This window comes from Shewanella livingstonensis, assembly GCF_003855395.1.
Classification (GTDB): domain Bacteria; phylum Pseudomonadota; class Gammaproteobacteria; order Enterobacterales; family Shewanellaceae; genus Shewanella; species Shewanella livingstonensis.
Genome location: NZ_CP034015.1, coordinates 4,666,164 through 4,781,506, shown reverse-complemented (window position 1 = coordinate 4,781,506; position 115,343 = coordinate 4,666,164). Strand labels below are relative to the sequence as shown.

Annotated in this window: 106 protein-coding genes (2 of these 106 cut by a window edge); 45 read left to right on the top strand and 61 right to left on the bottom strand. The window is 42.2% G+C overall.

The features are described 5' to 3' along the window. Positions 1–552, top strand: the end of a protein-coding gene (locus tag EGC82_RS20940; RefSeq protein WP_124732471.1) for a M16 family metallopeptidase. The gene continues 912 nt to the left of window position 1, outside the view; only the last 552 of its 1,464 coding nucleotides appear in the window; its start codon lies off the left edge, out of view; the stop codon is at positions 550–552. Positions 553–795: 243 nt separating this feature from the next. Next, entirely contained in the window at positions 796–1,359 is a 564-nt protein-coding gene (locus EGC82_RS20935; RefSeq protein WP_124732470.1) for a hypothetical protein, read from the top strand. A 28-nt stretch (positions 1,360–1,387) separates the two neighbouring features. Here EGC82_RS20935 and EGC82_RS20930 read toward each other — a convergent pair whose 3' ends face one another. The 3 genes from EGC82_RS20930 to EGC82_RS20920 all read right to left on the bottom strand — a co-directional run bounded on the left by EGC82_RS20930 (position 1,388) and on the right by EGC82_RS20920 (position 3,781). Further along, on the bottom strand, positions 1,388–1,729 hold the full coding sequence (locus EGC82_RS20930; protein WP_124732469.1) for a DUF2956 domain-containing protein: 342 nt from the start codon (positions 1,727–1,729) through the stop codon (positions 1,388–1,390). Beyond that, positions 1,729–2,193 (bottom strand): tRNA (uridine(34)/cytosine(34)/5-carboxymethylaminomethyluridine(34)-2'-O)-methyltransferase TrmL, encoded by a 465-nt coding sequence (trmL, locus tag EGC82_RS20925; RefSeq protein ID WP_124732468.1) that lies wholly within the window; start codon positions 2,191–2,193, stop codon positions 1,729–1,731. The genes EGC82_RS20930 and trmL overlap by 1 nt, the downstream gene beginning before the upstream one ends. A 172-nt stretch (positions 2,194–2,365) precedes the next feature. Next, positions 2,366–3,781, bottom strand: a complete 1,416-nt coding sequence (locus EGC82_RS20920; protein ID WP_124732467.1) for a mechanosensitive ion channel family protein — start codon at positions 3,779–3,781, stop codon at positions 2,366–2,368. Positions 3,782–4,140: 359 nt separating this feature from the next. On the opposite strand from EGC82_RS20920, the gene EGC82_RS20915 reads away from it, so the two are divergent. Next, the gene (locus EGC82_RS20915; protein ID WP_011635799.1) at positions 4,141–4,299 is read left to right on the top strand and encodes a YqaE/Pmp3 family membrane protein; all 159 of its coding nucleotides are present in this window, start codon (positions 4,141–4,143) and stop codon (positions 4,297–4,299) included. A 293-nt stretch (positions 4,300–4,592) separates the two neighbouring features. Here the strand turns inward: EGC82_RS20915 and EGC82_RS20910 are convergent, their stop codons facing one another. The 3 genes from EGC82_RS20910 to EGC82_RS20900 form a co-directional block, all read right to left on the bottom strand. Beyond that, on the bottom strand, positions 4,593–5,993 hold the full coding sequence (locus tag EGC82_RS20910; protein WP_124732466.1) for an ATP-binding protein: 1,401 nt from the start codon (positions 5,991–5,993) through the stop codon (positions 4,593–4,595). Beyond that, positions 5,993–6,679, bottom strand: coding sequence for a response regulator (locus EGC82_RS20905; protein WP_124732465.1), 687 nt, complete (start codon positions 6,677–6,679; stop codon positions 5,993–5,995). The genes EGC82_RS20910 and EGC82_RS20905 overlap by 1 nt, the downstream gene beginning before the upstream one ends. Before the next feature lie 116 nt (positions 6,680–6,795). Beyond that, a complete protein-coding gene (locus EGC82_RS20900; RefSeq protein ID WP_124732464.1) occupies positions 6,796–8,223 on the bottom strand; it encodes a cytochrome C biosynthesis protein in 1,428 nt (475 codons plus the stop codon). Between the two features lie 273 nt (positions 8,224–8,496). Between EGC82_RS20900 and EGC82_RS20895 the strand changes: the two genes are divergently transcribed. Together EGC82_RS20895 and fieF are read left to right on the top strand one after the other, a co-directional pair. Further along, positions 8,497–8,988, top strand: coding sequence for a Spy/CpxP family protein refolding chaperone (locus tag EGC82_RS20895; protein ID WP_124732463.1), 492 nt, complete (start codon positions 8,497–8,499; stop codon positions 8,986–8,988). Between the two features lie 200 nt (positions 8,989–9,188). Continuing rightward, on the top strand, positions 9,189–10,058 hold the full coding sequence (gene fieF / locus EGC82_RS20890; RefSeq protein ID WP_124732462.1) for a cation efflux pump FieF: 870 nt from the start codon (positions 9,189–9,191) through the stop codon (positions 10,056–10,058). A 95-nt stretch (positions 10,059–10,153) separates the two neighbouring features. Here fieF and EGC82_RS21795 read toward each other — a convergent pair whose 3' ends face one another. From EGC82_RS21795 to typA, 7 genes are all read right to left on the bottom strand, one after another. Beyond that, a complete protein-coding gene (locus EGC82_RS21795) occupies positions 10,154–10,276 on the bottom strand; it encodes a hypothetical protein (RefSeq protein ID WP_279630018.1) in 123 nt (40 codons plus the stop codon). Between the two features lie 189 nt (positions 10,277–10,465). After that, positions 10,466–11,695 (bottom strand): sensor domain-containing diguanylate cyclase, encoded by a 1,230-nt coding sequence (locus EGC82_RS20885; protein ID WP_124732461.1) that lies wholly within the window; start codon positions 11,693–11,695, stop codon positions 10,466–10,468. Positions 11,696–11,918: 223 nt separating this feature from the next. Continuing rightward, complete coding sequence (gene glnG, locus EGC82_RS20880; protein ID WP_124732460.1) at positions 11,919–13,331, bottom strand: nitrogen regulation protein NR(I); 1,413 nt, start codon at positions 13,329–13,331, stop codon at positions 11,919–11,921. Between the two features lie 36 nt (positions 13,332–13,367). Continuing rightward, a complete protein-coding gene (glnL, locus tag EGC82_RS20875) occupies positions 13,368–14,405 on the bottom strand; it encodes a nitrogen regulation protein NR(II) (RefSeq protein ID WP_124732459.1) in 1,038 nt (345 codons plus the stop codon). Positions 14,406–14,545: 140 nt separating this feature from the next. Next, positions 14,546–15,070 (bottom strand): DUF4124 domain-containing protein, encoded by a 525-nt coding sequence (locus tag EGC82_RS20870; protein ID WP_124732458.1) that lies wholly within the window; start codon positions 15,068–15,070, stop codon positions 14,546–14,548. A gap of 144 nt (positions 15,071–15,214) precedes the next feature. Continuing rightward, on the bottom strand, positions 15,215–15,526 hold the full coding sequence (gene ppnP / locus EGC82_RS20865) for a pyrimidine/purine nucleoside phosphorylase (protein WP_124732457.1): 312 nt from the start codon (positions 15,524–15,526) through the stop codon (positions 15,215–15,217). Between the two features lie 298 nt (positions 15,527–15,824). Beyond that, a complete protein-coding gene (gene typA / locus EGC82_RS20860) occupies positions 15,825–17,636 on the bottom strand; it encodes a translational GTPase TypA (RefSeq protein WP_124732456.1) in 1,812 nt (603 codons plus the stop codon). A gap of 481 nt (positions 17,637–18,117) precedes the next feature. On the opposite strand from typA, the gene glnA reads away from it, so the two are divergent. From glnA to EGC82_RS20845, 3 genes are all read left to right on the top strand, one after another. Next, complete coding sequence (gene glnA / locus EGC82_RS20855; RefSeq protein ID WP_124732455.1) at positions 18,118–19,527, top strand: glutamate--ammonia ligase; 1,410 nt, start codon at positions 18,118–18,120, stop codon at positions 19,525–19,527. Positions 19,528–19,801: 274 nt separating this feature from the next. Continuing rightward, positions 19,802–20,335, top strand: coding sequence for a prepilin-type N-terminal cleavage/methylation domain-containing protein (locus tag EGC82_RS21790; protein ID WP_124732454.1), 534 nt, complete (start codon positions 19,802–19,804; stop codon positions 20,333–20,335). A gap of 194 nt (positions 20,336–20,529) precedes the next feature. Next, the gene (locus EGC82_RS20845; protein ID WP_124732453.1) at positions 20,530–21,000 is read left to right on the top strand and encodes an Lrp/AsnC family transcriptional regulator; all 471 of its coding nucleotides are present in this window, start codon (positions 20,530–20,532) and stop codon (positions 20,998–21,000) included. Positions 21,001–21,111: 111 nt separating this feature from the next. On the opposite strand, the gene EGC82_RS20840 is transcribed toward EGC82_RS20845, so the two are convergent. Then, positions 21,112–21,759 carry a DUF2959 domain-containing protein gene (locus EGC82_RS20840; protein ID WP_124732452.1) on the bottom strand — a complete coding sequence of 216 codons (648 nt, stop codon included), beginning with the start codon at positions 21,757–21,759 and terminating at the stop codon, positions 21,112–21,114. A gap of 63 nt (positions 21,760–21,822) precedes the next feature. Further along, a complete protein-coding gene (locus tag EGC82_RS20835; RefSeq protein ID WP_124732451.1) occupies positions 21,823–22,047 on the bottom strand; it encodes a hypothetical protein in 225 nt (74 codons plus the stop codon). A gap of 105 nt (positions 22,048–22,152) precedes the next feature. On the opposite strand from EGC82_RS20835, the gene EGC82_RS20830 reads away from it, so the two are divergent. The 7 genes from EGC82_RS20830 to EGC82_RS20795 all read left to right on the top strand — a co-directional run bounded on the left by EGC82_RS20830 (position 22,153) and on the right by EGC82_RS20795 (position 28,957). Then, positions 22,153–23,130, top strand: coding sequence for a virulence factor BrkB family protein (locus EGC82_RS20830; RefSeq protein ID WP_124732450.1), 978 nt, complete (start codon positions 22,153–22,155; stop codon positions 23,128–23,130). A gap of 5 nt (positions 23,131–23,135) precedes the next feature. Further along, positions 23,136–24,140 carry an alpha/beta fold hydrolase gene (locus EGC82_RS20825; RefSeq protein ID WP_124732449.1) on the top strand — a complete coding sequence of 335 codons (1,005 nt, stop codon included), beginning with the start codon at positions 23,136–23,138 and terminating at the stop codon, positions 24,138–24,140. Between the two features lie 102 nt (positions 24,141–24,242). Further along, positions 24,243–24,680 (top strand): D-aminoacyl-tRNA deacylase, encoded by a 438-nt coding sequence (dtd, locus tag EGC82_RS20820; protein ID WP_124732448.1) that lies wholly within the window; start codon positions 24,243–24,245, stop codon positions 24,678–24,680. A 48-nt stretch (positions 24,681–24,728) separates the two neighbouring features. Beyond that, a complete protein-coding gene (locus EGC82_RS20815; RefSeq protein ID WP_124732447.1) occupies positions 24,729–25,223 on the top strand; it encodes a thioesterase domain-containing protein in 495 nt (164 codons plus the stop codon). Positions 25,224–25,358: 135 nt separating this feature from the next. Further along, the gene (locus EGC82_RS20810; RefSeq protein WP_124732446.1) at positions 25,359–25,952 is read left to right on the top strand and encodes an FMN-dependent NADH-azoreductase; all 594 of its coding nucleotides are present in this window, start codon (positions 25,359–25,361) and stop codon (positions 25,950–25,952) included. An 882-nt stretch (positions 25,953–26,834) separates the two neighbouring features. Continuing rightward, positions 26,835–27,446, top strand: coding sequence for an SCO family protein (locus tag EGC82_RS20800; RefSeq protein WP_124732445.1), 612 nt, complete (start codon positions 26,835–26,837; stop codon positions 27,444–27,446). A gap of 8 nt (positions 27,447–27,454) precedes the next feature. After that, positions 27,455–28,957 carry a methyl-accepting chemotaxis protein gene (locus tag EGC82_RS20795; RefSeq protein ID WP_124732444.1) on the top strand — a complete coding sequence of 501 codons (1,503 nt, stop codon included), beginning with the start codon at positions 27,455–27,457 and terminating at the stop codon, positions 28,955–28,957. A 114-nt stretch (positions 28,958–29,071) separates the two neighbouring features. Here EGC82_RS20795 and EGC82_RS20790 read toward each other — a convergent pair whose 3' ends face one another. The 28 genes from EGC82_RS20790 to EGC82_RS20655 all read right to left on the bottom strand — a co-directional run bounded on the left by EGC82_RS20790 (position 29,072) and on the right by EGC82_RS20655 (position 60,267). Further along, complete coding sequence (locus EGC82_RS20790; RefSeq protein WP_124732443.1) at positions 29,072–30,301, bottom strand: beta-ketoacyl-ACP synthase; 1,230 nt, start codon at positions 30,299–30,301, stop codon at positions 29,072–29,074. Further along, on the bottom strand, positions 30,298–31,023 hold the full coding sequence (locus EGC82_RS20785; RefSeq protein WP_124732442.1) for a 3-ketoacyl-ACP reductase FabG2: 726 nt from the start codon (positions 31,021–31,023) through the stop codon (positions 30,298–30,300). The genes EGC82_RS20790 and EGC82_RS20785 overlap by 4 nt, the downstream gene beginning before the upstream one ends. Positions 31,024–31,073: 50 nt before the next feature. Next, on the bottom strand, positions 31,074–31,577 hold the full coding sequence (locus EGC82_RS20780) for a hotdog family protein (protein WP_124732441.1): 504 nt from the start codon (positions 31,575–31,577) through the stop codon (positions 31,074–31,076). 4 nt (positions 31,578–31,581) lie between these two features. Further along, positions 31,582–32,784, bottom strand: coding sequence for a beta-ketoacyl-[acyl-carrier-protein] synthase family protein (locus EGC82_RS20775; RefSeq protein ID WP_124732440.1), 1,203 nt, complete (start codon positions 32,782–32,784; stop codon positions 31,582–31,584). Between the two features lie 54 nt (positions 32,785–32,838). Next, positions 32,839–33,456 (bottom strand): DUF3261 domain-containing protein, encoded by a 618-nt coding sequence (locus EGC82_RS20770; protein WP_244212503.1) that lies wholly within the window; start codon positions 33,454–33,456, stop codon positions 32,839–32,841. Beyond that, entirely contained in the window at positions 33,449–34,711 is a 1,263-nt protein-coding gene (locus EGC82_RS20765; RefSeq protein ID WP_124732439.1) for an NAD(P)/FAD-dependent oxidoreductase, read from the bottom strand. The genes EGC82_RS20770 and EGC82_RS20765 overlap by 8 nt, the downstream gene beginning before the upstream one ends. Further along, positions 34,712–37,111 carry an MMPL family transporter gene (locus EGC82_RS20760; RefSeq protein ID WP_124732438.1) on the bottom strand — a complete coding sequence of 800 codons (2,400 nt, stop codon included), beginning with the start codon at positions 37,109–37,111 and terminating at the stop codon, positions 34,712–34,714. After that, complete coding sequence (locus EGC82_RS20755) at positions 37,111–37,914, bottom strand: outer membrane lipoprotein carrier protein LolA (protein ID WP_124732437.1); 804 nt, start codon at positions 37,912–37,914, stop codon at positions 37,111–37,113. Before EGC82_RS20755 ends, EGC82_RS20760 begins: the two co-directional genes overlap by 1 nt. Beyond that, complete coding sequence (locus tag EGC82_RS20750) at positions 37,914–38,345, bottom strand: acyl-CoA thioesterase (RefSeq protein WP_124732436.1); 432 nt, start codon at positions 38,343–38,345, stop codon at positions 37,914–37,916. The genes EGC82_RS20755 and EGC82_RS20750 overlap by 1 nt, the downstream gene beginning before the upstream one ends. Further along, positions 38,346–39,908: an HAL/PAL/TAL family ammonia-lyase gene (locus tag EGC82_RS20745; RefSeq protein WP_124732435.1), complete on the bottom strand. Its 1,563-nt coding sequence runs from the start codon at positions 39,906–39,908 to the stop codon at positions 38,346–38,348. It lies immediately after the preceding gene. 3 nt (positions 39,909–39,911) lie between these two features. Then, positions 39,912–41,669, bottom strand: a complete 1,758-nt coding sequence (locus EGC82_RS20740) for a glycosyltransferase family 2 protein (protein ID WP_124732434.1) — start codon at positions 41,667–41,669, stop codon at positions 39,912–39,914. Continuing rightward, the gene (locus EGC82_RS20735) at positions 41,666–42,043 is read right to left on the bottom strand and encodes an ApeI family dehydratase (protein WP_124732433.1); all 378 of its coding nucleotides are present in this window, start codon (positions 42,041–42,043) and stop codon (positions 41,666–41,668) included. Before EGC82_RS20735 ends, EGC82_RS20740 begins: the two co-directional genes overlap by 4 nt. Next, positions 42,036–43,403 (bottom strand): AMP-binding protein, encoded by a 1,368-nt coding sequence (locus EGC82_RS20730; protein ID WP_124732432.1) that lies wholly within the window; start codon positions 43,401–43,403, stop codon positions 42,036–42,038. The genes EGC82_RS20735 and EGC82_RS20730 overlap by 8 nt, the downstream gene beginning before the upstream one ends. Then, on the bottom strand, positions 43,396–43,947 hold the full coding sequence (locus EGC82_RS20725; protein ID WP_124732431.1) for a COG4648 family protein: 552 nt from the start codon (positions 43,945–43,947) through the stop codon (positions 43,396–43,398). The genes EGC82_RS20730 and EGC82_RS20725 overlap by 8 nt, the downstream gene beginning before the upstream one ends. Further along, complete coding sequence (locus EGC82_RS20720) at positions 43,947–44,195, bottom strand: acyl carrier protein (RefSeq protein WP_124732430.1); 249 nt, start codon at positions 44,193–44,195, stop codon at positions 43,947–43,949. The genes EGC82_RS20725 and EGC82_RS20720 overlap by 1 nt, the downstream gene beginning before the upstream one ends. An 8-nt stretch (positions 44,196–44,203) precedes the next feature. Then, on the bottom strand, positions 44,204–44,458 hold the full coding sequence (locus tag EGC82_RS20715) for a phosphopantetheine-binding protein (RefSeq protein WP_011635842.1): 255 nt from the start codon (positions 44,456–44,458) through the stop codon (positions 44,204–44,206). 27 nt (positions 44,459–44,485) lie between these two features. Further along, a complete protein-coding gene (locus EGC82_RS20710; RefSeq protein WP_124732723.1) occupies positions 44,486–45,319 on the bottom strand; it encodes a lysophospholipid acyltransferase family protein in 834 nt (277 codons plus the stop codon). A 10-nt stretch (positions 45,320–45,329) separates the two neighbouring features. Beyond that, positions 45,330–46,079 carry a beta-ketoacyl synthase chain length factor gene (locus tag EGC82_RS20705; protein ID WP_124732429.1) on the bottom strand — a complete coding sequence of 250 codons (750 nt, stop codon included), beginning with the start codon at positions 46,077–46,079 and terminating at the stop codon, positions 45,330–45,332. Between the two features lie 259 nt (positions 46,080–46,338). Next, a complete protein-coding gene (locus EGC82_RS20700; protein ID WP_124732428.1) occupies positions 46,339–47,232 on the bottom strand; it encodes a DUF3014 domain-containing protein in 894 nt (297 codons plus the stop codon). 295 nt (positions 47,233–47,527) lie between these two features. Beyond that, positions 47,528–49,603, bottom strand: a complete 2,076-nt coding sequence (recG, locus tag EGC82_RS20695; protein ID WP_124732427.1) for an ATP-dependent DNA helicase RecG — start codon at positions 49,601–49,603, stop codon at positions 47,528–47,530. A 143-nt stretch (positions 49,604–49,746) separates the two neighbouring features. Next, positions 49,747–50,355, bottom strand: a complete 609-nt coding sequence (locus EGC82_RS20690) for a response regulator transcription factor (RefSeq protein ID WP_124732426.1) — start codon at positions 50,353–50,355, stop codon at positions 49,747–49,749. Further along, positions 50,352–51,443 carry a sensor histidine kinase gene (locus tag EGC82_RS20685; RefSeq protein ID WP_124732425.1) on the bottom strand — a complete coding sequence of 364 codons (1,092 nt, stop codon included), beginning with the start codon at positions 51,441–51,443 and terminating at the stop codon, positions 50,352–50,354. The genes EGC82_RS20690 and EGC82_RS20685 overlap by 4 nt, the downstream gene beginning before the upstream one ends. Positions 51,444–51,508: 65 nt before the next feature. Next, a complete protein-coding gene (locus EGC82_RS20680; RefSeq protein WP_124732424.1) occupies positions 51,509–52,189 on the bottom strand; it encodes a tetratricopeptide repeat protein in 681 nt (226 codons plus the stop codon). A gap of 185 nt (positions 52,190–52,374) precedes the next feature. Beyond that, entirely contained in the window at positions 52,375–53,304 is a 930-nt protein-coding gene (locus tag EGC82_RS20675; RefSeq protein ID WP_124732423.1) for a calcium/sodium antiporter, read from the bottom strand. A gap of 142 nt (positions 53,305–53,446) precedes the next feature. Next, positions 53,447–55,102: an AMP-binding protein gene (locus EGC82_RS20670; protein WP_124732422.1), complete on the bottom strand. Its 1,656-nt coding sequence runs from the start codon at positions 55,100–55,102 to the stop codon at positions 53,447–53,449. A 314-nt stretch (positions 55,103–55,416) separates the two neighbouring features. Beyond that, positions 55,417–56,520 carry a PepSY-associated TM helix domain-containing protein gene (locus EGC82_RS20665; RefSeq protein ID WP_124732421.1) on the bottom strand — a complete coding sequence of 368 codons (1,104 nt, stop codon included), beginning with the start codon at positions 56,518–56,520 and terminating at the stop codon, positions 55,417–55,419. Between the two features lie 101 nt (positions 56,521–56,621). Continuing rightward, the gene (locus EGC82_RS20660) at positions 56,622–58,766 is read right to left on the bottom strand and encodes a TonB-dependent siderophore receptor (protein WP_244212502.1); all 2,145 of its coding nucleotides are present in this window, start codon (positions 58,764–58,766) and stop codon (positions 56,622–56,624) included. Between the two features lie 397 nt (positions 58,767–59,163). After that, positions 59,164–60,267, bottom strand: coding sequence for a phosphoribosylaminoimidazolesuccinocarboxamide synthase (locus tag EGC82_RS20655; protein WP_124732419.1), 1,104 nt, complete (start codon positions 60,265–60,267; stop codon positions 59,164–59,166). A 208-nt stretch (positions 60,268–60,475) separates the two neighbouring features. On the opposite strand from EGC82_RS20655, the gene EGC82_RS20650 reads away from it, so the two are divergent. Further along, positions 60,476–61,444, top strand: a complete 969-nt coding sequence (locus EGC82_RS20650) for a DMT family transporter (protein WP_124732418.1) — start codon at positions 60,476–60,478, stop codon at positions 61,442–61,444. 7 nt (positions 61,445–61,451) lie between these two features. Here EGC82_RS20650 and EGC82_RS21320 read toward each other — a convergent pair whose 3' ends face one another. The 4 genes from EGC82_RS21320 to uvrA all read right to left on the bottom strand — a co-directional run bounded on the left by EGC82_RS21320 (position 61,452) and on the right by uvrA (position 67,882). After that, a complete protein-coding gene (locus EGC82_RS21320) occupies positions 61,452–61,616 on the bottom strand; it encodes a hypothetical protein (RefSeq protein ID WP_164839178.1) in 165 nt (54 codons plus the stop codon). 235 nt (positions 61,617–61,851) lie between these two features. After that, positions 61,852–63,750, bottom strand: coding sequence for a DEAD/DEAH box helicase (locus EGC82_RS20645; RefSeq protein ID WP_124732417.1), 1,899 nt, complete (start codon positions 63,748–63,750; stop codon positions 61,852–61,854). A 254-nt stretch (positions 63,751–64,004) separates the two neighbouring features. Continuing rightward, complete coding sequence (locus EGC82_RS20640; protein WP_124732416.1) at positions 64,005–64,988, bottom strand: M20/M25/M40 family metallo-hydrolase; 984 nt, start codon at positions 64,986–64,988, stop codon at positions 64,005–64,007. Between the two features lie 41 nt (positions 64,989–65,029). Beyond that, entirely contained in the window at positions 65,030–67,882 is a 2,853-nt protein-coding gene (gene uvrA / locus EGC82_RS20635) for an excinuclease ABC subunit UvrA (RefSeq protein ID WP_124732415.1), read from the bottom strand. 255 nt (positions 67,883–68,137) lie between these two features. Here uvrA and EGC82_RS20630 point away from each other — a divergent pair, with 255 nt between their 5' ends. After that, a complete protein-coding gene (locus tag EGC82_RS20630) occupies positions 68,138–69,505 on the top strand; it encodes an MFS transporter (RefSeq protein WP_124732414.1) in 1,368 nt (455 codons plus the stop codon). A 65-nt stretch (positions 69,506–69,570) separates the two neighbouring features. Further along, positions 69,571–70,305, top strand: a complete 735-nt coding sequence (locus EGC82_RS20625; protein WP_124732413.1) for a single-stranded DNA-binding protein — start codon at positions 69,571–69,573, stop codon at positions 70,303–70,305. A 161-nt stretch (positions 70,306–70,466) separates the two neighbouring features. Here the strand turns inward: EGC82_RS20625 and EGC82_RS20620 are convergent, their stop codons facing one another. Then, a complete protein-coding gene (locus EGC82_RS20620) occupies positions 70,467–71,213 on the bottom strand; it encodes a phosphatase (RefSeq protein ID WP_124732412.1) in 747 nt (248 codons plus the stop codon). A gap of 320 nt (positions 71,214–71,533) precedes the next feature. On the opposite strand from EGC82_RS20620, the gene EGC82_RS20615 reads away from it, so the two are divergent. From EGC82_RS20615 to EGC82_RS20570, 10 genes are all read left to right on the top strand, one after another. Next, the gene (locus tag EGC82_RS20615) at positions 71,534–71,752 is read left to right on the top strand and encodes a DUF6500 family protein (protein WP_124732411.1); all 219 of its coding nucleotides are present in this window, start codon (positions 71,534–71,536) and stop codon (positions 71,750–71,752) included. Positions 71,753–72,034: 282 nt separating this feature from the next. After that, a complete protein-coding gene (locus EGC82_RS20610) occupies positions 72,035–72,838 on the top strand; it encodes an MlaA family lipoprotein (RefSeq protein WP_124732410.1) in 804 nt (267 codons plus the stop codon). 3 nt (positions 72,839–72,841) lie between these two features. Further along, positions 72,842–73,243 carry an ATP-binding protein gene (locus EGC82_RS20605; RefSeq protein ID WP_124732409.1) on the top strand — a complete coding sequence of 134 codons (402 nt, stop codon included), beginning with the start codon at positions 72,842–72,844 and terminating at the stop codon, positions 73,241–73,243. 6 nt (positions 73,244–73,249) lie between these two features. Continuing rightward, on the top strand, positions 73,250–73,579 hold the full coding sequence (locus tag EGC82_RS20600) for an STAS domain-containing protein (RefSeq protein WP_124732408.1): 330 nt from the start codon (positions 73,250–73,252) through the stop codon (positions 73,577–73,579). Beyond that, entirely contained in the window at positions 73,572–74,369 is a 798-nt protein-coding gene (locus EGC82_RS20595; RefSeq protein WP_124732407.1) for an ABC transporter ATP-binding protein, read from the top strand. The genes EGC82_RS20600 and EGC82_RS20595 overlap by 8 nt, the downstream gene beginning before the upstream one ends. Continuing rightward, a complete protein-coding gene (locus tag EGC82_RS20590) occupies positions 74,369–75,163 on the top strand; it encodes an MlaE family ABC transporter permease (RefSeq protein ID WP_124732406.1) in 795 nt (264 codons plus the stop codon). Before EGC82_RS20595 ends, EGC82_RS20590 begins: the two co-directional genes overlap by 1 nt. A 12-nt stretch (positions 75,164–75,175) precedes the next feature. Further along, complete coding sequence (gene mlaD / locus EGC82_RS20585; protein ID WP_124732405.1) at positions 75,176–75,625, top strand: outer membrane lipid asymmetry maintenance protein MlaD; 450 nt, start codon at positions 75,176–75,178, stop codon at positions 75,623–75,625. Further along, positions 75,625–76,200, top strand: coding sequence for an MlaC/ttg2D family ABC transporter substrate-binding protein (locus EGC82_RS20580; RefSeq protein ID WP_124732404.1), 576 nt, complete (start codon positions 75,625–75,627; stop codon positions 76,198–76,200). The genes mlaD and EGC82_RS20580 overlap by 1 nt, the downstream gene beginning before the upstream one ends. A gap of 9 nt (positions 76,201–76,209) precedes the next feature. After that, positions 76,210–77,367 (top strand): PP2C family protein-serine/threonine phosphatase, encoded by a 1,158-nt coding sequence (locus tag EGC82_RS20575; protein WP_124732403.1) that lies wholly within the window; start codon positions 76,210–76,212, stop codon positions 77,365–77,367. Positions 77,368–77,598: 231 nt separating this feature from the next. After that, positions 77,599–78,414 (top strand): hypothetical protein, encoded by an 816-nt coding sequence (locus EGC82_RS20570; RefSeq protein WP_124732402.1) that lies wholly within the window; start codon positions 77,599–77,601, stop codon positions 78,412–78,414. Between the two features lie 374 nt (positions 78,415–78,788). Here the strand turns inward: EGC82_RS20570 and hmpA are convergent, their stop codons facing one another. Then, complete coding sequence (gene hmpA / locus EGC82_RS20565) at positions 78,789–79,970, bottom strand: NO-inducible flavohemoprotein (RefSeq protein ID WP_124732401.1); 1,182 nt, start codon at positions 79,968–79,970, stop codon at positions 78,789–78,791. A 188-nt stretch (positions 79,971–80,158) separates the two neighbouring features. Here hmpA and norR point away from each other — a divergent pair, with 188 nt between their 5' ends. Together norR and EGC82_RS20555 are read left to right on the top strand one after the other, a co-directional pair. After that, positions 80,159–81,739 (top strand): nitric oxide reductase transcriptional regulator NorR, encoded by a 1,581-nt coding sequence (norR, locus tag EGC82_RS20560; RefSeq protein ID WP_124732400.1) that lies wholly within the window; start codon positions 80,159–80,161, stop codon positions 81,737–81,739. A gap of 137 nt (positions 81,740–81,876) precedes the next feature. After that, positions 81,877–82,623 (top strand): DUF1499 domain-containing protein, encoded by a 747-nt coding sequence (locus EGC82_RS20555; protein WP_244212501.1) that lies wholly within the window; start codon positions 81,877–81,879, stop codon positions 82,621–82,623. A 313-nt stretch (positions 82,624–82,936) separates the two neighbouring features. Here the strand turns inward: EGC82_RS20555 and EGC82_RS20550 are convergent, their stop codons facing one another. Then, positions 82,937–83,362, bottom strand: coding sequence for a VOC family protein (locus EGC82_RS20550; RefSeq protein ID WP_124732398.1), 426 nt, complete (start codon positions 83,360–83,362; stop codon positions 82,937–82,939). A gap of 404 nt (positions 83,363–83,766) precedes the next feature. Then, positions 83,767–85,557 carry a flavocytochrome c gene (locus EGC82_RS20545; protein ID WP_124732397.1) on the bottom strand — a complete coding sequence of 597 codons (1,791 nt, stop codon included), beginning with the start codon at positions 85,555–85,557 and terminating at the stop codon, positions 83,767–83,769. A gap of 399 nt (positions 85,558–85,956) precedes the next feature. Here EGC82_RS20545 and EGC82_RS20540 point away from each other — a divergent pair, with 399 nt between their 5' ends. Both EGC82_RS20540 and EGC82_RS20535 read left to right on the top strand, forming a co-directional pair. Further along, complete coding sequence (locus tag EGC82_RS20540; RefSeq protein WP_124732396.1) at positions 85,957–87,924, top strand: ATP-binding protein; 1,968 nt, start codon at positions 85,957–85,959, stop codon at positions 87,922–87,924. Then, positions 87,921–89,300: a sigma-54-dependent transcriptional regulator gene (locus tag EGC82_RS20535; protein ID WP_124732395.1), complete on the top strand. Its 1,380-nt coding sequence runs from the start codon at positions 87,921–87,923 to the stop codon at positions 89,298–89,300. The genes EGC82_RS20540 and EGC82_RS20535 overlap by 4 nt, the downstream gene beginning before the upstream one ends. A gap of 136 nt (positions 89,301–89,436) precedes the next feature. Here the strand turns inward: EGC82_RS20535 and EGC82_RS20530 are convergent, their stop codons facing one another. Then, complete coding sequence (locus tag EGC82_RS20530; RefSeq protein WP_124732394.1) at positions 89,437–90,231, bottom strand: Crp/Fnr family transcriptional regulator; 795 nt, start codon at positions 90,229–90,231, stop codon at positions 89,437–89,439. Positions 90,232–90,695: 464 nt separating this feature from the next. On the opposite strand from EGC82_RS20530, the gene EGC82_RS20525 reads away from it, so the two are divergent. From EGC82_RS20525 to dauA, 10 genes are all read left to right on the top strand, one after another. Then, a complete protein-coding gene (locus EGC82_RS20525; RefSeq protein WP_124732393.1) occupies positions 90,696–91,640 on the top strand; it encodes a DmsE family decaheme c-type cytochrome in 945 nt (314 codons plus the stop codon). Positions 91,641–91,654: 14 nt separating this feature from the next. Beyond that, positions 91,655–93,646: an MtrB/PioB family decaheme-associated outer membrane protein gene (locus tag EGC82_RS20520; RefSeq protein WP_124732392.1), complete on the top strand. Its 1,992-nt coding sequence runs from the start codon at positions 91,655–91,657 to the stop codon at positions 93,644–93,646. 44 nt (positions 93,647–93,690) lie between these two features. Continuing rightward, a complete protein-coding gene (locus EGC82_RS20515; protein ID WP_124732391.1) occupies positions 93,691–96,237 on the top strand; it encodes a DMSO/selenate family reductase complex A subunit in 2,547 nt (848 codons plus the stop codon). A gap of 15 nt (positions 96,238–96,252) precedes the next feature. Beyond that, a complete protein-coding gene (locus EGC82_RS20510) occupies positions 96,253–96,930 on the top strand; it encodes a DMSO/selenate family reductase complex B subunit (RefSeq protein WP_124732390.1) in 678 nt (225 codons plus the stop codon). 66 nt (positions 96,931–96,996) lie between these two features. Continuing rightward, positions 96,997–97,662, top strand: coding sequence for a TorD/DmsD family molecular chaperone (locus tag EGC82_RS20505; protein ID WP_124732389.1), 666 nt, complete (start codon positions 96,997–96,999; stop codon positions 97,660–97,662). A gap of 10 nt (positions 97,663–97,672) precedes the next feature. Continuing rightward, complete coding sequence (locus EGC82_RS20500) at positions 97,673–98,125, top strand: hypothetical protein (protein WP_124732388.1); 453 nt, start codon at positions 97,673–97,675, stop codon at positions 98,123–98,125. Positions 98,126–98,397: 272 nt separating this feature from the next. After that, complete coding sequence (locus EGC82_RS20495) at positions 98,398–99,306, top strand: haloalkane dehalogenase (RefSeq protein ID WP_124732387.1); 909 nt, start codon at positions 98,398–98,400, stop codon at positions 99,304–99,306. Positions 99,307–99,548: 242 nt separating this feature from the next. Beyond that, positions 99,549–99,677, top strand: coding sequence for a hypothetical protein (locus EGC82_RS21785; protein ID WP_279630016.1), 129 nt, complete (start codon positions 99,549–99,551; stop codon positions 99,675–99,677). A 25-nt stretch (positions 99,678–99,702) separates the two neighbouring features. Continuing rightward, positions 99,703–99,873 (top strand): hypothetical protein, encoded by a 171-nt coding sequence (locus tag EGC82_RS21315; RefSeq protein ID WP_164839177.1) that lies wholly within the window; start codon positions 99,703–99,705, stop codon positions 99,871–99,873. Between the two features lie 220 nt (positions 99,874–100,093). Beyond that, the gene (gene dauA / locus EGC82_RS20490) at positions 100,094–101,836 is read left to right on the top strand and encodes a C4-dicarboxylic acid transporter DauA (protein WP_124732386.1); all 1,743 of its coding nucleotides are present in this window, start codon (positions 100,094–100,096) and stop codon (positions 101,834–101,836) included. A 112-nt stretch (positions 101,837–101,948) separates the two neighbouring features. Here the strand turns inward: dauA and EGC82_RS20485 are convergent, their stop codons facing one another. The 3 genes from EGC82_RS20485 to EGC82_RS20475 form a co-directional block, all read right to left on the bottom strand. Further along, complete coding sequence (locus EGC82_RS20485) at positions 101,949–102,464, bottom strand: DUF6702 family protein (RefSeq protein ID WP_124732385.1); 516 nt, start codon at positions 102,462–102,464, stop codon at positions 101,949–101,951. Further along, positions 102,464–104,920: a M1 family metallopeptidase gene (locus tag EGC82_RS20480; protein WP_124732384.1), complete on the bottom strand. Its 2,457-nt coding sequence runs from the start codon at positions 104,918–104,920 to the stop codon at positions 102,464–102,466. The genes EGC82_RS20485 and EGC82_RS20480 overlap by 1 nt, the downstream gene beginning before the upstream one ends. Positions 104,921–105,093: 173 nt before the next feature. Then, on the bottom strand, positions 105,094–105,885 hold the full coding sequence (locus EGC82_RS20475) for a substrate-binding periplasmic protein (RefSeq protein WP_164839176.1): 792 nt from the start codon (positions 105,883–105,885) through the stop codon (positions 105,094–105,096). Positions 105,886–106,080: 195 nt separating this feature from the next. Here EGC82_RS20475 and EGC82_RS20470 point away from each other — a divergent pair, with 195 nt between their 5' ends. Continuing rightward, the gene (locus tag EGC82_RS20470) at positions 106,081–107,085 is read left to right on the top strand and encodes an NAD(P)H-quinone oxidoreductase (RefSeq protein WP_124732382.1); all 1,005 of its coding nucleotides are present in this window, start codon (positions 106,081–106,083) and stop codon (positions 107,083–107,085) included. A 370-nt stretch (positions 107,086–107,455) separates the two neighbouring features. After that, a complete protein-coding gene (locus tag EGC82_RS20465; RefSeq protein WP_124732381.1) occupies positions 107,456–107,893 on the top strand; it encodes a hypothetical protein in 438 nt (145 codons plus the stop codon). A 121-nt stretch (positions 107,894–108,014) separates the two neighbouring features. On the opposite strand, the gene EGC82_RS20460 is transcribed toward EGC82_RS20465, so the two are convergent. The 6 genes from EGC82_RS20460 to cutA form a co-directional block, all read right to left on the bottom strand. Next, positions 108,015–108,428, bottom strand: coding sequence for a DUF2391 family protein (locus EGC82_RS20460; protein WP_124732380.1), 414 nt, complete (start codon positions 108,426–108,428; stop codon positions 108,015–108,017). Continuing rightward, complete coding sequence (locus EGC82_RS20455) at positions 108,418–109,452, bottom strand: aldose epimerase family protein (RefSeq protein WP_124732379.1); 1,035 nt, start codon at positions 109,450–109,452, stop codon at positions 108,418–108,420. The genes EGC82_RS20460 and EGC82_RS20455 overlap by 11 nt, the downstream gene beginning before the upstream one ends. 42 nt (positions 109,453–109,494) lie before the next feature. Next, positions 109,495–110,637 (bottom strand): galactokinase, encoded by a 1,143-nt coding sequence (galK, locus tag EGC82_RS20450; RefSeq protein ID WP_124732378.1) that lies wholly within the window; start codon positions 110,635–110,637, stop codon positions 109,495–109,497. A gap of 162 nt (positions 110,638–110,799) precedes the next feature. Continuing rightward, the gene (locus tag EGC82_RS20445) at positions 110,800–112,470 is read right to left on the bottom strand and encodes a cation:proton antiporter family protein (RefSeq protein ID WP_124732377.1); all 1,671 of its coding nucleotides are present in this window, start codon (positions 112,468–112,470) and stop codon (positions 110,800–110,802) included. Between the two features lie 306 nt (positions 112,471–112,776). Continuing rightward, positions 112,777–114,636 (bottom strand): protein-disulfide reductase DsbD, encoded by a 1,860-nt coding sequence (locus tag EGC82_RS20440; protein WP_124732376.1) that lies wholly within the window; start codon positions 114,634–114,636, stop codon positions 112,777–112,779. Beyond that, entirely contained in the window at positions 114,633–114,959 is a 327-nt protein-coding gene (gene cutA, locus EGC82_RS20435; protein WP_124732375.1) for a divalent-cation tolerance protein CutA, read from the bottom strand. Before cutA ends, EGC82_RS20440 begins: the two co-directional genes overlap by 4 nt. Before the next feature lie 228 nt (positions 114,960–115,187). Between cutA and EGC82_RS20430 the strand changes: the two genes are divergently transcribed. Continuing rightward, positions 115,188–115,343, top strand: partial view of an FxsA family protein gene (locus tag EGC82_RS20430; protein ID WP_124732374.1) — the start only. 495 nt of this gene lie beyond the right edge of the window; only the first 156 of its 651 coding nucleotides appear in the window; the start codon lies at positions 115,188–115,190; its stop codon lies off the right edge, out of view.

The window sequence follows — 115,343 nt, the reverse complement described above, 5'->3', positions numbered from 1 at the left end:
AACCCTGATTATGTAGGTTTAACCGTTGTTAACACCATTTTAGGTGGTCGTTTTACTTCATGGTTAAATGATGAATTACGCGTTAATGCTGGTTTAACTTACGGTGCCCGTTCGGGTTTTAGCCCTTATGCGCAATCTGGAGTATTCCAAATCAGTACTTTTACTAAGTCATCGACAACTAAAGAAGCCATTGATTTAGCCTTAAAAACCTATGCTCGTTTATGGGAGAAGGGCATTGATCAAACCACTTTAGATTCTGCTAAAGCCTATGTAAAAGGTCAATTTCCACCTAAGTACGAGACCAGTGGCCAGTTAGCCGGTTTACTATCTGACATGTATTTGTATGGCTTTAATGATGATTTTATTAATCAATTTCAAGCTAAAGTGGATGGACTTACCCTTGCAGAAACTCAACGTTTGATTAAGCAATATTTCCCACAACAAAACTTACAGTTTGTGTTGATTGGTAATGCTGAAAAAATTGCTGATATTGCGGCGCAGTACGGTGAAGTGACTAAAGTTGATATAACAGCGACGGGTTTTGGTCAGTAGTTAATCGGCTAGTCGATTAGTGAGTACCTAGTACCGTATGATGGCTCACATAAGTGGGCCATTTTTTATGGCTAGAGACTTTGATTAGATACTTTGGTTAGATATAGTCGTCAGATACGTTAATGAGACATTGTGATGTGATTCAATTAGGTTGAGAAGCCAAGATAGCTGCTGACAGGATTGCCAATACAGGGCCTGGTTATTGGTTGAGTGTAAAAGTTTATGTTGATAAGAGGATGATTAATGATACAACAATCTCGCTCAATACTACTGTTATCGTTGCTATTGTTAGTGGTGCATTCAACCTCAGCTTATGCTGCCAGAGTGACGCTAGATACATTTTGTAGCCAATTAGTTGGTGAGTGGCATGGCAGTGCAGCCAATCCTAATGTGGTGCCTAAAAAGGTGAGTACTTCGGTAATGTGCTCGGCAGATAAACGTAATTTATACATTAGTGTTAGCCGTGGTAGCCGTTTTTCAAACAGTGAAACCTGGTGGTTTAGGCAACAACAAGAACATATTTTACTGTTGTATGCCAATGGCGTTACCGACGATATATCGCAACAGTTAACACTATATGAGCAAGCGGGTAGTTATTCATTTTTAGGCAAAGGTGAAATCAATCAGCGTCCGGCGCTAGTACAATTACAATTTGATCCGGTTACACGAAACGACGATTCAATAGCAGAAGAGTGGCAGTGGCAGCAAAGTGCACATTATTTAGATGACGACAGTGATCAATATCAGGTCATTAGAGCCATTAGCTTGCTTAAAACGTCGACAGCAGTCACTCCGCCGACTGAATAAAACCGCATTTCAACACACTGGTAGTCATTTAACGATAAAACAAGTAAGCGGCAAACAGTGCCCAACTCAAGAGTAATAAGCCTACCAACGACCACGTTAGCGCGTTAAGTCGACTTTCTGACTCAGTGTCAGAGGTCTCTACATCACCATTGTCGTTAGCTAGTGCGACATTTTTGTTTTTTTGCTGCTGTTTACGGGCTTTATCACGTTCACGTGCTTTTACCTTTTCACGTTTTTTGTATTCAGCAATCCCTTTCTCAACTCCAGCGGCAATTAACTTGGTTTGTTCTTTAACTTGTCCTGGTTTTTGGGTCGCTTTGGCAATGGCTAAAGCATCGTGTTGAGTTTCGGGAGATAGCGTTTTTTTCATTATTCTGCGCCTGCAAAACCGAGTTGGCGCCATGCTTCATAACTAATAATGGCGACTGAATTAGATAGATTCAAACTACGGCTATTGGCAGTCATTGGGATACGTAATCGCTGCGCCAGTGGCGTAGCATCAATAATATCCATTGGTAACCCACGAGTTTCAGGACCAAATAACAACACATCATTTTCTTGAAAAGCAATTTGAGTATGAGGACGGCTGCCTTTAGTGGTGCAGGCAATAATTCGTTTTCCTGCCATGGCCTCTAAAAAATCAGCATAGTTTTTATGGCGAGTGACACTGGTCAGGTCCGAATAATCAAGACCCGCGCGACGGAGTTTCTTTTCTTCGAGATCAAAACCTAACGGCTCAATCAAATGTAACTGTGAGCCATTGTTGGCGCATAGACGAATGATATTTCCAGTATTTGGAGCGATTTCGGGTTCATAAAGGGCAATATGAAACATAGCAACCTTAGGTACGAAGCATAAAAAGAGTGAAAAATTATACCTTAAGCAAGGTTTGACTGCGAGGCGTTATCAACACAGATTTTATCAAAATGGGTGATATAGCACGGATGACCATCGCGCAGAGATTAATGCGAAACATTAACCTGCTTATGGTGTTGCAGCATAAGCTTTAGATAATGTTCGCCCCCGTCTCGGGGTCGCGTGATTGTGCTGCCTGTTGGCGTATATCATCGGTATCGCTACTAATGTCATCACTGGCACCATTATGAGCCTCATCCATTGACTGTTGCGCTTTTTTATTCTGTTGTTGACGAGCTTGTTGAATGCTTTGCTCTGTGCTTTGTGGTGTGATGTGTTTAGTGCTTAACAGCGAGTCATCGTGCAGATGTTCGCTTGGAACTAACTGCAAGCCTTGGGGGAAAATACGCTCGCGAGCATCGTCTGGCATGCTGATCTCATTTGCTTCATAAGCGCGCACCAGCATACGCATTAGAATTGAAGCGACTTTTGGCACACTGTGAGTTTCGGCATTAACCCAAAAATACACTTGCAGGTTAATAGTGGACGAGCCAAGATTTTTTATCAGCACCTGTGGCTCGGGATCTGCAAGTACGCCGTGGTGAGCATTCATGATCTCCATAGCGATGTCCTGAGCCTTACGTACACCAGCATCGTAGCCAATACCAATCACAAAGTGCCCTCGCATTCTCGGATTTGCGGTCAGGTTTTTAATCACGTTTTTATAAATAGTCGCATTAGGGATTTGGATATGGTTACCATCGTAGTCGACTAACGTGGTGGCCCTTGCGGTGACTTTTTTTACCACGCCTAAATGGCCTTCGACAGCGATGACATCACCTAATTTAAACGGGCGCTGGACACTGAGCAGTAAGCTGGAAATAAAATTCTCGGCGATGTCTTTAAAGGCAAAACCTAAAATAAGTCCTATAACACCTGTACTACTAATGATAGCGACCGCAAACTGCGTTAAGCCCGCGAGGCGCAAAAATATATACAGACCCAACAATATAATCAACACACTGAAGCTACGTTGCATCACTAAACGAATTAGTTCACTTTGTGTCACCCATGTTAAAGGACGTATAAGTAAGCGAGCTAAAGGATGGGAAAGCCAAAACAGCACTAAAAATATTGCCAGCCCTAGGGCTAAGTTGGGCAAGTATTGTAAGGTTTTAGTCCAAAACTGCTGTGCATCATGTTGTAGGGGAGCTAAAGATAACGGCTCCATAGCGTGTAATTGAATATTATCAACAACGTCAGTAACGCCTGGTAAAATAGCTATGGTGTTAATGATGCGCTGTTTACTCTCCAGTTCTGTAATAGTACCGGTTAGTTTGACCACCGAACCGTTGATTTCAACCTTGAGTTCACTGCTTGGATCGTTGATTTTAATCAGTTGCTGCACAGTATCTGTAGAGGGTGCTGCTTGAGCATAATTGGGCGTAATGCCAGTTAAGCAAGTAAGCATAGTGACGAGACTCAACAACAGAATCCATCGATTCAATCGAGGCTGTAAAGCTTGGTTGTTGTCATTCACACTGTGTAAAAAAAATCGACAAATCATAAAATTATCCGCTAGGTAACCGAGCCAGTCGTTTTTATATGTTAGCAAATAATCCATAAAGGCACCAAAAATAGCCAGCATAATCTTGTGTGGCTAGTAGACTCACCTAGTCAGTAGTCTTAGGTTGATTATGGTCTTATGGTCACGCTAATGGGTGGTCTATTGAAGGCAGTGCTGGCTAAAGGTGGTTAATCAGTTTATATATGCGGTTTTATTGTGGCTTAGCACCTATTTAATTTAAGAGACATAGTAGTAGCACTGGAAAATATTGGTCCAGTAATTGCTTTGTACTTTATGAAAGTCAGTTTATACCAGTAGAGGTTGCGACAAGCCTCGTCACATTGGAAATGGAGAATATCATGGATTTATTACGTATTTTAATTGCAATATTACTGCCGCCTCTTGGGGTTTTTCTACAAGTCGGGCTCAGTAAAACCTTATTATTAAATATAATTTTAACCCTGCTAGGCTACATTCCTGGAATAGTGCACGCGGTATGGGTAATTGCTAAGCGATAGATTATGGAACGCAAGATGATTGCTGATGAAGCGGTGCAATACCGCTTTTATCATCGGAAAATTTTGCCATTAAGACGTAACTTTTACCTAACACTCAGCTAATATTTACCTAACGTTTACTTATTAATGACAGGTTTAGTGGTGATTTTTATACAAGGAAAATCCAACGTTAGAGACTTATAGAAACTAAAGTAGCAGCGGTTGTACTGTCAAAGCGGCAACGTTGTTAGGTTATTACCTCAGTTTACGCCTTTAAGATAAAAGTGGATAAAATACGGTTTCCCTAACCCTGCCTAGCTTGCCGGTAAGCTGATACTGAGTTTAAGACCTTGGCGTTGTCCCGTTGTGCTTAGAATATTTTCTACCACTATGCTGCCTTGGTGCAACGTTATTGCTGCTTGGGTAATTGCTAGCCCTAAACCCCACCCGCCACTTTGTCTGTCTCTAGCCGTATCTGGGCGATAGAAAGGTTTAAAAATGGCTTCAAGCTCTTTTGGATCAATCCCTGGGCCGTCATCTTCCACGGTAATGAGTATCTGTTTTCCAGTTTGGATAGCACTGATGGTTATCTTGCTATTGGCATAGTAGATTGCATTACGCAGCAGGTTTTCGATGGCGCGAGACAGTGTCTTTGGGTGTTGCGGTAGTTGTAGCGCCTCTGGTATATCAATCTGTAACAGTTTTCCTTGCTGCTCTGCTTCAAATTCGGCGTCATCTAACACTTGGCTTAATGATTCAGCCAATTCGAGTACTAGTTTGTTTTCATGGCTGGCTAAACTTACTCGAGATAGAGTAAGTAACTCACTTATTAGCGCTTCAAGTTGTAAGGCTTCATAACCGATACGCTCGAGCTCTTCACTTTGCTGCCCTTTTTTACGGCCCAAAGCTAAGGCTAATTGCAACCTAGTGAGTGGTGTGCGCAGTTCATGAGAAATATCGCCCATTAATCGTTGCTGGTTGTTGATCATCGCCTGAACTGCATCGGCCATACTGTTAAAAGCTTGCGCTAATTGACCCATTTCGTCACGACGACTTGCTGTGGCAGCATCGACCCGGTTAGATAAATCCCCTTTAGCCAGTGCATTAGCACTGTACTTTAGCGATCGTAGTGCTTTACCTAAATACCAAGCCAACAAACCACATAATAGCCCCGATAATAAAATGGCTAAGCCTGCTGTGAGTAATTTATTGTCGGCAAAAAAGAAAAACCACGGCCGAGGATGATTATCGGGGAAGCGGCCAAATAATTGATAAGGTTTGCCGTTAACCACAAAAGAATAGGGGCCGAAAATAAGTTCGTCTCTAAATTGATGGCTGATCGGATGGTCTGCTTCTTCAGCCATGAGTTGAAAGCGTCTAAATCCGCGTGAGACCCGTTTGGTATTTAATACTTGGCCTTCGCCGTCGGTTAAATATAAACGCAATGGTCCAGTATTATGGTTTCTATTACCTTCTTTATTGCGACTACGGTGCAGACGTTGAAGGTTTTTACCTCCGAGTAATTGAGGTTGCTGTTGTATACGTTTAGCAACGCTTTTTAGCACTCGCTCAAGACTCGGAGGTAAAGGTGAGCGATCATGATTTTGTTGCAGTAGTGGTAGTAACGATACCAGAGCAATAATCAACGAACTGCATAGCCAAAAGCCCAGCAATAATTTAAAAAATAGTCGATTAAATGGATTGTTTTTCAACATTAAGGTATCCAAATATAACCTTTGCCGCGCAGGGTTTTGACGCGTGGGCGGCCGTCTTGGCGCTCTGGTAGTTTTTTACGTAAGTTAGACAAATGCATATCTATGCTGCGGTCAAATGGCATTAGCTTTTTACCTAATACGTTTTCACTTAACGACTCTTTGGTGATCAGTTCGCCGGATTTCTCAACTAAATTAAACAACAGTGAAAACTCGGTGCCAGTGAGGATGATTAGTTGCTCATTGCAATAGGTTTCTTGGCGGGTAGGGTCGAGGCGTAAGTCACCAAACTGCATCATTTCATTGGAGAGACTATCTTGCTGAGTTGTTTGTGCTCGGCGTAATATGGCCCTAATTCGTGCCACTAACTCGCGGTCATTAAACGGTTTTGGTAAGTAGTCATCAGCGCCGATTTCAAGGCCGACAACGCGATCTATTTCATCACCGCGAGCGGTTAGCATTAATACTGGGGTTTGTTTGCGTTGCCTTAAAGCCCGCAATACTTCAAAGCCATTAAGTTTAGGCAGCATAACGTCGAGGAGGATTAAATCGAAGTCTTGCTGTTGCGCCATCATTAGCCCTTGCTCACCATCATAAGCTTGGCTTAAGGCAAACCCTTCCAACTCAAGTAATTGGCTGAGTAGATCGGATAAACCAATATCATCGTCGATAAGTAAAATGCGATTCATAACTGTCCTCTGGCACAAAGAAAATCTGTATGTTGAAGCTAACATACAGATTTTTCGATCAATTAAGCTTATCTCATGCCAAGATTAAATCATATCAACATTGCACAGTTTTACATTTACCCTGCTTTATTTTGTACTATATAGCGTTTAATTCTGGCAATAATAAAGGTCAGTACAATTGACCCGAGGATTAAGCCGACCGAAAAGACCGCATTTTGCAGAGCATTGGGATTAAACACTAACATGCTGCCTAAACCTAACATCATTATTCCTGACATTAGTTTGAGGACTTCACCTTCTTTTTCGGTGAGTTTGCGTTTGCCTAATGTCATCGAGAATACAATTACAATGGCAGCAAGCGGGATAACATAAACTACATTATAAGCGATTAAATACAGGTAACGTTGCATGGTATCGAGATCTGATAATGACAACACCGAGGTGTAAATCATTGGAAAACCTGCAGTGCACAATAGCTCATAGGTGTTGGCTAAGATAGCCAGAATGGTTGAGCCTAAAATCATGGTTGGCAACGAGCTGGCTTTAGATAACTTACCCATACGCTTAATCAGCGAGCCACGATTTTCGACCGACATTGATAGACTGACATCGCCGCGGCCGTAAAAGTAATCTTTTATATTCACTATCGCGGCTATTAATGCCAATACGCCGGCACAAGTAATAATGATACCACCATCACCGCCGCCAAGTAGCTGGAATAAGTTGAGCCAGGCGCTCATAAACACAAAGTAAATAAAGCCGGAGAAAAATACAAAAATCCCGCCAACCAGCAGCATACGTTTGCGGCTGCCAGCATTAACCATAATGCTCAGTAAAAACAGTAACACGAAAAAGGCGCAAGGATTAAAAGCATCAACGCCGGCTAATACTATGGTGAGTACTGGCAATGACATTTCTTCAGGGTGTACTGCGCCAATTAATGGAATATCGACAGGCTGTACGGTTGGTGCTGGGGCGATGTCACTGGCTTGGTCAAATGACATACCACAAGAACCCTCGGCTTGTGGATCGTCACTAGTGTCACTACAGGTTTCAAACAATGGCGTATTCTCAACGGGCGTCGCCCCTAGAAAATCATCGAGTTTATCGCCAATATCAGCTTTACCACCTTGACGTTGGTAGCAGTTAACTAAGCGCTCTAGGATAAAACGGCCTGTAACATTATGGCTGTTATAGCCCACAACGGCTTCGCCACAAATGGCGAAGTAGGGTACGGATTTAGGTTCGACACCCGTTTTTTTGCCCATTTGCATGAGTTTATCGACGTTGCCGGGTTCGTTAATGGCGTAGTCGTGTAGCTCTATCCAGTCAAAGCGTTCGCCTAGAGCATCAATAAACGGATGTGCTTCACGGCAATGAGGGCAGGTTTTAGACCAAAAAAAATGCAGCTTAACAACTGGCTGCTCATTTTGTTGGCTATACCAAAGTGAGTCGTCTGCTGACGTTGCGGTATTGGCTATTGAGCTGGGGGCTAATATCAATACAAAAAGAAGTAACAACAGCTGGCTAATCAATCGGTTCATAATCTATTCCACTAAAGCGTTAATGATTAGATTTTATGCCCTTATCGGATGACTGAAAGGATCAAGTCTGAATTACGTTAACTGGCTCTCATTACAACGGTTTTTATGATTCAATATGCTAACTCGATCATGAATTACTGGAGCTAAAGTGCTATGAAAAATGCTCTTTACATAGGTTTACGCTGTCTTAACCCTTATTGACATTGCATTAGGTAAACTGAGTATCAATCTGCAGAGGCAGGAAAAATCTCATTCATACCAAGGAACTTAACAATGAAAACATCATCAATCATCAAAACGAGTTTAGTTGCCTTAGTGGCAAGTTCAGCATTATTAGCGGGTCAGTTATATGCAGCTGATACTACGGACAGCACTGTAAAAACTGAACAAGTTGCTCCTAAAGGAGACCGACATCATGGTCATCAGGGCGGCATGCATAAAATGCTGCGTAAACTTGATTTAACTGACGCTCAAAAAGTACAAGTGAAAGCGATATTCGACAAATATAAAGCTAACCGCCCAGAGCGACCAACAAAAGAGCAGCGCGCTGAGCACCGTGCAGAAATGCTAGCGTTAATCACTACTGCGGGTTTTGATGAAGCTAAAGCCACTGAAATAGCTGAAGCCAAGCAACAAATGCATTTACAAAAAATGCTAACTCATATGAAAATGCAAAACGAAATTTATCAACTATTGACGCCTGAACAGCAACAAACGTTTCAAGATAAATTTAACTCAGGCAAAGGTCATAAATCGCGTCGTTAATAAATTGTTGTTACCACTTTAGATAAGATGAAATAAAGCCATTACCTTTGGGTAATGGCTTTTTGTTTATGCAAGTTTGCTAATGGTCACACTTTGCATAATACGAACGGGTACTTTAGTAAATGTTATCCTAATTAAGTAATGAACTTGCTATAGTAAGAGTTGGTAAATCATCAGTAAAAAGAGCCGATAATTCCTCTATGAGTACATCTTCTGAATATGACTTTTGGGTCAAATTAGCTAGCCGCGCATCAGTTGCTACTGCGCTGTGCCTTATTGTGATTAAGTTAATTGCTTGGTTGTATTCGGGGTCGGCCAGTATGTTGGGCTCATTAACCGATTCATTTGCAGATGCACTTGCATCGATAGTTAATTTTATTGCGATTCGATATGCCATTGTGCCTGCAGATAAAGACCATCGTTATGGCCATGGTAAAGCTGAGCCGTTAGCAACGTTAGCTCAAGCTGCGTTTATTTTAGGTTCGGCATCATTGTTATTATTGTACGGTGGTGAAAGATTAATTAATCCTGTACCTGTGACCAATGCGGTTAGCGGGATTGTGGTGTCTATTATTGCGATAGTACTGACATTTGCACTCGTTTTGCTGCAACGACATGCGTTGAAAAAAACCAATAGTTCTTTGGTTGAAGCCGATTCATTGCATTATAAATCTGACTTACTCCTTAATGCTGCCGTGCTGCTAGCCTTAGTATTAGCGCAATATGGTTGGTGGTGGGCTGATGGTCTGTTTGCCGTATTTATCGCATTATTTATTGGCAATCAAGCGTTTGGTTTAGGTTATCGTTCAATTCAAAGCTTGCTTGATCGTGAATTAGACAACGAGACTCGTGACAAGATTAAAGCCTTGGCCAAGCAAGACCCTCGGGTTCAAGGTATTCACGATTTACGTACTCGCCAAGCAGGTAAAACAACATTTATTCAATTACATATGGAATTAGCCGGTGACTTGTCTTTGCATGATGCTCATGAAATAGCAGATAAAGCAGGCTTGACGATTAAAGCGGCGTTTGATGATGCTGAAGTCATTATTCACCAGGACCCGGTGTGATAGGGATGAGTGGGGATGAAAAATGTCAGCTCAGTAATGCGTGCGTTTAAGCTGGCACAGATTAGATATCGAGATTAAAATCCCAGAGCGGTAAATTACGCCCAAGCTTGCTGGACTATGTGTGTAATACTGGCATCAATTTCGACCTCCACCACTAATGTCTCATGCGTCGGTTCTTTTAATGTGACAAACTGGTTATCGACCATGTTCTGTTTCATAAAGTGACCTTTCTGGCTATTATGAGTGCCAAAATCAATTCATTATTGGTATCTTGAACATACTGTTGTAAGTATTAATTGGTTATTATTTACAGTGAAGCAATTGACGTTTAAAGACTAAAAAAGCCGCAATAGCGGTTTTTTGTTAGCCAAAATATTGGCTTTATGTCGTTTATTTATGACTCTAGGTTATGCAAATACTAGCTGACTAGTGATTTGTGATCGGGCTTGTTCTAACGCTGAGTCTGCCCGTAAAATAAGGCTGTCGATAGTGTCGTCAGCTTGCCAGTTAGATATCCCAACACAGGCACTAAAGCGAATATACTTACCACTTTCTGGTTCGATAAGCGCTGTATGTTCGATACTATGGCGAATACTCTCGGCTATTTTTAGTGCAATACTTTTGCTGCTAGCTTGAACAATGGCAATAAACTCATCACCACTCCAACGGGCGATTAAGTCAGTTTCAGCAAGCTTACTTTGGCAATGCTGAGCAAAATGAATTAACGCTTTGTCACCCATGTCATGGCCAAATAAATGGTTGATTTGCTTTAAGTCATCTATCCCCATTAAGACGCAATAAAGGTGTTGATGCACAAGGGAGCTATGGGTCATTAATTGCTGACTAAAATGGATAAACCCTCGTCGATTCAGGGCTTTGGTAAGGCAATCAACATAGATTTGTTTATCGAGTTTATCTTTTAATAAATAAGATTCGGTGACATCGATCATGGTAACTTGAATCGCGGGTTGCTGTTCCCAACTGATCACAGTCTCAATTAATTTCACCCATATGATACGACCGCTAAGATGTAAGCATTTGATTTCAACAGGATGAGGTTTAACTTTATTTGCGAGTAACGCAGCGTTAGCGTCTAGGCGTTGTTCTTGATAGCTGGGTTCAATCACATCTAAAATTGAGGCGAGTGACATAATACTTTGGATATTAGGGTAACCGAATAGTTGTGCCAATGTTTGATTGCAATACAGTGGGCTAAAGTTGCGATGTACTAATACGCCTTGCACCGAGCCATACACTAATTGCTGATAGCGACTCTCACTTTGCACTAAAGCTTGTTTAAGTGTTGTCGATTCGGTTAAATCAACAATCGTGATTTTTAGGGCTGCTCGTCCTTGCCATTCAACGATATGTTCAATAGCTAATACATTGAGTTTCAAACCTAAACGGTTACGGTTAATGTAGCTGCGTACCTGAGGTTTTTCTATACCACTCATTAATGCGTAGTAAGTGTGTGCGGCTACATCCTGTAATTCGGGATCGATTAACTCTAGAACACTCTTTAGCGCTAAAATATCTTGAGCGGTATTATAACCGAAGATTTTTGCATAATTATCATCTGCATACAGTGGTATAAAATCTTGATGAATAACTACACCATAATGAGCATCAAAATCCACAATCGGTCCTTGTTTGAATATTATATTTTAATGTAACATTTTTACTCGATAAATATTCTAGCGCTGGTGGTTATTTGTCACCGGATTTTATGTGTAAACTCAGTAAACTTTGCAATATGAGATCATCTTCACACTTACCGTTGTTAAGATCATCGCACTTGTATAAAAGTGTCATTGCCATAATGTTATTACATCATTATGGCTCCACTGCGTCGTTTCGTTTTTAGTCCATCGACAGCTCTTTTAATTTGCGGGTCAGGGTATTACGGCCCCAGCCAAGGCGCTTCGCTGCTTCTTGTTTGTGTCCCTGGGTATGTCTTAGCGCTGTTTCAAGTAAAATTCGTTCAAACTCAGGTTGAACTTCAGTTAATAAATCACTTTCACCCGCAGCAAGTTTTTCATCAATCCAATCGGTTAACGCGGTTTGCCAATCACTCGCACCTGCGGCTTTTTGTTGGCTAGCGATGGGATCCTTAAGCAGCTCTGGCGGTAAATCTTGCGGCAAAATCTCTTGTCCTGAAGCCATTACCGTTAGCCAGCGACAAGTATTCTCCAGCTGACGAACATTACCAGGCCAGGGTAAATTAGCCAATTTGACCGCAGTTTCCTTGGTTAATATTTTTGGCTCAACGCCAATTTCTTTCGCGGCAGTGTTGAGAAAGTGATTGGCGAGTTGGGCAATATCTTCACGGCGCTGTGATAGCGGCGGTAAGTGCACCCTAATCACATTGAGGCGGTGAAATAAGTCTTCACGGAAGGTGCCTTTTTGTACCTGAACCTCGAGGTTTTGGTGGGTTGCAGCAATAATGCGTACGTCTACTTGCACGGCTTGATGACCGCCGACACGATAAAATTGTCCATCAGCAAGTACTCGTAATAAGCGGGTTTGCACGTCAATTGGCATATCGCCAATTTCATCTAAAAATAGCGTGCCACCATTAGCTTGTTCAAAACGACCTTGGCGCACATTCGCGGCACCAGTAAAAGCACCTTTTTCATGGCCGAAAAGTTCAGATTCAATCAAGTCTTTTGGAATAGCAGCCATATTTAATGCAATAAAGGGTTTGTCCTTACGCGGGCTGTGTTTGTGCAATGCCCCTGCGACTAGTTCTTTACCTGTACCTGACTGACCATTAATGAGCACACTAATCGATGAGCGAGACAAGCGGCCTATGGCCCGAAATACTTCCTGCATTGCAGGTGCTTCACCAATTATTTCAGGCGTTTTTATCGTAGTATCAATCACCGGTTGTGGTGTTTGCTCTGTCGCATGGGTGAGCGCACGCTCAACTAAGTTAATCGCTTCATCGATATCAAATGGTTTTGGTAAGTATTCGAATGCACCAGCTTGATAAGCGCTCACGGCACTGTCTAAGTCTGAGTGGGCGGTCATGATAATGACTGGGATATGCGGGTAATGCAGTTGTAAGCGATCAAGCAAGGTTAACCCATCGGTGCCTGGCATGCGGATGTCTGACACGATAACTTGAGGTTGTGATGCTTCTAAAGCTTGCCATAACGATTCGGCAGCAGCAAAGCTGGCCGTTGACAGCGATGCACCTTTAAGGGCTTTTTCGAGTACCCAACGGATCGAACTATCATCATCGAGGATCCAAACTTGTTCACTAATGTTCATCTTACTACCTCATTCTGCCTACAAAGGGCATGCTAGTTATTGTAATGGCAGGTTAATAATAAATTCTGTGTGGCCTGGTGCCGAAATACAATCGATGCGACCGCCATGTAGTCGGGCAATATTATGTGCAATGGATAAACCTAAGCCTGAACCCTCATCGCGGCCAGTGACCATAGGGTAAAAAAGCGTATCCATTAACTCAGCAGGAATTCCGGGACCGTTATCAATAATCGATAAGGCGAGTACCACTTTATAACGACGAGTTCCAATAGTGACTTGGTGTTGGGTGCGAGTCCTAATGACAATATCACCGCCACAATGTTCTAAAGCTTGTATCGCATTTTGGACAATATTCAATACCGCTTGCTGCATTTGATCCGAGTCCATTTGAATATCGGGTATCGACGGATCATAATCGCGTTTTAAATGAATATTATCGGGTAGCGCCATTTCAACCAGCTTAAGGACTTTCTGTATCACTTGGTGAATGTTGTGTTCATTATGTTGAGTTGGGCGTTGTGGGCCGAGTAAACGGTCAACTAAATTACGCAATCTATCTGCTTGTTCGATGATTAAGGTGGTAAATTCTTTTAAATCGGGTGAGTCGAGCTCTCTAGATAATAATTGTGCCGCACCACGAAGTCCGCCCAGTGGGTTTTTAATTTCATGGGCTAAATTACGTACCAAAAACTGTGCAGCTTGCTGTTGGGCGTCCATATTAAGCTGCTGATGAATGCGTCGTTGTTGATCTACTTGACGTAATTCTAGGATGCTGAGGTTATTGTCGTTTTCAATTGGCACCAAGGTGATATCAATGGTGTGATGTTGACCGTCTAGGGTTATTAATGCGGCGGTATTAACCGTAAGCCCTTGGCCAGCATTAATAGCATCGCGTAGTAATTGTGGCTCGACCCCCATAAGTTGATATAGCTCAGGAAGCGTTTGCTCGAGTAGCTTATGGTTACCAACTCCTAATAATTGTGCGGCCGCAGCATTGGCATAGCTTGGCTTAAGCTGGTTATTAATGACCAGCACCGCGGTGACTAAATGATTGAGAAGGTTATTTGTGTCCATTAGCCGTCCTAGTATAGGGTTGCACCATTATGATGCACCAATTTGGTGCGCATCACAACCCGGAACACACAGGCATTCAGTAAGATAACTAGTCACGAATAAAATTATAAGTTAATGAATAAAATGAATTTTTATCATAATTACTTAGATTTATTTGCTGGTCCAAATACTGATGCTTGGTGAAGGAATATCTTTCTAGGAGAGCTTGATGCAAGGACTTTGCCGTTTTGTGTAACAGCATTAACAATAAGCGAATGTTCACCTCTACTAATACCGGTCAATTGGAATATATTCGACACTTGAGCGGGGGCAACGATAATACCATCAACTAGTAATGTCATCAGCACACCACGGGGTAGTTGCGGGGTAACACTCACAGACACAGTTAATGCGCCGTTGTTATCGCGCACAGTCGCTTCTTGTTGAGGGGAAGTAATCGAGATAGCGTAGTTAATTTTGGCTTCTTTTTCCTCCGTGGTGGTTACTTTTGTCGGAGTGATAATGGTCATGTTATTTTGCGTATTTTCATTTAGATCAACAGCTTCTGCATTATTCTTAGCTTCATCGGAGTAATGAACTTTGCCATTTTCATCTACCCAGCGATATACAGTCGCAAAACTTTGGGCGCTTAATAATAATAAACCAATAAGGATGATAAGGCGCATGATGCACTCCATAAAACGGTAGTGTTAGATAGTGTTAATAGAGTAGACGTTTTTATAAAAAAAATCAGCTTAAACTGTTTTGCTTAAGCTGAATTGAAGCGGCTAATGTGGTGAAGCCGTATTAGTTATTAAGGTGCAATAACACTATATGTATTGGCAGCAGTATTCTGAAATTTGTGCTGTACGGATACTGAAGCTCACATTTGGTGCAAGTTGAAACTGACTACCTGCAGCGTAGATAACCCATTCCGTTTGGCTAGGCAATAACACTTCAAATTCGCCAGAAATAACCTGCATTATTTCGCCTTGAGCAGTAGCAAACTCATATTCACCAGGCAACACAACACCTAAAGTTTGTTTACTACCGTCAGCTAACACTACGCTTCTACTTATCACTTTACCGTTAAAATAAACATTGGCTTTCTTAGCGACACTTACCTGTTGCAACATACTCATATATTCTCCCTAAAAATGATGTGATTGAATCTATCTGCGTTTTGCTAAAATATCTAGTTAAATGTTTTCATCTTGTATCATTAGCGTCGCTTCGCTGCTAGGACATGACTTTGTCATTGCTAGAGTCGCTTCGCTGCTAAGCTGTTGACTTTATAGCCTCTAGCCGCGAAGCGTACTAGCAGCGCAGCGTCCTAGGTCTTTGCCTGTATAGATGAGGCAACAAAAAGCCCAGATGCAGAGCATCTGGGCTTTTCAGGTCTTAATAAGTGGTAAATGTAACGCCACTTATTAATGTCAATTAACCGCGGTTATTACGCTTACGCTCGTTTTCAGTTAAGAATCTCTTACGAACACGGATGTTCTTAGGAGTTACTTCAACTAATTCATCATCATCAATGAATTCGAGTGCTTGCTCAAGCGTCAGTGTAATCGGTGTAGTTAACACTTGTGCTTCATCAGTACCAGATGCACGCATGTTAGTTAGCTGCTTACCTTTCAAACAGTTAACAGTCAAATCGTTAGAGCGAGCATGAATACCCACTACTTGACCTTCATACACTTCAGCCGCGTGGCCAATAAACAGACGACCACGGTCTTGTAGAGCAAACAAGGCAAACGTTAATGACTTACCTGTTGCGTTTGAAATCAGTACGCCGTTAGCGCGCTGACCAATATCGCCACCTTTGTGCGGACCGTAATGATCAAATGAATGATAAATTAGACCCGTACCAGATGTTGCAGTTAAGAATTCAGTTTGGAAACCAATTAAGCCACGGCTTGGGATAACGAAGTCGATACGTACTCGACCTTTGCCATCAAGCTGCATGTCTTTCATTTCACCTTTACGAATACCTAATTTTTCAATTACGGTACCTTGATGTTCTTCTTCAACGTCAACGGTTACTGTTTCGTATGGTTCATGTAGCTCACCATCGATTGTTTTTAGAATAACTTCTGGACGAGATACGGCTAATTCATAACCTTCACGACGCATGTTTTCAATTAGAATCGATAAGTGTAATTCACCACGGCCTGATACGCGGAAACGGTCTGGACTTTCTGTTTCTTCAACGCGAAGTGCTACGTTGTGAACTAATTCAGTCTGTAAACGTTCAAGAATGTTACGTGAAGTAACGTACTTACCTTCTTTACCCGCGAACGGAGAAGTGTTTACTTGGAATGTCATCGTTAGTGTTGGTTCATCAACCGTTAACGGTGGCATTGCTTCTACTGCATTCACTGCACAGACAGTGTCAGAAATTTTAAGCTCGCCTAAACCGGTAATCGCAACGATGTCACCAGCGTTAGCAATTTTAACTTCAGTACGATCAAGACCCATGTAACCTAATACTTGGCCCATTTTGCCGTTACGTGTCTTACCATCAGCGCCAATAATAGTCACTTGTTGGTTAGTCTTAACGCTACCACGGGTAATACGGCCAATACCGATAACACCCACGTATGAGTTATAATCGATTTGAGAAATTTGCATTTGGAATGGCGCTTCAGCATCAGCATCTGGGAAAGCGACTTTCTCAACGATGGTTTGGAATAGCGGCGTCATATCATCGCTAGCTACATCAGGATCTAACGTTGCAAAACCATTCAATGCAGAAGCATAAACGATTGGGAAATCTAATTGTTCGTCAGTGGCACCTAAGTTAACGAATAAATCGAATACTTGGTCAATAACCCAATCTGGACGAGCACTTGGACGGTCAATTTTGTTAATAACAACAATTGGCTTAAGCCCTTGAGCGAACGCTTTCTTGGTTACAAAGCGAGTTTGTGGCATTGGACCATCAACTGCGTCAACCAACAATAATACTGAATCGACCATAGATAGAACGCGTTCTACTTCACCACCGAAATCGGCGTGGCCAGGAGTATCTACGATATTGATACGGTAGTCGTTCCACTGGATGGCAGTATTCTTTGCCAGAATGGTGATTCCACGTTCTTTTTCAAGATCGTTAGAATCCATAACCCGCTCAGTAGCTTCTCCACGAGATGCAAGGGTTCCTGACTGCGCCAACATTTTGTCAACTAGGGTTGTTTTTCCATGGTCAACGTGGGCAATAATGGCGATGTTACGTAAATTCTCTAGCACGGATAAACCTCTAAACCAGCAAATAAAAAAAAAGGATCTAACAGAAGCTATAGATTATAACTACTGTAAAAAAGCGTGCCATTCTACTTCACAGCAGCTTTTGTAGATAGGATTATTTTTGAACACTTGTAAATCCATTACTTGCTAAGCGTCAAAAAACAGCATAAAACGGTTATATAGTAAGCATAACAAAGGTGTAATACAAAAATGTGACATTGACTAAAACACCAGCATTAAGATGACGCACCATTATGGACTTTTGCACCATGATGAAACATAGTAATGCACGCTGATGGTGCAAAGTGATGATTTTGAAGATTTGAAAAGTTTTTCATCTTTATAGAATCAATAAGTTAGCGAACTGGCATGAATATCGCTTTACAGCTGATAATTATGTAAAAATTCGTTTTCCAGATGCATCATCTGGCGAATAGCAGGATTATATTAAGGGACAACCCTTTACCCTACCGGAGGCTTGAGAATGTCAGTTGAATCAGTTTTAAAACAACTTGTAGAGTTAGAAGTGAAGTTTGTAGACTTACGCTTTACCGACACTAAAGGTAAAGAGCAGCATGTTTCTATCCCATCTCACCAAGTAAATGAAGAGTTTTTTGAAGACGGTAAAATGTTTGACGGTTCTTCAATTGCAGGCTGGAAAGGCATCAACGAATCAGACATGGTATTAATGCCTGATCCAACTACTTTTGTATTAGACCCTTTCACCGAAGAAACTACCGCACTTATTCGTTGTGATATTTTAGAGCCTGGTACCATGACAGGTTATGACCGCGACCCTCGTTCAATTGCAAAAAAAGCTGAAGCTTACCTAATTTCTACCGGTATTGCTGATACTGTATTGATTGGTCCAGAGCCAGAATTCTTCTTATTTGACGATGTCCGTTTTGGTACTGATATGTCAGGCTGTTTTGTAAAGATTGATGCAAAAGAAGCAGCATGGAACTCTGGAAAAGAATACGCAGATGGCAACACTGGTCACCGTCCAATGGTGAAGGGTGGATATTTCCCAGTTGCACCTGTTGACTCGTCACAAGATTTACGTTCGGCAATGTGTTTAGTGCTTGAGGAAATGGGTCAAGTGGTTGAAGCACATCACCACGAAGTGGCAACAGCGGGTCAAAACGAAATCGCAACTCGTTTCAATACATTGACTAAAAAAGCTGATGAAATTCAAATTCTAAAATACGTTGTTCATAACATGGCGCATGCTTATGGAAAAACAGCGACATTTATGCCAAAACCAATCGTTGGTGATAACGGTAGCGGCATGCACGTGCACCAGTCTTTAGCTAAAGACGGTGTTAACTTATTTGCTGGTGATAAATATGCTGGTTTAAGTGAAATGGCGCTTTACTACATTGGTGGTATTATTAAGCACGCTCGTGCTTTGAACGCTTTCACTAACCCAAGCACCAACTCTTACAAGCGTTTAGTGCCGCATTTTGAAGCGCCAGTTATGCTTGCATATTCTGCACGTAACCGTTCTGCATCAATCCGTATCCCAGTGGTACCGAGCCCTAAAGGTCGTCGTATTGAAGCTCGTTTCCCAGATCCACATGCAAACCCATACTTAGGTTTTTCTGCGCTATTAATGGCCGGTCTTGATGGTATTCAAAACAAGATCCACCCAGGTGAAGCGATGGACAAAGATCTATATGACTTGCCTCCTGAAGAAGCTGCTGAAATTCCACAGGTTGCGACTTCATTAGAAAACGCATTAGAAAACTTACAAGCTGATCATGAGTTCTTAACTAAAGGCGGCGTATTTAGCGAAGACTTTATCCAGTCTTATATCAAGCTTAAAACGGAAGAAGCTGAGCGTATTGCACGTACAACTCACCCATTAGAGTTTGAGATGTACTATAGCCTATAATGAGTTTGTGTTTTAAGACGATTTAGTACTATAAAATACCAACCCCGATAAGTGATTATCGGGGTTTTTTTGTGGACAAAAAGTCACTTTATGAAGTGAGTATCAAAATGATGATTAGCATGGGCTAATGATATTGTTGACGGTTTGATTAATCGCACTGATGTGGCAATATATTATATCAAGGCGTGAGTACCAGTAAGGTCAAGCTAGTATTTATGATTGTGTGGGTTCTATAAATACTTTTTTATCTTAGTTAACAGGATTTAAGTTAATAATGACAAACTCAGTGGGTAATGATTCTTCGCAGTGCAAACAGTCAGGTTTTACGTTAATAGAACTTGTTATTGTGATTATTATTTTAGGTATTCTTGCTGTCGTAGCTGCGCCTAAATTTATTAATTTAAAAAGCGATGCCTATGCGAGTTCTATGCAAGGGGTTGCAGCGGCGATTAATAGCGGTAAAATCATGGTGTATTCTGCTTGTGTGATAAGCACCAGTTGTGATGAAACTAAAGGAATAGCAACTGGTAATGGTCTTGGTAATAGTATCATCGTGCAAGGACAATCCATTACCTTAGCATATGGATATCCGCGTCATACAAGTGCGGGTATTGCTAGGTTGATTAACATTGCCGACAACAATGACGGTGGTGAATTTAACATCACAACATATGACATAAATGATCGCCCTGGCTTACGAATTCGTCCTAATGCCGATTATGCCACAAACAAATGTGAGATTCGTTATTCACAGCCTTTAGCTGCGGGTGAGCAACCTCTGGTTGAAGTCAACATTGACGACTGTTAATGCGGTGAATCACTCACCGTTAAAAGAATGCCATGAAGATTACTTTATGGCATTTTTGTTGGTAGCAAGAATGTCGAAGGTATAATTGGGTTTAGTGGCGTGATATTTTTGAGCTTAAGTACGATTTGTAGAGGATTTCACTCAAAAATATGATATTTATATCATTAATCACTCACTAAAAAGCGATTTGCTCAATGGATAAAAAAGATCTCAAACTATTAGAAATATTGCAACGTCAGGGCCGAATGGCTGTTTCTGAATTAGCCGATAAGGTTAACATGTCAGATACTCCGTGTTTACGACGAGTAAAAAAGCTGGAACAAGATAAAGTGATTTTGGGCTATGGTGCCCAAGTTGATCCATTTAAAGTGGGTTTAAATGTTGTGGTGTATACATCGGTACGCTTAACGGAGCACACCGATCAGTCGACAGCATTATTCGAATCGACCATGGCACAATTGCCTCAAGTGATGGAATGCGCTGTGGTAACCGGAGCCTATGATTATATATTAAAAATAGTCGCCAAAGACTTAGTGTCCTACGAGCACTTTATTAAAAAATCACTCGGTAATCTCAAGTTTGTCGCCAGTATTGAAACCACTGTGGTATTAAAGCAAATTTTTAGCCGCACAGCGCTACCGGTAGATGAATCGCCGATTGATTAACCCTTGAATAACAGTCTTATCATCAATCCCCAAAAGCAGCACCTAATTCATCATCGATGACGAATGCAGAGATCGCGCTTTTGGGTATTGAATTGAGCTTTTTACTAACGGTTAACCTTGTTCCATTGACTCAATAAACTTATTCGATTCAGCAATCGACTTGTTCATTTCGTTAATCAGGCTGGAGATATCGGTTTGTAAATTGGCAAAGTCGCCTTTGATGGCTCCAATGGCTTGCGCATTTAAGTTATGTTTTAAATACAACATATTGTCTTTCATTGCGGTTAAAATAGGTGGCATTTTAGCTTCTGCACGACGCATACTTTTGACCAGTGAGCTATAAGATCGCTTGGTTTCGTTTAGTTTTTTGGTGCTATTGCGGCGTAAGCTGGCTTTACTTATCTCTTCGATTTCAGCTTGCCATTCGTCAAACAATGCATCAGCAACATCTTCAACTTTACCGATACGATTGGTGACTTCATCTGCTGCTGACTGAGCCGATTCATATTCATCTTTTGCTTTGTCATAGGCATCTTCTAAATCACCGCCATCAAATGCCAATAATGCCTGCATTTCAGCTAAAGCAGAGCTAAACTCCTCTTGGGCGTCTTGTTGCGACTCTTTAGCGCTTTGTACTCTATCAACCATAATGTCGCGTTTGTGATAGCCGACTTTTTCCATTGCACCATAATAGGCGCTTTGACAACCGCTCAACAGTAAACTGCTACTTAATAGTGCCAGTGATATCCATTTTTTCATCAATGTGTCTCTTTTATTGTGTGAGGCGAAAGGTACCTCGCTAAGGTTAACGCTCTTATGTGACTAACTTCCCGATTTAAATTTGGCTGCGTCGATGATGCTCCATAAATGGAATAAACCACCAATAATGGCTGGAATAACCAGCACAAAAAAGAAGTAGCATACGGCAGTAATGCAGAAGAATAACAAAGCCGCTAATATACGTCCTTGTAAAAGCTGACCTAAACCTGGGAAAAATATACTTGCGACAGCCGCGAGCACATTGCCCGCTGAACCTTGTTGTGACATCAATTTGCTCCATTATTGAATAACTAATATGTTATAACATTGTACGAAGTTAGTGACTTAATACAAATGTTATCTCCACTAACGTGGTATGAAATAAGGATTATTATGCCTAAAAAGTTTGATTATAGCCCGATTGTGGCTTTTTTTCGTGGGATTTGGCAGTTCCTACTCCACCTAAAACAACGGCTCACAGAAGACCAAATTAATATCCGCGCAGGTCATTTGGCTTATGTGACTCTACTGTCGTTGGTGCCTATGATAGCCGTCACTATGTCGATGTTATCGGCTTTTCCGGTGTTTAAGGGGATTAGAGGCAACATTGAAGGGTTTATTTATAATAATTTTATCCCTGCTGCGGGCAATACGGTTCAAGTTCATATTAATGAGTTTGTCGCCAATGCGTCTAAAGGCACTTTTGTCGGTATTATTGCGTTAGTGTTCGTTGCCATTATGCTGATTTCTGCTATCGACAAAGCACTGAATAATATTTGGCGAATTACCGATAAACGCTCATACGTGGTGTCATTTTCAATGTACTGGATGGTATTGACTCTTGGTCCTGTACTGATTGGAGCTAGTTTGGTGGCAACCTCGTATGTGGTGTCATTAGAGGTTGTGGCAGACACTGAGTTGTCTGGATTAGTGCCGTGGATTGTTGAACGCTTGCCGTTGATATTTTCTGCTGCATCGATATTACTGTTATACATGGTTGTGCCAAACAAGAAGGTCCATTTTTCCCATGCTTTATTAGGGGCAATTGTTGCCGCGGTATTATTTGAAGCTGGTAAAAAAGGTTTTGCGTTTTACGTGACTCAATTTCCGAGTTATGAAGCCATATACGGTGCGCTGGCAGTGATTCCCATTTTGTTTGTTTGGGTATATTTATCGTGGATTATTGTATTGCTCGGAGCAGAGATTACTGCGGCATTACCCGAGTATTTAGAGAGTTTAGCGATCATAGCGGAAGATCTCAAAGCTGAAATATTTGCAGAGATTGACGATGAGAATGTCAACAATGTGCATGATCCTCTGATGGCTGATAAGTCATCCAATAAATCTGTTTCGTCAGTCGATAAGTATTAATCTTGATGGCTGAGTTACCGCCCTTCATTCAACAGCAATTTGTCGATATAGGTAACGGTCATCAATTGCATGTTGCCGAATATGGTTGCCTAAAGGGCCCGGCATTATTGTATTTGCATGGTGGCCCAGGTGCGGGTTGTAGCCGTAATGAAGTTAACTTGTTTGTTGGCACCCCGTTTCATCTTTATTTTGTTGATCAGCGTGGTGCTGGGCGATCGCGACCGTCTGGGTGCCTATTGAATAATACCGTGATGGATTTAGTCGCTGATATTGAGACGTTAAGGTGTGTCTTTGGCGTTGAAAAATGGTATTTAGCGGGAGGCTCATTTGGCGCTACATTAGCCTGGTTGTATAGCGGTTTATACCCAAGCCGGGTTCGCGCACAAGTTTTATGGGGGATGTTTATTCCCTCTAAAATTGGTATCAATTGGCTATACGGCCCTAATGGTGTAAGTCAGTTTTTTAACGCTCAATATGCACGATTTATCGATGTTAATGAGCCTGTTATTTATGCTGGAAGTAAAACGGTTTTGTCACAAGCCGATACTCATCAAGGCTCCACTGCAACGATTGCTATTGACCATCTTATGTGTGCTTACCAACATGCTTTAAACCATCACGATCCACAAGTGGTTGAAAATGCTGTTCACCAATGGTTGATGTGGGAATGTGCATTAGCACAGCCAAGCCAGTTTATGGGTGAGGTCGCTCAAGCGTTAAGTTGCGTGCAAATAGGACATCACTATGTGCAACAGCATTTTTTTGATGTGTATAGCCAATTTAAGGCACTTGGTGGCGATATTAAAGCCAGTACCGTATTAATTCAAGGCGAACATGATTGGGTTTGTCCTGAACATATATTAACGGCTTTTACTGAGAATTGTGGTCATCAGTCTTTAGAGTATCAACATGTTAGTGCGGGTTATCATGCTTTAGCTGATCAGCGAGTTTTTCAAGCCGTCACACAAGCGATTCAGCGTTTGTATAATACGACATCAGAATTGAGCTAATATACAGTTTCATTTAATAATAATTTGTTAATATTTTTTAGTTAACATCATGTTATATAACATAATCTATTTTTTATTAAATAGAATATTTTTAGGATTGTTATGATTGCATTAATTCAACGCGTAAAACGTGCATCAGTCTCGGTAGACAGTGCGATAGTCGGCAAAATTGACCAAGGCTTGTTAGTATTATTAGGTGTTGAGCGCGAAGATAATATTGAAAAAATGGTTAAATTAGCCACGAAAGTCATTAACTATCGAGTGTTTAGTGATGAGAATGGCAAAATGAATCTTAATCTAGCTCAAGTGGGGGGTAAATTATTAGTGGTGTCACAATTTACCTTAGCGGCAGATACCGGTAAAGGCTTAAGGCCCAGCTTTTCCCGTGCAGCAACACCTGCACAAGCCGACAGTCTTTATTTAGCTTTTGTGGAGTATTGCCGGCAACAAGGGGTTGTTACTGAGACCGGGCAATTTGGTGCAGATATGCAGGTCGAGTTGATTAATGATGGCCCTGTGACCTTTAATCTGCAGGTGTAACACTATCAACAAATTAGGTTAACTAGTCATCGTCGGAGGGATGCCGTTATGCTCGATATTTCATTTACTGAAGCGCAATCAAATGCCAAGGTGGCAGCCTTACTACAGACTTTGTGCGAAACTTGGCACAATACTATTCCGGTAAGTAAATTTATGGGCATTACCCCGTTGCTGTTTAATGGTGATAGCTTAAAGGTGACTGCGCCAATTGAGCCCAATATTAATTTACATCACACCATGTTTGCTGGCAGCATTTATACCTTAATGACCCTAACAGGCTGGGGAATGGTGTGGTTGCAGCAACAATTGTCACAAGCACACGGTGATATTGTATTAGCTGATGCTAAGGTAAGATATTTAAAGCCGGTAACGAAACAACCTTATGCCAAAGTTATTTGGCCTTATACTGATTTAACCCCATTAAATCATGGCCACCGAGTTAAAATGACCCTCGAAGTGGCGTTATATTGCGATGAGATCATGTGCGCTACGTTTACTGGCCAATTTGTGTCTTTGCCGCCAAAATCATCCAGCCTAGATTAAGCTAATATGTTTCGATTTTATCGAACGTAATTGCGGATTTATTGCGCTTTTTTTCTTTTTTATAGACTAATATAATTACTCAATTGGTCAGGCGCATAGCCATATGACCCAACAAACATAGGGGTAAATATAACAATGGCAAAAGTATTAATTTTAAAATCAAGTATTTTGGGCAGTTATTCACAATCTTCAGCATTAGTTGATTATGTCACCCAGCAATGGAGCGATAAAGGTGCGCAGATCACTGTGCGTGATTTAGGCAGTCAGACGCTTCCAATGTTAGATGGTGAGCTTGCTTCCGGTCTTCGTGGTGGTGACAACCTTTCAGAACGTCAATTAGCTGCGGTGGCTTTATCGGATGAGTTAGTTGCCGAAATCAAAGCCCATGACACCATTGTTATTGCAGCGCCGATGTATAATTTTACTATTCCAACGACCTTAAAAAGTTGGATTGATCTTATTGCCCGAGCAGGCGTAACGTTTACCTATACCGACACAGGACCAGTGGGGTTAATTGAAGGTAAACGTGCGATTATTGTTACTACACGCGGTGGAGCTCACAAGGGCGGAACGACAGATCATGTGGTACCTTATTTAACCACAGTGCTTAGTTTTATTGGAATTACTCAAGTTGAAACGGTTTACGCAGAATCATTAAATATGGGCCCAGATGCTGCTGAAGCGGGCATTAGCCAAGCTAAAAAAGCGCTTGATGCTATTACGCTTTAAGTTAACCGAGCTTTTAGTATGAAGAGCGCCTAAATCTGATATCGGTTTAGGCGTTTTTTTATGCTGATTATGTCAACTTAGCGACTTTTTACTTGATACTTTTGTGATTGACCTTCCCCATCTTTGAAATCAATACTTCTGTTAAAATCGATTAATTTACTTATCTAATGAATCCAATACTGACTTTACTGCGTACTATTGCAGCTATTGAGTTGTGTAATACCAATCCTTATTAGAATATGATCTATTTTAGGCTGCGTCACTAGGGCCTGTTGATCTTTCAAGGTTATTTTTGCAGCGAATTGTTGGCCATTTGTACAAGGCAGAGACTTTGAGGTGTAGTTATTCTACATAAAAAGTCGATAACACAGTAAAAATGGCCAACAAACGCTGCCCGAAGGGTTCGGCTAAAAACGTTTTACTCTTTGTTGAATGCATTTTGCTTAGATGACTAGGCATCAATCCATTCGCCTCGATTAAAACGTTTTTAACTCGAACAAAATTCAACCAGCAAAGATCAACAGGCCCTAGGCCCAGTACAATGAAAATGACTGTAGGTGTAGTCTTCTACAACAAGGTTATTTGAAGCAGTAATGGGGGTTGTGACACTGCGCCGAAGGGCGAACTTATCAGCGTGGTCTTCTTTGTTAGCCTTTCTTAACGTACGACTGCATGGATGCAGGAGGTAGAGCAACGCAGGAGCAGTTGCCGAGAACGACTATGTCTTCAAAAGGCTGACTCGAATACCGCACTGATAATTTTCGCTAAAGGAACAAATTCTAATGCGGATTGGTATAGCTTATCGATTTATTTTTATGTCGCGAGATGGCCACTATAGATAAATTGTGACTATAATTAGTTTATGTCTATTGGTATGAATCTATGCATATAAAAAAAGTAGTTATTGCAATGGTGCTGATTTGTATCACCTTAGGCTTGGTGCCGATACTTATGGTGGTTAGCCAATGGTCTGCAGATGAACAAGCTTATGGCATTAGCACTCATGGCAGTGAACAGCTGCGTTTTAGTTGGCAAGGCGTTGATCTGCACACTCACCAATTTCCCGCTTCTTCTGCGGGATATACTTATTTATTTATGGGGTTTTTATCGTGCTCTGAAATTTGCCCGATACGGATCCAACAAATGATGCAATTGGAGCAACACATACAGCAGGATGCTTTATTAACAGAAGCTGAGGTGCAATTTATGTTTGTGACGATTGACCCTAATAATGACACCCTAGCAGTGCGAAAAAGCTTAATAGATGATCGCTCACCGAGTTTTGTGAGTGCATCATTGTCTGATGATGCTTTACAGCTATTGGACAGGCGTTTGTCTGAAAATATCAATCTTGAACTCACCAGTATTAATCATGTAGGTAAGCTGTTTTTATTGTCACCTAATGGGGCCGTTGAGCGGATCTATACCGCACAGCAGCTCTCAACTCAAAAAATGTTGCTTGAACTTAAGCAAATTATTTACTCTGAAATCTAGGCATATTTATGAATGATAAATACACAATAGAACTGTTAAAAAAACACGATTCATACATATATAAAATTTTAATGTTACAAGCACCGCTGCTATTTATCAGTGGTTTTTTTGGCGCAAAAATGCTGACCTTTAGTACTTTTTCGGCGATAGCTATTTTAGTTATAGTGCAGCTTAGCTATAGCTTGTTGAAGGGCTCTGAGTTATTTGGGATTGTGGGTGCGGTGATCATGATGACCGTATCGGCATTATTAATCCAAAGCCAAATGGGCATGATTGAAATGCACTTTCATATTTTTGCTTCTATGGGAGTCTTTTTAATTTACCTACGCTGGCAACCGTTACTAGCCTCTTTGCTTACCGTTGCTGTGCACCATGTTGGCCTGACATATATTCAGCTGCAAGGTATTAGCTTATTCGATACTCCTGTAATGATATTTGCCGGTGAGTGCAACTGGAGCATCATGCTTATCCATGCATTATTTGCTGCCGCAGAAACCTTTATTCTTATCCGTATTGCTTTATTTATGCGTACCGATGCTATTGCCAATCAACGCATTGCGGGTGCCATTGAGCAGATATCGGCTGATAAAGATTTATCAATACGCTTGCCTTCAGCTGACACTCCGGCTGAGATTTCGTTTAATTTGATGCTTGAAGAGTTGTCGCAATTGTTTAATGACTATCGCGATATAGCAGTGAAGATGGGCAGTACTTCAGATAACTTGATGAGCTTGAGTGAGCAAGCCCAGCAGGGCGTTCAACAGCAAAATACTCAGGCGGGGATCATTGCTGAATCGACTCAACATGTGATCGATAGTTTTCAGCAAATGGCACATGACAGCCAAGTTTCTGCTGATCAAGCAAGAGAGGGGGCAACCTCAAGTATTGGTGATCGCCAAAGCGCGTTAAATATCATGAAAGATATGCAAGCACTAGAAACTAATATGACCGAAGTAACCGAGTCGATGACTGATTTAACTCAAGATGTCACCTCTATCACGACTTTATTGCAGGCTATTCGCAGTATTTCTGATCAAACTAATTTATTAGCATTGAATGCAGCGATTGAAGCCGCGAGAGCCGGTGAAAGTGGCCGAGGTTTTGCTGTAGTGGCAGATGAAGTACGCACCTTAGCAAAACGCACCAGCCAATCGACAGATGGCATTGAAAAAGTGCTCAGTCGTTTGAATGTGAGTATGTTAAAAACCGTTGAGTCTATGGATCAAGGTAAGCAGCGTACATCTCAAAACGTACAGCATACAAATAGCATTGCTCAAGGGTTAGATCAACGTTCTGGCCAGATTGGTCAAGTAGCGACCTTGAGTCACAATGTGGCCAATGGCACCCAAGAACAAGCCGGTAGGTTGACTCAAATTGGTGCGGAGATTTTAGATAATGCTAAAGCGGTGGTGCTATTATCAGAACAGGTGAAAAAATTGGCCAGCGGAGCAGTAGAGATGAAACGTATTACCGAAGATTATCAAGCCAAAGCAGCAGCTTATAAAGTGTAATTCGTAGTAAAACAGGCGAATGCATTACTTTCGCCTGTTGTGTTATTTAAATTGAATTAACTGTTTGACATTGAGTTTACAGCGAGTAGGCGTTACAGGTTTTGTTGTTATGAATTATGAGCGCCAGCGTTTAAAAATCAATGAAGTATTAATGCCGCCAAAGGCAAAATTATTACTCATGATGTAGTGGGTGTCGATATGACGAATATTGCCTTTAATGTAATCGAGCTCTGCACATTTTGGATCAATTTCAGTTAAGTTCAATGTTGGCGCAAACCAACCCTCATTCATCATTTCAATACTGGTCCATGCTTCTAATGAGCCACAAGCACCCAAGGTATGACCGGTATAACTTTTAAGTGATGAAATCGGTGTGTTTTCACCAAATACAGCATAAGTCGCGGCTGTTTCGGCAATATCGCCACGATCTGTCGCGGTGCCATGGGCGCTAACATAACCAATGTCTTGTGGGGTTAGTTGTGCATCCGTTAAGGCCAAACGAATCGCCACTTCCATGGTGTTAGCATTCGGTTGAGTCACATGTTGGCCATCTGAGTTAGTACCAAAACCAACCAGTTCAGCATAAATTTTGGCGCCACGGGCTTGAGCATGTTCAAGCTCTTCCAATATTAGTGTGCAAGCACCTTCTCCAATAACCAAACCGTCACGTTGGCTGTCAAAAGGGCGCGGCGTTAATTCTGGAGTATCATTTTGGGTGCTAGTGGCAAACAAAGTATCAAAAACCACGGCTTCAGTAGGGCAAAGCTCTTCAGCACCGCCAGCTAACATAATGGTTTGCATACCGTATTTAATGGCTTCATAGGCGTAACCTATGCCCTGGCTGGCAGAGGTACATGCACTGCTGGTGGTGTGGATTCGGCCCTGTAAACCAAAAAATACCCCAATATTAACTGCCGTGGTGTGCGCCATCATACGGATATAGCTAGTGGCGGTTAACCCAGACATTTCGCCGGTTTTTAACATGTCGCCAAATCCCATAATGGGATCAGTACTGCCAGTTGATGAACCGTAAGCGACTCCAACTTGACCAGAATTAAGAATGGGGGCGTCTAATAACCCCGCATCTTCTAAAGCGAGTTCACTGGCTCTAGTGGCCATTAAAGACACCCGGCCCATAGAACGAGTTTTTTTTCGTGAATAGTGTTTCGGAGTAACAAACTCAGTTACTGGCGCAGCTAGACGAGTATTTAAGCCTGGATATCGGTCCCATTCGTCCATTCTAATTACGCAGTTATGTTTGGCTAAGAGGCTGGCTTTAATTTGCTGCCAGTCTTGGCCTAACGCACAAATGCCACCCATGCCGGTAACGACTACGCGCTTCATATCATGCCTCCGTTAACAGAAATCACTTGGCGGGTAATGTAGGCAGCATCATCTGACATTAAAAAATTAGCTAGGCCCGCTATCTCGCTAGGTTTACCCATGCGTTTCATCGGCACTATTTGGTTAACCATATCAGTTGGGATATCGCTGACCATGTCGGTTTCAATCAGTCCAGGGGCGATACAATTAACGGTGATTTTGCGCTTAGCTAACTCAAGAGACAGCGCTTTAGTTGCGCCAATAATCCCCGCTTTTGAGGCGCTGTAATTGACCTGGCCACGGTTACCTGCAATACCTGATACCGACGCGAGCGTAATAATGCGCCCGCCTTTACGGGCTTGCACCATCGGCATAATGGTTGGATGAATCACATTATAAAAACCATCAAGGTTAGTGTGGATCACGCTATCCCACTCGTGTTCGGTCATGGCGGGGAAGGCGGTATCACGGTTGATACCCGCATTCAGAATAACCCCGTAATAAGCGCCATGTTCAGCAGTGTCAGTTTCAATAGCAAGCTTAACTGCTTGACGGTCGGCAATATCAAATTGCAATACACTTACTTGCACCCCAAGATCTAATAAGGTTTTTTGTACTTGCGCCGCAGCGACATGATTACTGTGAAAATGCAGTGCAATATTAAAGCCATTTTCGGCTAATTTAATCGCGATAGCCTTGCCTATTCCTCTGCTTGAACCGGTAACTAATACTCTATTATTCAAAATGTCTCTCCGTGATGTATTCGAGGAACTCCAATGGGGTATAAAAAGGTTTATTGATCATGTTTAGCTGTGGTTTGGCTTTCATCAATATAAGCTTGGGTGTCTTTGGGTTGAAATACATTGACATTAGCTTGTGCCACTAAGGTATGTTGATGATAAATATGGCAATCAAATACAGCTAACCCTGACTCTTCTTGATACAGCCTAGTCACCTGAGTGCGATAAGACTGACCTAAGATAAAAGTGTCGATATGCATGTGCAACTTGCGGCTACCGAGTAAAAAACCAACCCGTATATCTTCGTGGTGCAATAGTGCTTCTATGCCGGCTAATGCTGCTATGCTTTGGGCCATATACTCAATGGCAACGTAATTGGGTACACCATTGAGTTGGCAGTCAAAATAAGCACTATTAGAGCTAATATAGGTTTCGGTGGTCAAGCTGTCTGGTGTATGCCCTAACAGCTTATCAATTAAGATCATGGGCGCGCGGTGTGGAATAAAATGGCTAACATCTTGCGCTAGCATGGCGGCATCTGCTGTGAGTGTTGACATTAAATCAGGCATCCTTGCGACAAAAAATCAGGCTGGCATTACTGCCGCCAAAGGCAAATGAATTACTCATAATAAAATTGAGCTGACTCTGGCCAGTATTGCAGTTGCCATTGACCAATGAGATTTTTGGGTCGTTATCATCAAACTGACCATCCCATACATGAGGTGGTAGGCGTTGATTATGATTAAGCGGACTTAATAACAAATAGCAAAAGGCCGCTTCAATTGCTCCAGCGGCGCCCAAAGTATGACCGGTAAGTGGTTTAGTTGAACTGCATGGCGGCGAGGTATGGCTAAATACCGCGTTGATTGCCCGAGACTCCATGGCATCATTTTTAGGGGTAGCAGTGCCATGTAGATTGACATAATTAATCTGTTGCGGTGAAATATTTGCCGCTGCTAGCGCTTGTTGCATAGCTGCAATCGCGCCTGTTCCTTGAGGGTGCGGCGCTGAAATATGATGCGCATCGGCAGACTCGCCTATCCCAGCTAACATCACCTCACTTTGGCCGCGTTCTAGGGTAAATAAAGCTGCACCTTCACCAATGTTAATCCCATCACGATGGCGACTAAACGGATTACAATGGCCTTTAGATACCGACTCTAATGCTGCAAAGCCATTAACGGTTAGTTGGCATAAGCTGTCTACACCACCCACAATCACCATATCGCATAAATTGGCATTGAGTAATCGCTGTGCACTGGCAAATACTTTGGCACTCGATGAACAGGCTGTTGACACGGTATAACAAGGGCCAGACAGTAAAAATAACTGCTTTAAATACTCACTGGTACTGCCCAGTTCCTGTTGCGAGTAGTGGTAGCTCGAAGGAAAATGACCATGTACAAGCTTATATTTTAATGCGGCTTCGCCTTTAGATATACCGGAGGTGCTAGTACCTAACACGACCCCAATACGATCTGCGCCAAAACGATGTTTAGCTTGTTCCACCGCGGGGATTAGTTGCTGCGCGGCAGTGTTTAATAAACGATTATTTCGGCAAGCAAATAGACTCAAATGATCGGCAATATTGATTAAGCGTTTGTCATCAACGCAACCGACTAATGTTGGCGCATCGAATAATAGATCATCACGCCATTGCATGGCACTGACATCACCATTAATGAGACGAGGCAGCACCTCTTCTGGCGAGTTGCCCAGAGGTGTACACAATCCGATGTGAGTTATTGCAATGCGACTATTCATGTTTGCTTATATGGCCTATTTATCACGGTTTAATTCATTGTGGTGCAAGATTGATTATTCAATCGGGTTAATTTGCAGGTGAATATCGGCGGCATCGATGTCGATATTCACTTGGGCTAACCAAGGATCTATATTGTTATAGGTTAATGTTATTAACGCGCCATTGTCATCGACAAGTTGCTTACATAGCGCCATATTACAGGTTTTAGCAATTAATTTTCCGCCACTTAATTGCTGATTAACTTGCTCTGTTGGCCAGTAAATTAACTGCATTATTGCCATTAAATACTCTGCCTTAAACTGGCCTCCCAGTAATAGACTCTGCTCACTTTGCAGGGTTTGCCCATCGTACACTAGGGTGAATAACGCTTGCCCAAACGGGGCTAGTCCCACTAATGTCATCCGCTGTGGATTAAGCTCAAGCTGGGTTAATAACTCATGGCTATCTTGGCCACGGGTAAAGTTAACCATTTGAGTTAAATTAATGTCTTGGTGCTGAGCATCAGTTAATACTGTCGAGGTTGGACTTAAGCAATATTGTGCTTCACCCGTGAGCGGGACACAAGTTTGCCGTGCTATTTGCTGACTACAAGCGGTTAATAAGCTTAGCAGAAATAGGGCCACAACACGGCGTGATAGCACATTAATACAATGCTCAAATAGGTTAAGCAATATCTGGCTCCCGACATAACTCGACGATGGTATTGAGGCGGCGCTCAGACTCTTTGACAAACGGATTATTCATGTCCCAGGCATAGCCTGCCAAAATAGAGCAAATCATTTGTTTAATGGTGCTATTAGATTGTTGATAAAAAATCACATCTTGAAAACGACCATCATACCAAGCTTGAACGTAGGTTCTGAAGGTATTTACCCCTTGCATTAATGGCGCTGAGTATTGGCTTTCCCAATCAACGGTTTGGCCATTAAGTTGTTTATTCAAACATGCCACCGCCATCGATGCTGACTGCATTGCAATGGTCACCCCAGATGAAAAAACTGGGTCAAGGAACTCGCCAGCGTTACCGAGTAAAGCAAACTGGTTGGTTGCTAACGTGCTGACGTTAGCTGAATAGCCTTTTAATGTGGCGCAAGGCTGAACAATATTAGCTTTAGCCAGTAAGCGATGTAGCTCGGGCTCTTCGTTAATGATAGCTAACAGTTGCTGCTCGAGACTTCCGGACAAATGTTGAAGTAAATGCGGTTCAGCCACCACCCCAATAGAGCAACGGTTATGGCTAAAAGGGATTAACCAGTACCAAATATCTTTATGCTGCGGATGAACGCTGATGAGGATCTTATTTCGATCAAAATTCGGATCGCTGATGTTATCTTCAATATGAGTGAAAATAGCGCTGCGACTAGGCAGATTTGACGGTTGTTCTAAATTCAACAATCGCGGTAAGACTCTGCCAAAACCACTGGCATCAAGCACAAACTTGGCGTTAACTTGATACTGCAAGCCTTGCTCGTTGGTTACGGTTAAGCGCGGGTTGTTGCTAAGGTCAAGCGCATCAACTTGATGGCCAAAACGGATTTCAACTCCTTGTTCGATTGCCGTATCTGCCAACAGTTTATCAAAATCAGCCCGCTGAACTTGAAAGGTAGTGCCCGGGCCTGGCGTAAACTTGTCGCTAAAATTAAAAGTGGTATAGCGGCCCTGATGGCTAAATGCGGCGCCATTTTTAAACTGAAACCCAGCTTTATTAACGGCTTCTAGCATGCCAGCTTGTTCGATAAATTGCATGCAACAGGGGAGTAAGCTTTCACCAATAGAAAAACGCGGAAAATGCTGTTTTTCAATCACCACAACATGATGACCTTGTTGACGTAATAAGCTGGCGGCAATGGCGCCTGAAGGACCGGCGCCAATAATTGCTACGTCAACGTCCATGTTGCTGACTGTATGTGTTTGACTGCTTAACATTTACAGTGTTTTCCTTGTGATAAATGAAATAAATGGCGCGAGTAAAAAGGAAAAACTGATCCCAAATAATAGCGTGAGACCAAAAAAGTGAATTGCATGAGTTTGACTCAACGCCAGTAACCCAAATGCTAATAGCGTTGAACAAGCTGACATAAATATTGCCATCATGACTCCGCGACTAGTGTGTTTGGCCTCGGCAAAAAATAAGCTGTAATCGATACCAATCCCCAGCACCAAAATAAGCGCTAAGGCGTGAAACAAACTGATACTCGAGCCCACAAGACCCAAACATGCAAGGGTGAGTAGTACCGATAATGCCGGTATCGATACTATGGCTAACGCCAGTTTAATACCGTATTTAATGCTAAACACTAGGCTGGCTAAGCCAAATACCCACACAAGCAACTCTAATGTTAATTGGCGGTATTGACCCATTAAAGCCGATATATCGCCGACTTTATCAATTAACGTTACCTGACCTAAAGACCACTCATGGTCAGTCAGTCGTTGCTTAAGAGAGCTTAATGAGTGGATGCCACCTAACAATACAATGGCGCCATATTGCTGGGTTTTTTCGGTGGTTGAAATGGGGCCAAGCCATAAAGAATGTAAATCATCATTGGCTTGGATTAGTACCATTTTCGGCGTTAGCCACTGTGATTGAGCTTGATTAAGTTGTTTAAGTAGGCTGACTTTTATGCTGTCATCTAGGCCCATCTCGCTAATAATCTCATCTAAGTGTTGTTGATAAAGTTGTTGCTGTAATTGATGATTATGGCGTTGACGAGCAATGCTGGGCATAAAGCGACTCAGGCTAATGGCTTGATCTAATTCGCCAGTGCTAATGGCTTTATCCAGCACGGGTGTCAGTTGCTCTAAGGTTTGCAATAAATCTTGCTCGTTGCGGCCGCTGACTAAAATAAATTGATTGTCGGTGCCGCCGCTGAGCAGTTGCCTTAATTGGTTTTCTTCGGTGGTGATGGCCGCAGGACTTTGCTGTAATTGACGAATATCATCGTCAGAGTCCGCTTTTGATAAACCCCAAAATAATATCGCGACTACACAAACTAGCAGTGTTGCTATAGTCGTTTTTTGCCACCATTGCGTAGCAGTAAAAAGGCGTTGTAATAATGTTAGATAACGTTGGGCTAGGGTTAATCCTGGGGTCGGTTTAAGTGGATGATTACCCAATAATGGAAACACCAGCAGCAGTGTTAAGTAAGCGCCAATTAAGCCGGCGGCGCAAAATACCGCCACTTGCTGCATTCCCGGGAATGGGGTAAACCCAATGGCGATAAAGGCGGCCGCACTGGTCGCAAGGGCGAGAGTGAGCGCCGGAAAAATACGTCTTAAGGTATCACTAGCATTGTCATTGGGGTGAGCTTGTTTTTCGCAGTAAAAGTGAAAGCTGTAATCAATCGCCACACCAATTAAGCTGGTGCCAAACACTAAAGTGAGTAAGTGCAGCTGGCCAAAAATACTTAAGGTGGCGACGAACGCAAATACTACGCCGCTGGTTAAGGTCAGTAATGCGGCAAATAACGGCATAATCGACCGAAAGGCCAACCAGACCAATAAGATAATCCCCAACATGGAAATTAAGCCTATGCGGCTAATTTCTTGTTTGGCTGACTCGGTGGCGGCAATGGCATGAAATAGTGCTCCAGCCTTGAGAAAGCTTACCTGAGGATATTGCTGGTTAATGTGGCTAAATGCCGACGTTAATGCTTGGATTTGCTGTTGTTGAGCGGTTGGACTAAAAGCACTATCACGACCTTTGGCCATCACTATTGCGGCGACGCCGTCTGAGGTATCGGTGAGTAAAATGCCTTGCTGACTCCGCAGGGCACTATTGGGTGATAATGCCAACAAATTAGCGGGGAACAGTAATAATGGATCCTTGCTAAGCAGCTGGCTGTTGGCAAAACCAAATGCACTATAAAGTTGGCTTTGGGCTGCACTAAGCAATTGATGCCAATTGCCCGTTTCAATGGCGCGTGCTTGCTCTGCTGTAAGTAAGCCAAAGCGATGTTCGAAATAGACTTTAGCCAAATCTTGTAGATGATCATCAGCACCACTGCGAATGGCGGTAAAAGGTGCATGAGCGGGTTGATTGAGCGAGTCTATTAGTTGCTTGGCAGCGCTGATGGCCTGGCTTTCATTGTTGGCAATGACGGCAATATACACCTGGTTAGCGAGTTGCTGCTCTACCTGATTTAATGCGCTTTCGGTGAGCTTATCTTGGTGTAAGTGTGGCAACATCGCCAAAATGTCAGTTTGTATATGTGCGCCTTGTTGCCATTGCACTAAGCCTGTAACTAACATTGCCAGCAGTAATATGACCCATAAGGCAAAACGGCCAATAGGAGATAACACTGCAGCAAACGATAACTGAGTCATTATTGAGCAGACTCGTTGCTAATATTAAAAAGCGCGAGTTCGCTTGCGCTTAGTGGCCCTTGCTGAACATCAATAAATTGAATTTGGGTATAATCGCTATTATCAGCCTGGCTGCTAGTCATCATTAATGAGCGTAGTTGGCTGTCGCCACTGAGAGTGATATTGCCTATGGATGCTTGTACTTGTGGATCTTTTGCTTGAAGGCCGAGTTGCCATGGCGCGCCAGCTTGTTGGGTTGCTGGCATAAATAAGTTGAAATCCGCACTTAAGCCATCAATATCGCCGGCCATAATCGCTTGTAATAACCGGGGTAATTGCTGCGCTATAGGGCTGCCACTGGCCGCAGCATTAAGTTGCTGCACCTTGCCCTGGCTGTTTTGTTGGATTAACTGCTGATCTTTTAGCACCATCAAGGTGTTGAACGGCCGTTGCTGTTGCCATACTAACCCTTGCGCCGGGCTAAAAATAAATTGTCCCTGGCTGAGCAAGGGCTTTTTAAGCACCTGTAAGTGGCGCAGTTGAATAAACTGCCCTCGTGTATCAAGTTGCAAATTTAATTGCTGCGATAAAGTACCAAGAGCTTCTGCTTCGGCTGGTTGGCGATACAATGTCTCAATATTAGCTAATTGCTCTTTGGTTAGCGCTTCAGTCTGTGCGTGAGCTGGTGATAGTGCCAGCTCTTGAGTCGATGTTTGCTTGTTGCTTGCTGGTGGCAGTTCATTGGCTGAGGTACTGCCTATAGGCAAGCAGAGGCACATTACCATCCAACTGGCCCTAATCAACATTGCTGTGCGAGTGTTCATTATGCTTGGCTCGCATCAAGTAATGGCCGCATTTTTTGCTGAAATACTTCAGGAGTAATAAAGCATAATTCTTGGGTGGCAATCTCTACCGCAGCCTGAATGGTATAGCCTTTAGTGATCCGCGCATTAGTATTGGCATCGACAATTTGGTAGTTAATCCGTAAGCGGTTTTCCCATTCAACAATGGCGGCAATCACTTTGATTTTTTGATCAAAAGTACTGCTTTTAACATACTTTACTTGCAGATCGACAATCGGCCATGCGTAACCCGACTCTTGCATAGTGCGATAGTTATAACCGAGTTTATCCAGCAACAAACAGCGCACTACTTCAAAGTAGCGTAAATAATTGCCATGCCAAGTGATGCCCATAGAATCGACATCGTGAAACGGGATGACCATGTCCATTTCGGTGATTAATAAACCTTTCATTTAGCACACCTCCCATAGACCCAATTGAATCTTTTCGACAGTTTGGCGCAATACCGCTTCTAAAGGACGGTCTTCGGTAAGCAGTTCAAAATCTTCGCTGACTTGGGCTAAGGTTGTTGCCAGTGACGGGGTTAACGAACTGGCATCAAGTTCTTGCTGGATGATACGCAGCTGGATACCTTGGCTCATGGCGAGTAATGCTGCGGCAGCGACTTGCTCTGTAAGCTGTAAAATCCGCATACAATCACGTGCAGCGATAGTGCCCATACTGACTTTGTCCTGGTTATGGCATTCAGTTGAGCGTGAAAACACGCTGGCTGGCATGGTGTTTTTTAATGCTTCAGCAGTCCATGCTGATACGCCAATTTGTACCGCTTTAAAACCATGATTAATTGCGCGGCGCTCGCCTTGTGCAGCAGATAAGTTAGCCGGTAAACCATTGTTAAATTTAGGGTCCATCACTAAGGCCATTTGGCGATCGATTAGGTCAGCAATATTGGCTACCGCATTTTTCATCGCATCCATGGCAAAGGCAATATGGCCACCGTAAAAGTGACCGCCATGGAGAACATGTTCACCTTCAGCATCGACAATCGGATTATCGTTAGCGCTGTTAAGTTCGGTTTCAATAAACTGACGCATAAAGGGCAAAGCATCTTGCAGTACCCCAATAATGTGCGGCGCACACCGAATGGAATAGCGGTCTTGCAAGCGGTCAGAATTTCGTGGATGCACATGATGATTTAAGTCTGTACGGATCCAACTGGCAATTTGGTTTTGGCCAGGGTGTGGCTTGGCGGCAAATAAAATCTCATCAAAATGATTTGCGTTGCCTTTAAGTGTTAACGACGCCATGGCTGTAATGCGGCTTGATAAGCGGGTTAAATATTGCGATCGATCAAATGCTAAACACGCCAGCGCGGTCATTACCGCAGTACCATTCATTAAGGCTAGGCCTTCTTTAGGGCGTAAGGTTAATGGCATCATCCCGAACTTAAGATAAACGTCTTTAGCTGCCTGGCGTTGACCTTGGTAGATCACTTCACGTTCGCCCACTAAAACGGCAGCAAGATAAGATAATGGAGTTAAATCCCCGCTGGCGCCGACCGAACCTTCTTGGGGGATCACTGGCGTAATATCATTGTTTAATAGCCATTCAATGCGTTGTAGCAGTAAATAACTCACGCCTGACTTGCCCACAGCCAATGAGTTTAAGCGACAAGCCATAATCGCGCGGGCTTGCATTGGGCTAAATACATCGCCTAATCCACAACCATGGAAACGGGTTAGATGCAGTGGTAATTCATGCACTAAGTCTAAGCTGACATTCACAGTGCACGAGTCGCCATAACCGGTGGTAACGCCATATACCACGCCTTCTTCATGTAACAAGCTGTCAATAAAACGCGCGCCTTTTTGAATATATTCAACATAGTCTGCCGTATCTGTCAGCTTGACCGTAGCGCCTTTGGCAACGGCCACTATTTGCTCAAGACTAAGGTAGCTTTGGCCTAAATACACTGTGCTATCGGCGGTTGATGACGGTGAAGATGTGTGGCTCATTGATTATCTGTCCTGACTAGGTAAATGGGTAGTGCTTGCTTGAGTATGCTGAGTATTACGTGATACCAGCTCGTCTTTGCGCCAAAAATCGAAAAAGTTAAACCATTGCATTGGAGCTTGCTGGGCAAAGTGCGCTAAGCGTTGGCTATATTGGCTCATTGCATCGGTTAAGCGTTCAATTCGGCCTGCTCGAGGACCTTTTAAACTGTCGCTTAGATGCTCAACATATACTTTATAACGGCCATGCTGACGAATACAAAATAAGGTGTAAACCGGGCAGTCGAGTAAGCTGGCTAAAATAAATGGTCCTTGTGGAAACGCTGCATCTTGGCCTAAAAACGGTAAATAGGTCACGCGACCTTGGCTGCTCGAGGAGGTACGGTCTGCAGCAATGACCACAATTTCACCTTGGTCTATTTTTTGTTGCAGCAACATAGCGGTGCTGGGGTCGAGCTCGTTAACATGGATTAAATTAAGGCTGCTTTGTGGATTAAGCTGCTGCAGTACCTTATTAAAATTTTCAGCGTGCTGGGTTAGCACCATGACATTCACTTTTACTTTGTGCTGGTGGACAGAGATAGCGCGGCACAGTTCCATATTACCTAAATGCGACACAATCAATACAGCGCCTCGGCCCGTATCCGCTTGGGCGGCGAGTATTTTTCGGTCGTCAAAGTCGACTTGGTCGAGGTTAATTCGGTCGCACCAGGCATCAATTCTATCGAGGGCCGCATTGCCAAAGGCAAAAAAATGTTTAAGGCTATCGCGCCAATTAATGTCGCGACTGAGGTTAGGGTGATGAGGTTGCAGCTGTTGAACTCGACGTAAAAAGTCTAATGATGCATGTCGAGCCGTTGAGCCTGTTAGGAAAAAATAACAAATCACCGGATACATAACCGCTCGGCACAGCCAATGCCCGCCAAGACGATAGCATTCGGCTAATAGTTTGATGCCCCAAAAACTACCACGCTCTGTCATTGTCGACCAATGTTTTTGTGATTGAGCCTGGTCTGGTGTAGGGTCTTTTTGCGGTGCAATTTGTTTGCTAATAATATGCGGTAGGCGAGCTAACATGCCAAAAAATAACTTGGTGTGCATCCAGCTAATTCGCACATTATCTTGCACGCCTTGGAAGTGACTGATGCCATCTTCAGGGTAGATTACCTTGGTTGGCAGCTGAACAATGGGAGTACCTTGCCAATGCAGCTTGACCATGATTTCAATATCAAAGTCCATTCGTTCACCCAGCGCTTGCTGGCTAAATAATTGCTCAGTTGCCGCGAGTGGATAAACTCGAAAGCCACACATAGAATCTTGAATATCAAAACTTAAGGTTTCAACCCACACCCAAAAATGGGTGATATAACGGCCGTATAAACGCCCTTTAGGTACCGACTCATCATAAATAGGTTGGCCAGAAACTAAGGCTTGCGGATGTTGTTCGCTCGTTGTGATCATTAGCGGAATATCGGCTAAATTATGCTGACCATCGGCATCAACTTGCAAAGCATGGCTAAAACCATCGCGGTAAGCTTGGCGTAAACCGCTCATTACAGCGGCACCTTTACCACGATTATAAGGATGTTGAATTAGCGTAACCCAGGTAAACTTTTCCGCTAACGCTTGCAGAATATATCGGGTTTGTTCGTCGCTGCCATCATCGACTAAATAACATTGCAGATTGAACCTTGCCAACTCGGTGAGGGTTTTTTCAATAGCGACATGGTGATTATAGTTAGGAATAACTAACGCAAGCTTCATGAGTGACTCTCGCTAGGCACTGGCGCCGCTTTAAGGGCGATACGCCCAGAAGCAAAGCGTTTGTCGCCATCGCGATAACTGAAAATCAGTTTCGACTTATGGGCTTGGTGCTCAATAACTAAATCAACATAGGTGTCGGGCAATATGAGTTGTTGAAATTTTAGCACTTCTAAGGTGGCAACCGCGGTTGAATAGCCAAATGCTTCGCAACCTAATTTTACCGCCCAATCTAATTGAGTGACCCCAGGCAACACTGCCTGCTGAGGAAAATGGCCAGTAAAAGAGGCTAAATCTGCACTAATAAATAAGCGCCAATGGTAGAGGTTATTATCGCCTTCATGGCTAACAATGTGAGGTAATTGCGACTTAATCATGACTAAACAAGGCTACTATTTCTGATTGGATACGCTTGCCTTGGGAGTTGAGCGGCAAGTTTACAGGGTAACGCCAACGTCTCGGTAAAGTGATACGCTCAAACTGGCTTAATAAATGACTTTTTAAGGCATTATTAACGGCTAATTTGCCTTCATCTTTTAGTGTTTTCAAGCCTAATTCACTTAAGCAGATTGCTGCACCTAGCATGGTGCGCGGTTGTTCTAAAACTGTGACGGCCGCTTCGCTGACAAAAGGATGAGTTTGCAGCAAATGCTCCACTTGCGCTAACGACAAGCGCTTTTCTTCAATTTTTACAATGCGATCAAGGCGATGTAATAAACGGAACTGGCCATCAGCTAGCAGTTCAATTTTATCATCGCATCTTAACCATTGCGTTGGGTCGTCTAAATAGACTGACTGCAACATTAGTGCCCCGTCTTGTGGCGCAATATCAATATTGACTTGGGTAAAGGCTTGCCATGGTTGCAGTGATTGCAGCTGGCGGCGATAGGCAATACCGCCGGTTTCAGTACTGCCAAAGATTTCGATGGGCAATTGATTAAAACATTGCTTAACAGCCTGGGCAGCATCGAAACTTAACGGGCCACCCGAACTAAAAATTAGGCTGGGAATACGTTGTTGTCTTTGATTTTCAAGTGCATCAGGTAAGCGTGTCAATTGAGCAGGGCTACTGATCAAGCACAAATTTGGCATGATGGCCAAGTAATAGCTTAAGGTTTCTGGGTAGTCTATTTGCTCGCTTAAGAATGCTCGGCTCGCGGCCAAAGGCCATAAAATTTTAAACAATAAACCATAGATGTGCTGATGCGAAACCGTTGAGACTACCGAACAATGAGGTAAATGTTCGGCAAAGGTTTGTTCCAGAATACTGACTTCAGCATCCAACTGTTGCAAGGTTTTTTTGACCGCTTTAGGCTGACCGCTGCTGCCAGAGGTGAATAAGATTAATTCGCCTAATACTTCTGCTTTAGGCCAAGGTACTGCGGGTAAACTAAGTTCTTTTTTGAGCGCAATATACTCACGAACTTCACATAAGGGCTTGTCGGCAATAATGGCATCAAATTCATGGTTGAGTTGACTCAAGGTGCCACCTTGGGTATTGGCAGGTAATATCACTTGTTTACCAGCCAACAAGGCCGCACATAAGCCTGCAGCAAATAAGTCACTGTGCTTGGCCGCAAGTAACCAACGCTTAGCCGTACTTTGGCTGAGTTGAGCATGCAGATGGGCCACTTGCGCGCAAAACAATGATCCCGTCATGATGTCATGATGGTCAAAGCTGATTAGCTGCTGCGAGGCAGGCCCTGTAGATAACCAATTAAGTAAAAGCTTATTCATGTTTTTTCAACCAAAACCGTCGATAAATCCATTCACCACTGAGTAGCAAGCCCATAAGCAGGTATGCGATCAGTCCGTTGTAAAGCGTCCATATTTCAATGCTTGTTGCGATGGCCGTATAGGCAGCCACAACACCATTAATAATAAATAATCCACACCAAAGTGTAGTAATGGATTGCAAGTAAGGAATAGCAGAGTCTGGTAAATCAGGCTCTTTTAAGCGTGCTAAACGCTCAATCATACTGGGGCCATTAATCAATGAATAACTGAATAACCCCAACATGCTTAGGTTTATCACCACTGGATAGTACAATAACCAATCATGACGCTGAGCAATAAAACTGGCTGCAGTTAAGCCTATGCCAATCAATATCGGCAGTGTCATGCTTTTTACTTGCTGCTTAGTGACAATAAACCGCGCTACTAGCAACAAACACAGCAACAAAGCAAGGGTACCAGGTGGTAAATACTGCAATCCAAAGTACACCGCAAAAGGATAAGCAACAATGACCAAGGTCGTGATTATTTGCAGAGTTAACCGCATTAGCTTTTAATTAACCCTTCAATGGCATTGACGACATCATCAACTGTGCGCACGGTTTTAAAGGCTTCAGGTTGAATTTTTTTACCCGTTTGCTGTTGTAGTTTAATCACTAAATCAACCGCATCAATACTGTCTAAATCCAGATCTTCATACAAAGTGGCTTCTAGGGTGATATCTGTGGCATCTATTTCAAAATCTTCAACTAAAATAGCGCTAAGCATTTCGAGAATTTGTTCACGATTTTGCATGCTAGCTCCTAAACACGTTGAGATTCGATAAAGCTAGCTAAGCTAGCAACACTGAAAAAGTGTGCTTTAGTCGCGTCGGAGTTGGCTTCAATTTTGACATCAAATTCTTTCTTAATTGCCAAGCCTAATTCAAGCGCATCGATCGAGTCTAATCCTAGACCGTCACCAAATAAGGCCGCATCAGTTTCGATATCATCGACAGTGACATCTTCTAGATCTAAGCAATCAATGATCAGTTGTTTTATTTGGTTGTGTAAGTTCATTATTTGTCTTTCTTATCAGTATGGCTATCAATATGATTTGATAGGCTGTTTAAGTGTCTCAATGTAAAACTGCTGCAAGTCGCGCGTCAGCTGTCGAGCCATTTTGGCTTCATTACCCTGTTTAGCATCATACAGCAGGTATGACATGCTTGTGCCAATTTCTACTGACATATTGATGGTTTGCCGCGGAATTTGGTACCAAGGTTGTTGCTTGGTTAATCCTGCTACATCGGTCCGTAATACCACAGGTAAAATATCTGTTTGGGTGCGCAATGCAATATTGGCGGCGCCGCGAGCAAAAGAGTTAACGATATTACCTGTTAGTGTTCTAGTACCTTCAGGGAAAATAATTAAATTAGTATCATTTTTCAACACTTGTAAGCAATCATGCAGCAATAAATCGGCACCGCGGTTGGGAATATAGCCTGCACTGGCTAGCACGCCGCGAAAAAATGGATTGCGCCATAAACCTTGTTTTACAATACAACCGGCATTAGGCATAAGGCTAATCAGTACCACCACATCGACTAATGTGGGGTGATTGGCGATAACAATTTGGCCTTTGGCGTGTTGCAACAATTCAATATTTTTAGTCTTAACTGAGATTACCCCAGCAAAACTAAGCATGGCGACAAAGACTCTAAACATCCTGCTGACTAAACGTTGTACTCGTGCAACGCGCAAATGTGGCTTGGTAGGCCACATTTGTAATATGGGCAAAATAGTTAATGAGCACAGCAAGCCACCTAAACCAAACGCAATATAACAACCCACCCCCGCGAACCAGCGAGGGACATATGGTAATCCGTTCAGTTTCGGTGCCAGTGTTTTTGTTTGCTCAATCGGATCTGTATGGTGCATTTTTTGTTGATTAGTCATGATGTTCAAGTGACCAATACCAGTGGCATAATTTACCCTGGATATTTTTTTCGCTGGTAATATGATGAATTAACTCGCTCAAACTAATATTTTTTTGGCTTTGAGGGTTGTCCAGAGCAAGGGGGATATCAGACACACTAAGAGTCGTCTGTTTGTGAGCTTTATGGTTAAGGTGATTCAGTGGTGCAAGGTACAAACCTAATGCCAGAGGGAGTTCGACTTCGTGAGTAAATTCGCTGTACACCGGTGGCACAGGATCGTCCCCAAAGATGACTAATACCGGCTGTGGAGATTGCGCTAACTGAGCATAGGCTTCAATGAGCGCTTGAGTCAGAGTTTGTTCTCCTGCTGCAATCGATGTAGAAGCCGTAGTGTTGTTATTCACAATACCAAAAATACCGCTGGCAGTATTGTGCACTGATTGGCTGAAAGCCATAGGAGATAAAGCTTGTTGCAGAGTAATGTCGTTCAGTAAACCCAATGTTCTAGTGAGTTCGCCATGTCGAGATGAGAAAATACTCCGGCAATTATTGTCCGGTTGGCATTGGTGTGCTGCGGTTAGCATCATTTTAGTTAAACGGCTAAAACGACGACGTTGCATGGCTGGAATGTGAGCCAATGCAGGTGAGTCAGGCTTGGGCGGCAAGTTGCCATTAGGCTGTTGCCATTGCTGCCAACTTTCAGTAGTTTGGAAGTTCGGCGACCATGCGCCCCATGATAAAAGATCAAATACTAAATGCACCACATTCCCTCTATAACTGCCGAGCTATCCTTATCTAATTGTTAACAATAATCACCTAAATAAAGACGGTTCGTTAACGTTGTCGATTGTACACCCAAGTTAATGTAGATAAGAAGTCGTGTAGACGAAAAAGGCTACTAGCAGAAAGTTAATTGACCAAAGTAACGCTTCAATAAAAAAGCGCGACGGTGAACGTCGCGCTAATGGTTAATAACCTAGTTATCTAATTAAGCCAGTGTTGTATTTTTAAGACAAAAGCTTATTGATTAGGAAAGCTTTGCTGTAACTTTTTGACTGCAGCTTTGATTTTACGAGTGTTGTCTGGCCCCATACGGATCAACAACTTTTGTGCATTAGGTAATGCTTCAAGGTTAGGATCTACATATTTGTAGTTAACACTGATAGATGATAACTCAATAGGTTCTTCAATAATGGGTGCGCTCGCAATCATGCTAAAAGCCTGCTGCATGCGCTTATCAAAATCAATGTCGTTATAACCAAGCTCAATAAATGCTTCGGCAAAGAGTGGTTTTAATTCAGTATAAGTAGCCACTAAATCTTTATCGTTTAAGCCTTCTATAAAATTCGCATACAAATCATATCGATGATAACCGTCTGGGTTAAGATAGGTTTTGTTGGTTATTTCACTTACAGTAAATTGGGTGTCAGGGCCTTTTAGCGGGCTTGCTTTATGCACGATATCGCCTTGGGCCAGGTTATCGACAAACACCACAAATTGACGAGCGATGTCTTTTTTCAAGATCATCGGCGCAATTTTCATGCCGTTAGCAATAGCCAATGTTTTTGCTTCAACAAAATCATCAGATTCAGCTAAAGCAGGCAGTGGCTCTACAGCTTCAGTTGTAGCAGCAGTCGATGTTTCAGATTCCCCAGTAGGCACCACATCATTTGTAGCTGTGGTGTTTTGCGGTTCTTCAATAGGCGTTTGTTCTATTGGCAGCTCTGGAACTGATTCTGGCAGTTCAATAGGAGTCATAGCAAGCGGTTCAAATTCTTCAGTATCATCACTGGTAAAATAGAAATAACTGCTCGCACCTAGTAGCGCAATAACCGCGATAGCGATTAATAGCATGTTAGATCCTGGTTTTTCCGCGGTTTGCGGGGTAATTCGGTCTTCTTCATTAACTTGCATTTCAATTCCTTGGCGTTATAGCTAATCGATATAAATATCTAGATGGAGTCGAAAAATTCTGCATGATACCAATCACATTAATTATCAGAACAGTTCAGAGCGTCTCAAGCTTTTCAATTAAAATCACTTTACTCTGCGTAAAATGGATATGTCTTCAAGCATTTGTCTTGATTACAGTAATTTGAATTCCTACAGCATGACCATATAACTAACACGATTGGCATACCATTTTGCAATATTCGGCACACTTGTCTAGTGATAACTGATGATAATGAACAATATATTATGATCTATATTACGCTTGGACATATTGTTGTCTATCACCTATCCAACGTTGAATGATAGCATCAACGTTTTCAGGCACTTGCTGGTATACGTGCGATGCCAATTTTTGGGTTGGTGAAATTAAATGTTGATCGCGGATCAGATCAGCAATTTTAAGATCTGCTAAACCCGTTTGTTTGGTACCCAGCACTTCTCCCGGTCCTCTAATTTCTAAGTCTTTTTGAGCAATAACAAAACCATCATTACTGTTCCTAAGTACGCCTAAGCGTTTGGTGGCGGTTTGTGACAGTGGCGCTTTATAAAGTAATACACAATGACTAGCCACAGCACCTCGCCCTACACGACCTCGCAATTGATGTAACTGTGCTAGACCCAAACGTTCAGGATTTTCGATAATCATTAAACTGGCATTGGGTACATCAACGCCGACTTCTATGACGGTAGTAGCGACCAATAAGTTCAACTCACCCGCTTTAAATTGCGCCATAATAGCCTGTTTTTCAGCACTTTTCATTCGGCCATGGATCAAGCCTATTTTAAGTTCAGGTAATGCTATGGTCAATTCTGCTGCAGTGTCTTCTGCTGCTTGGCATTCAAGTACTTCAGATTCTTCAATTAAGGTGCATACCCAATAAGCTTGGCGATTATCGTGTAATGCAGCCTGTTTAACTCGTTCAATTACTTGTTCTCGGCGGCTGTCGGCAATCGCAACCGTTGTTACCGGGGTACGTCCAGGAGGAAGTTCGTCAATAGTTGAAGTATCAAGATCTGCATAAGCGGTCATCGCTAGGGTGCGCGGAATTGGAGTGGCTGTCATGATTAACTGGTGTGGATGAAAGCCTTGGCTGACGCCTTTTTCTCGTAAGCCTAAGCGTTGATGCACACCAAAACGATGTTGTTCATCAATAATAATCAGTGCCAGCTTGTTAAAAACCACCGCCTGTTGAAATATCGCGTGAGTACCTATAACCATTTGGGCTGCGCCAGAGGCTATGTTTTCCAGTGATTGCGCTCTGGCTTTACCTTTTAACTTACCCGCTAGCCAGCCGACTTTGAGCCCAAGTGGTTCAAACCAAGCGGTAAAATTACTGACATGTTGTTCTGCTAGTAGCTCTGTGGGTGCCATCATGGCCACTTGATATCCGTTTTCAATCGCTTGCAATGCCGCAAGGGCCGCTACCAAGGTTTTACCGGAACCTACATCGCCTTGAACTAAACGCATCATGGGCGTTGGATGCTGAATATCTTGGTTAATTTCAGCGACAACTCGTTGCTGTGCTCCAGTTGGTGTAAAAGGCAATTGGGCTAGAAAAGGGGTTAATAACTGGCCTGTTGCTGGCATTGGAACGGCAGCATCTTGGTTACTGCGCTGGCGTAATTGCAACATACTCAAGTTATGAGCTAATAATTCTTCTTGAATGAGTCGTTGCTGGGCCGGATGTTGACCTTGTTCTAATTCAAAGGGTGATACAGAGCTGTGCGGCCGGTGTAAAATGTGCAACGCATCTCGAAGGCTAATATTGTTTGGCTGCAATGCACTGGGTAATAATTCTGCCAAGCCACCTTGATCTAGCATGCTTAAGGCTTGCTCTGTCAGTTTTATCCAACTCGCTTGCTTAACACCTTCTGTTGTAGGGTAAATAGGCGTAAGGGTGTCGCTTAAGGTGACGGATTCGCCAGGATGGATGATTTGATATTCAGGGTGAACAATTTCTTTGTGATGATTGCCGCGACGTATTTCACCGTAAGCCCGAATGGTGGCGCCATTTTCCATGGCGTTACGTTGTGCCATTGAAAAATTAAAAAATCGTAGGCTCATCATTCCACTATGATCGCGCACATTACACATAAGCATGCGTCGTCGACCTTGCATTATTTGAGTAGACTGAATTTCTGCTTCGATGGTGCCATAACTACCAGGAGGCAATGCTGCAATTGGGTGGATTTGCGTACGGTCTTCATAGCGCAGCGGTAAATGAAACAGCACATCTTGTACTGTTTTAATGCCTAACTTAGCCAGTTTTTCCGCAACCTTTTTGGCAACGCCTTTAAGGTCGGTGATCGGAACAAGATCCAGTCGTAGCAAATTGTGCACACCTCAAATTAATTATTAAACATGTCAAAAAATCATAGTAATTTCAAGCCATCAATTTTAAATCACTGTAATTATATACAGATGTTTAAGGTATCTTAGCAGACTTTGCATACAAGGCAAGATTAAGCCACTAATTACAGCCAACCCTTTTGCTTGGCGATTCTGGCTGCATCAATTCGGTTACTGGCATTAAGTTTGCTAATGGCTTCTGACAAATAGTTTCGTACTGTGCCTTCGGCAATAAACAGCTGACTGGCAATATCGCTAGTTGATAAGCCTTCGCTTGCTAGGCGCAATGCACGTCTTTCTTTGTCGTTGAGAGGATCTATTTCACCAATAGCGGTGAAGGCTAATTCTGGATCGATAACTCGTTTACCCGCCATCACTTGTTTAATCGCATTAATTAAGTCATCAGACGGTGCGTCTTTTAATAAAAAACCACCGACACCATATTCTAATGCTCGTTTGATATAGCCTGCTCGGCCAAAGGTGGTCAGAATAATTACTTTGGTCTGGCTACGTTGTTGTTGTAGCCACTGGCTCAGTTCTAATCCAGTTTTCCCGGGCATTTCAATGTCGGTTAACAATAAGTCGAAATGTTGTGACTTAAGCAGCTGCATGGCTTTGTCGCCATCTTCTGCTTCGGTGATATTGATGTTATTTACGCTATCGGCCGCCAGTGTCAGTAACGCTGCTAATGCACCACGCACCATGGCTTGATCTTCTGCTAATAAAATATTCATGTGGCCTCAGCTAATGGCAAGGTGATAGTGACAACAAATTGTGGCGTTAATTGGTATTGCACCTCAGCATGTAATAATGTTGCTCGCTCTTTTATGCCTTTAAGTCCGTTACCTTCAACAAAGGTGTTTATGGCACTGTTTTCAATATATTGCAGCGATATTTGATCTTGTTGTGTGTGGGTTAATATAGTGCAATGGTCAGCTTGGCTATGCTTAATGGTATTGTTTACCAGCTCAGTTAGTATCAGGCAAAGTTGTGATTCGGTTAAGTTATTCAGCTTAGGCCATTGCCCCTCTAGCGTGACAGCGACAGAGTTATCACGCAACGTTTGGGCTAAGGTATTTAAGGTTTGCGCTAAGCCTTGGTGTTTATAGTCTGTCACGGTTTGGCGAATTTGGCTTAAGCAGTCGCGGGTTATCTGGCTGACCTGACTAATTTGTTGCTGCGCCTGCACCATTTTACCGGCGCTGATGAGTTTATCGGCCAGTTCTGCTTTTAAGGCTATTGAGGCTAAATGATGACCCATTACATCATGCAGATCACGGGCAATCCGTTCGCGTTCTAGTGCAGTGGCGAGGTGAGTGATTTCATCTTTAGATTGTTGCTGCTGGCGTTTTATGTGTTGGCGGTTTTGTTCAATAATGCCAAATACACCTACGCCAAAACATATGCCCATACCATAAAGAGTAAAGAAGTAACCAGAGTAACCCACGCCAAGGTTAATGCTTAAAAGCAAGATGCTTAGTCCAATAAAACTCAATATTGCAGTACGGAGTGAGTAGAAAAAGCCAATAAAGAAACAACAAAAGCTGAATAAGGAAATCGCGCCGCTGGTTAAAAATCCAGAGGCAATAGCGGTGACTAACATGAGTGAAATCGGTCGAAATGCTTGCTCTTTTGTGCTGTTATAGGCCCCAAAATAGCCAATAATAAAAGGGACTAGCAATAACAATGCGAAGGTGATTTTTAACCATTGTCCGGCCATAAAATACAGCGGAATAAAGTAAAAACCTAAATTGATGAGGTAAACCCACGCGGTTTTTTGCTCGTAACTTTGTTCTTTATTTGTCGATAAACTGAGTGTCATAGTGCCTCCTAGCGCAGTTAATCATAGAGTAACTGCGCGTTAACTCAAGTTATAAACCATAGTGACTATTGCTTAGCAGCCTGTTGGTTTAATAGAAATTTTGCCCAACCATATTGTGGGTCAATATCCATCGCTGCTTGCCAGTCTTGCATTGCTCCACTCAAGTTGCCTTGCTCTTGTTTTGCTAAGCCTCTCCATGTGTAAGCTTCGGCGTGTCCCCAACAAATCGTGTCACAAGGTAGGTCATACAGGGTAATGGCTTGGCTGGCTAAGGTTTGTGCTTTATCCAGTCCACCGCCAAATGCACCAGGGGTATAGAAGGCGTTAATTGCTTTGACTAAACTAACACGTGGATTATTGGGTTCCAGTTCTGTGGCTTGTTGTAATAACTGGGTTGTTTCCATGCCCAACGTCATACCTTTACTATTATCAACAGCGATTTGCATACCATAAACCGCCGCTAGCAGTGCTTGTGAGTCAGCCGAGGTTTGTTGATCTAGCATGGTTTCGAGGGTTTGCTGGGCTTGAGTTAACGACTGAGCAGCGATTACGCGTTGACCTATAATGTTGGCTGTAATGGCTAGGCGGTAATTGGCATAGGCTTTTTCATAGTTGCTACTGTTTTGGCTATATTGAGTTAGCTCACTGATATTCATGGTGTTAGCGGCTGCATCAATGTCACTGATATTAGCAAAGCTAGTTTGACTGACTAAGGTTAGGCTAGTGATTAGTAGTAATGTTTTCATGGCTATCTCCGGGTAAGTTAATCCAAACAAGTTGTTGTTGGGATAGGCTTAGTATGCAGATAGCACTAAGTGATTAGCAGACACAAAGGTCACTAAAATAGGATGACAAATGTCATGTTCTTTATAAAAAAGGCCGAATTTTCATTCGGCCTTGTTACAAATAAGCAGTTGATGCGGCGAGTCACTTAAACCACTTGCATCACTAAGTAACTGGTATAACCAAGGTAACCCGCAAGTAACACTCCACCTTCACGACGGCCAATTCTTAAGCCACTCCATGCGAAAGGTAACACCATAATGGCGAAGATAACCATGACCATAAAGTCTATGTCATTAAAGCCTGCAGCAGATACCGGATGAATTAATGCTGTCGCGCCCAAAATGCCCAGCACATTAAAAATATTTGATCCCACAACGTTACCGATGGCAATATCGCTTTGACCTTTTAATGCCGCCATAACCGACGTAACAAGTTCAGGCATGCTGGTTCCTATCGCCACAATTGTTAAACCGATAATGACTTCGCTGATGCCAAACTGTTTGGCCAAATCGACAGCGCCATCAACAAACAAAATCCCCCCGCCAACTAACATAGATATACCAACGGCAATAAGCGCAATGGACAGTAGTGGATTTTGTGGTTTAGTGTCGATATCTAATTCTTCAGGATTATTTTTCGAACTAATATAACTAAATACAAGATAGCCGATAAGTAAGCTAAATAATATTGCGCCGTCTATGAAGCTGACTTCACCATCAAGTAACAAACACCATACAAAAATCGACGCGGCAATCATGATGGGAATATCACGTCTTACCATTTGAGAATGTACAGTAATAGGTCGAATGAGTGCTGTAATGGCTAAAATTAGGCCAATATTAACAATGTTTGATCCAACAACATTGCCTAAAGCAATACCTGGGTTACCTGCTAACGCAGATTTTACGCTCACTGCTAATTCTGGTGCACTGGTACCAAATGCCACAATGGTTAAGCCAATGATAAGCGGTGCAATACCTAAACGCAGTGCAACAGCACTTGCTCCGCGAACTAAGGCCTCGGCGCCAAAGGTTAAAATGATAAAACCGCCAATGATGGATAACGCAATTAACATGATTGTTTCTGCCTTGTGATGTTAAGCCGCACTAAAGTAGCACTGCCTATTAACTTGCGCGTATATTGACAGAATATGTCAAAAAAATACACGCTGTTAGCGTGTATTTTTTTCGAGTAAAACAACAAATATAAATTATTAATTACAACTCGTCTTCCCAGCGTATTTTAGCGCCGCGAACACCGTCTACTTTGGTGCTAAATGCTTTTTCAAGCACGTGACGTTTAATTTTTAACGTCGGTGTTAGTACATCGTTTTCAATGGTCCAGTCATCATTTACGATTATAATCGCATCAATATGCTCATGTGACTCAAGATTTGGATTAATGCTGTCAAGCGTCGCTTTTAATGAGGTTCTCACTTCCTCACGAGGCTGCAATTTTGAGCCTTCAGAAAGTTGTGCCAACGCCACCGGATGAGGTAAGCCAGAGCCAATTACACAGATTAATTCAATATGTGAATCTTGAGCCAATTTACGTTCAATCGGCACCGGAGCGACATATTTACCTTTTGACGTTTTAAAGTTGTCTTTGACTCTACCCGTAATATCGATATAACCGTCGGCATCAATTTCACATAAATCGCCGGTGTAGAAAAAGCCATCTTCAGTAAATGCAGCCGCGGTAGCTTCTTCTTGTAAGTAATAGCCGCTCATTAAACCAGGGCTTTTTACTAATAGCTCACCTTGTTCGGTTTGACGCACTAAACATCCTTCAACCGGACGGCCAACCGTACCGATTTTCTTGACATTAAATGGATAGTTAATAATCGAGTATGCGCAGTTTTCGGTCATTCCCCATGCTTCACAAATATCAATACCGATGCTGTTATACCATTGTATTAATGATGGTGGGATAGGCGCTGAGCCCGAACCGTTTAAGCGAGATTGATCTAACCCCAAACCAATTTTAATTTTACGTTTAACGATACTGCTAATAATAGGCAGTTTAAGTAAGGTTTTAAGTTTTTTCTCGCCAATTTTGTTGATGATATTGAGTTGGAATACTGTCCATAAACGTGGCACAGAGAAAAATATCGTTGGTCTACAGCGCTGAATGTCATCAACAAATGAGTCTAGACCTTCAACAAAAGAAACCGTTGCCCCTGAATAGAATGATGAACCTTCAATAGCCACGCGTTCAGTAATGTGGGCTAATGGTAAATAAGATAATAATCGGTCAGTGGTATTCGCTTGTAAGTCACGGATCACCGCTTCACAGGCCCAGCCATAGCTGGTGAAGGTTTGTATCGCACCTTTTGGCCTGCCGGTTGAACCCGAAGTATAAATGAGCGTCATGATTTGATCAGCGCTTGGTAACACTTCATCGACGAGCGGTTTACCCAGTGTTAATAGCTGGTGCCAATGATACTGAGCTGGCATGGTGTCATAAGGCATAGCTAAGCGAAGAATTTCACCACCGACAGCGGCTTCTTGTTCAGCCCAATGATCGAGTTTGCCGGTAAAGATGGCTTTGGCACCACTGTGTTCAAGTATGTAACGAATCGTTTCGGCATTAGCGGTCGGATAAACAGGCACGCTAACGTAACCACCGTACATTAGTGCTAAATCGACAATAAACCATTCAGCACAGTTTTTAGACAGCACAGCTACTTTATCGCCGCGCTCTAGACCTAAATGACGCAGCGAACCGGCAATTTGTTGCATTTTTTGTTGAACTTCACGCCATGTGAAATCCACATACTTACCGTCAATCGGCTGGCGAAGGTAAACTTTGTCACCTTGTGTATCAACCCAATGAGACAACATCTCAACAGGAGTTTTAATTAAATTTTCCATCGACGCTTCCATGTTCATTATTGTTATTGTGTGTCTAAATAAATTTAGTATGGCCATTTTTGTGCGCTGGCGCAAACAATTGCACAGTATGTGTGCAAGGTAACACTATAAACAAGTTAGCAGAATCTGTTGAATAAACAATAGATGTTGAGTAAATACTCTACAATTGAAAAGCGATAGATGATAAAAAAGGATTAAGACTATAATCCTTTTTTATCATCTGTCAGCGAGTGGGTAAAACTGAAATTGTTGATTGATTTATGCTCGTTTGGCAACAATAGGTGCGCAAGGTTCCAATATAGATGATTAAATATTTAACGCTGTTGGTGACGGTTATGTATTGATTTAACTCGTTTTTTACGGCGATACCAATACAAATAGAGCCCAGTAAAAGCTAATATCATTGGCATTAAGCCAACAATGCACCATATGATCCGAGTGAATAAGCCACCAATATAGCCGAAATGTAATTTACGAAAACTGTCTAGAAATACGCTGAGAGTGTCAGCTTGTCGAATGTCTTGCTTTGCTAACAATAACCCTGTAGTTCGGTCAAAGCTGACAAAACTCGCGTATTCGCTATTGAAGGGATTACTACTATCTACTTTGCCATAAAAAGTAATGTCTCGACCGGCTTCAAAGGGCATAGTGAGGTAGCCTGCTTTATAGCTAGTCATTTCAACTTCGGTTTGCTGCATTAAAGCTTCAAATGAAATCTCGGGGTTATGGCGTGGCGCGGTAACATAAGTTTGTTCACTATTAGCATGTTCCGTGAGTTCATGTTGGATACTGATAAAGTTCCAATACACACCCGTTAGGGCAATAATAATGAGTACCGGTGAGCTTAAAATACCAATAAATTTATGAATGTCACTAAACAGTATTCGGCGAACAGCCTTAAAACGTAAAGTGAATAATTTAGCCCAAAAGCGGCGATATATGATCATGCCACTGATGCCTAAAAACAGCATAATAATTCCCACGACTAATGCTACCGAGGTTCCTGCAACATGAAACAGAAACGTGTAGTGGAGTTCAAGTAACCAGTCGGTGAGATAGTGTTCTAAAGATTGTGGCTCGGAGAGTAACTGGCCACTATATTGATTTATATACACTTTAGACCAATCTTCAGTGCCACGCCTAATAATGTATCCGGCATCTGAACGTGATTTATCATCAAATATTTCCCAGCCGCCCAACTCAAACTCGGGGTTTGCAACCAGTAAGGTATTCATTAGGGTGTCTAAGCTGACCCTTGAGGTCGAAGGCGTTGCATCAACGATCATGTGGGCAGGGCGAAGCAGACTGTCTATTTCGACTTTAAATACTAAAATGCTACCGGTTATTGAAATAACCAATAACGGTAGCATGGCAATAAGGGCACCATAGGAGTGCCATTTAAATAAGCTTTTTCTCATGAGTATTCTTTTTCATCATTGAATGTTGCGAGCGTCACTAATACCAAGGAGGGAAACCCAGTGAAGGTGTGGCCATCCACTGGGTTTCGTCGTGCTTTACGCTACATCTTCCAGGTTAAGGTCGCGCTATAATTGGCTGGTGCGCCGTAATACCCTTGGGCCCAATATAAGCTATTAATGTATTTTTCATCGCCGACATTATTGGCATTAACGGCTAAACCTAAATTGTCGGTAATTTGATACTTCGCCATTAAATCGATAATTGCGTACGCGTCTTGTTTGGTTACGATGTCAGCGCCAGTATTGTCAAACCCCGCAGCAACTACTCCTTGATTACGTGAGATGTCGTCTTGCCAACGCATGTTCATGCCTACAGAAAATCCTTCAATGGTTTCAAAGTCATAAGTGGCTGCTAGTTTGAATAACTTGCTCGGTGTGTAAGCTGCAACGATATCATCACCTTCGATATCAAAATCGGTATAACCAATACTGACATTAAGGCCTGAATAAATTTCACCAGCAATATCGATTTCATAACCTGTGCTGCTGATACCGTCGGAACCATAATACTTCTGTAAGTCTATTGGTAACCCTACAGTGGCAGGGTCAAGTACTGCTATATTGGTTTGAACCACATCAAAGTAGGCTAGGCTGGCAATTAAACGTCCATTAAACAATTCACTTTTTAAACCAATTTCACGGCTTTCACCGGTAATGGGATCAAGGAATCGATTGTCAATGTCCACTTCATCTTGCTGTACAAAGGTTTCTGTGTAGCTTGCATAAGCCACTAACTCTGGCATAAAGCGATAAACGGCGCCTAAATAAGGGATAAACTTTTGGTAGTCAGCTTCTTGGTCCACTTCATAAGACACACCTTCTGCCTGCCAGTCGTTGTAGCGACCACCAACGATAACGTGCAAATCATCAACGATGTTAAATCGTCCGGTGAAATAGGCGGCTTGCTGTTCACGCGAGACATCACTGCCACGTAAGCTATCTTTGAAGGTCGGCTTTGGTGTATTGCCGTCCCAGGTGTTGAGATCTGGCATCTTGGGGAAGCCGTTGCCGGTAGTGTAATCGTAAAGTGAGCTGTCGGTGTAGCTCATTTTAGAGTAATTCACCCCCGCTACAATCTGATGATCTCGGCCGAACAAGCTGAAGTTACCATCAACATACATATCGATTAGGTCATGCTTATCATCTAAATCATATTCGCTACCATAACCGGTTAAGCCTAATTCGGTATCCTTGTCTGGCGTGCCGAAAACATAAAATAGCTCAGTGTCTTCATCGGTTGTTTTATGTGAATAAGTCGCCCGTAAACGCCAATCATCATTAAAATGATGGCTAAGCTCTAACACAGTATTATTTTTAACAACTTGCCAGTTTGACCAGTCGGCAGAGGTATTGGTCGACCTGTCGTAATTAGTCGCGCTGCCGTCAGTATAATATAACGGTAACGCGCCCCAGTTATTGCCGGTAGCATCATTACTCATGTAACTGTGGCTTAGTGACAAGCTCGTGTCGTCAGATAAGTTGGCTTCTAAAAACACATAAAAGACATTTTTGTCTGTTTGGTAGCGATCTAAGTAAGAATCTTTGCTTTGGGTCACGGCAACTGCCCGAGCGGCAAAGGTGTCATTTATTCTGACCGTTCCGTCTGCTTCTAAGCGGGTATTATTAAAGCTGCCATAAGTACCATTAACCGTAAGTTGATTGTCTGCTGTTGGGCGTTTACGAATGAAGTTAATGGTTGCCGATGGATTACCTACGCCAGTCATTAAACCGTTTGCTCCACGGATGACCTCAATACGATCGTAAATGGCAGTGTCTTCATCGGCATGGTTGTTACCAGATGTTAGCGGTAAACCAATACCATCGATTTGGAAGTTCGTAATGTCAAAACCACGAGCGGTATAATACGTACGGTCAGTCTCAATGCGTTCAACATTGACACCTGTAGCAGTATCGAGTGCCGCGTTAATGTCATGCAACTGAAAATCTTGCAATTGGGCATCGGTAATGACTGAAACAGATTGGGGAATATCGGTAATGGCTAAGTCTAAACGTGATGCGCCGCTGGCTGAGTGGGCGTTATAGCCAGCAATGTAACTGCCTTTTACTTCAATGGTTTCAATATTTTCTTTTTTAGCGGTTTCATCAGGCATTGTGTCGGCGGCAATAGCCTGTTGACTGAGGCTGATGGCACATAATACAGCTAAACTAATTTTATTTAATTTCATGGTGTTATCATCTTTAACCGCTATGAACAAATCCATGTTCTGTGTGTTATGAGTGGTGGTTTTGAGTATCAATTATTTAACCGTTAGGATAGTACACTTACATCAAATGAAAATCATTATCATTTACAAAAGATAAGTTTTGTAAATGTTATTCATTGCGAAGCATTTTTTGCTAGGTGATACTGTCGTTGATCATTCGCTCAGATAGCAGCAAAGGCTTATATGCTAGCTGTGGTTGGATTTTTTGGCGGGAGGGTGTATTGCTAAGTGGGCTATTCTTAATGCTCAATGGCTATGATCAATTTCTATAAGCGAGTTTTTAACACTGTTTGTTACAGGTATGGTGTCGTTAGTATAAAATAAGGCGCCATAGGCGCCTTATTAGGTTGTATAATCTTTATACAATTAAATCATACTGTTCACGTAACACTTTAATGATGTCAGCTTTTGGATTGCTAGGTAATGGAATTGTGGCTCCGGTGACTTTTTCAGCAACCCCAATATAAGTGCGTGATACATTCATCATTGCGTTTAATGGCAAGTCGTTGTCACGAGCAAGCGTTTCACGTTCAGGCATTCTGTCTTTGTTTAACAAAATATCAGCATCGTCAAAGTGGTTTAATAAAAACTGACGAAAACCTTCTTTTGAATTTTCAACAATCTTACCTTCGCGATAAGCCGCGCCATCCCAGATACGTGATGAATCAGGGGTACCGACTTCATCCATGTAAATGAGTTTAGCATTGCCGTCTTTATCGTTAACGTAGCCAAACTCAAATTTGGTATCGACAAACACTTGATCAAGCTTTGCTAACGCATCCGAAATCACCTTAAAGCCTTGCTTTAGCAAGATTTCATACAAGTCGATATCTTGTGGTTTTTCAAATCCAAAGGCTTGGTAGTTAGCTTCAATATCGTTGCGGCTAATATTGACGTCATCTTGAGCGGGTACACCTGGAATACCGGTTAAGATACCTTTAGTTGATGGGGTGATTAATAGCTCTGGCAGCTTTTGATCTTTGCTTAAGCCTTCTGGCAAGGTGATACCGCAAAACTCGCGTTCGCCTTTTGAATAAGCACGCCACATGGAACCAGTAATATACTGGCGACAAATGGCTTCAACTTTGATTGGACGGGCTTTTTGGACTATCCACACAAATGGGTGCGGGATATCTAAAATATGGCTGTCGGCTAGGCCATTTTCGGCGAACAAACCAAACCAATGATTTGAAATAGCATTGAGTGCAGCCCCTTTACCAGGGATCCCTTGTAAGTTACCTTCGCCATGAAAAATACAGTCAAACGCTGAAATTCGGTCGCTGATCACCATAATCGCTAACGGGGTATCTTCCGGTACATTGTAGCCTTTGTCGTGGATCAAACGACGACTATCAGCATCCGTTAACCAGTAAACACTGCGAACTTTGCCACTGTGGACTGGCTTGTCGGTACGGATAGGTAAATCATTGTTCACGGCAAGAACGGAATCGGCAAGACTCATGCGAGTGTTCCTTAGGTAGTAGGGTACATAGGATTTTTATGGCGACTATTTTACCTGCATTCAAAGTGTTTGCACGATAAAAGGAGGGGATGAAATAGGCTTTTTTGTTATGCGAACAATCAAGGATAAGGTTAGCCTTTCTTGATAAAGACTTTATTGGGTTAATCTGGCAGAATTCACGCCTTAATGATGTGATGGATAAACCAACGTGAACAGTGAACAAGCAAGCGCGAATACCCGTTTAGGACTGATATTTGTTTCTATAGCCGTATTTTTCTGGGGTATTTTGCCTATAGCATTAAAGCTATCGGGTGGATTTATTACACCAGTGACGTTGACCTGGTTTCGGTTTGTCATGGCATTAGTCGTGACCTTGTTAATTCAATGGCGCTTAGGTGCATTGCGCCAATTTGTTGGTTTGCCTTCATCTGTGTGGTTGAAATTAGTGTTAGCTGGTGTGCTGTTGATGTGCAATTACGTGTCGTTTGTTTATTCGCTGGGATATTTAGCTCCAGGCACTGCCCAGCTTAATTTTCAAACTGCGCCTTTTTTCTTGGCATTTGGTGGGGTGTTATTTTTCAAAGAGCGTTTCAATGCATTTCAACTCAGTTGTTTTGCCACGCTTGGATTAGGCATGTTGATGTTTTTCCATCCGCAGATCGATTTACATCAAGCGAGCGATCATCAAGTGTTGGTTGGGATTATGATTGTGCAGTTTTCGGTGATGTCGTGGACAAGCTATGCTTTGTTACAAAAGTCGGTGAGCCAACGGTTATCGCCAAGCAATGTGCTGTTATTTATCTATGCATTAGGCATTGTGCTTATGGCGCCATTGAGTGACTTTAGTCAGTTTGAAGCGATGACGCTCGATCAATGGTGGATAGTACTGTTTTGCGGTGCCAATACTTTGATTGCGTACGGCTGTTTTGGTCAAGCTTTACATTATTGGCCCACTGCGCAAGTGAGTGCGATGTTATCGTTAACCCCAGTATTGAGTTTTAGTGCAACCGAATTGATGGTCAGTTTAGGCTGGTGGAGCGGGGTGTTTACCAGTGCGAACATCGATGTATTGTCATTTATGGGAATCGTGCTGATTGTGTGTGCGGTATTTGTGGTGCAATTTGTACCTATGTATCAAAAGCGCCAGCAGGCAAAAGCGTTCAGAACGGTGTTGTAGCATTTGTTTAGTACTGGCTCGCAAGATAATAGAGCATGAAGAAGAATGTGCTAAAAAATACGCCGCCAATGATCATCATCCATAACAAGGTTTTATCTTGTTTAGCAGATTGAGCTAGATCCACAGGTGACGAGCCACCAACTATCTGTAACATGAAGGCTAAAAAATCCATTTACGACTCCTAAATTATTAATGTGATTTGTATCAGTCAAATAAAGGTAAATATCTTCTATCTATTACTATTTCTCAAGTTAATTTATGTTAACTAAATAGGTATTACTCATTTTATTAATATGGATAGTATATTAATAAAATACCAAGCAGCCGTAATAGATTGCGATATAGTAAAAACTGAAAACAAAAATGGAGCCCTTAGGCTCCATTTTTTGTGTCATTCAACTGAATGATTAACCGTTGTCACGTGGCTTACGTGGACGACGTTCTGCACTTGCAGGACGGTCACTGGCCGGACGATCACCCGCTGGGCGGTCGGTACGTGGACGGTCGCTACGAGCACGATCTGTACGTGGACGACGTGGAGCGCCTGCGCCGCGAGTCGTGTCAGCAAACACTTCATCACCCGCTTCACGAATGTTTAAAGGACGACCACACACACGCACTTTTCTTAGGTGTGAAAGGATGTCTTTAGGCATTCCGTCTGGTAAATCAACCGTTGTGACTTGATCAAACAATTGGATTTGACCAATGAAACGGCTATCGATGTTTGCTTCGTTCGCGATAGCACCAACGATGTTACCTACACCAACACCATTTTCACGACCTACATCGATAACATAACGATTCATTTTCACGTCTGGATTATCTTTTAAGCCTTCTGCATCACCAAAGCTATTTGGTGCTGGACGGCTACTACGTTCGCCACGGTCACTGCGTTCACGACGTGGACGGTCGCCACGGTCACTACTATTGCGATCACCACGGTCGCTACCACGTTCACTACGCTCGTCACGTGAATCACGTTGACGCTCTGTAATAGTTGGCAATTGTAGCGGACGCTCTTGCTGTACTTGTTGTAACAAAGCAGCAGCTAATAAATCGGTATCAACTTCAAGTTGTTGACATAATTCAGCTACAGCGTTTTTCATGAAATCTAAGTCACCGTTAATGGTTTCTTGGATTTGCTCGCCTAAACGAGATAAACGACGCTCTGCAACTGATTCAGGGCTAGGTACTTTCATTGGCGAAATACGGCTGTTTGTAGCGCGTTCGATAGTGCGTAACATGCGCATTTCACGATTGGTTACAAATAGGATTGCCATACCTGTACGACCAGCCCGACCGGTACGACCGATGCGGTGAACATAGGCTTCTGAATCATAAGGAATATCGTAGTTTACTACGTGTCCAATACGTTCAACGTCTAGACCACGTGCCGCAACGTCAGTCGCGATTAAGATGTCTAACTTGCCGCGTTTAAGCTGCTCAACAGCACGCTCACGTGCTTGTTGATTCATGTCACCATGTAATGGAGATGAAGCATAACCACGGGCTTCTAATTTTTCAGCTAATTCAACACAGCTGTTACGGGTACGAACGAAGATGATAATACCTTCAGTATTTTCAACTTCTAAAACACGTACTAACGCTTCTAGTTTGTTGTGTTGTGATACTTGCACATAACGTTGGTCGATAGACTCAACAGTTGCTTGACTTGACGCTATGCTGATGTTGACTGGATTAGTTAAGTGCTTAGCAGCAACGCGCTTAATTTGCTCAGGCATTGTCGCAGAGAATAAGGCAAGTTGACTGTCAGCTGGCTTGTGCTCTAATACCCATTCGATATCGTCAATGAAGCCCATTTTTAGCATTTCATCGGCTTCATCTAATACTAAGGCTTTTAGATTATCTAGCTTTAATGTGCCACGACGCATGTGATCCATTACACGACCAGGAGTACCAACAATCACTTGTGGTCCACGCTTAAGGGCGTTTAACTGTTGTTGCATGCTTTGACCACCGTAAATCGGCAGTACGTGGAAGCCTTTCATGTGCTTGGCATAACTGCCAAACGCTTCGGCAACTTGAACCGCTAATTCGCGGGTTGGTGCTAACACTAAAATCTGTGGAGCATTGATTTTCATGTCGATTTTGTTTAGTAAAGGCAGGGCAAATGCGCCTGTTTTACCGGTACCGGTTTGTGCTTGACCGATAATATCTTTACCAGCCATAAGCGGGTCGATACTAGCTGCTTGAATTGGAGTTGGGTTTTCATAACCTAACTCGTCAAGCGAACGCAACAAAGACTCAGACAGGCCGAGTTCGCGGAAAGTTCTTTCAGATGACATTGAGTTGTAGCCTTGTGGATGCGCACGAAGTTCGGAAGCTCGTGCTAAAGTTTCACAGACAGAAAATCAACCCCGTGTCGATTTCCCGCGCCGATAAGGGGGCGTATTATAGCAGCAACATTGTTGGTTGACCATGTAAAAACTGAAAATAAACATTAATTTGCCTAATTGAGGCGAATAGTGGCCTGATTCTTGATTTTTAGGATTTGTTAATTGGTTGAAATATGAACGCTTATTGCTGTTAATTAGATGATTTATGGGGCCTTGGTCAGTTTATCAATACTGAGCATTTGATACACTGTTTCAGCAACCGCCACAATAAAGTCGATGTCTATAGTGCTTATTGTATCGTCCGGAGTGTGATATTGCGTATGAGGAGGCACGCCAAAGTACACCCAAGAATAGCCCGCCTTATGAAATGGGTAATGATCTGATGCTCGCAGCCAATCGGTTTTTTTCATCCTTCCACTTAATAAGCTGTTGCGATGAGTCTTGATACATAATTGAGTTAGTTGCATTAACCGTGACTCAATAGACTCAAAGTCGGCGATATTTTTTTGTCCCTCCAGATAGATTGCCCTGCGGCGATCGGGATGACCTACCATGTCTAAATTGACGCTTAATTCAATATCCATCAGTGGCTGTTGTTGCAATAGCTTCACCAATGCAAAGCTGCCATACAAGCCCGGTTCTTCTGCATCGGTAGCGACAAGCATTAAATTAACATCATCTAATGGGGGGCTTTGCTGCCACTGGGCTGCAATAGCCATCATTGCAGCAACACCTGAGGCATTATCATCAGCGCCTGGATACATTTTACCGGCTGTTTGGCCTAAGTGATCATAATGAGCAGTAATTATGCGCCAACGGTTGGAGTGAGTTTTTGCCGCAATAGTCGCAATGATATTAGCTCCAGAGACGGTAGAAAATTGATGTAGGTAGCTAAACGGGACCGCAAAAGTTGCTTGCCAGGGTTGTAAGCCCATCTCGGTAAAACGCTGGGTTAGGTAATGTTGAGTGAGGCGTGCACCTTGCGTAGCCGTTTTGCGGCCTTGAAACTCTGCAGCGGTTAAGATTGTTATATCTTGGGTGATTTGTTGATTGGCATCGGGCCAGGTGGTCATTATTTTTGATGAGCATTGGCGCGGGGTTTGGCTACAGCCGCTTAATAAGGCGACTAATAAACCATACAAAAGGCCAAAGCCGAGCATCTTAAGGCGAATTTGAGCAGTAAACATGACGTGTTATCTCCTCTTATTCGCCTAAGATGACGGATGGGTTATTTCATTTTGGCCCGTTGTTTATGAAGTGCCAACATTGGTTTTAAAAATCTAGCCGTATGTGACTCTGGATGTTCAGCTACCTCTTCTGGGGTGCCAGCAGCTAAAATCATCCCACCGCCATCACCGCCTTCAGGACCTAAATCAATAATCCAGTCTGCGGTTTTAATCACATCTAAATTATGCTCAATCACGACCACAGTATTACCGTGAGATTTTAAGCGATGCAATACTTCTAACAATAGTTGAATGTCAGCAAAGTGCAGCCCGGTGGTGGGTTCGTCTAAAATATACAAGGTTTTACCGGTATCGCGTTTAGACAACTCTTTAGCCAGTTTTACTCGCTGAGCTTCACCACCTGATAATGTTGTCGCACTCTGACCTAAACGGATGTACGACAAACCGACATCCATTAAGGTTTGCAGCTTACGGGCAATAGATGGAATCGCATCGAAATAGACGCGAGCATCTTCAACGGTCATTTGCAGCACTTCGTGAATGTTCTTGCCTTTGTATTTTACTTCTAAAGTTTCACGGTTATAGCGCTTACCTTTACACGAGTCACAAGGCACATATACGTCAGGTAGAAAATGCATTTCTACTTTAATTAAGCCATCACCTTGGCAGGCTTCACAGCGACCGCCTTTGACGTTAAACGAAAAACGCCCCACTAGATAACCACGGGTACGAGACTCTTGGGTACCGGCAAATAGCTCACGAATTGGGGTGAAAATACCCGTGTAAGTGGCAGGGTTAGAGCGTGGAGTTCGGCCAATAGGGCTTTGATCAATATCGACTACTTTGTCGCAATGATCCATGCCTTCAATGCTTCTGTAGGGTGCAGGTTCATCAACGGTAGCGCCATTGAGCATCCGATGGGCAATTTTAAAGAAGGTGTCGTTAATGAGCGTCGATTTACCTGAACCCGATACGCCAGTAACACAAGTAAACAATCCAACTGGAATGGTTAAATCAACATCTCTTAGGTTATTACCCGATGCGCCAAATAACTCAATCACCTTTTTCGGATCGATAGGGGTGCGCTGGTCACTAATGTGGATTTGCTTTTTACCGGAAATATATTGGCCCGTAACCGACTCTTCACAGTTCAGAATATCTTCTAGGGTACCGTCGCAAATCACTTCACCACCATGTACGCCTGCACCAGGGCCAATATCGATGATGTGATCCGCTAAGCGAATCGCATCTTCATCGTGTTCAACCACAATCACGGTATTGCCTAAATCACGCAGATGGATCAGGGTTTGGAGTAAGCGTTCATTATCGCGTTGATGCAAACCAATTGAAGGCTCATCAAGCACGTACATTACGCCCACTAACCCCGCACCAATTTGGCTGGCTAAGCGAATACGTTGCGCTTCACCACCCGATAAGGTTTCAGCTGAGCGCGATAGACTTAAATAGTTAAGCCCCACGTTGACCAAAAATCCGAGGCGCTGACTGATCTCTTTTAAGATTTTCTCGGCAATTTGCGCGCGTTGACCTTCAAACACGACGGTATCGAAGTAGTTTTTGGCTTCGCCAATAGACCAGGTGGTGAGCTGCGGTAAATTGAGTTCACCAATAAACACGTTACGAGCTTCTTCGCGTAAGCGTGAACCGCTACAACTGTTACAAGGTTGCATGTTAATAAATTTAGACAGCTCATCGCGCACCGAGTTACTTTCGGTTTCACGATAACGGCGATCCATATTATTTAAAATGCCCTCAAACGGATGATTACGGATCACTACGTCGCCGCGGTCATTTATGTATTTAAAGGCTATGTTCTGTTTGCCAGATCCATACAGGACAATCTTTTTAATTTTATCGCTAAGCTCTGCGAATGGTTTTTCAACGTCAAACTTATAATGTTCGGCTAGCGAGCTGAGCATCTGGAAATAGTAAAAGTTGCGTCGGTCCCAACCTCTAATTGCACCGCCAGCTAATGAAAGTTCATCATTAGCAATGACTCGCTCAGGGTCAAAAAACTGCTGCACACCTAAACCATCACAAGTTTGGCAAGCTCCGGCCGGATTGTTAAACGAGAAAATACGCGGCTCAAGTTCGGCCATCGAATAGCCGCAATGCGGACAAGCAAAATTAGCTGAAAATATCAGTTCTTCTTTACTGCTATCTTCCATGCTAGCAATTTTGGCGATACCGCCAGACAACTCTAACGCGGTTTCAAACGACTCAGCTAAACGCTGTTTCATGTCTTCGCGTACTTTGAACCGATCGACAACCACTTCAATGGTATGTTTAATGTGTAAATCTAATGTTGGAGGGTCGGTTAAGTCACACACTTCACCGTCAATACGGGCACGAATATAGCCCTGTGCCGATAAGCTTTCCAGCAGTTTAACGTGTTCGCCTTTACGATCGTTTACCACTGGAGCAAGCAGCATTTGACGGCTGTCTGCTGGCATCGCCAATACTTTATCAACCATCTGGCTGACTGTTTGCGCCGACAAAGGTTGATTATGCGTTGGACAGCGAGGCTCACCCACACGGGCAAACAACAAGCGTAAATAATCATAGATTTCGGTAATGGTACCGACGGTCGATCGCGGATTGTGTGAAGTTGATTTTTGCTCAATTGAGATAGCTGGGCTTAAGCCTTCAATATGATCAACATCGGGTTTTTCCATTAAACTCAAGAACTGACGTGCATAGGCCGACAACGATTCGACATAGCGGCGCTGGCCTTCTGCATACAAGGTATCGAAGGCTAGTGAAGATTTTCCTGAACCGGATAACCCAGTTATCACAATAAGTTTATCACGGGGTATTGTTAGATTGATGTTCTTAAGATTGTGGGTTCGGGCACCGCGTATTTCAATTTTATCCATCTATTTACTCTATGACTTGTGTGAAACAAAACAGCGATTAGTATCGCATAGTTTATCGGCAGACTTCATATCAATTTATCTGTCTAGCTTTTATGGTACGCATCGAACGAGGCTAAAGTTCAGGAGTCAAACTTAACAGGTGTAAAAAACACACCTTATATCGAAAACTGTGATTTCCTTTTGAGCTAATTTATGACGCTGTGATAATATGCGCATCTTATAATATTGTTGAATGACTTATCGAAGGGCAACAGCATGGCCAGTAATGGACTGTCGGGTATGGAGAAAAAGGTCGCATTTTCGTTAGCCAGTGTGTTTGGTTTACGGATGATGGGATTGTTTATGATTATGCCTGTCTTCGCGCTGTATGGTCAGCATTTGGAAGGTTTCTCACCATTGTGGGTGGGTATTGCCATTGGTGCTTATGGCTTAACCCAGGCTTTTTTACAAATACCAATGGGCATTTTGTCCGACAAATACGGACGTAAGCCGATTATTCTCGGTGGTCTGGTATTATTTGCTATTGGGAGTTTAATTGCCGCATCGTCTGATCACATTTACGGTGTGGTGTTTGGTCGTGCGGTACAAGGTATGGGCGCAATCGCTGCCGCAGTATTAGCGCTTGCCGCCGATTTAACCCGAGACGAGCAACGTACTAAAGTGATGGCGATTATCGGCATGTGTATTGGCTTTTCATTTGCACTGTCATTATTGGTCGGGCCTATTGTGGCGCAATACATGGGCTTAACGGGGCTGTTTTTATTAACCGCAGTATTAGCTGTGTTGGGCATGTTAATTGTGCAGTTTTTTGTTCCCAACCCGATTAGCCAAGCACCTAAAGGCGATACGGTTGCTACTCCGACAAAATTAAAGCGTATGTTGTTAGACCCACAGTTATTTCGCCTAGATGCTGGCATTTTTATTCTGCATTTAGTACTCACAGCGGTGTTTGTTGCATTGCCGCTCGATTTAGTCGATGCCGGTTTAGTCAAAGAAAAGCATTGGATGTTGTATTTCCCCGCTTTTGTTGGTGCATTTTTCTTAATGGTGCCGTTAATTATCATTGGGGTGAAACGCAACAACACCAAAACCATGTTTCAATTGTCGTTAATGATCATGATGGTGTCACTTGCTGCGATGGGATTTTATGCCGATAACCTTTGGGTGTTAAGTGGTGCGGTAGTGTTATTTTTCACCGGATTTAATTACCTTGAAGCATCATTGCCAAGTCTGATTGCTAAATTTTGTCCTGTTGGCGATAAAGGTTCGGCAATGGGCGTGTATTCAACTAGCCAGTTTTTAGGGGCTTTTTGTGGCGGCATGTTAGGTGGCGGTGCTTATCAACTTGTTGGCGCATCTGGGGTGTTTTTTGTTGCACTAGGGCTAATGTGTGTGTGGTTATTCTTAACCCTAGGAATGCAAAAGCCAGTATTATTGAAAAGCTACACCCTTGAAGCCACAGTAAAAGATAAATCCGACGCACAAAATATGGCCAGTGAATTGTCGCAGTTAATCGGTGTTGTTGAAGCCATTGTGGTGCTCGAAGAGAAAGTGGCTTATTTAAAGGTCGATGATAAATTCAATTTAAGCGAAGCGCGAGCTGTGTTAGGCTCTGTGAATTAGATCGTGTTGATCGTTCAGCTTAGTATTCAGATAAAGTAAACAGATAAAAATCTCAGGAGATTTCGATGGCTAGTCGTGGTGTGAACAAAGTGATTTTGGTAGGTAACTTAGGTAAAGATCCTGAGGTCCGTTACATGCCAAACGGCAATGCCGTAGCCAACTTTACTATAGCGACAAGTGAGTCGTGGAAAGACCAGCAAGGTCAAATGCAAGAACGTACCGAGTGGCACAACATTGTCATGTATCGTCGTCTTGCAGAAATTGCCGGTGAGTACTTAAAAAAAGGCTCTAAAGTTTATTTAGAAGGCAAATTGCAAACCAGTAAGTGGCAAGATCAGACTACCGGTCAAGACCGTTACAAGACTGAAATTAATGCTATGGAAATGCAAATGTTAGACAGCCGCAACTCAGGTGATAACGCCGGTGGTGGTCAAGGTCAATATCAGGGACAAGGTCAAAGCTCTGGGCAAAATTCTGGACAAAACATGGGACAACAGTCTCGTCCAGCACCAACTGCCCAAGCTCGTCCGCCACAAGCGCAATACAATCAAACTGCGCCTGCCGCAGGTAATGCCGCTTACCAAGCTCAGCCAGATGCTGGCCAGCAACAAGGTGGTGGTTATCAGCAACAATCTGCGCCAGCGCAACAAGCTGCACCTGCTTATGCACCAAAGCCAGCTGCTGCCCCTCAGGGGAATTTCCAACAGCAAAATGCTCCTGCACAGCGTCCAGCACCACAACCACAACAGAACTTCACTCCAGATTTAGATGAAGGCTGGGATGACGATATTCCGTTCTGACGAATACATAAATGAAAAGTGTTGATTAAAACCTTTAAGGCCTGCGTTTGCAGGCCTTTTTGTTTTTCTATACGAGGGAAGTTAGGATAATAATTCAGCTGTCTGCCAGCCGTATTTTTATGCTCCAAATTTCACTGTTGCAGTTTTGAGATATAAAATGTTTATTCGATTAAAGCTGAATATTCATCAAGTGACTTATGACCTCTTGTCGTCAGAAAGCTCAACAACGCTTCGGGGCTACGGTTGAGTAAGCGTTCAATGGGAAACTGCACTTTTTCGATGACTTCAATGGCTTTTTCAAATTCGCCTAAGCTAAAAGCAACATGCGAGTCTGAGCCCATAACCAGCAGTCCACCGGCTGCTTTTACTGCATTGGCGATTTCAATACAGTTATTAGTACTGCCTTTCCTTGAGGTTAAAAAAGAGGAGTTATTTATCTCAAGTGCCACGTTATGTGTGGCTGCGGCAGCGGCGACGCGCTTAATATCGATTGGATAAGCAGGGTTGCCTGGATGAGTAATAATGTCCACATTACCACTTTCAATACAGTTAATAAGTGCAGTAGTGTGAGCCTCTTTAGTCGATGGTGGGAAAACAGGTTCATGAAAACCTGCCAACACAATATCGAGTTGTTTTAAATAATCCCCAAAAAAATCAATTTCGCCATGTTCATTTTTGATATTCGCTTCAATGCCGCGCAGCACGCCGACACCGTCAACAATTCTAGGTAACACTCTCATATTTACAAAGTGCCAAAAATGGGGCGCATCAGCCATATCTGGGCCATGATCGGTAATGGCGAATAACTTAATACCTTTGGTTTTTGCAACAGCAAGGTAATCATGTAATGTACTATAGGCGTGAGCAGACGCGACAGTATGAGCGTGAATATCGACAAGGAATTTCATGACGGATCTCGTGGTCTGAAACAAAAGAAAGTAGCTATTAAGTCTACTCCGTTAACGGTGCTTTCTCTATGATCTCTGGATCTGAAAGAGTAAACAGGCTCATGAAATGAAACTTTACGTTAATATTCATCTGACAAGTATAACGATGATTTAACCGATTTTTTTGTTGCGTAAGGAAGATGGCTTTTTTAGCATAATACTTGAGCATATTGTATTTTTTACGCTTAGCCGATGTACTAACAATAATACTGTCTTTGTATTTAATGCCAACAAGATCTACCCCATATGATGGTAAATCAATTTGAGCAATCGAGGAAATAATGAGACATCAACTAAGAGCAAAAATAATCGAGGTGTGTGATAAAAAAATTGCCGCAAAAGGCGATAAGGTCGGTTTATCATTTTATGCTTTTTTTGCCAATAAAAATGATAACCCTGAATTATTGATGGAAGCGGCAACATGGTGGATCGAAACCCATCAGTTAGATCATTTTGTTAAGGCTTATACCATTAAGCAAATGATTAATGATGGCCTGTAATAATCAACTGCCCAATATGTGCGTAACATTATTGTCCAATATTCAATAAGTAAGCGTTATACCGGTTATGTTGCACCTTAATTGATAAGTGTGCTCCACTTAACAGATTTAATGAGAGTACAAAATTTTTTGAGCGATCATTCAAAATTGTATTAATAGTTTGTAGCGTTTTATGTTATATTTTCAATTCTGAGTACAACGGGCTATGTTAAATGTTTGCTCACTACCGACATGGGTAGCAGATACTTACTAATTAAAAAGCTGGGGTAATGAGTGAAAGTAATGGGTCGATTAGCAGTTATTATAGTCACACTACTTTTTTTTAGTGGATGTGCTAGCACCTCAACACCGGGTGATCCATTCGAATCGGTTAACCGTAAAAGCTGGGACTTTAACTACCAAATAATGGACAAGCATGTATTAAAGCCTACGGCTAAAGGTTACCAAAAAGTCCCTCAGCCTGTCCGACAAGGTGTCACTAACTTGTTATCGAATCTCAATGAGCCGCTTTATGCCGTAAATAACCTCTTGCAAGGCAAACTAACTGACAGTGGCAGTAGCGTTTTACGTTTCGTATTGAATACCACTATCGGCCTGGTTGGAATTTTTGATCCCGCTACCGATATGGGATTGCCTAAAAAAGAAGAGACCTTTGCACAAACATTCGGTGCCTGGGGCATCGACAACGGGCCTTATATTATGTGGCCTGTTTATGGTGCCAGCACCGCTCGTAATACGGTTGGCGATTTTGTCGATATTTTTGTCTATCCCTTATCTATTCTTTCATTTGAGCAGCGTGCCGGAAAATTTGTACTAGAAGGGTTAGACAGTAGGATTGAATTTCAGCAATATGAACCCATTTTAGATGGGTCATTAGATCCTTACGGTTATGTCAAAGATGTCTATCTGCAACGTGATGCCCATTTAGTCAATGATGGTAAGACGGATGAAACTGAGCCCGATGAATTTGATCTAGAGTTCGATGACGAGCTGTTAGATGAAGAACTATTAGATAATGAGCCGTTAAATCAAGCTCCTGCGGATAAAAAAATAGGCGATCAAACGGATATAAAAATAACGGACTAGCCAATGTCAAATATCAAAACGTTTTCATCTTGTACGAGCGATTTAAAAAATATCCGCGAATTTGTGGAACATGCTTGCCATGACTTTCCTTTTAGCGACGCTAAAGTCAATGAAATCGTATTAGCTGTTGATGAGGCTTGTGCCAATGTGATCCGTCATGGTTATCACATGTCGAGTAAAGGCTGTTTAGAAATCGAGATCAGCAGTAATGATCAACATGCGTTATTTGTGATTAAAGATGTGTGTTCGCAAATAACGGACAAGCAATTAATACCTAAAGAAAATGATTTATGTAAACCGGGTGGGTTAGGCCTTTGTTTAATCCATTATGTGGCAGAAACAGTCAGACTGATCCCACATAAAGGTGAAGGTAATTGGTTAGAACTAACGGTTAAATTTGAGTGATATGAAATGAATATTGAAATTGAACAACATAATAATTACCAGGTCGTTAAGCTTTATGGTGAAGTGGATTTGAACAATTCACGCAGCATCAAAATCGACATCATAAAATTAATTAAGAGTAAAAATAACATCATTGTTGATTTTACTCATCTGCAATATATCGATAGCTCAGGGATGGCGTCATTAGTGGAGGCATTTAACGAAGCCAAAGAGAATAACACTGAGTTTCATATTGCCGCTGCCAATGGTTCACCGCTTCAAGTACTGCAATTAACCCGTTTAAACACAGTGTTTAATTTAGTGGATTCAGTAGGTGCTGTGACTAACAATGGTTAAGCCTATTATTACCGTAGAGCATTTGTTTGCCCAATATGGTGACACCCAGGTACTTAAGGATGTCAATTTAGAGGTCAAACCCGGAGAAATTCTGGTGGTAATGGGCGGTTCTGGCTCAGGTAAAAGTACCCTACTCAACCATATGCTTGGGCTTAAAACGCCTACTTCAGGCACTATCACTATTGATGGTGTGAATATTTTTACGGCTAAAAGTAAACAATTACGTCATTTACGTAAAAAGATGGGCGTCGCTTTTCAAGGTGGCGCACTGCTAAGTTCATTGACGGTGGCCGATAATGTCAGGTTACCCTTAGAGCAGAATACCTCTTTAGATACCCAAACCATTGATATTATGGTGCGGATGAAGCTTGAACTCATGAATATGGCTGGCACCGGTCATATGATGCCTTCAGAATTATCTGGCGGTATGTTAAAGCGTGCAGGATTAGCTAGGGCAGTGATTATGGATCCTAAGTTACTGTTTTTTGATGAGCCTTCGGCAGGGCTTGACCCAACTACCGCAGTAGAACTTGATGAGCTTATTTTAACCTTAAGAGATGCCATGAACATGACTATAGTGGTGGTGACTCATGAGCTGGAAAGTGTCTTTAAAATTGCCGATCGGGTAGTGGTATTGTTTGGTGGCGAAGTCGTGGCAAATGGCACGGTTGATGAGATCAAAAACTCGCCCGATGAACGGATTCAGAACATGATTAATCGTCAGCCAAATACTCATAGAGACGATGGCGAAGTTTACTTTAATCGACTGTTAGATAAGGATAAAAGTTAATGAAAACCTTATTTAATGCGATCGGTAACCTAGGCGCCGCGACGCGAAAAAATATCGACAGTGTAGGTTTAGCAACATTATTCTTACTGCGTATTGTCTGTAGCTTTTTCACTGGTCTGGTGTCATTTAAGCAAGTGCTTAAGCAAATATACTTTATCGGTAATCGATCGTTAATAGTCATTATTGTTGCCGCACTTTTTACCGGTATGGTAGTGGCACTGCAATTTTACGATACCTTAGTGCGCTTTGGTTCGGTAGACTTATTGGGCTCGGCAGTGGCTTTGAGCTTAATTAAAGAACTGGGCCCAGTCATGACAGCATTAATGGTGATAGCACGAGTTGGCTCTGCTACCTGTTCAGAAATTGGCATTATGCGCAATGAGCAACAATTTGATGCGCTTGATTGCATGGCGATTAACAGTTACCGCTATGTCATGTTGCCAAGGTTACTTGCTGCATTGATTTGTGTACCTATTCTTACAGCCGTGTTCGACTTGGTAGGCATAGGCGGCGGTTATATCGTGGGTGTACACATTCAAGGCGAAAGTCCTGGTGCCTATATTCAAGGTGTGATGGATACGATTAGCTTTAAAGATGTGCTGGTTGGTCAAATAAAGTCATTAGTATTTGGGTTGTTTATTATGTGGATACCCTTGTATTACGGCTTTTATTTACACCTGAATCAAAAAAACATGGGTGCTGAAGGCGTCAGCAATGGCACCACTCAGGCAGTGGTAATGAGTGCTATTATTATGCTATTTAGTGACTACATCGTTAGCTCATTAGCGCTATAACTAGAGGTAACAATGAACAATAATTACGTCAATTTTCTCGTCGGCCTATTTGTGTTATTCGGCATTGGGGCCTTGGTATTTATGTCGGTTACCATTGGCGGGGCATCGGTTACCCATAGCGGTAACTATACCTTAGTGGCTAAATTTGAAAATTCTTCAGGTTTAAAAGAAGGTGCTTTTGTTGAAATGTCTGGGGTGCGCGTTGGATTAATTCAATCAATTAATTACGATCCGAAAGCCTATGAGTCTGTGGTCAAGTTGTCATTAGACAATAGCATTACTGTGCCAGATGACTCGGTCGCCTCTATTCGTACATCGGGCATTATCGGTGACAGATTTGTTAAAATCTCCAGCGGTGGATCAGACATAAATATGGAAGATGGTGATGAGTTTATTGATACAGAATCATCCATCAGTATTGAAGAGTTAATTAGCAAATATATGTTTAGTCAGGATAAATAATGAAATCGATAATTTTTTTAATCATGATGTTAGTGATGCCGTCTGTAGTTTTAGCGGCACAAGAGCCGACAGATCGTGTTAAATTAGGCGTAGCAGATATCATAGGTATTGCCTCTGATAGTACTTTGTCACTTGAACAGAAAAAACAATCGCTTAGTGATGTGATTGAAAAGCATGTTGACCTTCAAGCCTCTGCTCAACGCGTGTTAGGTAAGTATTGGAGACAGGCAACCGATACCGAAAAACGTCAATTTATGGTGTTGTTAAAAGGAGTGTTAGTTGATACCTATATTGTATTGTTAGAAAAATATGATAACCAAACGGTTGATTACACCAGCGAAAGTATTAAGAAAAAAGTCTATGCAACGGTTGATACTGAAATTCATACCAAAGAAAATATCATTCCAGTTTCTTATCAGCTTTATCAACGTAATAATGAATGGAAAATTTACGATTTTGTTGCTGAAGGTTTATCGATGATCCGTACCTTTAGCAAAGATTATCAAAGTACCTTGAAGAAAAGCGGTGTCACTGGTTTAAATGAAGCCCTTGCTGCTAAATCAGCCCAAAAGTAAGGTTTTCCCTTGAGCATAGATAGAGCGCTAGCTAATAGTATTATTGATGAGACGTTATGGTTTAAAACCACCTTGGCGGCCACATTAAGTGAGTTTAATTATTACTTAATTAAAAAAAATGGCCAAATTAGCTGTAATTTTTCATCTCTGTGCGATCAACACTACAGTAAGCTCTATACGCAGTTTCAAGCATTGTCGCTACAGCACCATATGACTGAAATATTGGCGTTAAATGATGATAACAAGACATGTTGGGCGCTGCCCTTCGGTAAAGAATCGAGTTTATTTGATTGTATCATTTTGCTTGATTTACCGGCTGGCGTTGAGTCGTATCATGTGAGCGCCTTGTATTACAAATTGTTGTATCAGTTAAAAAGTTTCCAATTTTCAGAAGCTTCTTCACAGCTTAATGCTGCCCAAGTGTGGATCCGCGACGAGATAGAAGAGATTTCTCGCTTACAACAGTTGATGTTGCCAGACAAAGGTATCGAACTCAGTTCGGTCAAAATGGCTTATACCTACAAAGCGATGAAAGGCGCGGGTGGCGATTATTTAGATATTGTCGATCTCGGTAAAAGTCGTCCAGATATTAAAGGTGATGTAGGGATGATCATTGCCGATGTATCCGGTCATGGGCCTGCCGCCGCAGTAGAAACCGCGATGATAGATGCTATTTTGCGTACCTTCGAGCCCAAAGATTTAGCCAGTAGCTCTTCTGAAGTACTTAATTATATCAATCAACATTTTTTCACTAAAAAGCCTCGCGGCAGTTTTTTAACCGCCACTGTGCTGCGTTATAATGTTAAAGATAAAGAACTTGTTTACGCTAATGCTGGCCATCCCCACGCGTATTTAAAAAAGGTTAATAGACTCGTTGCCCTCGATCAAGGCGGTATTCCAATTGGCGTATTACGTGAGCAAAATTGGGATACCTACCGAGTGAGTGTTGATGTCGGGGATATTTTATTCGTCTATACCGATGTGGTTATCGAAACCCAAAATAGTCAAAAAGAGCAATTTGGATTTGATCGCTTAGAAAAAGCCATCAGTGCCGCCCCTGATGAACCCGAAGCGATGCTGGAGTTTCTTGAGCAGCAAATGAAACTGTTTTGTGGCTGTTCAGAGTTCCAAGATGATTTGACCATGTGTGCTATCCAGTTTATTTAAGCTCAACTTACCAGTAGTGTGCAGAACTGTCGGCTTCTCATATCACATAACAAAGTGGCTGATTTTGCAGAAACTCAACAAGTTGAATACGATGCAGTCGTTTATTAAAAACCTGTTTTAGTTATTACACTTTTTAAATAACTATTTTTAGCCTTTATTCGAGGGGTTAAGATCCAACTGTAGTTCTTACGTTTATTCAACAAAATTTAAAAATATTGATCGAGAATACCTATGATAAAGATTAGTGATCTATATTATGAAAACCGCAAAAAATACGACGAACTATCAGTATTTCATTGGTTTTCTAAGGCTATTGGGGTTGAATACGAGTGTTTGAGCTTATCAGAAAGGCCAGATTTTATAATCAAATTGGAATCGAAAAAGATTGGAGTTGAGATTACCCTTGCTGAGAGAATGTCGTCACAACCATTTTCTATGCAGCAGATAGAATCCTCTCAGAGACAGTTTTCTGAAAAATTAATCCAGAATATCAAACCAAATTTACCTTTAGATGTTGGTTTAATTTTTGAAGATGGAGTAGCTGTTGACAACAAGAGTGCTGATAAAGCCTTAATGGTTCTTATTCCTCTGATAAATCAGGTTTCGGCATCTATGGCCCCTAATTCTGTAGAGTACTTAGTAAGAAAGAAAGTAGATTTGCTTCATATCAAACAAATGAAACATATATGCCCTGAAATTCCCAATTTTTTACAGCATATCCAATTACTGAATGATGGTCAGAAGGTATCGGTTGTGACAGGATGCCGAGGAGGCATTGTGGATTATTTCAATGAGTCCGACTTACTTCCAATTCTCAAAAAAAAGCATAAAGCTCTTTTGGGATACGCTAAATGTGATGAGCACTGGTTAGTAATAGTATCGGGTCAAGTACCACCGATTTTTGTGGAGCATGAAAGTCCGCCTAAACTAATGATTGCATCTATGGCAACGAGCTTCGCTGGTTTAAATTTACAACATCCAATAAAATCAAATTTTGAAAGAGTTTATTTTTTCGATTGCCCCACTAATGCCATACTAATTACATAAAAAAGGTATAATTGCGGTTATTACAAGTAAGGCAAGTTGTTATATCGTGAGTATAGATAATCTTAAGGCGTGTTGCTCTGTTTCAGATTTTGTAAACAAAACATCGATATTGTTATACTTTTTTTCGTATGAAAATAGAAAGTGTAATTTACGTACTTTGTAACCTTTTGAATAATAATTTACCAAAAGGTTACGATAAAACTAATAAATTACCCTAATAGCATAATGTCTATCTTTATGAGTGTATTAGATTTAAATACCTATTCACGTTAACCATAATCATTTTAATTCTCACTATAGACTTTAAATCCATTCTAAAGATTAATAAAAAGCCCTGACTTTATGGTCAGGGCTTTTTTTTGCTTGTTAGACTATTAAGCTGTTAACGATTCAGATGGGCCGAAGAATTCATAATGAATTTGGTTTTCTGGCACACCTAAGCCAGTGGCGATAGCTAAAGCGGCTTTCATAAAACCAGTAGGCCCAAGTAGGTAAAACTCTACATCACGGTCTGCTGGCAGTTGTTCAGCAATCATTGAGGCATCAATAAACCCCGTCGCATGAGGCTGGCAATGTACTTCTGGTTGGCTGTAAACATACAGCGGCTTGATGTGGTCATGAGTTGTAGCCAGTTGATCAACATGATTTTTAAACGCGTGCACATCACTATTAATGGCGGCATGGATAAAGCGAATATCACGACCTGAACCGGCTTCAGTATTGAGCATACTAATGGCTGGAGTGATACCAACACCACCAGTAAGTAAAATTAATGGCTTGTTGTTTTTACGTAAGGTGAAATCACCACTTGGTGCGCGTAACTTCACCTTATCGCCTAACTGAATATTGTTATGTAAGTGATTTGATACCACACCATTAGGTTCACGCTTGACGCTAATTCTGAGGTAATCATTACCTGCCGCGTCAGATAAGCTGTAGTTACGACGCATTGATACACCATCAATATCATCAAATACCAGTGTTAGAAATTGGCCAGCTTCAAAACTTGGTAAGCCTTTGTCATCAAATGGTTGAAAGTAGAATGAGGTAATAACTGAGCTTTCATCCACGCGTTTGACTAAAATAAACTCACGCTCCCCACGCCAGCTACCGGTTTTCTGTTCATTCGCACTATAAATGGTTTCTTCTGCTTCAATCAAAATGTTGGCTAATTGGCCATAAGCTTTAGCCCATGCGTCAATTACTTCGTCTGTAGCGGCATCACCAAGCACAGTTTTAATCGCCTGCAATAAACAGCTGCCAACAGCGTCATATTGATCAGGTAAAATACCTAATGCCACATGTTTTTGAACGATTTTACTCACTGCGGCGCTTAAATTACCCAGTTCATCAATATTGGCACCGTAAGCAATCACCGCATTCGCCAACGCTTTAGGCTGTGTGCCTTTACCTTGGTTGGTTTGATTGAAAAAAGGTAACACTTCAGGATGCTGGGCAAACAATAAAGGGTAAAAATGGCTGGTGATGTCATTAGCGTAAATTTGCAGAGCCGGAACGGTGGCTTTAATAATTTTAACAGTTGCAGTGTCTAACATTAATGATTCCTCTTAGGGAGTAAAATAGCGATAAGCTTCAATCAATTACCTTGTTATACCAATAACATTACACATAACGTGCCAACTTTCATCCTTCTGATTTATATGGAATAAATTTTAACAAGGTTAATTTGACCTAGATCAATAATTATGTCAAATTAACCTAAATTAGGTTTATTTGACTTATTATGAATATTGTTCCCTTTATCGACATTATAGAAGACTTAAATCGTGACCTGATAAAATCGGAGCGTTACTTACGACTGATTTTGGCTATTCAGCGTGCTATTCCATGTGACGTGGTGGCCTTACTGAAGCTTAAGCACGATCATCTGGTGCCTGTTGCGGTGGTGGGATTAAAACAAGAAGCATTAGCGAGGCAATTTTTAATTAACCACCATCCTCGTTTACAACATATTTTAGCCAACCCGCACATTACCCGTTTTGATGCAGAATCTACTCTTCCCGATCCTTATGATGGTTTAGTCGATGACGGTAGTGAACAATTGCACGTGCATGATTGTATGGGCAGCACTATTTATATCGATGGTAAAGCGTGGGGCGTGTTAACTTTAGATGCAATGAAAGCCGGTAGCTTTGATTCGCTTAACCCAACCGAAACCCGTGCATACATTGCCGCCGTGGCTGCAGCAATTAATACCAGTGAACATATTGAAGCATTAGAAGCTCAAGTTGAACGTAATCATCAAGTGGCGCAGTGCATGTTAGCGACTGCAGGGCCGTCGAGTATTATTGGTAACAGTGTCGCAATTACCGATTTATTGTCAGAGATAAATACCGTTGCCACTAGTGACTTATCGGTATTAATTACCGGTGAAACCGGCGTAGGTAAAGAGCTGGTTGCCAAAAGTATTCATCAGCAATCACGTCGCAGTGAGCAACCGTTAGTGCAAATTAACTGTGCTGCATTGCCAGAAAGCATTGTTGAAAGTGAACTCTTTGGCCATGTAAAAGGCGCATATTCTGGTGCGGTAAGTGATCGCCGTGGCCGCTTTGAATTGGCCGATGGTGGCACGTTATTTTTAGACGAAGTGGGTGAGTTACCACTTGCCGTGCAGGCTAAGTTATTGCGTGCGCTACAAAATGGTGAAATTCAACGTGTCGGCAGCGATAACATTGTCGTGGTTGATGTCAGAATTATTGCGGCCACTAATCGTAATTTACAACTCGAGGTAAAAGAAGGTCGCTTTAGGGCCGATTTGTATCATCGTTTAAGTGTATATCCTCTCCCTGTGCCGCCATTACGTGACCGCGGAAAAGACGTTATTTTACTTGCCGGTTATTTTTTAGAAAAAAGCCAACATCAACTTGGGGCCGCTAAACTCAGGTTGCAACAAACCGCGATTGATCAGCTAACCCAATACCATTGGCCCGGTAATGTGCGCGAGTTAGAACACTTACTCAGTCGCGCTGCATTAAGGGCTATTAGCGAGCAAGGGCGTCATGCCAGCATTATTAGCATCAGTCGTGTTCATCTCGGTTCAGAGTTTGTTGTGAACCATTCTGTCGTACCAGCAATAGCCGAGGTTGATATTATCAACGACAGTAATGCCGCAGCCGCATTATCGCAGGTGTTAACCCTTGGACTTCGCGATTCTACCGATGAGTACCAACGACAAATAATACAGACGGTATTAATGACCGAACGAGGTAATTTAGCCGCTGTCGCCAGAAGTTTACAGCTGGATAGAAGCAATTTAATTCGCACAATGCGTCGTTTAGGGCTTGATCCTAATGCGGCATATTAATCGTAAGGTATAAACCTAAAATAGGTTGTGTGAATCGCCTGTGTGCGAAAATATATTATCAATGAACAGAAATTTATTCCGACAAAATCAGGTCAATATAAGTTGGATTAATTAGGGTCTTCTAAAGGATGGATGTTATGCAAAAACGTAATATAGGCAATATCGCATTGATCGTTGCCATCGTCGCCGTCGCGATTGCTGCTTTGATGGTGTTTGGCTCGTCATTGGGATTGTGGGACCCTATTGTTGGCTTTATGGCCAGCCGTAATTACAATAACCTGTTAGGTTATTTAGTGTTGGTTGTTGCAGTATTGGCATTAGGTACCAGCTTTACCATTAAGCAAGACAGTAGCGCTAAAGGAAAAGGCATATTAACCTCTACAATAGCGTTATTACTGGGTTTGGCTGTATTGTCGCCAAGCATTATGGCATTGGTTATCAAACCAGTGAAATACCCACCTATTCACGATATTACTACCAATACTCAATCACTACCGCAGTTTGAGTTTTTAACTGACAGCAGAATTGGCGCTAAAAATAGTTTGGTTTATGGCGGAGAAGAAATTGCCACGCAGCAACTGCAAGCTTTCCCTAATATTCAGCCTATTGCGACAGACTTATCGGTAGAAGCGGCTTATCAAAAAGCATTAACGGTTGCAAAAACCATGGGTTGGAGCATTGTGGCTCAAGACCCAAAAGCACTGCGCTTTGAAAGTACGGCTACAACGCCTTTTTTCAATTTTGCTGATGATGTCGTTATTGTTGTGTCTGCACTAGAGCAGGGCAGTCGTATTGATTTACGCAGCGTGTCGCGGATTGGCATTGGCGATGCGGGAGTGAATGCAAAGCGTATTCAAGAATTTAGTCAGCGGTTTTCTGAATAGTCCGCGTCTTGAATAAATTAAGTGGCAGGTTTTAACCAATGAAAAGGAGCATAAAATGCTCCTTTTTTGTTAATGATGACAGCATTATTGCTAACTTAAATACTTAATCGTCGATGCCGCTGCTAAAGATTATTATGTTAATTTTTGTGATGCGAGATATTTATTATTTTAAATCAGCTATTTAAATTTATAGTGATTGTTTGTAGCGATAAATCAGTAGATATCGCGTTTAATGGATATGATGCGAAAGTATAAAGCTGTCTCTCTATTTTACTCGCTTAAAAAGCTATCAAAAAATATACAACAAACAGCGCTATATTGATTCTTTACTTGGTATTGGCTGTTTATCGTTTAACTGCAGTAAGTCCCAAAGATTGCCGTACAGATCTTCAAATACCGCCACAGTGCCGTAGTCTTGCTCTTGAGGCGGACGCACAAACTTAATCCCATCAAGTTGCATGCGGTTATAGTCGCGCCAAAAATCGTCGGTATTCAAAAAAAGAAAAACCCGTCCACCAGTTTGGTTACCAATAAAATCATGCTGCTCTGGTTTAGATGCACGAGCTAACAGCAACGACACTCCGTTTGACCCTGGAGGCGACACCACAACCCAGCGTTTGTCCTGTTCTGCTTGATAGGTATCTTCAATTAAATCAAACTTCAATTTATTAACATAAAAATCAATGGCCTCATCGTAATCATTCACCACTAGCGCGATGTGAACTATAGACTGTTTCATTATTATCCTTTGATAGCTTTATAAATTAGCCAGTGAATGAGCGTTGTAAATTAACGAGTGAGTTAATGCAACATTTTCTGTGCCATCGATTATGCATTAAATAACCAGAGCTCAGGATGAAAAACGCATCGAAAACAGCCGTTTGCCTTGCTAACAGCGTTATTTTTTACATGAGAAGACTTACAATAGGCCAGCTATTGACCCATGAATTCACCTTGTTAGTAAAATAAATGACAAGTTTGAGAGTCGTTAATGGCTAAGCCTAATATGTTTATTATTATATTCTTATCTCTTACCCCTAGTTCAGGTTAATTCGATAGGTATGGCGATATAGACGCATAAAAAAAGCCACAGCAATGAGCTGTGGCTTACTGATACTAGCGAGTTAGTGAATGCTAAATCGATTAGTTCTTTTTAGAATATTTTGCCGCTTCTTCACCCGCTAAACGACCGAAGGTGATGATGTCTGAAATAGCATTACCACCTAAGCGGTTAGCACCATGAACACCGCCAGTAACCTCACCTGCGCCATATAAGCCAGGGATAACTTGCTTCTGAGCATTAACAACTTCAGCTTTAGTGTCGATCATCACGCCACCCATAGTGTGGTGAACACCAGGAGTCACTTCAATTGCATAGTAGTTACCTTCGTTTAGTGCACGCGGTAGGTTTGGACGCTCAAAATCAGTGTCTTTACCGCTACTCACTAAGCTGTTGTAACGCGCGACTGTTTCAGTCAGTGCTTTACCGTCAATACCTTCCATCTTACCTAACTTAACTAAAGTATCTGCAGACGGTGCAACACCTAAACCAATATACTTATCGATTTTAGATAATGATTTACGTACAGAATCATCAAAAATCAAATAAGCTGATTTACCGGTTTGGGCTAAGATTGCCGCAGACGCTTTATCACGAGTAGTAATTTCGTTTACGAAACGCTTACCTTCACGGTTAACCAAAATCGCACCATTACCACGTACTGCTTCAGTGACCATTACGCCACCTTTAACAGATAGTGTTGGGTGAGCCTGGATATATTTCATGTCTTTCAATGCACCGCCGGCATTTTCAGCTACATCCAGTCCATCACCTACTGCACCAGGTTGGTTAGTAGAGATAAAGCCTTTTAGTGAAGGATCAAGCTTAGCAACACGCTCGTTATTTTTAGCAAAACCACCCGTTGCTAAGATTACGGCATCGGCTTTCACCCAGTAGTAACCTTTGTACATACCCTTAACTAGAATACCTTTAACGGTGCCTTTATCATCTTTTAGCACTTCAATGCCGCGAGTGTTCATGCGCAAATCGATATTGCGTTTCACTGCATTATCATAAAGTACTTGAACAACATGGGCACCCACACCAGCCCCCCCGGTTGGACGGTGCGCACGATTAACTGATGCGCCACCCATCATGCCAACATCAGTTAAATCAGCGCCCATCTTGGTCATCCAATCAACAGAGTCTTTAGAGTGCGAGCTTAAGATTTCAACTAATGCCGGGTCGTTTATATTACGGCCGCCTTCCATGGTGTCTTTAAACATTAACTCAGGGCTATCAGTAATTTTTTTGGCTTTTTGTTGATCAGTCCAAGCCGCGTTCATGCCACCTGCTGCCAGCTTAGCATTACCGCCAATAACAGGCTCTTTTTCAATCAAAATGACTTTAGCGCCATTGTCAGTTGCAGATATTGCCGCTGAGAAACCCGCGCCGCCAGAACCAACAACCACAACGTCAACAGTGTCGTGTGGGGCGCTAGCAAGAGCCGCTTGACGTTCTGATTTATCTTTAGCCAATTCAGCAATAGTAGGTTCGTTACGTTCCCACTTTTTAGCGTAAGGCATGTTGAAATCGAAGCTGTGGCAAGAGTCACAGTACACCATAGATTTCTCGTGTGCGCTGTGGCATGAGGTACAAGCAACTTCGCCCGGAAAATGGGAAGCATGAGCATTATAGTGTTCATGTTTTGTGGTTTCAGCGACTTCAGCTAGGGTGCCATGGCAAGATACACATTGGGCATTTTCATAGGTTAAGCTGTCGTTTGACAGTTCGCCATCTGGCGTATGGCAGCTATCACATTCTTGGTTTTGTTCATGGAATTCGGCTAGGTTATCAGCCGCAACAGCGTTGCCCATTAAGCCTGCTGTGCCCATTAGCGTGGCAAGACAGACTGCAAGTTTCATCTTTTTCATTTTTGCTCCCCCTTCTATCCTTAATGACGGTTTATTCATTAACTATAGAAGCCTCTTATTGTTTTAGTTAGGCTGAAGTGAGATTAACTTCACTTTAACAGTACGGTTCAGATTAGTGTTGAGTTGTTCAGTGATGACTTCACTCATCTAAGCTTTACCCATGAGGTTAAAACCAGCAATAAGATAACCACAAGCAAGGGAATAAATGACAACTCAATCACAAGCCTAAAAATGGGCTATGCAAACATGCATAGTTATAAAGAGGTATATGCAATTTTGCATAGCGTATGTGGAGATAGATCACATCGAGTTAACATTTTAAGTAAAACGTACATAATGATTTGCTAATTCGGGCAATGCTGCACAGTTTGTCATGGTTTAAATAAGTAATATCGCAATATGAAAATGCTATTGCTATTACTCACCATTATCACCTTGCCTGTGCTGGCGCAAGACAGCATTGTCTTTGGCGTACACTCCAAAACTGCGCCATTAGAGTGGCGTAATAACGGGGTTGATCAAGGCTTTAATATTGAGTTAATGAATAGAATTGGTCAGCTTACCAATAAGCGCATTATTGTTCGCCGTAAGAGTTTTCAACAATTGGTAAACGATATGGATAACCCTAATAGCGATATCGATGTGATTACCGTGGTAAGCCCGGTTAATATGGATCGCAAGTTAGCGCAATCTGATCCTATTTATTCTACCCATGCTAAAGCTTATACCTTGCAGGGTAAGGCATTAATTAACAATTGGGCTGATCTTGTGGGTAAACGGGTAGCTATCAAAAAAGGGGCTTTCGTTGATGTATATTTGTCGGATCACTTACAAAATTTTGACCGCATAGATGTTGATTTATACGAAACAGGCTTTAAATTACTGACTAAAAACCAAGTTGACGTGGTGATTGCCGAGAGTTTTGTGGCGCGACGCTTACTGCCGCTGTATCCCTCGGTACGCAGTTCAAGTGATGCGTTAATTTACGGTGCGTTTAATTTTGTCGCTAATGGGACGAAAACCGAATTGATGTATCAAATTAACGAGGCGCTTAGGCAGCTAAAATTATCGGGTGAATATGACCAACTGGTTAATAAATGGTTCGGTACTGGGCGTGAGAAAGTCGATTTAACCTCTAGCGAAAAGCGCCTGTTTGCCCTTGCCATTTTAGTGGCGATTATTTCAGCCATTGGTTTAGTTTACACCGGATTTATTAGCGCCAGTTTGCGCCGTCATACTAAAGCTCTCGATGCCGAATTGATTCAACGCAAACGGATTGAAGCTGAGATATCTGAATTATCACAACAGTTCCAATCTGTTCTCGATGGTATCCCCAATGGTGTCACGATAGTCAACCAGGAACTCCAGCATTTATGGAGTAACGATAACAACATCCATCTATTAGATTCTGCTGCATTTTACTATATCGACAACAATGTTTTTAAGCTTAAAGCCGCAGTATTAGAGGTGTTATCGACCCAAAAGTCGTTTACTGCCGATATGCGGTATCAGCAGCAATTTTGGCAATTACAAATTCATCCCATTGCCAAAAATCAGGTGGTTATTTTACTTGAGGAAACCACCGAGCGGCATCGATTGTGGCAAGCTAATGAAGAAGCTAGTCGGTTAGCCTCATTAGGAGAGTTATCTGCAGGTATTGCTCACGAAATCAATAATCCAACCGGCCTTATTGTGCATGCCGTATCACTTTTTACCGCCGCGATGAAAGACTTAACCCCAGCAGCTAAACATTATCAGCAACAAAATCCTTTTTGGCTTATTGCTGGGTTAACCCCAGAAGTTGCCTTAGAGGAGTTGCAGTATAGTTGTAGCTCTATTGAAGAAGGCGCTAAACGTATCAGCCGAATTGTCAATGACCTGAAACGTTATGCCATGCCACACATTGCCGATCAATATGCCCGAGTGTGTCTTAATGATGTGGTTCAAGTTGCCCAGCGCCTCACGGCGAATCAAACAAAAATTCATCAGATCAGCATGATGTTATGTGAACCCAGCCCTATTATTAGAGGCGATGCGCAACAGTTACATCAGGTATTAATCAATCTTATCCAAAATGCTTGTAACGCCTTTACTGCACAGCAGGGTGAGATAGTAATACAGACTCGTATAAAAGGTGATAGAGCCATTTTGAGCATTACCGATAATGGTTGCGGCATGAATAGCGCTACGTTAAAACGTATTACCGAGCCCTTTTTTACCACCCGTCGCAATGAAGGTGGTAGCGGTTTAGGTTTGTCGGTATGCAGTAAAATAATTAAAGAGCATCAAGGCGAAATGCAGATGCTGTCGAGTGTTGGTGAAGGCACCCAAATCAGTCTGACTTTTACATTGGAACAAAACAAATGAAATTAGCCAGAAATATCCTTTTAGTCGACGACGAGGCCGCGTGGTTGCGTACGCTAGCGATAACCCTCAACCGTCTGGTTCCTGAGGCTGAAATTGATACTTGCGTTGATAGTCGCCAGGTGAGTAGCCGCTTACAAGTGGGTGATTATGCGCTAGTGCTTGTTGACCTCACGATGCCATTTCACTCAGGTGAAGACATTTTAGCTATTATCCGCAGTGACTTTCCTAATACTCGAGTGATTATTGTTACTGGGGTGAATGAGGTGGATACCGCAGTGCGGTGTATTAAAAATGGCGCTTATGACTATTTTATTAAAACAGATAATGTCGATAATCTTGCTCGTACGGTACGCCGTGCGCTGGAAGTTGTCGGGCTGGAAAGAAACTACCTGTATATTAAAGAGAAATTTTTAAGCCGTAGCTTAGATAACCCGCAAGCATTCAATAATATTTTAACCTGCGAGCCACAGCTATTAGACCAATTTCGTTATCTTGAAGCCGTATCATGCAGTCCAGAGCCTTTGTTAATTGTTGGTGCTAGCGGCACAGGTAAAAGCGAATTTGCTAAATCTTGCCATGCACTTTATAGCCCAAATAAGCCTTTTATTACCATTAATCTTGCGGGTATTAGCAGTGAATCTTTCGAGCAAAAAATGTGTGGCCAGTTGTATCATCACAATAATGGTGAGCTAGAAGCGGTAGCAGGCTTATTGCATCAAGTAGGTAGTGGGGTGCTTTATCTTAACGAAATTGGTGCGCTGCCACTCGATGGCCAAGTGAAGCTATTAGATCTGTTGGAAACTAAACAATATTATCCTTTAGGGAGCGACACAGCCTACCCGGTAAAATGTAAGTTCGTGGTATCGACTCAAGACGATTTACTCAAGCTTCATCAAGCAGGTAAGTTTAGAAGTGATCTCCTTTATCGTTTACGGGCTCATAAAATAAAACTACCGCTGTTAGCTGAAAGGCAGTTAGATATTGCTATGCTGATCAATCATTTTATCGCTTTAGCGGCGGCTGAAATGAATTTACCCGCTCCAATACAGCCAACAGATTTAGCTGCAAGGCTAGCTAGTTATGATTTCCCCGGTAATCTGCATGAACTGAAAGGAATGGTATTTGACGCGGTAAGCAGAAGCGATGGTATCGCACTTAACAGCAGCCCTTTTATGGAGGCGATAAATGAGCACAAGTCATTAACCGCTGCGCCGCAAGACCGAATTGTTTTTCCTAAAGTACTGCCCACCATAGCAGAGATGAATCAAGCGTTAATGGATGAAGCGATGAGCCGTACCGCCAATAATCAAACCGCAGCAGCGCAAATATTGGGTATCAGCCAAAGTGCTTTGAGTCGCCGTCTAAAAGGACATTAGTGTTAAATGTGATGAATTTATAAACAGTGGCAACAGATTGCTAATCCTGTCGATATTACTGGCAGAGGTTTTGTGTAGCGCCACATTAACCATTTTAGTGACTCTAATTACTGCGATTGCTGTTGTAGACTTGCCGTTATAGGTTATTAATCTCAATCATGTTTTTTGTTTTAAACTTTAGCATGTTATTCGATTTACAACCTTGAGCATCTTCTCTGCCTAAAGGGCAGGGCGAAAGCTCAGTAAATAATGCTGCATTAACACTAAAGATGCCTTTTTCTTTGGTGAGCATGCCATTTTTTTTCAAACTTCCTAGCATTAAATCTAATTTTATGACGCTAATATGTAATATATCAGCGATTTCTTCACGAGTTAATTTTATATCGATAGTGAGCCACATAGATGTAAATGGTGTCTTTAAAGCGACGAGAATATCAAATAGAAACTTAATCAGTTTATCTTCCGGTGACGATGTTAATAGGAAAATAGCGAGTGCTGTTTGTCTTTCGGTAAAATAGTTAGCATCAAACATAAAGCGTGTAAAAAGTTCAATGTCATTCTTTATTAAGTTTTTTATCAAGGATTTATCGACAATTATTATCTCACTATCTCGAGCTACTTTAATACTTTTGCAGCAAGTACAATTGTTTTCTAATAACAAATGATAATCAGTCAATCTATTTGGGGTGATGACATTAACAAATTTAGGCTTAGTGTAGTTGTTGGTTCTTTTTATATAAAATAATAGCCCAGATTTCAAGTATATGAAGTTGTTGAGTAAAATGCTTTTAGGTACTAACTCGCCTTTACTTATTTTTTTTGATTCACCATTTTCATTAATAAAATTCATTATGTCTGGTTTTACTATGTCAGGGAAAAATATAGTCGACTTACCTTTCATTTCAGAGTCTAACGACATAACTAGCGCCATAGTGAAATTCCTTACTGTTTAATTTCTGAAATCTGACTCAAGTGGTCAATCAAGTTTTAAAGAATATAAACTCAAATGGTTAATAACAAGTTTCAGTATTACAAGGATTAAAACCGTGTGGTATTTGTCACATATTTTATATTTTTGTGACTAATACGTTCAATATCTCATCAATGAAGTTGGTTTAATAATTGTTAAGTAAGTCACAAGGTATTTACGATTGTTTATACCTATATATAAGTATTTCTTGCTTTGGTTTGATTAAATAAGCTCTAGAAACTTACGGGTGATAACAGAATACTGAATGAACCCCTTACTAGTTAGTCTTATTTGGCTTAGGCCTCGATAGCAAAAATGAGCTTGAAATATTTTTTATATAATAAATATAGAAGCTTACTTTAAATAATGGTTGTCATAGGTAACAAAATGAAATTTCAAAAATCAGCTTTGAGGAGATATTTAAAATGAGATCTCTCTATAAATTGGTCATATTGATTGGTAGTGCATTTCTCGTAATGCAAAGTGCCTATGCCTTACCTTGGGACGATTTAACTGCTGACCAACTTGAATCAGCACTCACTCAAAAATTCGCTGAAGGTAACTACTCACCCAAAGGTGCTGATAGCTGCTTAATGTGTCATAAGAAAAGTGCCAAAGTGATGGACATCTTTAATGGCGCTCATGGCAATTTAAACAATTCTAAATCACCGATGGCCGGCCTACAATGCGAAGCCTGTCATGGACCGCTCGGTAACCATAACCGCGGTGGTAAAGAACCGATGATCCAGTTTGGCCAAAACAGCAAACTGTCTACTCAAACTCAAAATACGGTCTGCCAGGGCTGCCATAACGATGCTAAGCAAATGGCGTGGCATAACAGCACTCATAATCTTGAAGATGTGGCTTGTGCCGACTGTCATGTTGTTCACGCTGCTACCGATCCAGTATTAGAAAAACTCACTGTCAATGACACCTGCACCACTTGTCATACGCGTGAAAAAGCCGACATGAACAAACGCTCGAGTCACCCAATGAAATGGGACCAAATGACCTGTATCGATTGTCACTCTCCACACGGTTCAATGACCGAAAGCGCGTTAAACAAACCTTCTATTAATGACACGTGTTACAGCTGCCATGCTGAAAAACGTGGCCCCGTCCTGTGGGAACATGCGCCAGTGACCGAAAACTGCATCACGTGCCATAACCCACACGGTAGCGTTAACGAAAGCATGCTGACGCATCGCGCCCCGCAGTTATGTCAGCAATGTCATGCCGATGATGGCCACGCCAGTCGAGTGGTGCAACAAGCAGGTAACGATGCCTTTGGTGGCGGTAAAAGTTGTTTAAATTGCCATAGCCAAATTCACGGTTCAAACCATCCTGCTGGCAGCACATTGCAACGTTAATGAGGAGTCACACAATGAATTTTAAACTCAATATTATTACCGCCTCATTATTGCTCGCTTCTGCGCCAGTACTGTCAGCTAACTTTGCGGTCAGCCAGGCGAATACCACTAAGGTTGAGCAGCAAAACTATCAATGCCAACGCTGTGAAGTTAACTCAGGCTATCGCGGTAACGTGAGTGTGGCAGCAGGCTACATTAGCCGTGACGATGTCCACGCGGCGAATGCCTTGGGTACCGACCAGGATGGCTTTGTTGCGACGCCTAATGCTAACGTGAAATATCAAAATAATGACGGCTACCAGGCTCACCTTCAAACTCACCAATTAGGCTATGAAAACAGCTTTGCTGAAATGAGTGCTGGCAAAGCCGGTTTGTTTAATCTCGATGCCGGTTATCAGTTAATCACCACGTACCAATCGGGTGATGCTCAAAGCAATCTTTACTATGACCAGGGCACGCTTGTTAACAGCGCCCAGCCCTACGGTTTTGAGTTGTCACAGCAACGTGAAAAGTTCGATATCGAAGCCGACGTTAAACAAGATAACTATCAAGGTTATGTGCAATTTGAAACCGAAGATAAATCGGGCTACACCAGTAGCAGTATTATCACACCGAGTCCGGTGAATATCGGCCTAGTGGTTGACTCAACAACAGACTCATTTACCGCAGGCGCGATATTAAATGGTGCTAACTGGATTACCGAACTCAGCTACTTTGGCAGCCAATATCAAAACAATGCTCAAGATTTAAGCCTCACTTACCAAGACGATGTCTATGCTGCTGCGCCAGACAATGAAGCACACCAAATCGCATTATCTGGTCAATATCAATTAGACAGCACCGTCATGTCTGGGCGCTTTATTGTCGGCCGGATGATTCAAGATGACGATTTAATCTCAATGAACGGTAACCCAATCCAAAATTGGGACGGCGAAATTGAAACCACTGATGCCACCTTAAAAGTGTCGTCAATGCTAAGCAGCCGTTTACGTGTTGGTGGTAGCTACGACTACAGCAACCGCGAAAACAACAGCTCTGTATTTGAATTTCTGCAATATACCTTTAATGATTTAAACGACACATTCAAAGAAAATATCGCCACCGATATTGAACGTTCTACTTATAAGCTCAACGCAAAATATCGTATTAGCCAAGATTACCGCCTACAAGCTGGCTATGACCGCGAAGAAATCAACAGAAGTTACAGTGCCCGTGAAGAAACCCACGACGACACGTTATGGAGCAAACTGTCTATTCGTGCTGTCGATAACGTGATTATTGATATCAAAGCAGAACACAGCAACCGTGATGGCTCTAACTACCAAACTGATGAATTAACCTCATCAGAAGAAAACGCATTAATGCGTAAGTATTACCTGGCCAACAGAACCCGCAATAATGTCGAGTTGTCGGTAAACCATACGCCACTCAACTGGCTAAGTGTGGATATCAGCGCTCACTATGCCAAAGATGATTATGACGACACCCTCATCGGCTTAACCGAGTCAGAAGATTACGGCGTAAACCTCAATCTTAATCTCAATATTTCTAAGCATGTAAACCTGTATGGCTTTGCCAGCCAACAATGGATTAATTCAGCCCAGGCCAGCAGCCAAAGCTACAGCACCGCAGACTGGTTTACCGACATTGAAGATGAATTTATCAATATCGGTACCGGTATTAGCTACGGCGGCTTAATGCAAGACAAGCTGACACTCGGTGCAGACTACCTATTCAGTAACTCAAACAGCGACACCTATATCACCAGTACTGGCACCTCGCCATACGGTGACTATTACTCGTACAACCACAGCACCAGCTTATACGCAAACTACAGCCTTAGTAACGAAATGGCACTAAAGCTCACCTATCGCTATGAGCGCTATTACGACACCGATGACGCACAAATGTCGCTTGATGAACCGGCCAGCGTTATCACTTTAGGTGAGTTAAATCATAACTATAACGCCCATCAGGTCATGCTGAACTTCAGCTACTTGTTGTAATCGTTACTAATAACTCAATTTATATATTGCAAGAGGACATCACAATGGAACGCAGAAGTTTCTTAAAAATGAGTGCTGCTATGGGTGCAGCTGCAACTATCACAGGGTGTGAAAATAGTACGAAAGAAATTAATGTTGTAGAGCCTGCAGTACCTGAAAGTTCGCTTGAACAGCTTAACTGGTCAGCGTGTTTGGTAAACTGTGGCTCAAACTGCCCTATCAAAGTATTCAGTAAAGACGGTGTTATCACCCGAATTGAAACTGACCATGAAACAACAGATGAATATGGTGTAAACCATCAAGCTCGAGCCTGTCCACGTGGACGCTCACTTCGTCAAAGAACCTATGCAACTGACCGACTACGTTCACCAATGAAACGCGTGGGTAAACGTGGTGAGGCAAAATTTGTTCCTATCAGTTGGGAGCAAGCTTATTCAGAAATAGGCACCAAATTACAAGCCATTAAAGATAACTATGGCCCTGAATCAATTTACATGCATTACGGTACAGGTGCTTATTATGGCTTCTCATCGAATACAGCAACTTGGGGGCGCTTGCTAAATTTAAATGGCGGTTTTTTAGACCACCATTGGGATTATTCATGGGCTGGTGTGTACCCAGCATGTATAGCCACTTATGGCGACCAGTGGGATAGCATTGGTGGTAGTTCGTTAAGCGAAATCGTCAACTCTGATTTATTTGTTGGATTTGGTTTTAATCCAAACGAAACGCGCATGAGTGGTAGCGGCGAAGGCTATGATTTTGTTAAGTCTTTAGAGCATAATAACAAAAGTATCAAAGTCTGGATGATTGAACCTAGATACACAGATTCAATGCGTGGTAATGAAGATGAGTGGCTTGCAATTCGCCCAGGTACTGATGCTGCGTTAATTGAAGCAGTTATTTATCAGATGATAAGTAGTGGTTGGGTAGATCAACATGCCAAACCATTTTTAGATAAATATGCTGTGGGTTATGACGAAGCATCGTTAGTGAACACTAAGGCGTCTGTTACGCTAAATGCTGATCCTTTCATTGCTTCACACGCTGAATTTATCGACCCAGCACAAAACTACCATGATTATATTATGGGCCAAGGCATATTTGAGCTTGAAGGTGCTAAAACGCCAGCTTGGGCTGCCGTAGTCTGTGGAGTTCCAGCGAATAAAATTGAACAACTAGCTACCGCTATTATGGCCGCTGAAGCGCCCTATATTTCTGCAGGTGCGGGTATTAGCCGTCATGCAAACGGCGACCAAGCTACCAGAGCCGTTTATACCCTAGCCATTATGACCGGTAAAATTGGCCGTGCGGGTGTCAATAGTGGCGCAATGCCAACAAGTTATAGTTTTGGTGTTGCAGGTATGCCAACAGGCAGTAACCCTGTAGATGTGACCATTCCTGTTTATACATGGTCAGATGCCGTTGTACGTGGTGAAGACTTTAGCGGAACCTCTGATGGCGTTCGCTTTACCGCAAGCGGTAGCCAAGAACTATTCGACAATAACCCAGCAAAATTAGGTACCAACATTAAAGCGATTATCAACTGTGCTGGTAATGCTTTAATCAATCAACATTCAGACAGTAACGGTACAGCCCAAATCCTCGAAGATGACAGCATGTGTGAACTGATTATTGTCAGTGATTGTTGGATGACATCCTCTGCTAAGTTTGCCGATTACCTACTGCCAGATAGTACATGGTTAGAATCAGTCGATTATGCCAACGATTCATATGCATCTGGTCAAATGGCCTATGCAACCTTTATGAGTACCTCATTGAAACCGCTAGGCGAATCACAATCTATGTATGAGATTTGTGCTGGTATTGCCAATGCGATGGGTAATGGCGCTGAATACACTGAAGGGCTTAACGGCCAACAATGGTGTGAAAAGCTTTATCAACAAACTAAGGCGATGAATACCGATGTTGATATGCCAGATACCTATGAAGAAGCTCAGAAAGTTGGGGTTTTCCGTAAATACATGTCTGCCTCAGTGGTTGCATTTGAGTCTTATATTCAAGATCCAGTTGCGAATCCTAGACCGACCATTTCTGGTAAATTTGAGATTTTCTCAATATCTCTTGCACGTAAAGCGGCCACTTGGTCATTACCTACTGGAGACCAAATTACTCCCCTACCTCAATATGTGGTGACATGGGACGGCTATCAAGATCAAGAAACTATTGATGCTGGCTACCCATTACAGTTATGTGGTTACCACACCAAAGGTCGAACTCATTCAAGCTATCACAATGTCCCATGGCTTAGAGAAGCGGTAGAAGATGCAGTATGGATGAATCCGAAAGATGCCTCTTCTCGCGGTTTAGCGGATGGCGATATGGTTCATGTGTACAACGGTAGAGGAACAATTGAACTGCCTGTGAAACTCACTCCTAGGGTGACTCCTGGAGTCTGTTCTCTAGGGCAAGGTGCTTGGTATAAACCAGATGCGAGTGGAAAAGTAGGTCCATCTGGCCATGTTGTGGATATTGGCGGCTGTATTAATACACTGACAAAATATCATCCTTCCCCTGTATCAAAGGGAAATCCGCAGCACACCAATCGTGTTCAGGTAGTCAAGGTTTGATAGGAGTATATTAAAATGACACAAGAAACTCAATTAGGATTTTATTTCGATAGCAGTAAATGCACTGGCTGTAAAACTTGCCATATAGCCTGTAAAGATCGAATGGTTGGCAAAACGCGCAGTAAAGATGATGTGACTAATCAAGGCGTATCAGCAATGCCTGGTATGTTATGGCGCCGTGTTTATGAATACGGTGGTGGTTCATGGGATCAAAATGGCGATGAAAGTTACAATCAAAATGTGTTTGCTTATTATGCTTCTGTTGGTTGCAATCATTGTAACGAACCTGCGTGTGTAAAAGCCTGCCCGACTGGCGCAATGCATAAAAGAAAAGAAGACGGATTGGTGCTGGTGCAAGAGTCGTTATGTATTGGCTGCGAAAGCTGCTCACGTGCTTGCCCATACGATGCGCCGCAGATTGATATTGAACGTAAAGTCATGACCAAATGTGATGGTTGTTTTGATAGATTAGCTGAAGGTAAAAAACCGATTTGTGTTGAGTCATGCCCTTTACGAGCACTGGACTTTGATACGATGGAAAACCTACGAGCTAAATACGGTAATGGCGATGGTCACTTTGCGCCACTACCTTCTGAATCGATTACCTCGCCTAACCTAATTGTAAAGGCATCAAAGAAGGCCCAGCCTGTAGGTGCAAGTACGGGGCGGATCTTAAACGTTCGAGAAGTATAAATTATTGAATAGAGGGTGTAATCAGCGTATTACACCCTTCCATCCCAGTTAAATTTATAAGCAAATATGAACGATATGAACATTGAAAAGCTGCAAGACTTACAAGCCATTGCCAATGTATTGCATTCTGTGCTGACTATTTATCCAGAGTCTGATGTGATCAATACCTTTAAAAATCAAGATATTGTTGAAAATTGGCCTAAGTTGTTAGCAACTGATAGCGATCATAAAGGACTAACATACCTAAAATCTTATCTTGCTCAATGGAGCGGTGATGAGGCTGAATTGATTAAGCTCAAGCTCGACTACGGCATGCTATTTTACGGTCCAGGTACACCTTTAGCCGCACCGTGGGGGTCTGCTTATACCAGTTCTTCACAGTTACTTAATGATTTTAGTACCGTTACGTTAAAACAGTTTTATGCTGCTAACGACATCAATATCGACATGAGAACCAACGAACCTCTCGATCATATTGGGTTAATATTAGCGGTACTGTCATTTTTATTGACCAAAGCGATGGCAGAACCTCAAAATCCGTACTTTCAAAAAGCGATCAACGAATTACTCGAACAACATTTACTGCCTTGGGCTTATCGATGTTTAGATCTAGCCTATTCCTATGCTGAAACAGATTATTACAGAGCGTTTGCTATTTTAGCCAAAGAATATCTTTTGTACCTGGAACAAATATTTGATCTTCACCCCAAACGAATCGCAATTTATCGATAGGGTAATCTCTATGGCATTTCTTCAAGCATTAGTACAACAGTGGCACAAAGCCGATTTGGGTTATAGCTTGTTGTTAAATTTTCAGCATTCAGAAGACATAATGCAACTGTTTAATGGCGCGACTGATATCAAGACCGTGGCTAATTTAATCGCTGCATTAGTCTATAGTGAGGGCGAACCTAGATGGTTAACAAGCGAAAGTCACGATTTTGAAAAACCGCTAAAAAATGAGTTAGTTTTTAGGTGTATATTAATAAGCTGCCAACTTATATTTATAAAAGTATCTCAAAGAATTAATTTAAACCAAGCAGAAAGACTTATTCTTACCTTATCGAATGTATGGGTTAACCAGAAACGCGATGATCAAAGTAGTAGTGAGTTGATCGAACTGATTAAAAAAATCTACACTCAGGTATATGCTATAGATCTAGTTAGTAGAAGTGTGATTAAAAACATGAAGTAATCTAATTTTCCAGTATTACGATAATTTATTTATTTATTTAATTAATAATTTTACTTTATTCTATAAAAATACTGTCTTAACTCAAGTCATAATTAATTTCCGCGATGGCAATATTTACGATTAAAATAAAATTAATAAATTACTCAAAAAAACTGATTTTTAAATTATTTTAATCATTCTTCGCTATTTAATAATTAGCGTTGTAGTGCATGCAGTTAAAATCGACTCATAGAGTCGATTCATTTTATATATAAATAGGAAAGTAGAGAATTATGGAATTTTTACGAACTGATGATAGTTACTTTGTTAATTTACCAGGCTATCAGTTTACACCTAATTACCTATTAGTGGACGATAGTGAAGGAGGCCAATTACGGATTCATTATCTTGATGAAGGTGACAAAGATGCTGAGCCAATATTATTACTGCATGGAGAACCTTCATGGAGTTTTTTATATCGTAAAATGATCCCGATCCTTGTTGAAGCGGGTTATCGCGTTATTGTTCCAGACATTATTGGATTTGGCCGTTCAGATAAGCCAAGTAAACGTTCTGATTATACCTATCAACGTCATGTTGATTGGATGAAATCATTTGTTTTGCAACTCCAACTAAACCATATTAATCTTGTATGCCAAGACTGGGGTGGGTTAATTGGCTTGCGTTTAGCTACTGAAGATACAGAACGTTACACTCGTATTGTCGCTGCAAATACCATGTTACCTACTGGTGATGAAGCAACTAATGATGCATTTATGAAGTGGTTTAACTACTCGCAAGAAGTGGTTGATTTCCCTACAGGACAGATGATAAATGGTGCATCTGTTTCTAATTTATCCGATGAAGTTATTGCAGCATATGACGCCCCATTCCCTGATGAAACATACAAAGCGGGTGCACGTGAATTTCCTTTGTTGGTACCAATTACGCCTGATGATCCAGCAACGCTGAAAAACCGTGCTGCATGGAAAATTTTATCCCAGTGGAATAAGCCATTTCTGACTGCATTTAGCGACTCAGACCCTATCACCGCGGGTGGAGATAAAATGATGCAACAAATAATCCCCGGAACAAAAGGTCAAAAACATACCACTATTGTGAATGCTGGCCATTATTTACAAGAAGAGCAAGGCGAAGTATTAGCTGAAGTTGTGGTTAAGTTTATTGCTGATAATCGCTAACCAGCCTTAACTTAGATAATATTATTGGCGGTTATATGTTTTATAGAGATATATAACCGCCATTTACCATAATCCATTTATGCTGCTATTTAACAATCTGAATTCAGAAAATTAACGTTCACTTTTATGTTTCACTCCCCATCTTAATCCCTCCTTAACGAGTTCATCAGTATGCTTATTCCATTATGGTGTAGAGCCTTTTGAGCTGTAGCAGCGTTGACTATGCCAATTATAGTGACCAAGTGAGCCAACCAGAGGTAGATTTTAGTCAACGCTTACTGACACAGCTATTGACTAAATCAAAAACAGATGACATTTCTGCAGCTTCAGGCATTGCTGCAGTATACGCTAAAGGGCTCTGTGAAAATTGAGCCGTCGGTCACGTAGGTGAGTGTTGTGAATCAGTGTGAATCGTATGCCAACAGCAGTAAGGATTTAGGCTTTGGTATAGAGCTTAAGCTCACCAAGCGTTTGATCACTCAATATGATTGGTCATATCCAAATATTGAAACCAATAGGGGTCGTAAAGTGTCCATTGATTTTTGTCATAAAGGTGGCAGTTGTTAAGATGATCACCACTCGTTTTGCAGCATGATTTTCTAATGCTACTTCAGTGGCTTATTTATTGTCTCTATGCGGTGAGCGACTATATGGAGTGATATTATTTATTATAATATGATGATAATAATATTATCATCAGGTGTTAACTTAATTCGATTGTACTGTAAGGTAATCGGCCTATAATGAGGGGTATCTTTACGCCGTACTAGGTTATGGGATCGCCGCAATGAAATACCGTACACATTTATTTTCTCTTCGTATTGGCCATGCACTCCGAGAGTCTTTAAAAGACGCTCCCTACAAAGCCAATTCATTTTCTAAAGATTTATTAGCTGGTTTAACCGTTGGCATTATTGCTATTCCATTAGCCATGGCGCTTGCGATTGCTATTGGTGTTGCACCGCAATACGGATTATATACTGCCATTATTGGCGGTTTTATTATCCCATTTACAGGTGGCTCACGTTATAGCGTCTCGGGCCCTACCGCTGCATTTGTGGTTATTCTGTATCCCATAGTGCACCAATATGGTCTGTCTGGATTATTGTTAGCGAGTATTCTATCTGGCGTGATCCTCATTGCGATGGCGTTGTTTCGCTTGGGGCGTTATATCCAATATATTCCCGAATCAGTCACGTTAGGGTTTACGGGTGGTATTGCGGTGGTGATTGCAGTACTGCAAGTTAAGGATTTTTTTGGTCTAACTATTACCGAGATGCCAGAAAGCTTTGTCGGCAAAGTTGCCGCATTAACTCAAGCATTACCAACATTTTCTGTGCCGACACTGCTAGTGGGCTTAAGCGCATTAGTGGTGTTTATATTGTGGCCTAGGCTCAAATTACCTGTACCTGCACACCTTCCAGCGGTGGTAGTTGCCAGTATTGTCGCGCTAGCATTAAATCAACTCGGTTTTCATGTGGCGACAATTGGCTCAACTTTCAGCTTTACCTTAGCCGACGGTTCAATCGGTGCCGGTATTCCATCCATATTGCCCGATTTTCAATGGCCTTGGCTGCGTACCCAATCGGGCGAAATGCCATTAGTGCTCACCTGGCAATTGGCTAGCGACTTATTGTCTGCCGCTTTTGCCATAGCCATGTTGGGCGCAATTGAATCATTACTATGCGCTGTGGTGCTAGATGGCATGTCTGGTAAAAAGCACAGTGCCAATAGTGAGTTACTCGGTCAAGGTATAGGTAATATTATCACGCCATTTTTTGGTGGTATTACGGCAACGGCAGCCATTGCCCGTTCTGCCGCTAATTATAAAGCGGGTGCGGTAAGCCCCATTGCTGCCATGATCCATGCGCTAGTAGTATTGGTGTCATTATTATCGTTAAGCACCATTTTAGCGTACATCCCCATGGCAGGTATGTCGGCATTGCTGATTATGGTGGCGTGGAACATGAGCGAAGCGCCTAAGATTGTCCATCTTGTTAAAAAAGCCCCTGCCAGTGAAATACTGGTATTAATGGTGTGTTTGTTACTAACCATTTTCTTCGACATGGTGATTGCAATAAGCGCTGGGATCATTTTGGCGTCGTTATTGTTCATGAAACAAGTGGCTGATATGACCAAGGTACAAGACATTAGCGAGCAGAAAAAGCACGTGCATGTTGAATTACCACCACGCTGGAAAGTATTTAAAATCAATGGCCCGTTATTTTTTGCTGCTGCCGACAGTGTCTTTGGTGAGCTGGCACATTTAAGTAGCGGTCAAGATGGGGTGGTGTTGTATTTCGATGGGGTGTCGATTTTAGACTCTGGTGGTGTCTCAGCGCTGTATAAGTTTATTGCTAAATGTAAACACGATAATACTCGGGTATTGTTAGCCGATTTTCAATTTCAGCCGCTTAAAACCTTAGCCAAAGCAGGTTTTAAGCCTGATGGCGAACAGTGTGTTACTTACTCAACCTTAACGGATGCGCTTGATGATGTAGTCACTGGCATTATGGTGAGTAAAATATAAAAACGTCATACAGACCAATGAATACCAATGGTATTGGTTGGTTAGTATGACGCTTACTAGCTTACTAGCTTACTAGCTTACTATCTGGCTCTTTGCCATTGGCTGGCGGTGTTTATTCGCTAGTCTTTGGCACACCAATGTACTGCCAAGCATCAGTAATGTGCAGCCTTACTGATGTGACGCGTTTATTACGCTCAACATTAATGTGGTTAGTTTGTTCTGACCATAGTTCTTGTAGAGCGGTCATCTTAAGATAAAAGCCCTCCATATCAACGCTAATCGGTGTTTCTTGGTACACCCACAAATATTTGCCCTGCAACTCAGTACCCACATAGCTCAAGGTGAGTGGTTGCTGCTGTTTATTCTGCATTGAAAATGTTGAAATAGCATAATAAGCAAAAGCCTCGCGACTGACCGGATCGCCGATTAAATCGGCATTTTTATCGATCACTCGCTGAGCGGCATGTTCAGCATCGTGTAAGTAAAACCGATGCTGAATTTCAAGCATGCCGCTGCGCTGATTAAACACAATACTAGTGTAAGCTTCTTTTTGCTGGTGGGCTGTGGCATTTCCCGCCAAAAGACTTATCGCTATAGTAATAAGTGCTGCATAAAATGGTAGGCGCATTACTTCTTCTTCACTTTAATGTCAGGCTCTTTTAGCGCTTCTTTGTTGTCATGCATGATATCGCGATAGGTGTTGCCTTTACGTTCTTCTTCTTTAAAGGCTTCAATGCGTGATGGAATAATTTTCCTTGGATAATAGTTGTTTTCAATATCGACATCGGCCGTTTCACTGCGGCGATCAACCACTGCAGACACTAATATATTGTCTTTGTCGGTCACAATCAGTTTACTGACTTCAAAGGGGGATCGACGCCAAATTTCAGCCGGCAGTACTAATGATTCGGTATTGCCATTTTCAAAGGTTAATTCAAGTAAAATAGGCATAACTAAACCGCCAAGATTGGCAAAGTTAAACACGTAATAGTTTTTATCTTCTTTAAGTGCACGCGCCAGTACTTGCTGCTCCCAAGGATCGAGTTCGGCGTGCTTTTTGTTATATTTATTACGCTCTTTATTGGTCACGCTAAATTGATCGTGTTGGTCATGATAATCGCCATTGCCAGGATTAAGTTCAACCCAGGTTTTTAGACCACTTTGTTGGTTACGCTCAACTGAATAAGCCATGGGTTTGTCTTTATAGTCTTGGCGACGGCGATCAAAATCAATATCAGGGTTATTGCTGTCTAGGCGCAGTTTATAAATGCGATCTAAGGAAATATCTACATGATCTGTGGTGTAAAACCAACCACGGAAAAACCAATCTAAATCAACTCCCGATGCTTCTTCCATGGTGCGGAAAAAGTCGCTTGGAGTTGGGCGCTTGTTCATCCAGCGGCGGCTGTATTCTTGAAAGGCAAAATCGAATAGCTCACGGCCTAATATTACTTCACGTAAAATGTTGAGTGCCACAGCAGGTTTAATATAGGCGTTTGGACCAAGCTGTAACACACTGTCTGACTGAGTCATTATCGGCACTTGCACATTAGACTTCATGTACTCAATCACATCACTTGGCTCACGTCCCCAAGATAGTTTAGGGTCCCATTCACGGGTGGCAATACCGTCTAAAAAGCTGTTGATGCCTTCATCCATCCAGGTCCATTGGCGCTCGTCTGAATTCACAATCATCGGGAAATAGTTATGGCCGACTTCGTGGATCACCACGCCGATTAAGAATTGTTTTTCGGACAAGGTATAAGTACGGCTGTCATCGTCGTGCCAAATAGTACGAGGCCCATTAAAGCTAATCATCGGGTATTCCATACCGCCAACGGGGCCGTTAACACTGATGGCTGCCGGGTAGGGATAATCAAAGGTAAAGCGTGAATAGACTTTAAGAGTGTGAATAACCGATGCGGTTGAATAACGTTGCCACAGTTCACCGCCTTCTTTAGGATAAAACGACATGGCCATAACCTGTGGGTTCTGGCTGTTTGGTTGTGGGTAACCTTGAGCGTCCCAAATAAATTTACGTGATGATGCCCAGGCAAAGTCGCGGACGTTTTCAGCGGTAAAATGCCAGGTTTTAGTCCCTTTAGCGGTACTCGATTCATTGGCGAGCGCTTCATCTGCAGACACGATAAATACAGGTTTATCGGCCGTTTTAGCTTTATCTAAGCGCTTACGTTGCGCCGCTGACAGTACGCTTTTGCTATTTTGTAATACGCCAGTAGCTGTAACGATGTGGTCGCTAGGCACCGTCATACTGACATCGTAATTACCAAATTCGAGGGTAAATTCACCACCGCCTAAAAATTCTTTATTGTGCCACGCTTCGTAGTCGGAATAGCTGGCTACTCGCGGAAACCACTGCGCTAATAAGAATATATCATTACCGCCTTCACGTTTATCGTCGGGAAAATGCTCAAAGCCTGAACGTGCACCTACGGCGTCTTCTTCTAAAATATTATAACCATAGTTAATTCGCAGTTGGGTTGACTGGTTGTGGCTTAATGGCGTAGGTAAATCAATGCGCATTTGAGCGCCGACAATAGTATATTTTAGTGGTTTTTTGTTAGCGTCAGTTACCGCCGAAATTTGATAGCCCAAGTTATTATCGGCTAAAAACTGTTGACGACGCAGGTCTTGCAAGCTGATTTTTGCAAATGCATTATCACCATAAGTGTTAGTCGCACTCATGTTGCCATCGACGCCATAAAAGGCGCTGCTTCGCTCCGCTATTGAGTCTGATTTAAAGCGATTTTGTTCTAGCTGTAGCCACAGATATTTAAGCGTATACGGAGAATTATTGTGATAAGTAATCACTTGCTCACCTTGAATACGACGCTTTTGTTCATCTAGTATGACATTGATTTTATAGTCAACTTGTTGCTGCCAGTAGTCTTTACCTGGTTCGCCAGCGGCATTACGATAATCGTTTGGTGTGGGTAAACTCTCCTCAAGTTGACGAAACTTATCGTCAAAATGTCCCTTGCTTTGGACTATTTCTGAAGCCGAGCTGGTAAAAATGGCTGAACTGGTAAATGCCAATAACAGCAGTTGACGAAACACGCGCATAAATACTCCCATGACATCAGCCAGTTGATGCCAATAATCCCAAAATGATGATTTATTGTCTTTTTTGTTGGAGAAGTGTAACTAAGTTGACAAGGATATGCAGTGATAAGAGTGTTACGAAGTTTTGCACCTTGCTGATGCCAATTCCCTATGGCATAAAATAGTGAGTGATATTAATTAAAGATAGGTAGAAATTTTTGCAGGTTTTTGTGACGGACCTCATCAGCATTCACTTCAGGTAGTATTTGATACTTATTCATAATCTGCTGATATTCGCCATTGGCTTTTAGCATGTCTATGCCGTTAGCAAAGGTGATTGCATTCGCTTTGTTTTGCTGGCTAAAACCAACATACAAAGGTACTGGTTTACCTATGGTGCCAGCATAGCGAAGTTGTTGAGTTAAGTTTAATTGACTTGCGGTGTACTCAATGACATTTTTGTTGTCGATGATCACCGAATGACGTCCTTTTACTAGCCGAATAATATTCATAGCCAATGGATCGTTGCCAGAGGCAAAGTAGGTATTAGGATGTGCACCAAACCAAGCGTCGAGTTCTATTCCATAGCCGTAGCCGTTTACAACAGCAGCTTGTTGAGTTTTATTGAGATCGCTGATCTGCTCAAATGACTCAGTGCTGCCAACGAGGGTATAAAAGTCATTGCTGTTGTAACCCATAACCACATCAGTACTGAGCAATTGATTATTGGCAATTACACTTGAAGTGAGTGCGAGTACTGCATCGATATTGTTTCTTTGTAGCTCAATCAGTGCACGTTTGTAAGGAATAGTGCGAAATTCAACATCCTGGCCTTGAATTTCAAAAGCGCGACGAGTGAGATCGACAACGTAGCCCGTTTTATTTTCACAGATATACGGACACCAAATATCTGATGCAATCAGAACAGGCGCGGCATGGGCATGAATACTGAAAATAGACAGTAAAATGAACAGGTACTTTAGCAAGTATTGTGCTCCATGATATGAACGGGCGGGTATAGTAATTGTTTAACTAGTATAGGCAATCTTTTTTTGATTAAAAAAGATACTACTTAAGTATTTGCTAACAGATATGCTGATTTTGTGAACAGATATAAAGTGCCAATAACAGGCTATCAATACTGGTTACCTTTTAATAACAATTAATCGAGACAATATTTTATGACAATATTAAATAGACTGTTTAAGCATGTGGTTATTGATCAGCCTGGCGAACCCAGTGTGATGACCATGACTCAATCAACGCTTGCGATGTCAGCAAAAGGCCAGGTGACGATTAGGGTTTATGCTGCAGGCGTTAATGGCCCAGACATTAAGCAGCGCGTGGGTGCTTATCCACCGCCAGCGGATGCTAGCCCTATTCTTGGTTTAGAAGTCGCCGGTGAAATTGTTGCCGTGGCAGACGATGTGACTCAGTGGCAAGTAGGCGATAAAGTATGTGCCTTAGTGCCTGGTGGCGGGTATGGCGAGTTAGTTAATACTTATGCAGCCCATTGTTTACCTATTCCTACGGGTTACAGTTTTGTGCAAGCTGCCGCGTTGCCAGAAACCTTTTTTACCGTGTGGGGTAACTTGTTTATTCGCGGTGGACTAAAAGCGGGCGAGACCGTGCTTATTCATGGAGGCTCTGGTGGTATCGGTACAACTGCGATCCAAATGGCGAGTCGTTTAGGCGCAACCGTATTTGCCACTTCTGGCAGTGCAGATAAATGCCAATATTGCCTTGAACAAGGTGCTAGCGTAGCAATTAACTATAACGAGCAGCATTTTGTTGAACCGATTTTAGAAGCAACAAATGGATTAGGCGTTAACGTCATCATGGATATCGCGGGTGGCGACTTTATTAACGAAAACCTTAAAGCTATCGCAACTGACGGACGTATGGTGTCGGTTGCCATGCAACGCGGGCCACAAGCAAATGTGGATATCTTCCGTATTATGGCTAAGCGCGTTGTATGGACTGGCTCAACGTTACGACCACAAAGCGTAGCCAATAAAGCATTAATTGCTCAAGGCTTAGCGCAATATGTGTGGCCATTATTAAATAGTGGTGAAATGAGTATTCCTGTCGATAGCGTATTTGCTTTTTCACAGGTAGTAGAAGCGCACCAACGCATGGAGTCTGGGCAACATAAAGGCAAAATTGTATTAGATCTGCAAGCTTAATCAGTAGGATTATTTGTGCACGAGTTAAATCCGTAATGTTAATCAGCAATATATTTTGATAAAAAACTTGAAGCTTGATTTTTTTAAGCTAAAGTCGTGATGTGATTAGCCTGAACTGAAGTGGCTAATCACTTTTGTGGGATATTATTTGGTGATAAAAATGCCTGTAAATGTTAAAAATTGACGATAACGGATATTTTTATGCAATTACGCGAAAAATTCATCGTTTTAGGCATTGATTCTCAGCAATATTCTGTTTAAATACCCACATAAATACAGAACATGTAATCGTGGTGTGGCATGAGGGGTTTATGATCAATCTTACTGCATCATTCTTAGGATATGTGTTGATTTAAGGGCGTTAGCATATATGTATAACACAGCAAAAAAACAACTTTGGTTTGGTGAGTTAAGAACATCGAAAGGTAACACTATCGTTGTTCATGATAACCAGTTGCCAGAAGCGTCACCAGGGCGCATTTTTATGTACAACACTATCCGTAATACGATTGTGGAATATGTAGAAGACATCGTTAAAGTTAACTTACACGACTTAGATGAGCAACAAACAAAAGCCGCTATGGCTGAGTTTAGTGATGCTTGGAAAGCGGCACGTAGTGAGTTTATGGCAAAACATCAGTTACGAATTGATTTATCAAAAGTACCTGATACTGCACCACCGCGTAAGGCTAAACCTGCTCCAGAGCCAGATGAGGTTGCTGACTCTGATGATGACATTCCAGAATTTGATGATTCAGATGATGACAATGATAGCTTTGATGATATGGCTGATAGCGTAGACGACTAAAAAAACAGATAACATTCAGTATCTGAGACAATGTTTATTGTTTAATAACCGTTATTATCCTACTAATAATCGCTATAGATTATTGACGACATAAGTAATGATACCTCATTCCTTATGTCGTTTATTCTTTGTCGAAACTGTCGACAATAATCGCTCCCATCGATGCGGGCATAGCGATTAAAATAATCCGCTTTAATGCTAAAATGGGATCATCCCATAACGGCAACTTATCTAATGCTAATAGCACTATTCCTACCACCAATAACGTTAAAATATACGCCGCTATCACCCGCAGTAAAAACGCTCGCCTGCGTTTAATAATATTTGCCTGAAATACGCTCTGGTAAGCAAATAAGGTAATAAATGCTAACGACAATACCACTACCAGTACTAAATTTAAGGTGGGTAAACTGGCCGATAAACGCCATGCTTCCTCAGAAAACGCAATAGGTACCGATAGGGCAAATGCCCCTACGGCAATTTGGCCAATATCTTCGGCATTAAAATTAGCTTTAACCGGCTGATTATTTAGCATCAAACTGGTATCGAGTCATGTGATGATAAACCTGGCCTGGCTTTACCCAGGCATCGCCAAGCAAGTCAGTTTGATTAGGTGAATCAGGTAACATTTGCGGTTCAATACATACCGCTTGATGATTACAAAGTGGACGTTGCTTTTTGCCAATAGTACCTTGTAAAAAGTTAGCACCATAAACTTGCACACCAGGCTGATTGGTATAAACCGTCATGCTACGACCGCTATTAGGGCTAGCTAAACAACCAAAACGCTGTAAGTCGGCACTAGGATTATCTAACACATAGCAATGATCAAAACCATTGGTAGCGGCCAATGCGGCGCGCTCGGTTTGTACCGACATAGGCGTTGCAATTGCCATGTCTACGTCGCTGCCTGCGGTAGCTTGTATTGAGGTCGGCACGCCAACATCATTCATTGTGAGGTACTTTGTGGCATCAACTTGCAGAGTATGTTGCTCATTAGTGTCGCTGCGATTACCGTCTAAATTAAAGTAGCTGTGTTGGGTTAAACTAATAGGACAGGCTTTATCGGTACTGGCCAGCATTTCAATGTACAGATTATTACCCACTAAACGATAGTCGAGTTGCACAGTACAATTGCCCGGAAACCCCATGTCGCCATCTGGGCTTTTTAAGGTTAAGCGCATGCCATCACTTAATGCACCAAGCTGCCACAACTTTCGATTAAAGCCTTCAACGCCACCGTGTAAACAATTGCTCGCTTGGTTAACACTAAGTTGGTAGTGTTCGCCATTATACTGAGTTTTGCCATTGGCAATACGATTACAGTAACGTCCAGCTATCGCACCTAAATAAGCTTGTTGGGTTAAATAGTCTTCGGCGCTGTCGCAACCTAAAACAATATTTTTACGTTCACCGTTGCGATCTGGAGTCCATAACGAACGAATGATGCCGCCTAAACTTAATACTTCGAGCGCGATGATGCCATTATCAATTCTAACCCGTTCAATCTCACCACCACGGGGATCTTGCCAAGGTTCCAGTACACTAAAACGTACCATTTATGCCTCTCTAGTCTATATAACCTATTAACTACTAACCTATTAACCGATGCGTCCTGCACCGCCACTTGCTGAACATAAGTATATTGTTGCTTCAATACCCGTTTGCTTAAAGTATTGGTTTTCTACTACATTAATCACCTCATCGGTGAGATCATGATTAACTAAAGCCAATACACAGCCATCGCTCATGCGCACGCCACCTTGCTCGCCAATAAGTGTGGCAACCATAGTGACTAAGCTATCAATTTCTGCAGTGATAATTTCAAAATCATCGCGCATAGAGGCTTGCGACTGTGCCATTAACTGACTAAATCGCGGGATATTATTCTGCTGTAGTGCTCGTGCAGCATTACTGGTGCGTTGATTTTCAGTAATGATATGGCGAGCGCGACGAAATTGCTGATCACTCAACTCATCTTTATGTTGGGTTAATTGGCTAAGTGACAAATCTCGCAGCGAATCGAGGCCAAGCAATTTAGTTATGTGATTACACTCTTGTTTACGTTGTTCAAATTGCTGTGTAAAGCCATGGCGATCTTGTTTCAAGTCAATCACGATTAAGCTTAATTCTTCAGGCAATAACACCGCTTCGCTTTCTAATTCTAAGCAATCAATCAATAAGGCGTGATCGGGTTCTGCCATTGCGCTAATAATTTGATCCATCATGCCGCAATCTAACAGCATAAATTGGCTTTCGCCGCGCTGGGCCAATTGAGCAATCGCGATAGGAGATAAGTTTAATTGGCTGGCATAACTGATGGCGGTACCAAAAGCGATTTCAAGTGCTGCCGACGATGATAAACCGGCTCCGAGCGGTACATCACCGACAATCGCTAAGTCCAAGCCCTTTGCCCGCAACCCCGACTGATTCATGGCGGCGGTGACGCCTTTTAGGTAATGGCTCCAGTCATCGCCTGCTGCGACAGGGCCTTCTTCACCAAAGTGCCATTGTTTTATTTGTCCCGGAAAAGCGGTGGTGACAGCGCGAAATAAATTGTCATCACGATGTTTTACTGCAATCACGGTATGAAAGTTAATCGCTGCTGGTAATGCGAGCCCTTCGTTATAATCGGTATGCTCGCCCATGATGTTAACTCGCCCAGGCGCTTGGTATAAATCATCGGGCTTAGTGCCAAATGTTTGAACAAATAATTTAGTTGCGCGTTGAGCAGGGTTTGACATACTTCAAAAAATCCAACAAAAGGGTGACAAGAAAACTCTTATTAATGAGTTATAGCATGACTTTACTGTGTCTGTAACTGAGATTCTGTTATCCGGAGCAATCCGTCGCCGTAAACAAAAACGCCTAGAGAATGATCTAGGCGTTTGAGCTGACCATGAGTATTAAGAGCGAGACTCGGAAGCAGCTTCATTTGTCGCAGAGCAGGTTGGCTGATCGCTATTTGTTGCTAATGAGCTAGGTACAATTTCTGGAGGTGAATCAAGTAGCTCTTTAATGACATGGTCAACAAAACCCGCGCCTGCCGCTTCATACAAATTATACACAGTATCAACGCCAGACTCTTTTAATGACTCGGCATCTTCAGCGTATTGTACAATGGCACTTATTTTGCCTTCGTAATTAATTTTTTGCAGTTGTTGCACTGCAAATAAGTTACCTACGTGATGTGGCATTGCTAATAAGACTAATTCTAAATGTGGTGCTCGTTCTAGTTTTTCCCAAAAGTCAGTATCGCTAGCATCGCCTTGTACAACATGGCGGCCTTGGCTGCGATGAAAATCTACTAACTCTTGCTTGTGCTCAATCCCTAAAATCTCGCCAGTGTATTTTGAACGCAGTTCATCGTAAGCACCGGAGCCAATTCGTCCCATACCTAGAATTAAAAAGCGCGGATTACCAATGCGAATTTGTCTGTCTTCAGGGTGTAAAGGATGACGTTCTAACTTCAATAGCCTGGCTTGATAACGTGAGTAAATCTTGGTAACGCTATTATTCAATGGCGCTGCAAATAAGAAACTGATGCTTAATGCCACTGCAATAATGATAAGCCATTCTGGTGGTAACCAGCCTTTATGTGCGGCTACGGCAGCAACAATTAAACCAAATTCACTGTAATTACCCAAGTTAAATGAGGCCAGTAACGAGGTGCGCGAACGTAGTTTAAAGCGGGTTAGCAAGTAGATAAACATCAAAATTTTAACCGGGATCAACACGACTAAAATAGTGGCTAAGCCAATATCTGCCAGTGTGGGCAAGCCGTTTAACCCAATGGTCAAGAAAAATGCGACTAGGAATAACTCTTTAAAGAAATAAATCGATTTAGCAAGTTCGGATGATTTAGCGTGCCCTGCGAGTAAAATACCGATAATCAATGCGCCTAAATCGGGCTTTAAACCGACAGCTTCAAATAACCAAGCGCCCACCACTAATGCCATCACAAGGCCAAACAATACCAGCATTTCACCGTGACCAACGCGATCAAACACCTTATAAATAAGCGGTCTTGCTAACGGTAGTAATAACAAAGCAAAAGCCCAAACCGACGGGATGTTACCTTTAGAGACAGTTAAAAATATCACGGCGAAGATGTCTTGCATAATCAAGATACCAATCGCCACTCGGCCATAAAGCGACTGCATATCACCGCTGTCTTCGAGTACTTTTACCGCAAATACGGTACTGGAAAAACTTAATGCGAAGGAAATTAGCATCAGTTGATTAAAGCTAAAGCCGTCTAACTGTTCTATGCCTAAAAAGCCTAATAATTTAAGTACAGGCACAAAAAATAATATCGAACCGATTAAATGTAAGCTGGATCCAGCCCATACTTCGGCTTTAAATAGGCTCTTAAGATCAAGTTTAAGGCCAATGGAAAATAGCAATAATGTGACACCTAAGTCAGCAAGCTGCTGCAAAATAGGTAAGCTAGTGTCTTCAATGCCTAAGGTGAATAATACAAAACCAGCAGCAAGATAACCAATGAGTGGTGGTAACCCTATACGGCTAACCAGCATGCCGCACAGTAGGGTGATAATCAGGATAGCGGGTTCCATAAAACTCCATATATGAGGAATATAAAACCGTATTGTATAAGAAAAAGGTTAACTTTCGATGACTTTAATAGCTTAAAAGCAAAAAACAGCATCTTTAGTGGTTAAAGATACTGTTTTATATTGTGTTCTACACCATGATTTTACTAACAGGTTTTACGTTATAACAACTTTGAATCAGACTATGGTATCCAAGTGTTATGATAAATGTAGCACATTATATACCTCATTAAATCATTGAGATTAACGCACTACACCCGTAGCATGAATGTTGGCAGTTTACTTAACGCACTACATTTCTTGGTTTAGTTACTTTGCTAATAGTATATCTAAGTGGGCTGCAAAGTCTTTTGGGCCCATAAAGCCCGTTACACGTAAATCTTCACGTTGTATGCCATCGGTATTAAACATTAATAAGGTCGGCAAACCCAATACGCCATAATGTTCTAGTAACTCAATATCGATATCATCGCTGGCAGTAACATCCGCTTGTAATAACACCATTTGGTTCATACGGATTTCAACATCAGCATTTTTAAACGTAATAGCTTCAAACTCTTTACAGGCCACACACCAGTCGGCGTACAAATCTAGCATTACCGTTTTACCGCTAATGCTGGCTTTATCTAATTCGACTTCTAAGTCTGCTAGCGACTTAATGCGGATAAAGTGATTTGTTTCAGTGTTCGTTTTACCTTCAATACCTGCTTGAGTCATATCGGGTGTTTTATGACCAAATCCGGTCATCATTGCCTGGAAGCCATAAGAGAAGCTTGCCATTAACGCCAGTAATAACAACACACCGCGTGAGCTTTGTTTCCAGTTAAATGCTGATAATTTGTTTTGATGCATTAAGTAAGCGATTAAGCTTATTGCCCATAGTGACCAGAGTAAATCGGACACTAAGCCTGGCCAAATACGGCCAATCATCACAATAGACACTGAAATCAGTAAGAAGCCAAAGATGGTTTTAATAATGTCCATCCAAGCCCCAGCGCGCGGTAAGATTTTGCCACCCGAAGTACCAATCACTAATAACGGTAAGCCCATACCCATGCTGAGTACATACAGCGCTAAAAAGCCTTGCAGTAGGTCACCAGACTGCGCCACGTAAATAAGCACGCCAGATAACGGTGCTGTGGTGCAAGGTGACGCCACTAAGCCAGAAATAACTCCCATCATAAACACGCCAATTAGGTTGCCACCTTTTTGGTTGTTCGACATTGAGTTCATTTTTTCTTGCCACTTAGACGGTAGTTTTAAATCGTACATGCCAAACATCGATAAGCTTAGCAGGACAAACATCACCGCTAAGAAAATCAAAATGGCTGGGTGTTGCAAGGCCGCTTGAAACTTAAGTCCAGCAGAGGCAACCACTAATCCTAATAATGAATAGGTAATCGCCATGCCTTGTACGTAGGCCATCGATAGCGTGAAGGCTTTAGCGGTAGATAACTTCTTACCTTGGCCAACAATAATGCCCGACAAAATAGGGTACATAGGGAACACGCAAGGCGTTAATGCTAAGCCGATACCTAAACCAAAGAAAATCACTAAGGTCCATAGTAGGCTATCGTTTTGGAGCATCTGGTTTAAGGTGTCTTGCTGGGTAATCGGTGCCGCTGGTGTATCTGTTGTCATTGATGATTGCACGTCATCAGGTGCGCCAATTACTTTTTTACTGGTTAACTTGCCGTCATTTGCCTCAATCGCTGATAACGTCACATCGCGCTTGGTGGGCGGATAACATAAGGTGCCTTCGGCACAACCCATAAAGGTGACATGAAATACAGCATCTGCTTGGGCTTCTTTAAATGCGATTGGGATTTCTACAAACGAGTAAAACACCTCTTGGTCGCCAAAATATTCATCATGATGGTTTTTGCCTTGAGGTAGTTCAATATCACCAATCACTGCACCATCGACCGAAAACTGCAGCTTGTCGCGATATAAATAATAGCCTTCAGCAATGACAAAATTGATTTTGAGTTGATTACCTTGTTGTTGGTAATCAAACACAAAAGCATCGTTCACCTTCATTAACTCTGGTTCACTGCTTAAAAAGCTGAATTTATTATCCAAGACATTGGCACTGTGTGCCGCTGGCGCGAGGATGATTGATGACATCAGTAACAGTGATGTGAGGCATAGTGAGACGATTTTTTTCATGATGATGAGTTGTCTTTTATCCATTGTAAATAAGGGCTAAAACCACCAATAATCGGAGTGGTAATGAATTCTGGTACTTCATAAGGATGCATTTTGATCACGAGTTGTTCAATTGCATGATAATCAGATGCCATGCATTTTATCTGCATCGGCACTTCGTGTGACCGACAAATATTATTGTCCCAGTGATAAACTGACTCAACGGCTTGACCTATTTGTACACAAGCCGCCAATTTCGCGTCGACTAACGCTGTCGCAATGTGTGCAGCAATGTCAGCATCTGGGCAAGTGGTTAAAATGACGAGCTGTTCAGGTTTATACATAAGTTGTCTTAAAGTTTACTTAAGCTAATGCTGTTATCATGCACAAAGTCATCACAGTACGCTTTTTTAAATGCATTTTCATTAAACTGAAGTGATATTCGTGACGTGTCTTGAAAAGAGACCCGTTCACCCCCATTTAAGTTTCATCGGCAACAGTTATTTTACAGGTCGCCACTCTGTTATCTTACAAGTAGTCACTCTACCAAAAAGCGATCCTTAGAGGCCAATATGTTTTTTATTTTATTGTTAATATTTGTTTTAGTACCGGTTATAGAGCTCAATGTACTTATTGAAGTTGCCAGTTCAATTGGTTCATGGACAACTGTCGGCTTAGTTCTTTTTACTGCCGTGGTTGGTGTGTCATTGGTACGTAGCCAAGGCTTA

Coding starts and splice junctions, on each gene's coding strand:
- EGC82_RS20550 (WP_124732398.1), bottom strand. CDS start 83,362: ATGAAACAGTCTATAGTTCACATCGCGCTAGTGGTGAATGATTACGAT.
- EGC82_RS20665 (WP_124732421.1), bottom strand. CDS start 56,520: ATGAGAAAAAGCTTATTTAAATGGCACTCCTATGGTGCCCTTATTGCC.
- EGC82_RS20545 (WP_124732397.1), bottom strand. CDS start 85,557: ATGAAAAAGATGAAACTTGCAGTCTGTCTTGCCACGCTAATGGGCACA.
- EGC82_RS20775 (WP_124732440.1), bottom strand. CDS start 32,784: ATGAATAGTCGCATTGCAATAACTCACATCGGATTGTGTACACCTCTG.
- EGC82_RS20835 (WP_124732451.1), bottom strand. CDS start 22,047: ATGTCACAACAAGGTTCAGCGGGCAATGTGCTCGCGGCTGTCGCAAGT.
- glnA (WP_124732455.1), top strand. CDS start 18,118: ATGTCAGTTGAATCAGTTTTAAAACAACTTGTAGAGTTAGAAGTGAAG.
- EGC82_RS20920 (WP_124732467.1), bottom strand. CDS start 3,781: ATGATTTGTCGATTTTTTTTACACAGTGTGAATGACAACAACCAAGCT.
- EGC82_RS20715 (WP_011635842.1), bottom strand. CDS start 44,458: ATGAACTTACACAACCAAATAAAACAACTGATCATTGATTGCTTAGAT.
- EGC82_RS20730 (WP_124732432.1), bottom strand. CDS start 43,403: ATGAATAAGCTTTTACTTAATTGGTTATCTACAGGGCCTGCCTCGCAG.
- EGC82_RS20760 (WP_124732438.1), bottom strand. CDS start 37,111: ATGACTCAGTTATCGTTTGCTGCAGTGTTATCTCCTATTGGCCGTTTT.
- EGC82_RS20780 (WP_124732441.1), bottom strand. CDS start 31,577: ATGTCAACACTCACAGCAGATGCCGCCATGCTAGCGCAAGATGTTAGC.
- uvrA (WP_124732415.1), bottom strand. CDS start 67,882: ATGGATAAAATTGAAATACGCGGTGCCCGAACCCACAATCTTAAGAAC.
- EGC82_RS20595 (WP_124732407.1), top strand. CDS start 73,572: ATGGTTAAGCCTATTATTACCGTAGAGCATTTGTTTGCCCAATATGGT.
- ppnP (WP_124732457.1), bottom strand. CDS start 15,526: ATGAGTATGTTGCAACAGGTAAGTGTCGCTAAGAAAGCCAATGTTTAT.
- EGC82_RS20815 (WP_124732447.1), top strand. CDS start 24,729: ATGCTCGATATTTCATTTACTGAAGCGCAATCAAATGCCAAGGTGGCA.
- EGC82_RS20520 (WP_124732392.1), top strand. CDS start 91,655: ATGAATTTTAAACTCAATATTATTACCGCCTCATTATTGCTCGCTTCT.
- EGC82_RS20710 (WP_124732723.1), bottom strand. CDS start 45,319: ATGCACCATACAGATCCGATTGAGCAAACAAAAACACTGGCACCGAAA.
- EGC82_RS20900 (WP_124732464.1), bottom strand. CDS start 8,223: ATGAACCGATTGATTAGCCAGCTGTTGTTACTTCTTTTTGTATTGATA.
- EGC82_RS20935 (WP_124732470.1), top strand. CDS start 796: ATGATACAACAATCTCGCTCAATACTACTGTTATCGTTGCTATTGTTA.
- EGC82_RS20600 (WP_124732408.1), top strand. CDS start 73,250: ATGAATATTGAAATTGAACAACATAATAATTACCAGGTCGTTAAGCTT.
- EGC82_RS20510 (WP_124732390.1), top strand. CDS start 96,253: ATGACACAAGAAACTCAATTAGGATTTTATTTCGATAGCAGTAAATGC.
- EGC82_RS20540 (WP_124732396.1), top strand. CDS start 85,957: ATGAAAATGCTATTGCTATTACTCACCATTATCACCTTGCCTGTGCTG.
- EGC82_RS20840 (WP_124732452.1), bottom strand. CDS start 21,759: ATGAAAAAATGGATATCACTGGCACTATTAAGTAGCAGTTTACTGTTG.
- EGC82_RS20750 (WP_124732436.1), bottom strand. CDS start 38,345: ATGAAAGGTTTATTAATCACCGAAATGGACATGGTCATCCCGTTTCAC.
- EGC82_RS20905 (WP_124732465.1), bottom strand. CDS start 6,679: ATGAATCGCATTTTACTTATCGACGATGATATTGGTTTATCCGATCTA.
- glnL (WP_124732459.1), bottom strand. CDS start 14,405: ATGGACACAAATAACCTTCTCAATCATTTAGTCACCGCGGTGCTGGTC.
- EGC82_RS20525 (WP_124732393.1), top strand. CDS start 90,696: ATGAGATCTCTCTATAAATTGGTCATATTGATTGGTAGTGCATTTCTC.
- EGC82_RS20685 (WP_124732425.1), bottom strand. CDS start 51,443: ATGACACTCAGTTTATCGACAAATAAAGAACAAAGTTACGAGCAAAAA.
- EGC82_RS20765 (WP_124732439.1), bottom strand. CDS start 34,711: ATGTTAAGCAGTCAAACACATACAGTCAGCAACATGGACGTTGACGTA.
- trmL (WP_124732468.1), bottom strand. CDS start 2,193: ATGTTTCATATTGCCCTTTATGAACCCGAAATCGCTCCAAATACTGGA.
- EGC82_RS20590 (WP_124732406.1), top strand. CDS start 74,369: ATGAAAACCTTATTTAATGCGATCGGTAACCTAGGCGCCGCGACGCGA.
- EGC82_RS20845 (WP_124732453.1), top strand. CDS start 20,530: ATGGATAAAAAAGATCTCAAACTATTAGAAATATTGCAACGTCAGGGC.
- EGC82_RS20530 (WP_124732394.1), bottom strand. CDS start 90,231: ATGGCGCTAGTTATGTCGTTAGACTCTGAAATGAAAGGTAAGTCGACT.
- EGC82_RS20655 (WP_124732419.1), bottom strand. CDS start 60,267: ATGAGTCTTGCCGATTCCGTTCTTGCCGTGAACAATGATTTACCTATC.
- EGC82_RS20640 (WP_124732416.1), bottom strand. CDS start 64,988: ATGTTTACTGCTCAAATTCGCCTTAAGATGCTCGGCTTTGGCCTTTTG.
- EGC82_RS20675 (WP_124732423.1), bottom strand. CDS start 53,304: ATGTTAATTGCGTTATCCATCATTGGCGGTTTTATCATTTTAACCTTT.
- EGC82_RS20825 (WP_124732449.1), top strand. CDS start 23,136: ATGGCTGAGTTACCGCCCTTCATTCAACAGCAATTTGTCGATATAGGT.
- EGC82_RS20570 (WP_124732402.1), top strand. CDS start 77,599: ATGATAAAGATTAGTGATCTATATTATGAAAACCGCAAAAAATACGAC.
- EGC82_RS20740 (WP_124732434.1), bottom strand. CDS start 41,669: ATGAAGCTTGCGTTAGTTATTCCTAACTATAATCACCATGTCGCTATT.
- EGC82_RS20445 (WP_124732377.1), bottom strand. CDS start 112,470: ATGGAACCCGCTATCCTGATTATCACCCTACTGTGCGGCATGCTGGTT.
- EGC82_RS20810 (WP_124732446.1), top strand. CDS start 25,359: ATGGCAAAAGTATTAATTTTAAAATCAAGTATTTTGGGCAGTTATTCA.
- EGC82_RS20830 (WP_124732450.1), top strand. CDS start 22,153: ATGCCTAAAAAGTTTGATTATAGCCCGATTGTGGCTTTTTTTCGTGGG.
- EGC82_RS20615 (WP_124732411.1), top strand. CDS start 71,534: ATGAGACATCAACTAAGAGCAAAAATAATCGAGGTGTGTGATAAAAAA.
- hmpA (WP_124732401.1), bottom strand. CDS start 79,970: ATGTTAGACACTGCAACTGTTAAAATTATTAAAGCCACCGTTCCGGCT.
- EGC82_RS20745 (WP_124732435.1), bottom strand. CDS start 39,908: ATGAGCCACACATCTTCACCGTCATCAACCGCCGATAGCACAGTGTAT.
- EGC82_RS20465 (WP_124732381.1), top strand. CDS start 107,456: ATGTATAACACAGCAAAAAAACAACTTTGGTTTGGTGAGTTAAGAACA.
- dtd (WP_124732448.1), top strand. CDS start 24,243: ATGATTGCATTAATTCAACGCGTAAAACGTGCATCAGTCTCGGTAGAC.
- EGC82_RS20670 (WP_124732422.1), bottom strand. CDS start 55,102: ATGGAAAATTTAATTAAAACTCCTGTTGAGATGTTGTCTCATTGGGTT.
- EGC82_RS20660 (WP_244212502.1), bottom strand. CDS start 58,766: ATGAAATTAAATAAAATTAGTTTAGCTGTATTATGTGCCATCAGCCTC.
- EGC82_RS20755 (WP_124732437.1), bottom strand. CDS start 37,914: ATGAACACTCGCACAGCAATGTTGATTAGGGCCAGTTGGATGGTAATG.
- EGC82_RS20790 (WP_124732443.1), bottom strand. CDS start 30,301: ATGAAGCGCGTAGTCGTTACCGGCATGGGTGGCATTTGTGCGTTAGGC.
- EGC82_RS20690 (WP_124732426.1), bottom strand. CDS start 50,355: ATGAATATTTTATTAGCAGAAGATCAAGCCATGGTGCGTGGTGCATTA.
- EGC82_RS20485 (WP_124732385.1), bottom strand. CDS start 102,464: ATGCGCCTACCATTTTATGCAGCACTTATTACTATAGCGATAAGTCTT.
- EGC82_RS20555 (WP_244212501.1), top strand. CDS start 81,877: ATGCAAAAACGTAATATAGGCAATATCGCATTGATCGTTGCCATCGTC.
- EGC82_RS21320 (WP_164839178.1), bottom strand. CDS start 61,616: ATGGATTTTTTAGCCTTCATGTTACAGATAGTTGGTGGCTCGTCACCT.
- EGC82_RS20915 (WP_011635799.1), top strand. CDS start 4,141: ATGGATTTATTACGTATTTTAATTGCAATATTACTGCCGCCTCTTGGG.
- EGC82_RS20700 (WP_124732428.1), bottom strand. CDS start 47,232: ATGCAAGTTAATGAAGAAGACCGAATTACCCCGCAAACCGCGGAAAAA.
- EGC82_RS20620 (WP_124732412.1), bottom strand. CDS start 71,213: ATGAAATTCCTTGTCGATATTCACGCTCATACTGTCGCGTCTGCTCAC.
- EGC82_RS20500 (WP_124732388.1), top strand. CDS start 97,673: ATGGCATTTCTTCAAGCATTAGTACAACAGTGGCACAAAGCCGATTTG.
- fieF (WP_124732462.1), top strand. CDS start 9,189: ATGAGTACATCTTCTGAATATGACTTTTGGGTCAAATTAGCTAGCCGC.
- EGC82_RS20800 (WP_124732445.1), top strand. CDS start 26,835: ATGCATATAAAAAAAGTAGTTATTGCAATGGTGCTGATTTGTATCACC.
- EGC82_RS20725 (WP_124732431.1), bottom strand. CDS start 43,947: ATGCGGTTAACTCTGCAAATAATCACGACCTTGGTCATTGTTGCTTAT.
- EGC82_RS20930 (WP_124732469.1), bottom strand. CDS start 1,729: ATGAAAAAAACGCTATCTCCCGAAACTCAACACGATGCTTTAGCCATT.
- EGC82_RS21795 (WP_279630018.1), bottom strand. CDS start 10,276: ATGAAACAGAACATGGTCGATAACCAGTTTGTCACATTAAAAGAACCG.
- EGC82_RS20515 (WP_124732391.1), top strand. CDS start 93,691: ATGGAACGCAGAAGTTTCTTAAAAATGAGTGCTGCTATGGGTGCAGCT.
- EGC82_RS20870 (WP_124732458.1), bottom strand. CDS start 15,070: ATGCGCCTTATCATCCTTATTGGTTTATTATTATTAAGCGCCCAAAGT.
- galK (WP_124732378.1), bottom strand. CDS start 110,637: ATGTCAAACCCTGCTCAACGCGCAACTAAATTATTTGTTCAAACATTT.
- EGC82_RS20470 (WP_124732382.1), top strand. CDS start 106,081: ATGACAATATTAAATAGACTGTTTAAGCATGTGGTTATTGATCAGCCT.
- EGC82_RS20910 (WP_124732466.1), bottom strand. CDS start 5,993: ATGTTGAAAAACAATCCATTTAATCGACTATTTTTTAAATTATTGCTG.
- mlaD (WP_124732405.1), top strand. CDS start 75,176: ATGAACAATAATTACGTCAATTTTCTCGTCGGCCTATTTGTGTTATTC.
- EGC82_RS20580 (WP_124732404.1), top strand. CDS start 75,625: ATGAAATCGATAATTTTTTTAATCATGATGTTAGTGATGCCGTCTGTA.
- dauA (WP_124732386.1), top strand. CDS start 100,094: ATGAAATACCGTACACATTTATTTTCTCTTCGTATTGGCCATGCACTC.
- EGC82_RS20440 (WP_124732376.1), bottom strand. CDS start 114,636: ATGAAAAAAATCGTCTCACTATGCCTCACATCACTGTTACTGATGTCA.
- EGC82_RS20605 (WP_124732409.1), top strand. CDS start 72,842: ATGTCAAATATCAAAACGTTTTCATCTTGTACGAGCGATTTAAAAAAT.
- EGC82_RS20480 (WP_124732384.1), bottom strand. CDS start 104,920: ATGCGCGTGTTTCGTCAACTGCTGTTATTGGCATTTACCAGTTCAGCC.
- EGC82_RS20795 (WP_124732444.1), top strand. CDS start 27,455: ATGAATGATAAATACACAATAGAACTGTTAAAAAAACACGATTCATAC.
- glnG (WP_124732460.1), bottom strand. CDS start 13,331: ATGAACATTAGTGAACAAGTTTGGATCCTCGATGATGATAGTTCGATC.
- EGC82_RS20735 (WP_124732433.1), bottom strand. CDS start 42,043: ATGATTAAGTCGCAATTACCTCACATTGTTAGCCATGAAGGCGATAAT.
- EGC82_RS20720 (WP_124732430.1), bottom strand. CDS start 44,195: ATGCAAAATCGTGAACAAATTCTCGAAATGCTTAGCGCTATTTTAGTT.
- cutA (WP_124732375.1), bottom strand. CDS start 114,959: ATGTATAAACCTGAACAGCTCGTCATTTTAACCACTTGCCCAGATGCT.
- EGC82_RS20610 (WP_124732410.1), top strand. CDS start 72,035: ATGGGTCGATTAGCAGTTATTATAGTCACACTACTTTTTTTTAGTGGA.
- norR (WP_124732400.1), top strand. CDS start 80,159: ATGAATATTGTTCCCTTTATCGACATTATAGAAGACTTAAATCGTGAC.
- EGC82_RS20645 (WP_124732417.1), bottom strand. CDS start 63,750: ATGTCATCTGAAAGAACTTTCCGCGAACTCGGCCTGTCTGAGTCTTTG.
- EGC82_RS20630 (WP_124732414.1), top strand. CDS start 68,138: ATGGCCAGTAATGGACTGTCGGGTATGGAGAAAAAGGTCGCATTTTCG.
- EGC82_RS20680 (WP_124732424.1), bottom strand. CDS start 52,189: ATGAAAACATTACTACTAATCACTAGCCTAACCTTAGTCAGTCAAACT.
- EGC82_RS20625 (WP_124732413.1), top strand. CDS start 69,571: ATGGCTAGTCGTGGTGTGAACAAAGTGATTTTGGTAGGTAACTTAGGT.
- EGC82_RS21790 (WP_124732454.1), top strand. CDS start 19,802: ATGACAAACTCAGTGGGTAATGATTCTTCGCAGTGCAAACAGTCAGGT.
- EGC82_RS20505 (WP_124732389.1), top strand. CDS start 96,997: ATGAACGATATGAACATTGAAAAGCTGCAAGACTTACAAGCCATTGCC.
- EGC82_RS20495 (WP_124732387.1), top strand. CDS start 98,398: ATGGAATTTTTACGAACTGATGATAGTTACTTTGTTAATTTACCAGGC.
- EGC82_RS20455 (WP_124732379.1), bottom strand. CDS start 109,452: ATGGTACGTTTTAGTGTACTGGAACCTTGGCAAGATCCCCGTGGTGGT.
- EGC82_RS20535 (WP_124732395.1), top strand. CDS start 87,921: ATGAAATTAGCCAGAAATATCCTTTTAGTCGACGACGAGGCCGCGTGG.
- EGC82_RS20895 (WP_124732463.1), top strand. CDS start 8,497: ATGAAAACATCATCAATCATCAAAACGAGTTTAGTTGCCTTAGTGGCA.
- EGC82_RS20460 (WP_124732380.1), bottom strand. CDS start 108,428: ATGCTAAATAATCAGCCGGTTAAAGCTAATTTTAATGCCGAAGATATT.